104 protein-coding genes, 1 tRNA gene and 1 riboswitch (1 of these 106 running past the window's edge) are annotated in these 115,343 nt (G+C 48.9%); of the genes, 37 read left to right on the plus strand and 68 right to left on the minus strand.

All coding sequences use genetic code 11. From position 1 onward, the window contains the following. Nucleotides 1-62: 62 nt before the first annotated feature. The 11 genes from ACJJI5_RS00665 to ACJJI5_RS00715 all read right to left on the minus strand — a co-directional run bounded on the left by ACJJI5_RS00665 (nucleotide 63) and on the right by ACJJI5_RS00715 (nucleotide 9,034). Nucleotides 63-1,181 carry an ATP-binding cassette domain-containing protein gene (locus ACJJI5_RS00665; protein ID WP_445355272.1) on the minus strand — a complete coding sequence of 373 codons (1,119 nt, stop codon included), beginning with the start codon at nucleotides 1,179-1,181 and terminating at the stop codon, nucleotides 63-65. Beyond that, nucleotides 1,181-1,903 carry a molybdate ABC transporter permease subunit gene (modB, locus tag ACJJI5_RS00670; RefSeq protein ID WP_445355273.1) on the minus strand — a complete coding sequence of 241 codons (723 nt, stop codon included), beginning with the start codon at nucleotides 1,901-1,903 and terminating at the stop codon, nucleotides 1,181-1,183. The genes ACJJI5_RS00665 and modB overlap by 1 nt, the downstream gene beginning before the upstream one ends. Continuing rightward, on the minus strand, nucleotides 1,900-2,682 hold the full coding sequence (gene modA, locus ACJJI5_RS00675; RefSeq protein WP_445355274.1) for a molybdate ABC transporter substrate-binding protein: 783 nt from the start codon (nucleotides 2,680-2,682) through the stop codon (nucleotides 1,900-1,902). The genes modB and modA overlap by 4 nt, the downstream gene beginning before the upstream one ends. Beyond that, nucleotides 2,667-3,146, minus strand: a complete 480-nt coding sequence (gene moaE, locus ACJJI5_RS00680; protein ID WP_445356340.1) for a molybdopterin synthase catalytic subunit MoaE — start codon at nucleotides 3,144-3,146, stop codon at nucleotides 2,667-2,669. Before moaE ends, modA begins: the two co-directional genes overlap by 16 nt. Before the next feature lie 10 nt (nucleotides 3,147-3,156). Then, nucleotides 3,157-3,402 carry a molybdopterin converting factor subunit 1 gene (moaD, locus tag ACJJI5_RS00685; RefSeq protein ID WP_108731357.1) on the minus strand — a complete coding sequence of 82 codons (246 nt, stop codon included), beginning with the start codon at nucleotides 3,400-3,402 and terminating at the stop codon, nucleotides 3,157-3,159. Between the two features lie 21 nt (nucleotides 3,403-3,423). Continuing rightward, nucleotides 3,424-3,915 carry a cyclic pyranopterin monophosphate synthase MoaC gene (gene moaC, locus ACJJI5_RS00690; RefSeq protein WP_282951931.1) on the minus strand — a complete coding sequence of 164 codons (492 nt, stop codon included), beginning with the start codon at nucleotides 3,913-3,915 and terminating at the stop codon, nucleotides 3,424-3,426. Nucleotides 3,916-3,918: 3 nt separating this feature from the next. Beyond that, the gene (gene moaB, locus ACJJI5_RS00695; protein WP_108731355.1) at nucleotides 3,919-4,461 is read right to left on the minus strand and encodes a molybdenum cofactor biosynthesis protein B; all 543 of its coding nucleotides are present in this window, start codon (nucleotides 4,459-4,461) and stop codon (nucleotides 3,919-3,921) included. Between the two features lie 2 nt (nucleotides 4,462-4,463). Then, nucleotides 4,464-5,063 carry a molybdenum cofactor guanylyltransferase gene (mobA, locus tag ACJJI5_RS00700; RefSeq protein ID WP_444940260.1) on the minus strand — a complete coding sequence of 200 codons (600 nt, stop codon included), beginning with the start codon at nucleotides 5,061-5,063 and terminating at the stop codon, nucleotides 4,464-4,466. Between the two features lie 4 nt (nucleotides 5,064-5,067). Next, nucleotides 5,068-6,045 carry a GTP 3',8-cyclase MoaA gene (moaA, locus tag ACJJI5_RS00705; protein ID WP_020413725.1) on the minus strand — a complete coding sequence of 326 codons (978 nt, stop codon included), beginning with the start codon at nucleotides 6,043-6,045 and terminating at the stop codon, nucleotides 5,068-5,070. Next, a riboswitch (molybdenum cofactor riboswitch) is annotated at nucleotides 6,034-6,184 on the minus strand. (Overlaps the previous gene by 12 nt.) A 196-nt stretch (nucleotides 6,185-6,380) precedes the next feature. Then, the gene (locus ACJJI5_RS00710; RefSeq protein ID WP_445355275.1) at nucleotides 6,381-7,589 is read right to left on the minus strand and encodes an alginate export family protein; all 1,209 of its coding nucleotides are present in this window, start codon (nucleotides 7,587-7,589) and stop codon (nucleotides 6,381-6,383) included. Between the two features lie 143 nt (nucleotides 7,590-7,732). Next, entirely contained in the window at nucleotides 7,733-9,034 is a 1,302-nt protein-coding gene (locus ACJJI5_RS00715; protein WP_444895502.1) for an MFS transporter, read from the minus strand. A 412-nt stretch (nucleotides 9,035-9,446) separates the two neighbouring features. On the opposite strand from ACJJI5_RS00715, the gene ACJJI5_RS00720 reads away from it, so the two are divergent. Together ACJJI5_RS00720 and ACJJI5_RS00725 are read left to right on the plus strand one after the other, a co-directional pair. Beyond that, nucleotides 9,447-10,922 carry a NarK family nitrate/nitrite MFS transporter gene (locus ACJJI5_RS00720; protein WP_444926413.1) on the plus strand — a complete coding sequence of 492 codons (1,476 nt, stop codon included), beginning with the start codon at nucleotides 9,447-9,449 and terminating at the stop codon, nucleotides 10,920-10,922. 101 nt (nucleotides 10,923-11,023) lie between these two features. Then, complete coding sequence (locus ACJJI5_RS00725; RefSeq protein WP_445355276.1) at nucleotides 11,024-12,796, plus strand: bifunctional protein-serine/threonine kinase/phosphatase; 1,773 nt, start codon at nucleotides 11,024-11,026, stop codon at nucleotides 12,794-12,796. Between the two features lie 26 nt (nucleotides 12,797-12,822). On the opposite strand, the gene ACJJI5_RS00730 is transcribed toward ACJJI5_RS00725, so the two are convergent. Next, nucleotides 12,823-12,996, minus strand: coding sequence for a hypothetical protein (locus ACJJI5_RS00730; RefSeq protein WP_445355277.1), 174 nt, complete (start codon nucleotides 12,994-12,996; stop codon nucleotides 12,823-12,825). A gap of 401 nt (nucleotides 12,997-13,397) precedes the next feature. On the opposite strand from ACJJI5_RS00730, the gene ACJJI5_RS00735 reads away from it, so the two are divergent. From ACJJI5_RS00735 to ACJJI5_RS00750, 4 genes are all read left to right on the plus strand, one after another. Beyond that, on the plus strand, nucleotides 13,398-13,979 hold the full coding sequence (locus ACJJI5_RS00735) for an AHH domain-containing protein (RefSeq protein ID WP_445355278.1): 582 nt from the start codon (nucleotides 13,398-13,400) through the stop codon (nucleotides 13,977-13,979). Beyond that, nucleotides 13,976-14,527, plus strand: coding sequence for a hypothetical protein (locus ACJJI5_RS00740; protein ID WP_445355279.1), 552 nt, complete (start codon nucleotides 13,976-13,978; stop codon nucleotides 14,525-14,527). The genes ACJJI5_RS00735 and ACJJI5_RS00740 overlap by 4 nt, the downstream gene beginning before the upstream one ends. A gap of 119 nt (nucleotides 14,528-14,646) precedes the next feature. Further along, nucleotides 14,647-14,853: a hypothetical protein gene (locus ACJJI5_RS00745; RefSeq protein WP_445355280.1), complete on the plus strand. Its 207-nt coding sequence runs from the start codon at nucleotides 14,647-14,649 to the stop codon at nucleotides 14,851-14,853. 111 nt (nucleotides 14,854-14,964) lie between these two features. Beyond that, nucleotides 14,965-16,239: a magnesium transporter MgtE N-terminal domain-containing protein gene (locus ACJJI5_RS00750; RefSeq protein ID WP_445355281.1), complete on the plus strand. Its 1,275-nt coding sequence runs from the start codon at nucleotides 14,965-14,967 to the stop codon at nucleotides 16,237-16,239. Nucleotides 16,240-16,287: 48 nt separating this feature from the next. Here the strand turns inward: ACJJI5_RS00750 and csrA are convergent, their stop codons facing one another. Then, a complete protein-coding gene (gene csrA / locus ACJJI5_RS00755) occupies nucleotides 16,288-16,476 on the minus strand; it encodes a carbon storage regulator CsrA (RefSeq protein ID WP_445355282.1) in 189 nt (62 codons plus the stop codon). Nucleotides 16,477-16,485: 9 nt separating this feature from the next. After that, complete coding sequence (locus tag ACJJI5_RS00760) at nucleotides 16,486-16,692, minus strand: hypothetical protein (protein WP_445355283.1); 207 nt, start codon at nucleotides 16,690-16,692, stop codon at nucleotides 16,486-16,488. Nucleotides 16,693-17,795: 1,103 nt separating this feature from the next. Between ACJJI5_RS00760 and ACJJI5_RS00765 the strand changes: the two genes are divergently transcribed. The 5 genes from ACJJI5_RS00765 to ACJJI5_RS00785 all read left to right on the plus strand — a co-directional run bounded on the left by ACJJI5_RS00765 (nucleotide 17,796) and on the right by ACJJI5_RS00785 (nucleotide 21,660). After that, on the plus strand, nucleotides 17,796-18,272 hold the full coding sequence (locus ACJJI5_RS00765) for a hypothetical protein (RefSeq protein WP_445355284.1): 477 nt from the start codon (nucleotides 17,796-17,798) through the stop codon (nucleotides 18,270-18,272). After that, nucleotides 18,269-18,574: a hypothetical protein gene (locus ACJJI5_RS00770; protein ID WP_445355285.1), complete on the plus strand. Its 306-nt coding sequence runs from the start codon at nucleotides 18,269-18,271 to the stop codon at nucleotides 18,572-18,574. The genes ACJJI5_RS00765 and ACJJI5_RS00770 overlap by 4 nt, the downstream gene beginning before the upstream one ends. 205 nt (nucleotides 18,575-18,779) lie before the next feature. Beyond that, nucleotides 18,780-19,304, plus strand: coding sequence for a hypothetical protein (locus ACJJI5_RS00775; protein WP_445355286.1), 525 nt, complete (start codon nucleotides 18,780-18,782; stop codon nucleotides 19,302-19,304). Between the two features lie 672 nt (nucleotides 19,305-19,976). Next, on the plus strand, nucleotides 19,977-20,474 hold the full coding sequence (locus tag ACJJI5_RS00780) for a DUF4240 domain-containing protein (RefSeq protein WP_445355287.1): 498 nt from the start codon (nucleotides 19,977-19,979) through the stop codon (nucleotides 20,472-20,474). 796 nt (nucleotides 20,475-21,270) lie between these two features. Beyond that, on the plus strand, nucleotides 21,271-21,660 hold the full coding sequence (locus tag ACJJI5_RS00785; RefSeq protein WP_445355288.1) for a VOC family protein: 390 nt from the start codon (nucleotides 21,271-21,273) through the stop codon (nucleotides 21,658-21,660). A gap of 423 nt (nucleotides 21,661-22,083) precedes the next feature. On the opposite strand, the gene ACJJI5_RS00790 is transcribed toward ACJJI5_RS00785, so the two are convergent. After that, entirely contained in the window at nucleotides 22,084-22,569 is a 486-nt protein-coding gene (locus ACJJI5_RS00790; RefSeq protein ID WP_444895515.1) for a hypothetical protein, read from the minus strand. Nucleotides 22,570-23,414: 845 nt separating this feature from the next. Between ACJJI5_RS00790 and ACJJI5_RS00795 the strand changes: the two genes are divergently transcribed. Continuing rightward, the gene (locus ACJJI5_RS00795; protein ID WP_445355289.1) at nucleotides 23,415-26,501 is read left to right on the plus strand and encodes a TonB-dependent receptor; all 3,087 of its coding nucleotides are present in this window, start codon (nucleotides 23,415-23,417) and stop codon (nucleotides 26,499-26,501) included. A gap of 498 nt (nucleotides 26,502-26,999) precedes the next feature. On the opposite strand, the gene ACJJI5_RS00800 is transcribed toward ACJJI5_RS00795, so the two are convergent. After that, nucleotides 27,000-27,464, minus strand: a complete 465-nt coding sequence (locus ACJJI5_RS00800) for a PraA/PraB family alkane oxidation protein activator (RefSeq protein ID WP_444940270.1) — start codon at nucleotides 27,462-27,464, stop codon at nucleotides 27,000-27,002. Nucleotides 27,465-27,778: 314 nt separating this feature from the next. Here ACJJI5_RS00800 and ACJJI5_RS00805 point away from each other — a divergent pair, with 314 nt between their 5' ends. Then, nucleotides 27,779-27,976, plus strand: coding sequence for a transposase (locus tag ACJJI5_RS00805; protein ID WP_444940271.1), 198 nt, complete (start codon nucleotides 27,779-27,781; stop codon nucleotides 27,974-27,976). 284 nt (nucleotides 27,977-28,260) lie between these two features. Here ACJJI5_RS00805 and ACJJI5_RS00810 read toward each other — a convergent pair whose 3' ends face one another. From ACJJI5_RS00810 to ACJJI5_RS00840, 7 genes are all read right to left on the minus strand, one after another. Further along, nucleotides 28,261-28,725 carry a PraA/PraB family alkane oxidation protein activator gene (locus ACJJI5_RS00810; protein ID WP_445355290.1) on the minus strand — a complete coding sequence of 155 codons (465 nt, stop codon included), beginning with the start codon at nucleotides 28,723-28,725 and terminating at the stop codon, nucleotides 28,261-28,263. A gap of 1,183 nt (nucleotides 28,726-29,908) precedes the next feature. Beyond that, a complete protein-coding gene (can, locus tag ACJJI5_RS00815) occupies nucleotides 29,909-30,556 on the minus strand; it encodes a carbonate dehydratase (RefSeq protein WP_282930420.1) in 648 nt (215 codons plus the stop codon). 1 nt (nucleotide 30,557) lies between these two features. Continuing rightward, nucleotides 30,558-31,382 (minus strand): peptidylprolyl isomerase, encoded by an 825-nt coding sequence (locus tag ACJJI5_RS00820; RefSeq protein WP_444892523.1) that lies wholly within the window; start codon nucleotides 31,380-31,382, stop codon nucleotides 30,558-30,560. Nucleotides 31,383-31,436: 54 nt separating this feature from the next. Then, the gene (narI, locus tag ACJJI5_RS00825; RefSeq protein WP_282930422.1) at nucleotides 31,437-32,126 is read right to left on the minus strand and encodes a respiratory nitrate reductase subunit gamma; all 690 of its coding nucleotides are present in this window, start codon (nucleotides 32,124-32,126) and stop codon (nucleotides 31,437-31,439) included. Nucleotides 32,127-32,130: 4 nt separating this feature from the next. Beyond that, nucleotides 32,131-32,853, minus strand: coding sequence for a nitrate reductase molybdenum cofactor assembly chaperone (gene narJ, locus ACJJI5_RS00830; RefSeq protein ID WP_282930423.1), 723 nt, complete (start codon nucleotides 32,851-32,853; stop codon nucleotides 32,131-32,133). Nucleotides 32,854-32,872: 19 nt separating this feature from the next. Next, entirely contained in the window at nucleotides 32,873-34,420 is a 1,548-nt protein-coding gene (gene narH / locus ACJJI5_RS00835; protein WP_444926393.1) for a nitrate reductase subunit beta, read from the minus strand. 2 nt (nucleotides 34,421-34,422) lie between these two features. Next, complete coding sequence (locus ACJJI5_RS00840; RefSeq protein ID WP_445355291.1) at nucleotides 34,423-38,193, minus strand: nitrate reductase subunit alpha; 3,771 nt, start codon at nucleotides 38,191-38,193, stop codon at nucleotides 34,423-34,425. 320 nt (nucleotides 38,194-38,513) lie between these two features. Here ACJJI5_RS00840 and ACJJI5_RS00845 point away from each other — a divergent pair, with 320 nt between their 5' ends. Beyond that, nucleotides 38,514-40,364, plus strand: a complete 1,851-nt coding sequence (locus tag ACJJI5_RS00845; protein ID WP_444934612.1) for a histidine kinase — start codon at nucleotides 38,514-38,516, stop codon at nucleotides 40,362-40,364. A gap of 481 nt (nucleotides 40,365-40,845) precedes the next feature. Further along, a complete protein-coding gene (locus ACJJI5_RS00850; protein WP_445355292.1) occupies nucleotides 40,846-41,523 on the plus strand; it encodes a CHRD domain-containing protein in 678 nt (225 codons plus the stop codon). A gap of 121 nt (nucleotides 41,524-41,644) precedes the next feature. Here the strand turns inward: ACJJI5_RS00850 and ACJJI5_RS00855 are convergent, their stop codons facing one another. Next, nucleotides 41,645-42,844: an alginate export family protein gene (locus ACJJI5_RS00855; protein WP_445355293.1), complete on the minus strand. Its 1,200-nt coding sequence runs from the start codon at nucleotides 42,842-42,844 to the stop codon at nucleotides 41,645-41,647. A gap of 378 nt (nucleotides 42,845-43,222) precedes the next feature. Here ACJJI5_RS00855 and ACJJI5_RS00860 point away from each other — a divergent pair, with 378 nt between their 5' ends. After that, nucleotides 43,223-43,666: an SRPBCC family protein gene (locus ACJJI5_RS00860; RefSeq protein ID WP_445355294.1), complete on the plus strand. Its 444-nt coding sequence runs from the start codon at nucleotides 43,223-43,225 to the stop codon at nucleotides 43,664-43,666. A gap of 203 nt (nucleotides 43,667-43,869) precedes the next feature. Here ACJJI5_RS00860 and rtcA read toward each other — a convergent pair whose 3' ends face one another. The 4 genes from rtcA to ACJJI5_RS00880 form a co-directional block, all read right to left on the minus strand. Beyond that, entirely contained in the window at nucleotides 43,870-44,889 is a 1,020-nt protein-coding gene (gene rtcA / locus ACJJI5_RS00865; RefSeq protein WP_445355295.1) for an RNA 3'-terminal phosphate cyclase, read from the minus strand. 46 nt (nucleotides 44,890-44,935) lie between these two features. Then, nucleotides 44,936-46,096 carry a slipin family protein gene (locus ACJJI5_RS00870; RefSeq protein WP_444940276.1) on the minus strand — a complete coding sequence of 387 codons (1,161 nt, stop codon included), beginning with the start codon at nucleotides 46,094-46,096 and terminating at the stop codon, nucleotides 44,936-44,938. A 369-nt stretch (nucleotides 46,097-46,465) separates the two neighbouring features. Next, nucleotides 46,466-46,537 (minus strand) — tRNA-Ser (locus ACJJI5_RS00875). A gap of 189 nt (nucleotides 46,538-46,726) precedes the next feature. After that, the gene (locus ACJJI5_RS00880; RefSeq protein WP_445355296.1) at nucleotides 46,727-47,956 is read right to left on the minus strand and encodes an RtcB family protein; all 1,230 of its coding nucleotides are present in this window, start codon (nucleotides 47,954-47,956) and stop codon (nucleotides 46,727-46,729) included. Nucleotides 47,957-48,175: 219 nt separating this feature from the next. On the opposite strand from ACJJI5_RS00880, the gene rtcR reads away from it, so the two are divergent. The 3 genes from rtcR (at nucleotide 48,176) to ACJJI5_RS00895 (ending at nucleotide 52,196) form a co-directional block, all read left to right on the plus strand. Further along, a complete protein-coding gene (gene rtcR / locus ACJJI5_RS00885; RefSeq protein ID WP_445355297.1) occupies nucleotides 48,176-49,774 on the plus strand; it encodes an RNA repair transcriptional activator RtcR in 1,599 nt (532 codons plus the stop codon). A gap of 60 nt (nucleotides 49,775-49,834) precedes the next feature. After that, nucleotides 49,835-51,325 carry a C13 family peptidase gene (locus ACJJI5_RS00890; RefSeq protein WP_445355298.1) on the plus strand — a complete coding sequence of 497 codons (1,491 nt, stop codon included), beginning with the start codon at nucleotides 49,835-49,837 and terminating at the stop codon, nucleotides 51,323-51,325. A gap of 88 nt (nucleotides 51,326-51,413) precedes the next feature. Next, the gene (locus tag ACJJI5_RS00895; protein WP_445355299.1) at nucleotides 51,414-52,196 is read left to right on the plus strand and encodes a TSUP family transporter; all 783 of its coding nucleotides are present in this window, start codon (nucleotides 51,414-51,416) and stop codon (nucleotides 52,194-52,196) included. Between the two features lie 84 nt (nucleotides 52,197-52,280). On the opposite strand, the gene ACJJI5_RS00900 is transcribed toward ACJJI5_RS00895, so the two are convergent. The 10 genes from ACJJI5_RS00900 to ACJJI5_RS00945 form a co-directional block, all read right to left on the minus strand. Next, on the minus strand, nucleotides 52,281-53,507 hold the full coding sequence (locus ACJJI5_RS00900; RefSeq protein WP_445355300.1) for a glycosyltransferase family 2 protein: 1,227 nt from the start codon (nucleotides 53,505-53,507) through the stop codon (nucleotides 52,281-52,283). Continuing rightward, entirely contained in the window at nucleotides 53,504-54,487 is a 984-nt protein-coding gene (locus ACJJI5_RS00905) for a glycosyltransferase family A protein (protein ID WP_445355301.1), read from the minus strand. The genes ACJJI5_RS00900 and ACJJI5_RS00905 overlap by 4 nt, the downstream gene beginning before the upstream one ends. A 259-nt stretch (nucleotides 54,488-54,746) precedes the next feature. Further along, complete coding sequence (locus ACJJI5_RS00910; protein ID WP_445355302.1) at nucleotides 54,747-55,790, minus strand: DUF5700 domain-containing putative Zn-dependent protease; 1,044 nt, start codon at nucleotides 55,788-55,790, stop codon at nucleotides 54,747-54,749. A 251-nt stretch (nucleotides 55,791-56,041) separates the two neighbouring features. Continuing rightward, entirely contained in the window at nucleotides 56,042-57,826 is a 1,785-nt protein-coding gene (locus ACJJI5_RS00915; protein ID WP_445355303.1) for a DUF885 domain-containing protein, read from the minus strand. Between the two features lie 205 nt (nucleotides 57,827-58,031). Beyond that, nucleotides 58,032-58,769: a YopT-type cysteine protease domain-containing protein gene (locus ACJJI5_RS00920; protein WP_445355304.1), complete on the minus strand. Its 738-nt coding sequence runs from the start codon at nucleotides 58,767-58,769 to the stop codon at nucleotides 58,032-58,034. Nucleotides 58,770-59,397: 628 nt separating this feature from the next. Continuing rightward, entirely contained in the window at nucleotides 59,398-60,135 is a 738-nt protein-coding gene (locus ACJJI5_RS00925; protein ID WP_444906712.1) for a YopT-type cysteine protease domain-containing protein, read from the minus strand. 642 nt (nucleotides 60,136-60,777) lie between these two features. Further along, a complete protein-coding gene (locus ACJJI5_RS00930; RefSeq protein WP_445355305.1) occupies nucleotides 60,778-61,785 on the minus strand; it encodes a fumarylacetoacetate hydrolase family protein in 1,008 nt (335 codons plus the stop codon). After that, nucleotides 61,782-62,342 (minus strand): VOC family protein, encoded by a 561-nt coding sequence (locus tag ACJJI5_RS00935; protein ID WP_252084079.1) that lies wholly within the window; start codon nucleotides 62,340-62,342, stop codon nucleotides 61,782-61,784. Before ACJJI5_RS00935 ends, ACJJI5_RS00930 begins: the two co-directional genes overlap by 4 nt. A gap of 14 nt (nucleotides 62,343-62,356) precedes the next feature. Next, entirely contained in the window at nucleotides 62,357-63,436 is a 1,080-nt protein-coding gene (gene hppD / locus ACJJI5_RS00940) for a 4-hydroxyphenylpyruvate dioxygenase (RefSeq protein WP_413663972.1), read from the minus strand. A 274-nt stretch (nucleotides 63,437-63,710) separates the two neighbouring features. Continuing rightward, nucleotides 63,711-63,962 carry a hypothetical protein gene (locus ACJJI5_RS00945; protein ID WP_413663971.1) on the minus strand — a complete coding sequence of 84 codons (252 nt, stop codon included), beginning with the start codon at nucleotides 63,960-63,962 and terminating at the stop codon, nucleotides 63,711-63,713. A 348-nt stretch (nucleotides 63,963-64,310) separates the two neighbouring features. On the opposite strand from ACJJI5_RS00945, the gene ACJJI5_RS00950 reads away from it, so the two are divergent. Together ACJJI5_RS00950 and ACJJI5_RS00955 are read left to right on the plus strand one after the other, a co-directional pair. Beyond that, entirely contained in the window at nucleotides 64,311-65,291 is a 981-nt protein-coding gene (locus tag ACJJI5_RS00950; protein ID WP_413663970.1) for a calcium/sodium antiporter, read from the plus strand. 138 nt (nucleotides 65,292-65,429) lie between these two features. Next, nucleotides 65,430-66,416: a glycerophosphodiester phosphodiesterase family protein gene (locus tag ACJJI5_RS00955; protein ID WP_444915060.1), complete on the plus strand. Its 987-nt coding sequence runs from the start codon at nucleotides 65,430-65,432 to the stop codon at nucleotides 66,414-66,416. Between the two features lie 6 nt (nucleotides 66,417-66,422). Here the strand turns inward: ACJJI5_RS00955 and ACJJI5_RS00960 are convergent, their stop codons facing one another. The 7 genes from ACJJI5_RS00960 to ACJJI5_RS00990 form a co-directional block, all read right to left on the minus strand. After that, entirely contained in the window at nucleotides 66,423-66,743 is a 321-nt protein-coding gene (locus ACJJI5_RS00960; RefSeq protein WP_413665909.1) for a chaperone modulator CbpM, read from the minus strand. 5 nt (nucleotides 66,744-66,748) lie between these two features. Then, nucleotides 66,749-67,720 (minus strand): DnaJ C-terminal domain-containing protein, encoded by a 972-nt coding sequence (locus ACJJI5_RS00965; RefSeq protein ID WP_444906717.1) that lies wholly within the window; start codon nucleotides 67,718-67,720, stop codon nucleotides 66,749-66,751. Between the two features lie 241 nt (nucleotides 67,721-67,961). Then, nucleotides 67,962-68,330 (minus strand): hypothetical protein, encoded by a 369-nt coding sequence (locus ACJJI5_RS00970; RefSeq protein WP_444906718.1) that lies wholly within the window; start codon nucleotides 68,328-68,330, stop codon nucleotides 67,962-67,964. A gap of 310 nt (nucleotides 68,331-68,640) precedes the next feature. Continuing rightward, complete coding sequence (locus ACJJI5_RS00975) at nucleotides 68,641-69,204, minus strand: TFIIB-type zinc ribbon-containing protein (RefSeq protein WP_445355306.1); 564 nt, start codon at nucleotides 69,202-69,204, stop codon at nucleotides 68,641-68,643. A gap of 121 nt (nucleotides 69,205-69,325) precedes the next feature. After that, entirely contained in the window at nucleotides 69,326-71,035 is a 1,710-nt protein-coding gene (locus ACJJI5_RS00980) for a flotillin family protein (protein ID WP_282930451.1), read from the minus strand. Continuing rightward, the gene (locus ACJJI5_RS00985; protein WP_445355307.1) at nucleotides 71,036-71,689 is read right to left on the minus strand and encodes a YqiJ family protein; all 654 of its coding nucleotides are present in this window, start codon (nucleotides 71,687-71,689) and stop codon (nucleotides 71,036-71,038) included. It lies immediately after the preceding gene. After that, complete coding sequence (locus ACJJI5_RS00990; RefSeq protein WP_445355308.1) at nucleotides 71,689-72,351, minus strand: PspA/IM30 family protein; 663 nt, start codon at nucleotides 72,349-72,351, stop codon at nucleotides 71,689-71,691. The genes ACJJI5_RS00985 and ACJJI5_RS00990 overlap by 1 nt, the downstream gene beginning before the upstream one ends. Nucleotides 72,352-73,086: 735 nt before the next feature. On the opposite strand from ACJJI5_RS00990, the gene ACJJI5_RS00995 reads away from it, so the two are divergent. The 10 genes from ACJJI5_RS00995 to ACJJI5_RS01040 all read left to right on the plus strand — a co-directional run bounded on the left by ACJJI5_RS00995 (nucleotide 73,087) and on the right by ACJJI5_RS01040 (nucleotide 87,334). After that, entirely contained in the window at nucleotides 73,087-74,499 is a 1,413-nt protein-coding gene (locus ACJJI5_RS00995; protein WP_444915068.1) for a nicotinate phosphoribosyltransferase, read from the plus strand. A gap of 197 nt (nucleotides 74,500-74,696) precedes the next feature. Further along, a complete protein-coding gene (locus ACJJI5_RS01000; RefSeq protein WP_444892495.1) occupies nucleotides 74,697-76,328 on the plus strand; it encodes a TldD/PmbA family protein in 1,632 nt (543 codons plus the stop codon). Nucleotides 76,329-76,363: 35 nt separating this feature from the next. After that, nucleotides 76,364-77,695 (plus strand): TldD/PmbA family protein, encoded by a 1,332-nt coding sequence (locus tag ACJJI5_RS01005; protein WP_445355309.1) that lies wholly within the window; start codon nucleotides 76,364-76,366, stop codon nucleotides 77,693-77,695. 27 nt (nucleotides 77,696-77,722) lie between these two features. Then, on the plus strand, nucleotides 77,723-79,354 hold the full coding sequence (locus ACJJI5_RS01010; RefSeq protein WP_108731287.1) for a TldD/PmbA family protein: 1,632 nt from the start codon (nucleotides 77,723-77,725) through the stop codon (nucleotides 79,352-79,354). Nucleotides 79,355-79,568: 214 nt separating this feature from the next. Further along, a complete protein-coding gene (locus ACJJI5_RS01015) occupies nucleotides 79,569-80,294 on the plus strand; it encodes a DUF4159 domain-containing protein (RefSeq protein WP_444899365.1) in 726 nt (241 codons plus the stop codon). 2 nt (nucleotides 80,295-80,296) lie between these two features. Beyond that, on the plus strand, nucleotides 80,297-81,295 hold the full coding sequence (locus ACJJI5_RS01020) for an AAA family ATPase (RefSeq protein ID WP_445355310.1): 999 nt from the start codon (nucleotides 80,297-80,299) through the stop codon (nucleotides 81,293-81,295). Between the two features lie 5 nt (nucleotides 81,296-81,300). Beyond that, the gene (locus ACJJI5_RS01025; RefSeq protein WP_445355311.1) at nucleotides 81,301-82,203 is read left to right on the plus strand and encodes a DUF58 domain-containing protein; all 903 of its coding nucleotides are present in this window, start codon (nucleotides 81,301-81,303) and stop codon (nucleotides 82,201-82,203) included. 1 nt (nucleotide 82,204) lies between these two features. Next, nucleotides 82,205-83,425 (plus strand): BatA domain-containing protein, encoded by a 1,221-nt coding sequence (locus ACJJI5_RS01030; RefSeq protein WP_445355312.1) that lies wholly within the window; start codon nucleotides 82,205-82,207, stop codon nucleotides 83,423-83,425. Then, complete coding sequence (locus ACJJI5_RS01035; protein WP_444906726.1) at nucleotides 83,418-85,646, plus strand: hypothetical protein; 2,229 nt, start codon at nucleotides 83,418-83,420, stop codon at nucleotides 85,644-85,646. Before ACJJI5_RS01030 ends, ACJJI5_RS01035 begins: the two co-directional genes overlap by 8 nt. After that, nucleotides 85,643-87,334: a hypothetical protein gene (locus ACJJI5_RS01040; protein ID WP_445355313.1), complete on the plus strand. Its 1,692-nt coding sequence runs from the start codon at nucleotides 85,643-85,645 to the stop codon at nucleotides 87,332-87,334. The genes ACJJI5_RS01035 and ACJJI5_RS01040 overlap by 4 nt, the downstream gene beginning before the upstream one ends. Here ACJJI5_RS01040 and ACJJI5_RS01045 read toward each other — a convergent pair. Beyond that, entirely contained in the window at nucleotides 87,323-87,886 is a 564-nt protein-coding gene (locus ACJJI5_RS01045) for a lipocalin family protein (protein ID WP_444906728.1), read from the minus strand. The two genes, ACJJI5_RS01040 and ACJJI5_RS01045, sit on opposite strands and share 12 nt — an antisense overlap. A gap of 139 nt (nucleotides 87,887-88,025) precedes the next feature. Further along, nucleotides 88,026-88,802: a ferredoxin--NADP reductase gene (locus ACJJI5_RS01050; protein ID WP_413663957.1), complete on the minus strand. Its 777-nt coding sequence runs from the start codon at nucleotides 88,800-88,802 to the stop codon at nucleotides 88,026-88,028. 124 nt (nucleotides 88,803-88,926) lie between these two features. Here ACJJI5_RS01050 and ACJJI5_RS01055 point away from each other — a divergent pair, with 124 nt between their 5' ends. Beyond that, complete coding sequence (locus tag ACJJI5_RS01055; RefSeq protein ID WP_445355314.1) at nucleotides 88,927-89,805, plus strand: LysR family transcriptional regulator; 879 nt, start codon at nucleotides 88,927-88,929, stop codon at nucleotides 89,803-89,805. A gap of 49 nt (nucleotides 89,806-89,854) precedes the next feature. Here the strand turns inward: ACJJI5_RS01055 and ACJJI5_RS01060 are convergent, their stop codons facing one another. The 10 genes from ACJJI5_RS01060 to ACJJI5_RS01105 form a co-directional block, all read right to left on the minus strand. Continuing rightward, the gene (locus ACJJI5_RS01060) at nucleotides 89,855-90,349 is read right to left on the minus strand and encodes a hypothetical protein (RefSeq protein ID WP_444895551.1); all 495 of its coding nucleotides are present in this window, start codon (nucleotides 90,347-90,349) and stop codon (nucleotides 89,855-89,857) included. Nucleotides 90,350-90,481: 132 nt separating this feature from the next. Next, entirely contained in the window at nucleotides 90,482-92,107 is a 1,626-nt protein-coding gene (locus ACJJI5_RS01065) for a M28 family metallopeptidase (protein ID WP_445355315.1), read from the minus strand. Nucleotides 92,108-92,291: 184 nt separating this feature from the next. Beyond that, the gene (locus tag ACJJI5_RS01070) at nucleotides 92,292-93,035 is read right to left on the minus strand and encodes a hypothetical protein (RefSeq protein WP_444895553.1); all 744 of its coding nucleotides are present in this window, start codon (nucleotides 93,033-93,035) and stop codon (nucleotides 92,292-92,294) included. 14 nt (nucleotides 93,036-93,049) lie between these two features. Beyond that, nucleotides 93,050-93,460, minus strand: coding sequence for an ACT domain-containing protein (locus ACJJI5_RS01075; protein ID WP_413663935.1), 411 nt, complete (start codon nucleotides 93,458-93,460; stop codon nucleotides 93,050-93,052). Nucleotides 93,461-93,820: 360 nt separating this feature from the next. Further along, nucleotides 93,821-94,495, minus strand: coding sequence for a hypothetical protein (locus ACJJI5_RS01080; protein ID WP_282930497.1), 675 nt, complete (start codon nucleotides 94,493-94,495; stop codon nucleotides 93,821-93,823). Nucleotides 94,496-94,540: 45 nt separating this feature from the next. Then, nucleotides 94,541-95,020, minus strand: coding sequence for a hypothetical protein (locus ACJJI5_RS01085; RefSeq protein WP_444934570.1), 480 nt, complete (start codon nucleotides 95,018-95,020; stop codon nucleotides 94,541-94,543). 265 nt (nucleotides 95,021-95,285) lie between these two features. Continuing rightward, on the minus strand, nucleotides 95,286-95,750 hold the full coding sequence (locus tag ACJJI5_RS01090; RefSeq protein WP_444934569.1) for an ecotin family protein: 465 nt from the start codon (nucleotides 95,748-95,750) through the stop codon (nucleotides 95,286-95,288). Nucleotides 95,751-95,794: 44 nt separating this feature from the next. Continuing rightward, nucleotides 95,795-96,991 carry a hypothetical protein gene (locus tag ACJJI5_RS01095; RefSeq protein ID WP_445355316.1) on the minus strand — a complete coding sequence of 399 codons (1,197 nt, stop codon included), beginning with the start codon at nucleotides 96,989-96,991 and terminating at the stop codon, nucleotides 95,795-95,797. 123 nt (nucleotides 96,992-97,114) lie between these two features. Further along, a complete protein-coding gene (locus ACJJI5_RS01100) occupies nucleotides 97,115-97,801 on the minus strand; it encodes a thiol:disulfide interchange protein DsbA/DsbL (RefSeq protein WP_413663932.1) in 687 nt (228 codons plus the stop codon). A gap of 229 nt (nucleotides 97,802-98,030) precedes the next feature. After that, entirely contained in the window at nucleotides 98,031-98,705 is a 675-nt protein-coding gene (locus tag ACJJI5_RS01105) for a c-type cytochrome (protein WP_282930502.1), read from the minus strand. Between the two features lie 124 nt (nucleotides 98,706-98,829). Between ACJJI5_RS01105 and yihA the strand changes: the two genes are divergently transcribed. Further along, complete coding sequence (gene yihA, locus ACJJI5_RS01110) at nucleotides 98,830-99,489, plus strand: ribosome biogenesis GTP-binding protein YihA/YsxC (protein ID WP_444895556.1); 660 nt, start codon at nucleotides 98,830-98,832, stop codon at nucleotides 99,487-99,489. Between the two features lie 76 nt (nucleotides 99,490-99,565). Here the strand turns inward: yihA and ACJJI5_RS01115 are convergent, their stop codons facing one another. From ACJJI5_RS01115 to polA, 4 genes are all read right to left on the minus strand, one after another. Then, nucleotides 99,566-99,778: a hypothetical protein gene (locus tag ACJJI5_RS01115; RefSeq protein WP_444895557.1), complete on the minus strand. Its 213-nt coding sequence runs from the start codon at nucleotides 99,776-99,778 to the stop codon at nucleotides 99,566-99,568. A gap of 13 nt (nucleotides 99,779-99,791) precedes the next feature. After that, nucleotides 99,792-100,250, minus strand: coding sequence for a hypothetical protein (locus ACJJI5_RS01120; protein ID WP_413663928.1), 459 nt, complete (start codon nucleotides 100,248-100,250; stop codon nucleotides 99,792-99,794). A 735-nt stretch (nucleotides 100,251-100,985) separates the two neighbouring features. Continuing rightward, nucleotides 100,986-101,954, minus strand: coding sequence for a ribose-phosphate diphosphokinase (locus ACJJI5_RS01125; RefSeq protein WP_413663927.1), 969 nt, complete (start codon nucleotides 101,952-101,954; stop codon nucleotides 100,986-100,988). 418 nt (nucleotides 101,955-102,372) lie between these two features. After that, nucleotides 102,373-105,111: a DNA polymerase I gene (gene polA, locus ACJJI5_RS01130; protein WP_445355317.1), complete on the minus strand. Its 2,739-nt coding sequence runs from the start codon at nucleotides 105,109-105,111 to the stop codon at nucleotides 102,373-102,375. Between the two features lie 334 nt (nucleotides 105,112-105,445). Between polA and ACJJI5_RS01135 the strand changes: the two genes are divergently transcribed. After that, complete coding sequence (locus ACJJI5_RS01135; protein ID WP_413663925.1) at nucleotides 105,446-105,739, plus strand: hypothetical protein; 294 nt, start codon at nucleotides 105,446-105,448, stop codon at nucleotides 105,737-105,739. A 55-nt stretch (nucleotides 105,740-105,794) separates the two neighbouring features. Here the strand turns inward: ACJJI5_RS01135 and ACJJI5_RS01140 are convergent, their stop codons facing one another. Beyond that, nucleotides 105,795-106,697, minus strand: coding sequence for a metal ABC transporter substrate-binding protein (locus tag ACJJI5_RS01140; protein ID WP_445355318.1), 903 nt, complete (start codon nucleotides 106,695-106,697; stop codon nucleotides 105,795-105,797). A gap of 121 nt (nucleotides 106,698-106,818) precedes the next feature. Between ACJJI5_RS01140 and znuC the strand changes: the two genes are divergently transcribed. The 3 genes from znuC to ACJJI5_RS01155 all read left to right on the plus strand — a co-directional run bounded on the left by znuC (nucleotide 106,819) and on the right by ACJJI5_RS01155 (nucleotide 111,254). Continuing rightward, complete coding sequence (gene znuC, locus ACJJI5_RS01145) at nucleotides 106,819-107,610, plus strand: zinc ABC transporter ATP-binding protein ZnuC (RefSeq protein ID WP_444919261.1); 792 nt, start codon at nucleotides 106,819-106,821, stop codon at nucleotides 107,608-107,610. Continuing rightward, nucleotides 107,611-108,411, plus strand: a complete 801-nt coding sequence (locus ACJJI5_RS01150; RefSeq protein ID WP_413663923.1) for an iron chelate uptake ABC transporter family permease subunit — start codon at nucleotides 107,611-107,613, stop codon at nucleotides 108,409-108,411. Between the two features lie 203 nt (nucleotides 108,412-108,614). Further along, nucleotides 108,615-111,254, plus strand: a complete 2,640-nt coding sequence (locus tag ACJJI5_RS01155) for a TonB-dependent receptor (protein ID WP_445355319.1) — start codon at nucleotides 108,615-108,617, stop codon at nucleotides 111,252-111,254. Between the two features lie 87 nt (nucleotides 111,255-111,341). Here ACJJI5_RS01155 and ACJJI5_RS01160 read toward each other — a convergent pair whose 3' ends face one another. From ACJJI5_RS01160 to cyoE, 6 genes are all read right to left on the minus strand, one after another. Next, a complete protein-coding gene (locus ACJJI5_RS01160) occupies nucleotides 111,342-111,512 on the minus strand; it encodes a hypothetical protein (RefSeq protein ID WP_413663921.1) in 171 nt (56 codons plus the stop codon). A 194-nt stretch (nucleotides 111,513-111,706) separates the two neighbouring features. Next, the gene (locus ACJJI5_RS01165; RefSeq protein ID WP_444918679.1) at nucleotides 111,707-111,943 is read right to left on the minus strand and encodes a hypothetical protein; all 237 of its coding nucleotides are present in this window, start codon (nucleotides 111,941-111,943) and stop codon (nucleotides 111,707-111,709) included. Nucleotides 111,944-112,028: 85 nt separating this feature from the next. Further along, complete coding sequence (locus ACJJI5_RS01170) at nucleotides 112,029-113,225, minus strand: dipeptidase (protein WP_444918678.1); 1,197 nt, start codon at nucleotides 113,223-113,225, stop codon at nucleotides 112,029-112,031. A gap of 197 nt (nucleotides 113,226-113,422) precedes the next feature. Further along, nucleotides 113,423-114,001 carry a CPBP family intramembrane glutamic endopeptidase gene (locus tag ACJJI5_RS01175; protein WP_445355320.1) on the minus strand — a complete coding sequence of 193 codons (579 nt, stop codon included), beginning with the start codon at nucleotides 113,999-114,001 and terminating at the stop codon, nucleotides 113,423-113,425. A 269-nt stretch (nucleotides 114,002-114,270) separates the two neighbouring features. Continuing rightward, nucleotides 114,271-114,939, minus strand: a complete 669-nt coding sequence (locus ACJJI5_RS01180) for an SCO family protein (RefSeq protein ID WP_413663917.1) — start codon at nucleotides 114,937-114,939, stop codon at nucleotides 114,271-114,273. A 7-nt stretch (nucleotides 114,940-114,946) separates the two neighbouring features. Beyond that, nucleotides 114,947-115,343, minus strand: partial view of a heme o synthase gene (cyoE, locus tag ACJJI5_RS01185; RefSeq protein WP_444911858.1) — the 3' portion only. 497 nt of this gene lie beyond the right edge of the window; the window shows 397 of its 894 coding nt (coding positions 498-894); its start codon lies beyond the right edge, outside the window; its stop codon occupies nucleotides 114,947-114,949.

Below are 115,343 nucleotides of genomic sequence, written 5' to 3' on the forward strand. Positions count from 1 at the left end.
AAAAAATTGCTGGGGTTTTAGGGATCGAAGAAATGCACTTTCAGAAATTGCCCTGGAACTACTTACAAACCGGCAAGACTACCGGCCTTAAACTGGGCAAAGTAGGTAGTGCCTTCACGCAATTCCAGGCGCTCGCAGGAGAGACGGGAAATATCTGCGTAGAACACCTGATCAGCAGCGGCTAACTGTAAACGAATGCGGCCATCGGTAAGGTTCTGCTTAGCAACTAAAGTTACCGGCAGGCAATTGAGGATACTGGACAGGCCCGGCTTCTCTACACTGAGGCTGATATCTCCAGCTTCCAGCAGAAAAGCGGCGGTATCGCCTCTGCGATAATGGCCCGCCACCCTATCAGCAAAGATGGAAATCCCCCCTAAATCCAAAGTCAGCAGACCATCGTTTAGGGATTCCACTCGCGCTTCAATCCGGCTGCGGCAGCTATCCCCTACGCCGTGGCTATCCAGGCGCTGGGCAATTTCAGGTAAAGAAAGTGGTGCGGACAAATTGGCAGAATCCATCCATAAACAGCGCTGGGCCAGTAGCTGGATTTCATCAAAGTCGTGACTGGTCCAGATTACCAGCGCCGGATATCGAGCCCAGAAATCCCGCAGGGTCGGCAATAGGCGCCGCAGTACCTGGGCGCGGTCAACCGCTGAAAGCGGCTCATCAAATAATTGCAGCGGCGCATTGTTAAAAAGCTGACGCAATACAGCCACACGCTGGGCTTCTCCGCCAGACAATAGCTCTACCGGCTGATGGAGTAGCGGATCAATACCAAAAGCCTTTAGCAGGCGATCACACTCTTCCTCGGGCAGTGGCCTGCGGCTGTAACGGCAGGCCAGTGCCAGGTTATCTGCCACCGACTGGCCGGCAAACAGGCGGCTATCCTGAAAGCCCAAAGAAAGCGTTCTTTTGTGGGTAGCCAGGGCGCGGCGTCCGCGCTGCCAAACCGTATTGGTAAAAGTGATATTGCCACGGCAATGGCGTTGGCCCGCCAAAGCAGCCAGTAATGTGCTCTTGCCGCTGCCGGAGGGGCCGGTAAGGCCAAAAATCCCAGTGGCTGGCAGCTCTAATTGCCAGGGAGTCGCAGCGTTAAGCGGAGTCACCAGCCCTGAAACACTCAGTCCGCTGGAATCAGAAGTGGTAGACGCAGTACCGACAAGGGGTAAGGTGATTTCCATTAGCCCAGCACCCCCATTACCGGTTTAGCCTGCTCGTTGTTTGATCCGCGCGGAGCCAAACTATGTCCCAGCCAACGGGCAGCGAGTAGCAGTACCGTAGTAATTCCCATCAACATCAAAGCCAGCCGGTGCGCCGCACCGTATTCCATCGCCTCCACATGTTGGTAAAGAGCGATAGAAACCACCTGGGTCTCACCGGGAATAGCGCCACCAATCATCAGCACTACCCCGAACTCACCCAGGGTATGGGCAAACGTTAAAGCGCAGGCACTCACAATAGCGGCGCGACTCGCCGGCAAAAGAACTTGTAATAGCGCCGCCCAGGGCGGTATACCCAGCGCTGCGGCAGCCTGGGTCAGGCGCTGACCATTGGCATTAAACGCGGCCAATAGCGGCTGTACCATAAACGGCAGGGAATAAATCACTGACGCAAACACCAGGCCGGTAAAGGAAAATACCAAAGGGCCATCAAAAAGTTGTGACAACCACTGCCCAGGGGCGTAGTTAGGGGAAAATAAAAGCAGTAAATAAAAGCCCAACACCGTGGGTGGCAGTACCAGCGGCAGGGTAATTAATACCTCGATACCGTGGCGCCAGCGGCTCTGCCATTGACTCAATTTCCAGGCCAGGGGCACGCCGATAATAAACAGGAGTAAGGTAGTTAAGCCGGCCAATTTCAAAGTTAGCCACAGGGCCTGCCAGTCGGCAGCGGCGATATTCATAAGCCACTCCCTCCATCTCTACTTCGATCTTGAGTTGGCAAAACACCGTAACCCAAGTGCTGTAGTTGCGCCTGCACTTCCCCTGAACGCAAATAGTTAGCGAGGGACTGTGCCTCTTTAGGTCGGCGACTCTGGGTGGGAATCAGCAGCTGCTGTTCAATGGGTTTGTACAAATGCTGCGGCAGCAACCAGTAGTTATCGCGGCCGGCTGCTTGCATCTGGCTGGCGGCGACAAAGCCCAGCTGCGCATTGCCGGAATCCAGCATTAAATAGGCTTGGCCAGCATTGTGGGCCCGGGCTAATTGAGTTTGTTTTTTCTTCCACAAGTCCAGGCTTTGCAACGCTTGCCGGGCGGCACTGCCGAAGGGCGCTACTTTCGGATCGGCTAATACAATTTTATCGGGCCAGGTTTGCAGTAACCGCTCAATATTCGATTCCGATTTTGGGTGCCAGAGAGCCAGTAAACCCAGGGCGTAAGTCTGGCGACTGTTGGCCAGTGCCCCACCCTGCTTTTCCAACAGTTCGGGGCGCTCGCGATCGGCAGACAGGAATAAATCGAAGGGCGCGCGGTGCGCTATTTGTTGGTAGAGCACCCCGGAGCTGCCGCTACTGATCTGCACCACACAGGCATGGCGACGCTCAAATTCTGGTAGTACCTCTTCCAGTGCCGGGCGGAAGCTGGCCGCTACCGCCACCCGCAAGGTGCAGTTATCCGCATTAACCGGCAGCGCGATGGCCACCAGTAAAGCGGATAGCAGCAGGCTCAGCCGGCGGACCACTTTTCCATCTCCGCAGCATCACTGGCCCGGGCTTCGACCCAGCGCTCTGAAGGCTTACCGGACTCATCCTCAACCGCTTCGCGCTTCCAGAAAGGCGCCTCAGTTTTGAGGCGATCCATGATGTATTGGCAGGCGGCAAAGGCAGCCTGGCGGTGGGGGCTGGTAACGCCGACAAAAACAATCTCATCGTTGATCTGCATGGGGCCAACACGGTGGACGATAGTCACACGACCCAGGGACCAGCGATCGCGGGCATCATTGATAATCCGTTGCAGGCTTTTTTCGGTCATGCCCGGATAGTGTTCCAGGGCCAGGCCGCAGACATCACTACCGGCATTGAAGTCCCGCACCGAACCCACAAACAGGGCGCAGGCACCATCACCACTGTTGCCTTGCAGCGCAGTATATTCAGCCGCTACGTCGAGGGGCGTTTCACAGACTTCAATACGATCAACGGCTTTCATATTGGCACCACTAACCGCCGGTAACCGGCGGGAAAAATGCAACTTCATCCCCAGCCTTCACCTGGGCTCCGGTTTCTGCCAGCTCCTGGTTCAGGGCCATACGAATATCGTCTCTTTGCAGATGCGGGCTCCAATCCGGGTGCTGTTCGCATAGGGTTTTGCGCAACTCGCTGAGACTGCCGGAAAAATCCTTCAGGGTAATCTCGCCCATGCCCAATTGCTGGCGCAGACGCGCGAAAAACAGAACCTTTACCATCGCTTTACACCTCTGAAATTTTTACGCCTTGTCCGCAGCATCGCCGCGCCAGTGGCCGCGCTTACCGCCGGTTTTTTGCAGCAGGCGGGTCGGGCCGATTTCCATCGCCGGGTCCACAGCTTTGCACATATCGTAAATAGTCAGCGCCGCTACCGAAGCTGCGGTTAACGCTTCCATCTCTACCCCAGTGCGCCCGGCCAGGCGGCAGAAAGCGGTGATATGCACACTGTGCTTTTCCGGCTGTAATTCGAAATCCACCGCTACTTTGGTCAACGCCAGCGGATGGCACAGGGGAATTAAATCTGAGGTTTTCTTCGCGGCCTGGATGCCGGCGATACGAGCTACAGAGAGCACGTCGCCTTTTTTGTGCGCCCCTTGGCTCAGCAGTGCAAAAGCCTCTGCACTCATACAGATGCTGCTCTCGGCCAGGGCACTGCGGTCAGTGATGTCCTTCTCGGTAACATCCACCATGCTGGCTTCGCCGCGCTGGTTTAAGTGGGTTAACTGGCTCACAAATTACCCCCGGCTCTCGCAGGGTGCGCTGGCAAAGCGCACATGGGGGATAAAGTTGCAGGGCTTGTGGCGGGCATCCAACTGCTCCAGCAATATGCCTTCCCAAGCTGTGCGGCAGGCTCCGGTGGAACCGGGCATACAGCATATCAGTGTGCGGTTAGCGAGGCCGGCGAGCGCGCGGGATTGCACGGTGGAGCTACCGATATCCCCCAGGGAAATATGGCGGAACAGCTCGCCAAAGCCGTCGACGGTTTTATCGAACAACGGGCTCAGGGCCTCCGGCGTGGAGTCGCGATCGGTAAAACCGGTACCGCCGGTCACCAATACCACCTGCACTTTGGGATCGGCAATCCAGGCGGAGACCACCGCGCGCATCTGGTAAACATCGTCCGGGGTAATGCGCTTATCTGCGAGCTGATGGCCGGCAGTTTTGAGGGCTTCCACCAGGTACTGGCCAGAGGTATCAGTCTGCTCGTTGCGGGTATCGGATACGGTAAGTACCGCGATATTGAGCGGTACAAATTCTTTGCTAGCGTGTGCGGACATAATCAGTGGTCTCTCAAAAAACTGTTTTCTGGAGTTTTATCCGGCGTACTCAAGCCGAGATAATCTGCCGGCGTATTGATATTGCGATGCCAATCGCCAGCACTTTTTATGGGTATGGATTTGGCCCCCAGGTGACGCAGCAGTGCGCCGACAGAATTGCGCGCACTGCCCTCAACGGCACGGCGCAAATAATCCAGGCAATCGCCATTTAAAGGCAGCCACAGGGGAAAAAAGAAGTTTTCAAAATAACAGGGCCGGCCACTTGCCTGCCCCTCCGCCAATAACTCTGCGAGGTGCTCTCGCCCGAGCAAGGGCATATCTACCGGGATTACCAGGGTCGCATCGGCACCGGTTGCCAGGGCTACCGAATAAAGGCCGCCCAGTGGGCCACGCTCTGGCACCAGGTCTTCAATCGCTCCGGGACGGGCGCCGCTGGTGACGACTTTTTCCAGCGGAAGCTCACTCAACAATGCCTCAGCATGCTGCAAGAAATTGCCCTGTTGAGGGTGGGCCAGCAATGCCTTATCACGGCCCATCCGGCTGGAGCGGCCGCCGGCCAGCACCACGCCGATTGTCGATTCACTAACAAGAGCCCTGGCCATAACCCTAGCCCCCCAGCATCGCCAGGTTGCGGGTAGCGCCGGTAAAACCTTCGTGCAGCTGGTGGCCTGCGGTCTTATCCACAATCAACTCGCGGATATGGGCCGCCAGCGCCTCGCTATCGCCATCGGCGATGATTTCGCGCATATCAAAGCCCTGGTCCGCAAACAGGCATAGGTGCAACTTGCCCTGGGCTGATACCCGCAGGCGGTTGCAGCTTGCACAGAAGTCTTTACCGTAAGGGGTAATCAGGCCGATACGACCGGCGTAATCCGGGTGGAAATACTCCCGCGCCGGACCGGCATCGCGGGTGCGGATCACCTGCTCCCAGCCTTCCCGCAGCAACAGGGTTTCTATATCGCCACCGGAGACATGGTTGCTGGCGAAGAACTCGCGGTTATCGCCGGTGCGCATCAATTCAATAAAGCGCAGAGTCACCGGAGTCTCGCGAATCCAGGCGAGGAAGTTATCCAGCTCGGCCAGGTTGTACTGACGCATCAGCACTGCATTGACCTTGGTATCGATACCCAAGGCCAAGGCGCGATCCAGGCCTGCTAAGGCTTTATCCAGGCGATTGTGGCCGGTGATATGGTGGAATTGAGCCGGGTCGAGGCTGTCGATACTGACATTCACCTGATCCAAACCCGCGCGGTGCCAGTCGTCTATCTGACTGGGCAGGCGGTAACCATTGGTAGTGATGGCTAAGCGGCGAATCTTATCGCTAGCGCGCACGGCTTCGAGCAGCGGCACCAGGTCTTTGCGCAGGGAGGGCTCTCCGCCAGTAAGGCGTACCTTTTCCGTACCCAGTGAAGCGAAAGCGCGCACTAATGTGCCCACCTCAGCGACTGAGAGAGGATTTTCCCCTTCCAGGGAACGTCCGCAACCGATGCCCTCGGGCAGGCAGTAGTTGCAGCGGTAGTTGCAGATGTCCGTCACGGACAGGCGCAGGTAGTAAAACCTACGGCCAAAATTGTCTTGTAACATTAAACGCCTTTCCAATGTCGGGAGGCCGCGCAGTTTCCCGCTAGACCCTGGTGGCCGGTACGGCCACGGTCCCGGCACCTTGCAACGTCAATAAAAAACGACGCGGTTTAGGTAGCGGGACTCGGTGTTTAAACTGATGTCAGTGTATCAAGCTGGTTAATTTATGCTTGGGGCAAAGGTGGTACTCCCTTGGTGCTCGAACTGATGCTCCTCGGGGAGACATCAAAACGTGGAGCTTCAGTCGATTAAAATTTATAAATTATAAAAACAGGTTCAAGGTGCGGGGAAAACCCCGGCCGAAGCCGGGGGCCTCGCTAAGGAGTTCTTTCAGCCGCTTAGAAATTAGCGGTTACCATGATCCAAAGCTTGTCGGTATCAGTGCTGTACTCATCAGCACGATAAGTTGCGTACTTAACGAGTGCAGAAATGTCGTCGGTGATTTTGTGCCCGTAGCTCAGGTTCCACTCATCACCGTAACTAACGGAGCCCTCAGCTGCTTCAAAGTTGTGATAGGTCAAACCCAGCTTGCCGCCGGCCACTTTCATAGAACCGCCAACATACAGATCTTCGACACCGTCAGCGGGGGTTCCCAGGAATTTATCAGTGAAGCCCTGGAACTTGTGCAAGGTTGCCAGCGGGGTTTTAAAACCAACGTCATTGTCGGAACCCAAAACTTCATAACCGAGTTTTGCCGCAACTGGACCCAGATCAGCGCCAAGCTCTGCCAGGTAATAATTAGCACTATAGTCATACTGGTTGTCACCAATATCTGACTGGTGCGCATAACTCAGGTTAGCTTTTACCGGACCAAATTTACCTTTGTAATCTACCCCATACGTGCGGCTGGCATTATCGGTGAGATCTTCCAGATCCAGATTGTAAACAAAAGCGCTGATTTTATGGTTTTCAGCTACTGGATAAATCGCGTGCAGCAATTGGATATCGCCGCCCATATCGGAACCAGCACTGTCTTCACCGAAAATACGGTTAACGTTGTAGACGTAGCTATAATCCAACTGGAAGCTATCGGCACTGCCGTACTGATAACGAACACCATCGTAGGTCTGCTCGTTTTGTCTCCAGCCAACACCGCCAACAAATCGCTGTCCATCCAGATTTATACGCTGGCGACCGGCGGTAATTATGGAGCTCCCACCGCTATAGCGAATATAGGCCTGGTTAATTTCAGTTCCTTCCGGATCAGCCACTACCGGGTATTCGCCTTCACCATTAACGGTGGAGTTGTAGCTGTCATTGCCAACTGCCGTAACATCATCCATTTCCAGGAAGCTGGTAAAGCCACGGTAGCTGCCACTGCGCCAGTTGAGGCGGGTTCTTAAAGTGGATGCAACTGCTTCATCATCAATACCATCCTGATCAACAGTCTCTACGCGGTAACGCAGATTCAATCCGACTTCACCGGATTTCAACGCATCCACCAGAGTGGCATTTTCACTTTCCTGCGCAGCGGCCTGCAATGCGACAGAGCTGCAGGCCCCCAACAGTAAAGCACCGAGAATTTTTGGAAATTTGGAAACGGTCATGACGCTTTTCCTTTGCAACAACGGAGTGAACAGTGACAAATTACAATTTTTCAGACTCGACTGAAACCATAGTTTTTTTCCTGCTTAATTAATCTTTACTCCCTAGCCTTTACTCAGGCGTAATCCCTTATTGGTAGTGGGCACTACCTATCCGGCAAAGCCTCGGTTTCACTGGTTTCCTCAAGCAGGAAATTATTTTGCTGTGCGTACTGTAAACGCTGCATATAATTTTCTCTTTGAATCGCTAAATACATAACCAGCATGCAAATCGCGAGAACACCGTAGAGCAGCATAAAGGCAGCACTGTGAATACCCACTAAATCCTGTGCAATACCAAACAGGACTGGCAGGGTAAAACCTCCCAAAGCACCAATCGTGGCCACCGCGCCACCAACACTTCCCATATGTGCGGGGAAATTATCGTGCAGTGCTTTGTATACAGAAGCTCGTCCGAATCCCTGAGCGATACCAATAACCAGTAGCAGTAAAGTGAACAATTCAATACCCACTTCAATATTTAAATGCACATCCCGTTCCACCCCGTGAATGGTCATACTGGTGGGCGGGTAACTGAGGAAGAAAAGGCACACCAGGCAGGTCCAGAAAACACTCCAATTGACGGTGCGCGCACCGTAGCGATCGGCAAACCACCCCCCCAAAGCGCGCAGTGAACTGGAAAGAGCCACAAACAACAGGGTTAGAGCCATTGCCACCGGCGTACTGACTTGGTACACCGACAGATAGTAATTCGGCAACCACAATAAAAGTGCGAGAAAACTGCCAAAAACAAAGTAATAGTAGAGCCCATAACGCCAAACCCGGATTTGCGTTAACGGCTTTAAATGACTGCGCAGATCCGGTTTTCCCCGGCTGCGCATATAGCGGGTTTCCTCTGGTGCAAAAAATTCGAATAAAACCATCATCAGGATAATCCCGGCTCCGTAAACCGGCCCTATCCACTCGCGGCCAAACCAATTTTGAATGGCAGGAGCCAATGCCAGGGTAATTGCAGCTCCGGCATTTCCTGCACCAAAAATGCCCATCGCAGTACCCTGCCGCCCTCTTTCGAACCACGGGCTGATATAGCGAATCCCCAAAACAAAAGACACCCCGGAAATACCCAACCACAGCCCCGCCAGCAAGTGGGCCCCATAGCTATCGATAAAGGGCAACAAAAAGAGCACCGGCAGTAACAACAGCATCTGCAATAAAATCAGCTTTTTCGCAGAAAAATATTCCACCAGAAATCCCGCCGGAAAACGCAACAGCGCCCCACTCAAAATCGGCGCAGCCAGTAGAACCCCGTATTCAGTTGCAGACAGATCCAACTGCCCGCGAATCTCTACCCCCAATACCGCGTAGAGCGTCCAAACAGAAAAGTTAGCGGCGAACATGGCCGAGGCAAATATCAGCGCGCGCCCGGCGAGTTGCTGTGTATATTGCACGGCAGGCATCTCCAAAATATTGGCTGTCGAAAATTAATTGCCACCCCGGTTATGCACCGCATTGAGCCCCCGCCCAAGAAAAGTGATCACAGAATTACAGCGGGAGCGAGAAATCTACAGAGGTAAGCTATTGGCAAGATGCACAAAAAATCGGCTAGCGACAACTACTCCCAAAAACCCTTTTTAATCATTATCAATTTCCGCCGACTACCCCCACTGGGGTAGAAACGCACTAAAAACCGCCCCTACCCACTCCGAGCTACTAACCCCAAGGGGTTACTCCCTTCCATATACAAATCGATTTCCCTTCCACTTACCCCTTTTGCGCGCTTTCCCTCTGGCGCTGCTCAAATACTATCGGTCATGACCCTATCCACCTCTAAAAATTTCTGAGAAGCCGGAGAAAATAGTCATGAGTCAATCCAGCGGCCTCAATTTATTTAATTGGGGCGATCCCAAAATAAAGACGCTGCACGTTACTTGGTTTGCGTTTTTCCTGACTTTCGTGGTGTGGTTCTCCCACGCTCCGCTGATGGTCTTTATCAAGGAAGCGTTCGACCTCACCAGCCAGCAAGTAAAAGCCCTGTTAATCCTCAACGTGGCACTCACCATCCCCGCCCGTATCATTATCGGTATGCTGGTGGATAAATTGGGGCCGCGCCTGGTGTACAGCGGGCTGCTGATGACCTCATCTTTAATCTGTTTGGGCTTCGCCACCGCAGACAGTTATGAATCCCTGGCCCTGTTCCGCTTCCTGCTGGGATTTGTGGGTGCCGGCTTTGTAATTGGTATCCGCATGGTGGGTGAATGGTTCCCAGCCAAACAAGTCGGCCTGGCAGAAGGTGTTTACGGCGGCTGGGGGAATTTCGGTTCTGCTGCCGGTGCCATGACCCTACCCACCATCGCCCTGCTGTTCGGCGGTGAAGACGGCTGGCGCTATGCCCTGGGCCTCACCGGCATCATCGCCGGCCTGTACGGCATCATCTACTACCGCGTTGCCCGCAACACTCCTAAAGGTTCCACTTACTTCAAACCGAAAAAGAGCGGCGGCTTGGAAGTGACCAGCAAGCGGGATTTCTACTTCTACCTGCTGATGAATGTGCCCATGTACCTGGCACTGGCAGCGCTGGCTTATAAACTGTCTCCCAGCGGCGTAGCCCTGCTGAGCCAGAATGCCACCTACGTGATGTGGGGCCTACTGGTAGCACTGTTCGCCTTCCAGACCCGCATGATTTGGAATGTAAACAAAGACCACTTGCGCGAAGGTGTGCCCGAGCTGGAGAAATACAACTTCAAGCAGGTAGCCATCCTCGACCTGGCCTACTTCGTCACCTTCGGCTCAGAGCTGGCCGTGGTTTCTATGCTGCCTCTGTTCTTCCTGGAAACCTTTGAAGGATTGAGCCCGGTGAAGGCCGGCCTGCTAGCCTCTGGCTTCGCCTTTATGAACCTGGTGGCTCGCCCAACCGGTGGATACTTCTCTGACAAACTGGGGCGCCGCCGCAGCCTGATGTTCCTGATCGGCGGCCTGGCAGTGGGTTACTTTGTACTGAGCCAGATCAACGGCGGCTGGTGGATTCCCGCTGCGGTAGTTGCCACCATGTGCTGCTCTTTCTTCGTGCAGGCCGGTGAGGGTGCCGTATTCGCCGTCGTACCCCTGGTGAAGCGTCGCATGACCGGGCAGATCGCCGGTATGGCCGGAGCCTACGGCAACGTGGGTGCGGTTACTTTCCTTACCGCCCTGTCTTATGTCAGCTACAGCCAGTTCTTCCTGATTATCTGCGGCGCAGCAGCGGTGATCTTCTTCGCCTGCCTGTTCCTGGAGGAGCCCAAAGGCAATATCGCCGAAGTGCTACCGGATGGCACAGTGCAGCTGATCAGCGTGGAGTGATCGGAAAGCTGTTATCAAGCAACAAACGCAAAGGAGGGCCAATGGCCCTTCTTTGTTTTTCGCCGTTGGTCTGAGGGGACGAAAAGAGAGTGGAGAAAGCTGTGAGCGAAACCAATTCCGGGGTGCAAACAGAAACCGAGGCAAACCCCGAAGCCCAGACACCGCGATTGAGCCACGGCCTTTGCACCAGTGCCGGCATCAAACCGCAGAACGAAGATGCCGCAATCTACCACTGGCCAGCCAGCCCGCACTTGCAGGAATACCTGGGTGCAGTCGCCGCGTTAGCAGACGGAGTCAGCTCCGCCGAAGCCGGCGCCCTCGCCAGCCACACCGCCACCGAGCAGTTTGTGCGGGACTATTACAAGGTGCCGGATACCTGGTCTGTCGCCCACGCCGGACAGAAAATCCTCGCCTCCATTAACAGCAAGCTATACCGCAAGAGCCATGACTTTCCCCAACAGGAAAAGGGTTTCCTCTGCACCTTCTCTGCCCTGATTTTTAAATCCCGCACCGCCCACTACTTTCATATCGGCGACAGCCGTATCTATCACCTGCGCGGTGACAACCTTAAATGCCTCACCCGGGACCACAACATCACCCTGGCCCACCGCCAGCAGATGCTATCCCGCGCACTGGGAATGGATACCGGCCTGCAAGTGGATTACGGCCAGCTCAGCCTGGCTAAGGACGATGTACTGCTGATTACCAGCGACGGCGTGCACGACTTTATCAAGCAGGATTTGCTGCGCGAGCTGCTGGCAGATACCCAATTAAGCGAACAGGAAACAGCGGAAACCCTGGTGCGCCTCGCCGAGGAAAACGGCAGTGACGATAATCTCTCCGCATTAGTGGTAAAAGTAAAAGCATTGCCACAAACCACTCTGGATGACTACAGCCGCCAGCTTACCCGCCTGCCCTTCCCGCCGGAGTTGGAACCGGGCATGGTATTGGATGGTTACCAGGTGGAACGGGAGCTGTTCTCCTCCCAGCGCAGCCAGCTGTACCTGGTGCGCGACAGTACCACCGGGGAAATCCTGGTAATGAAAACCCCCTCGGTAAATTACGAGGACGATATCCACTATATCGACCGCTTTATTCAGGAGGAATGGATAGGCCTGCGTATTCGCAGCCCCCAGGTAGTGCGCCTGCACCGCCAGACCCGCCCACGCACCGCGCTCTATTACCTGATGGAGTATGTGCAGGGCAGCACCCTGGAGCAGTGGATCACCAATAACCGCTTTCCCAAACCCGCAGAGGCGTTTCGTATCCTTAAGGAGATTGCCACCGGGCTACAGGCCTTCCACGATCAGGAAACCATTCACCAGGATTTGCGCCCGGCCAATATCATGATCGACAGCGACGGGCGGATAAAAATTATCGACTTCGGCTCAGTCTATGTAGCCGGCAGTGCCGAGATTTTCCGCCCCCTGGAGCACCCGGAAGCGCTGGGCACCGCCAGCTATTCCGACCCCCACTATATCCTCGGGCACAACAGCGGTATTCGCGGCGATATCTATGCCCTCGCCACTATTGCCTACGAGATGTTTACCGGCGAACTGCCCTACGGTGAGGAAATCGAAAACTGCCGCTCCCACGCCGACTTCGAACGCCTGCGCTATCGCACCGCCAGCCAGTTTAATCCCGTAGTCCCCATCTGGTTCGACCGCGCCCTAGAGCGCGGATGCAGTATCGACCTGGAACAGCGCTACTCCACCCTGACAGAATTTATGCGCGATCTGGCTAATCCCAACCCGGATTACCTGAGGGAAGATCCTACTGAGAAAGGGGATGCCTCTTTGTTTTGGAAGATTCTTTGTGGGATTTGGGTGGCTACTTTGTTAGCGGTGGCTGCGTTGTTTTCGTCTAGTGCTTGAGATTTGAGATTTCGGTACGGTAGTTCTTATTTACGAATATGCTGATCCAGCATATCTATAAAACGCTCTGGTTCAGCAGGTAGTAGTTTTAGGCGGACATCACCCATGACACGTTCTTTTACTGCTTTTGTATCCTGCACAACATTTGGTGATTTCTTAATTTGTCTAAACCAAAGATAAAGAGCAGCTTCAATATACACGAACATACAAACACTAACTTATTGATTTTTAAAATATTTAATCTCTTAATCAAGAAATATTAATTATTAGAGGTATTCCAGACACGACAAATCTACCAAAGTAATTTGTGTCAGTACTGACTAAAATACTAATTTATTATCCTTTCCGATTAATGTAACCTCCCATTCTTCGGATATCTTGACAACTGATATGATGCAGTTTCTGTGAATACGCTATTAAATTATCACCAGAAAAACCATGAAAAAAAGACTCCAGGTATTTATTTCCTCTACATACATGGACCTGGTTGAAGAAAGGCAAGTCAAACTGTACTTTCGGTGCCGTACTCTCTAACGCTCGCTTTGCCTGCGGTGTTATGTCCTAACTCGAAATTTAATCGCACGAATAGTAAGGAAGAGAAATGATAGAAAAGGAGTATATAGAAATAGACCAAGAAACGCTTTACGAAGGAATAAAGTCTATTTCTAAAAGCGATTTTAAAGCAAAAGAAATCTTGGCGACATTAATTGAAGCACAGCAAGAAGAAGTTGAAGCCGCAATTGAACACAAAAAGAAAAAGCGAAAAACTTCCGCACAAATAGCAATTGAGAAAGCAAGAAGAAGACATATGCGCAAATTAAAAAGAAACATGCGCAATGCTTCGCCTAGTAGACCACAACCCAAAAAATATATGGCAGCACATCATATCGTTTCGTGGCATGATTCGCGAGCTTTGGCCGCAAGACAAATACTTGCTCAATATGGAATCGATATAAATGATGAATCTAATGGAGTCTGGCTACCTCAATACGAAAAGGACTTACCACATAAAGCCTGTCCTGACGCCTACGCTCATGCTAAAATCCACACAAATGTATACTATGTGAACGTCACCAATCTTTTACAAACAGAAGCAAGAATTCCTGGTACATCTGCCAATGATATACGAGATGTTTTGCGGGATATTGGTGATGAACTTGTTTCGGGAGTGTTTCCTGTATGAAAACCTACCAAATTAATTACGATGTAAACAATTACCGTCAATTGGCTTGGTCTGACAAAGACATAAATATTCTGAAAGAATCAGAGGTTCTCTTATCTGGTGATAAGGGAGCGCTCAAAAAAATATCTGTCGAGTGGATGATTGAAGAAGGAGTCACAAATTTACCTAAGCCAGACATAGCGTATTTACAAGGTTATACACCATCTATTATTGTAAATTCCAAAGTTGCTCCGCTGTTATCTGACAAATTCGGAGATAAAGCTGAAAACATAACTATTTCTATAGAAAATGAGTTTTGGTTTATTTTTAAAATAAATAAAATTTCTGATACTGCTTTGAATCTGGAAAGATGTAAATTTAAATTACGAAGATCAGGATCATTTGGAAGAATCACCAAAGCTGTTTATAATAAATCTGAATTTTCCGACTCAATGGCTATTATTGCCAAACAAGACCCGATGAACATTGTTGTCACAGATGAATTTATAGATTTCATCAATAGCAATCAATTTACAGGTCTTAGTTTTAAAGAAGTTGAAAATATCTAGTTCAAGTATTGGTATTTCAAGTGCAAGCAAGGGGTGGTTCGCTGTAAAGCTCACCCCAACTACACATGTTGATATAGTCAATACAAGTAGTAGCTGCCTCTGGAGAGTCCCTCGAGATAATGAAAGCAGTTGCAGGCTTATCCATTACTCCATCAATTGCGGTAATAGTTGTTCAGTGGTTAAAGAATAGATCTTCTCGAAAAGTAATCCTCCAAATGACCGACAAAAAGATAGTATATATTGAAGGTTATTCTAAGGAGGAGATCTCTAACTTAATTGCAGATGCTTCGAGCATTACCATTATTCAAACTGAGCCTGGCCAATAGTATAATAAGCTAATTGGCCACACCTATATTACGCGTCGCTGTATTTCACATATAGATGGTATAGAAAGCATCCTATCAAGAAAACATAGGAATTCTTAGTCAGGGAAGAAAATGGAAACAAATAGCATAAGAATTAGCAATTTACAAAGGAGCGAACTTCCTGTTCTTTGGAAGAATCTAAATTCTAATGAGCTAAACACACTCGTCAAGCGTTCAAACTCAAAAGAGATTTCGTTGCTCATAGGGCACACAAACGAGCAGGGGCTAACTTATTTATTTTCTATCCTTGAGTCAGAAAATATAAACAAGATATTTGAGAGCCTTTCAAAGAATGAATTAAACAAAATATTTGTCCTTCTTAGCAAGAAAGAGCTATCCAGAATATCAAAAACATTAAATGAAAAAACATTAATAAAAGTACTAGCTTCAGCAAGCCAAACTCAAAGGGATAGATTGCTATCATCCTTTCCTATAGATGAGAAAAAGGCAATTCTAGAAGTAATTGATGAAGAAATTGATCTTGATAAAAACTATAAAAAATATCTTGGAGAAAAATTCGAAAATTCTTTAGAGAGAGAAGCATTTCAAAGAATCATAGAGTTAGAAGAGAAGGAAATATTCCTAGAGAGGCAGCAACAAGTAAGAAAAGACCAATATGCCGAACAACTTGAGAATATGCGTTCTCAAATTGCTCATACAGAAAAAGAGTATGCTTTCCAGACTAAAAGGCTAAAAGACTTAGAGAACAATCAATTTAAAAGAGAAAATGATCTAAAGGAACGCATTAGAATACTGCAGGAGGAGCATCAAAAGCAGGTACAGGGCAAGATAGAATTGAAGGTACCTGAGTTTGTAAAAGAAGCAGTAAATGCTTTAGAAAAAAAGGAAACCGATTTTTCTTCTAAGTCTAAAAAATGGAATATTCAGGGAACAATAGCATTAGGCCTGTCGATATTAGCCGCCGTAGCTGCTTTGATTTATGGCAGCTTTGAATTTAATACTGCAGCAAAAGAAAATATTGACTGGTTCTTTTTTTCTTTTCTCTTAATAAAAGGCTTAATAGTTGTTACTTTATTCGGAGCATGGGCTAACCATGCATACAATATTGGCAATGCTTATATGCATGAGTCACTTAAAAGAAGTGACAGAATTCATGCTATAAACTTCGGCAAGTTATATCTTGAAGTATATGGTAACGATGTAAGTCAATCCGACATGAAGTCAATTTTCGAAAATTGGAATCTAGAAAGTGATAGCGCATTCACAAAAGTTCAAAAAACTTCATTTGAACCAAAAGTAATTGAACAAGTTACTCAGCTTGTTGCAGTAATTTCTGCAGCAGCCAAAGATACCCGAAGTAAAAATGAAGAAGAAACAAATAAGTAAATCCAGGTGGCGCCTACGGCGCGCCTGGTTTGATATCTGTTTAAAATCTTAACGATTTCCATCCTCCAACGCCCGTTCCTTTCCGAGACGAATATATATTTCCTCACGGTGAACGGGTAAAGATTTGGGAGCACGTATTCCAATCTTCACCTGATTACCCTTAACGTCCAAGACTGTAACTGAAACATTGGCTCCAATCCTTAGGTTTTCACCTATCCGGCGCTTTAAAATCAACATAGATATTTCCTACTGATACTCAAACCATGGGTAGACCTTCTCTGGTGGAAGGCTGAGAAAGTAACGCTGTGAGGAGATACCGGGTGGTGCGCGGGAACGGTAGGCATAGAAGAAGAAAAGGCAGGCAATACGCTCCCAGAGCTTGGGGAATCGCTCCAAGCCGCTGAATGTTCTCCAGTTTATTGAAGACGAGCGGGTTTCTAGCGTATGATCCATATAGCCATTTTGATAGGTAGATTATCAATTTGGTCAGCTGGCCCCTGGTGTTGCTGCACCTTGGGTCAGCGCCTTTTACTAACTCTTACGTCACGCTACCGTTCTCCTGTGAGAAGATGGGTCTTTAGAAAACTCTTAGATATCTTGATTCTCTCGAATCCCATTGGTCTTTGGTCATCGGCCTTCAAAAGGCCACCCAATTCCGGCCAAAATACCAATAAAGATCAATCGATTTTACGCAGCTTTGACACTAAAACAAACTGAATAAAATCCAATAAGATCATTTTTGTGCCTATATTTTTATGCTCCTTAGCTTAGATAATTTGCGTTATCCATAAGAATGATGGTTTAGGTGGTTACTCTTTACTCGCTTTCACATTAGAAATAAAAGCAATTAATCATAAAACCAGCACTCCGTGTGTCATTCTTGTGTCGAGTGAAAAGATCCAAATAGCCTAATGCTTGAAAGTATTGCAGTGAGACATGGAGAGTTGTTCACTTTTAGTCGCCATGCCATTTTTATAAAGTACTTAAAACCCTGGTTAATAGGTACGCATGTTCCTATCTATGCATTGGCGATTTTTCGCCTGTACTGACAAACTTACCGATTGATATATCCGCTCTGAGTATAGTTGTTTGCCATTTTGGCATTGATCGACAAGTGATATGATGCAGCTTCAGTTGAGCACACTATTAAAGCTCTTTGGCAGGAAAGCATGAACTATAGAAATCTACTGTTAAAAAGAGGGTTTGGTTTCCATTAGCAATTCATAGCTAATGGAGATCCATATGGGGTATTTTCGACACCCTAAAACCATGAACGAGATGAAGCAATACTATGCTTCGTTGGAAAATGAACTAGAGATCCCAATAAAGATTAGAAACCGTCGTCAACCAAAATGTTTACCAACCGCTTGGGACGACTATTTTCCAAGTAATATCTCTAATCGTAATTGGAAGCTGTTTCGAAGGAACCAGTGGAAAGGGTAGTTATCCACTTTAACAGGACGCTCCTGCTGAAAATCATAAGTTCCGGCTTTGGCTCTACTTATGTTTTCAGCAGAACATGGTGTTGTATACACCAAGATTCAAATTAGGAAGATATGAATACACATTTCAGTACTATTGATGATCTAAGTGAAATCATCAAAGAATACGAAGGATTGTTACTACGACCCACTCGTCATTTGAGCCATCCCACGCTCTATCGCCGTCGTGATGCAGGGCCTACTGAAAGAGTCCTTAAGGGCGTTAGGGTTAAAGAGTGGTTAATGTCTGAAGATGAAGTTTGGGTGCTTCCCCATGATCAAATGGGATTATCTTTTTCCTCTACATATAAGAACCTGAAAAGCGTTTACAAACTCAAGAAAAGGCACTCTCAAGGTGCAAACTTAAACATATTTTGGGTACTTGAAGAAGCTGATATACCTAAAGGCCTTAAGTTTGAAAAAGACAGGAATAAGAAAGGCCACTATTTTTTAACTGTCTCTGAACAAATGCTTCTTACTCAGTTAGTTTCAAAACTTAAGATTGTTGCCCAAAGAATGGCGTTAATAAGAGAAGGGGTTTCTTACCTATGATTACTTATAAATTTCCTGAAGAAAAAGAATACGCGGAGTTCTACGCAAAAAAGTTAGATGATGAACTTAGCCTGCAATTCCTTCAAAATGGCATTATTTTAAACAAATCTCAAGCCGAGCATATCTGTCGTTTCTTTTGGGCTATGGTAGATGCGTCAATTGAGGACGAAAATAACGGAGTAAAGCTTCAATGGAATGAAGGAGCTGAATTTTGGAACGAAAAATTAATGAACTCCATTTCGGCACACCTTGAAGCCTTAGGCTATGAAGAAGAGTGGGAAAACGAAGTCGATAAGCAATAGACATAGCTAAGAAGGAAGGATAGAGCGCGCGCAGCCGCGATCTATCCAGATGATGAACGCCATAAACCCATCAAGACAACAGCGTCTATGGGTATTAATGATCTTCAGAACAATCAAAACCTTGACGATATATATGCTAACTAAATGAAGAAGATAGCGATATCATTTTTAGTGAAGTTAATTTTTTATACGTAGTGAACGTCAAATGGAAAAGCGCAAAAAATTACTTTGGATCAGCTTTCTTACTGTCTCATTAATTGGAGTCGGATTCATACTTGGCATGTTTGGCAGTGCCCTAAAGCCTCCAGCAAATGCTGGTGAACTATCTCCTAGTATTGATATAGCTGACCTGGAGCCTGGTGAAATACTTACTCGGGATGTAAATTATGAGGCGGGAGGGAAGTGGGGCTTTAGATACATAATTTATAAAAACTATGAGTCAGAAATCACAGTTTTTGGCGTTCCCCTCAGAGAAGGCATGGTAAATATGCCAGATATAAAGTGGTGGAGGTGGGGCACAGACTGTAGTAATTTTGGGCCGACCATGAAAAACGGTAAGGTAGTCCCACAAAGCCAGTTCAAATGTCATGATCACGAATTAAATACGTGGTTCGCCAAAGAAAATGTCTGGGATCTTGATGGGAATAACCTCGGCAAATATACAGAAGACATGGAAAGAGTAAGATTTTCAATAAAAGGCTTTGATCTTTTATTACATATGTATTACTAAAAAATCAATCAATCTCTACACCTGCTGTTATTGGGATTTTTAATGTCTGACCCGCTTCATTATGCGAGAAGTAAAATTAAAAACTAATATGGGAAGAACAAATTATTTAGTATGTAGACTTAGTATCGCGATGCTATGTGGGTTCATCTCATATTTATTGGTAGCTACTTTTCCAGCTCTTATTGCTCCAGAACTAGCGGATTTTTATAGAACACTAGGGATGTATTTCCTTTATACAACCGCTGCTCAAATAGCAGGGTTGTTATTTGTGATATTTGGGAGCAAGCGATTGCTGAAAATCGCAAACTTGGCTTTAACCTTGATTTGTTTCATACCTCTAATAATTTACTTCATAAAAATTGCACCAGACGGCCTAAATTAATAAAATTTGTATAGATGAACCTTTGCTGTTCAACAGCTGTCGCTTTGCTGCTACAGATCTTACTGTGAATTTTGAGCAATCCATTGGAATAGCAAAGAAGAAATAATACTAGCCCCCCATAGATCTGTGAGTGCTTAGCTGCATGGATGCCTTTCATATTTGGTACAAACATTAGCTATCACGATAATCCATATCATCCTACTTAGACAATATTTAAGTTCTTGAAATTTGACGATAAATGATATGATACAGCTTAGTTTGAATACGCTGTTGTATAAAAGGAAGGGGCCGTGGAAAACTCTAGGTTTTGGAATATTGTTGAAAGTGTTACAAATCGAGTTTCTGATATTGAAGACATTTTCGAGGGGTTAGTTGAGGTTGTAAGCAAACTCACCCCTGAAGAAATTATTGCATTCAAGCAAAAGCAATATGAGGTAAGTGGCCTCGTTTATCGTTGGGATGTTTGGGCTGTAGCCTATATCTTAAATGGTGGCTGTTCCGATGATGGCTTTACTTATTTCAGGGCCAGCTTGATCTCTGGAGGGCGAGAGAAATTTGAAGCGGCACTCAAAAATCCTGAATCGCTTGCTGACTGGCTACCTGAAGACTTCGAAGCTGAGGACTTCATGTATATAGCTAATGATGCCTACGAGAAGGTCACAGGAGAGGAGTTTCCTTATGACCGCCTTACTTCTGAAGAGGATGGAGGAAGTGATCCGGCTGGCGAGGCATGGGATGAGGACGATTTACCAAAGTTATACCCAGATTTATATAAGAAGTATTTTTAACTTCAAGTATTTTTTGCGATAAAAGTATATGACGTATATCCGTTAATTTCATGGCAAGTGTTATTTAGATGTGGCACAAGCATCTATCTCAAGTGCAATGATACCGGCCAAGTCTCGTGTGCTGGTATAAATCCACCGGCAGCAGTGCTCATATTTCTTCTTAGATTGAGTACCTTTTCCACAAAGAAACATCCTGTCTGCACAGCGAATCTGTGACACAGAATGTATATTAAGCTATTTCAATACCCATTATTTTTATGGCGGCCTTTGCATTGTTTCAGAAATTGTGGCACCTTGCTTTCTCTGATGGGTGTACAGCAGCGTTTTCCGAGAAACATTGTCTACATAATTTCTACCTGCAAGGTCTTGTGAGAAGAGGCATATCTGCCCCGACAATCATGCTTTTGGGCTCTAATCTAGTCAGTAGTATTGATAAAGCTAATTCATAACGCTTTATCAATTCTGTTTTTATCTACAACACGACGCATGAAAATTTCTTTCGTATTAAGACTAAAGAGCTGAATCAACTTCGTACAGCCATAGCAACCTTAAGATAACCTATTGATTTTTAATCGTTTATACATTTGATCAAAAGGAACTGAGCAATACGATTCAATACAACCGCAAGATATCAATAGAGCTATTTTGCGTCAGCGTGAAATAACATGCTGATTTTATGTTACTTTAGCTAGATTGGTTTCGTACTCTTAAAATATAGAGGATGTATTTTCCAAAAACTCGTTATATGTCTTGAAATATTAACCATATTTAGATTTTTAGCATATAGGATAGTCAAATGAATACAAATGCAGTTTGTTGGTTTGAAGTTTATGTAAATGATATGGCACGTGCAAAGTCTTTCTATGAAGCTGTTCTTAAGCAGGAGTTAACTCGTCTAGACAATCCTGACGAGGTAAAAGATTTTCCACAGCCCGAAATGTGGGCATTTCCTATGAAGCAAGAACCTGGTGCAAGCGGAGCAATTTGCAAAATGGATGGTGTTGAGGCGGGAGGCAATAGCACTCTTGTGTATTTTGATAGCGAAGATTGTTCCGTTGAACAGGCCAGAGTCGAGCCAGCCGGTGGAAAGCTAGTTGTCCCTAAGATGTCTATCGGAGAGAATGGTTATATCGCTATAGCGCAAGATACCGAAGGGAATAATATCGGCTTTCACTCAATGAAATAGCCAGCTCCTTTAGGAAATATATATTCACATAATAAGTTACTTAGATATCGTGCACTGCCTTCGGCAGTGCACGGTTAATTTTTAAAATCAGGTTTTAGATTCTAAAACAATATTCTCAGATACTAAATTTACGTCTTCATATACCAGAAAAGATGAAGATCAAGTTTACTTGGTTTCGGATAATAAGTGCAATTGATAAAGGAAGGCAATGGACTCAGTGTGCATACTTTTTAGAGCACCGAAAGAGATCAACATGTTGGTTTGGAATTGCCAATAAAATAAGAATCTAATTTCTCTGGTATAGTCGCTCTTTATGAGAGCCAAAGTTTGGCCAGACTAAAAATTCTTGATCGGTAAAGTCCCTAATATTTTAGGGACTTAATAAGATTGGCAGTTAAGTAAATTTACATGGCAAATTTCTGATTATAGCTTTGCCTGCCCCCAGAAGGTTTTGCAGATTGACTTCCAGAGTTTGCCGACTAAATCCTGATTGGAACGAGAGGCAGATTCTACAATTGCTCTATGTAGCTCCTTTTCAGATTCAGTAAATTCGCTTCTATATTTTTCTTCAATCTGTGCATAGGTCAGCCCTTTTGCCTTCATAAACCAAGATAAGAGCTGCCCTAAGTAAGATATTTTTTCTCTTGTTTTTTTCAGCTCATGATTTCTCTGAAGTACAGCGCCCTCACCTAACATCTTCCAAATACCAGCTTCAATCTGTTGAGCTTGCTCTGCAGTAAGCTGCTTATCTTTAGTTGCTTCTTCAAACATTTCATCTGCAAGTGCCTGTACGTTATCTGGCATAGTTGAAAGTGGAACGGAATATTCTCGCTCTCTGATTTTATAATCTTGAATAGTTGCCTGTAATATATAAATTACCGCAGCAATTAATGTGGTGATAAATTTCATTGTTATGCCTCTGTTGATTGAAGATTTTATATAAGTATTTTGAACTCAAGCTGATCCTCTAAAAGCTAAGAAATATCAGTATAAGTTCCCCCTAAAAAGACTGGATTAGTACCCTACTGATGGATCAAGAACGGAAGACATGCACCAAATCGGAGCATAAAAATCACATACCTGAAAAATGCTATAAATTTAATAGATAGAGTTTTTACAAAAATTTATTTGATGAGTGATATATCAAGTTCTATTGAATATGTATCTAAACTCACCAAATAGAATGACATGCTTTTAATAGAATAAGCTTACCTGGAAAAATATCTATCAGAGGAAAAACAAACGCCAGAATTTAAATTAAAAACTTTTTAATATTAGAGCATTATGATTTTTTTGATATTTTCTACCTACTTTAGACAAGGCCATTCTCACTACTAGCATACTTATCTAGTAAGACTTAGGTTTACCAAATAGTAACCACATTTAATTTCCATGCTTCTTTAACGGATAATAAGCTGAATCAAGCTAGACATTAACCTTATGACATCTATGAAAAGCTCTTTCTTTCATATGTTATACAATTCTGCTCTACGTCAACATTCTGTGAGGACTTACATTATATCTACAGTGTAAATATGAGATCCTGAAGGTAATTATTTGTTGAAAAATTTCTATTTAATATAGATACCCACCAACCATTCAGGCACGGTTTTCAACGTTCAGATTTCAATTGTGCCCAATTCTTGTGCGTTACTTAATAAAAGTAAAATTTTTAAACTTTTAACCTATTTTTAATCCCCCCTAATATCATTTTTTTACGTCTTCAATCTAGTTGGGCCCCAAGGAAGGCAGTTTTGGCCTTGAAAAAAAATAATAGTGAGCATAAGAGAGAGAAACTCAGTATGATGATGCGCCTTCATAAACAAAAAAATTTGATTGCTCAAGCAATCCCTGCCGCAAATCCTAGCGACTATTCAATCCCCTGGTACAGTGTGGCGATTGCCTGTTTGGTAATAAATACTGCATCTGTGGCAGCATTTGCCCAGGAGGGGCAAGGGGACAAGCCCAGTAACTATTCTGGTTCGGCTATTGAAGAAGTTACGGTTACCGCACAGAAAATCGAGGAAAGCATTCAAGATGTGCCTATTGCAGTTTCTGCCCTATCTGGGGATAACATGGATGCTTTAAAGATCGAAGGGGGCAATGAGCTGTTGCGAGCCGTTCCCAATGTTAACTTCTCCAAAACAAACTTTAGCTCATACAACTTCTCTATTCGAGGAGTGGGAACTCAGTCAATTTCTGCCAGTAGTGATCCTGCCGTTGCAGTAAGCTTTAATAATGCTTCTTTAATCAGGAATCGTCTGTTTGAGCAGGAATTTTTTGATGTACAGCGGGTAGAAGTTCTGCGTGGCCCTCAGGGCACATTATATGGCCGTAACGCCACCGCTGGTGTGGTTAATATGTTACCAATCATGCCGGAAGATGAATTCGCCTCAGAGATTGAGGTTGAAGTGGGCAATTATAATAGTAAGCGCACCAAGGGTATGTTGAATATACCGTTGGGTGAAACCATGGCTTTCCGCTTTTCTGGAGCCATGACCAAGCGGGATGGCTTTGATTACAATACTTATACCAAGAATGATGTTAACGACCGGGATCTCTACTCCACGCGTGCCATTTTTGAATGGACTCCCAGTGATAAGTTTAATGCTAATTTGATTTGGCAACACTTTGATGAAGATGACAAGCGATCCCGCACTGGTAAGCAGCTTTGTACTACTGACCCCGGTGATGACATGGTCGGGAACACAGAGACAACAAGTCTATCAAAAGGTATGACAAGTCAGGGCTGTTTGCCTGGTTCACTATACAGCGCAGATGCTTTTGATGCACCCAATGGAACGGGGCTCGCCTATATACTTTCAGCAGCGGGGCTGATTGACCCATACCTTTTTGGAGGTAGTTTATCAGACTGGAAAGATCCCTACAGCGGTGTAGAGCAGTCGCGAGATTTACGTGAAATATCTACTAGTTTTGACCCAGTATTTCGTGCGGAAAATGACTTGGTACAGCTGAATTTTGAATGGGCTTTATCTGATACCCTCACCTTTTACTCCCAGTCTACCTATGCTAAGGATGATTACTATTCTTCACAGGATTATAATCGGTTTACCACTGGCGCGGTCTTTAATGACCTAGCAGAAATAGGTGATCAGTGGTCATTGGGCCCCACCCCCGGAGGCATTTATACTGACCCACAACTTGGTCCTTCTGACGGTATTTTAGGAGTTGATATCAGCCGTTCCGATAATGAACAGTGGAGCCAGGAATTCCGGTTGCAGACTGCATTTGATGGGCCCTGGAATTTTTCCTTCGGTGCGAACTACCTGAATTTTGAAACCCAGGATGACTACTTTGTCTTTAATAATATGTTCACCATGATTGCTGAATATGTTTACAGCCGGGGAACAGATGAGGATGGCAATAATATTCCGATCAATTGCGTTGACCCCACCACAGATTTAGTTAGCTCAGACTGTATATATATCGACCCTAATTCCCTGGAAAATATTGATGAAATGGGACACAACTACTTTCTCAGTCGTAACTTAGTAGATACCCGTTCCTGGGCTGTATTTGGGGAGGCATATTGGCAAATCACGGACGATGTAAAACTTACCACAGGCCTCCGGTATACTGATGACGAAAAAACTACCACCCCTATATCCAGCCAGTTATTACTTGGTACGTATCATGAAGATGGTATTACTGTTCCAGGTAACAGCTCAGGTGGCTATACGCATATGGGATATCCTGAAGGGGAGAAGTTTTCTCAAAGCTGGAAGGAGTATACCGGACGAGCGGTGCTGGACTGGCGAACAGATACCCCCTTTACCGATGATACAATGTTCTATGTTTCTTTTGCTCACGGTTATAAAGGAGGCGGCTCCAACCCACCACGGGCGGAGATTGACCCTGCGCGGGTTCAATATCAGCCACTAGACAACACTTTTGAGCCGGAATTCGTAAATTCCCTTGAATTCGGCACCAAGAATGTTTTGCTGGATGGCCGCCTAAACTTAAACGCAACTGCCTTCTATTACGACTATACCGACTACCAGGTTTCCCAGATTGTTGACCGTATCGCATTAAACGAAAACTTTGATGCAGAAAGTATGGGACTGGAGTTAGAGCTGGCATGGCAAATGACAGAGAGTACCAGGATGAATATGAATGTGGGTTACTTAAGAACCCGCATAGCGGAAGGGGAGGAATCCATAGATGTCATGGATCGTACCCAGGGGAATGAAGATTGGACCGTACTGCGGCCCTCCTTGCAGGTACCTTCCAACTGTATTGCCCCAGTCGAGTATGTTGAAGCTGCTATTGCTTTGGAGCCTATGTTTTTCATGACACCCTTATGGGCATTATGTGCAGGCTCAAAGCAGTGGGGCTCATACTCTGATGCGATTGAAGCTCCCCTAAGATATGATCAAATTTTAGCTCTTTTCGGTTACGATCTGCCCCAATATAACCCGCTAACAGATGCCCCAAATGGCGGGCGTGGTTTTTCTGCTGACCTAAGTGGCAATGAATTACCAAATGCTCCTAAGTTAACGTTTAACTTAGCAGTGGAGCATGTTATTCCCCTTTCGGATTGGGAATTAGCTTTACGTGCAGATTACTATCGACAGTCTGAGAGTTATGCGCGGGTTTATAATACCGAGTATGACCGCTTAAAAGCCTGGGATAACTTCAATGCATCAGCGACCCTTACTCATCCGGAATCAGAATTGCAAATGCAGTTGTATGTGAAGAATATCTTTGATGATACGCCTATCACAAGCGCCTTTACCAATAGCGATGACTCCGGCCTTACCACCAATGTATTTACCCTGGATCCGCGTATTATAGGCTTTAGTCTAAATAAGCGTTTCTAATTTTTATATTTCCAGTAAGACACTAATGGTTCTATAGTGTCTTACTGGTATTTCAGACTGGCTATGCTTGAAAACACCTCCATTTCTAATTTTCTTTTCACTCATATAAATCATCGATCAATCGTATAGCGGGCGGTTGGTGATTGTTTGCTAGGGCTAGCCACACACCTCCCAATTGTACTTTATTTTGGGAATACCCTAGTCTCCCTACATTGTCTTCTTATTTAGACCTAAAGTAACTTTGAGGCGAAAATGAAAATTTATAACAAACCATATAACTGTACATTTGGTATATTATTAACATCCCCAGTTATAAAAGCTAACGTATCAACTAATGGAAGGCATATTAAAAAAAGAGGATGAGAAATTTACTTTCTGACAATGATTGATATTTAAAAAAACATATCTTGGGTTTTTATGAATATACAGATGTGGCAAAGTAGAGTAGCCAGTACTTTCTAACTACTCTACTTTAGATATCAGACTTTTTAAGGCTGCTTATGGCACGAAAGATGCCTGGGGATTTGTGGAGATAGTTCCGCTTATCTCGCAGTCCGTACCAATACCAACTCTTGGGATTACTGCAGCATTAAAAGTAATTTCTCCTGTAGATTGGTTAAAATCACCGTTTATATCACCAAAACAATTACCGGTAACACCTGAAATGGTTACGTCTTTTAAGGTAACTGTATCACCTACATTACCTACCAATGTATATGGCAGATTGTTAAAGAAAACTGCTCCACAAAGAAAACCAGTATTCAGTGACAAACTGCCCAAAGAGGCGTTACCAGCTGAATCTATAGTAATACTACCGGATAGACCACAAGTAAAGTGGTAACTACTGGATACTCTTATATCACCGACGTTGGCCATACCGATAGTACCTTGAGGATACCAGGTGTCAGCAACTGCGCCGGTGCTAACAATAGCCAGGGCGAGTGCGGCAAGGATCTTTTTCATTGTCATTGTTTTCTGTTTTTAGTAATTAGAACAGGTAGAAGCGTGAGTAGGATAGGTATCCATCTCCTGCGGGTAATGCATCTACATTGATCGTCGCTTGAGAAGCGAGAGATCGGGCTCACTTAAACTGCTTTGATATTTAACTTCGAAGTCCTCTTATCTCCACTCCTATAAGACGCTTTTATTCATCGATTCGGAGGGATACAAATTTTGATAAACATGGTATTTGATGCCAGTTTTAGAGTGACTCTGGGTACATTGATATGGAGAAGCGTGAAGAGTTATAAGTACAGGAGGCGGATTGGTACATAGCAGTGAAGCCGAGCAAGCTAAAAACTCTTCCAGGGCGTGATGCGCTCCGTAAGGCAGAAAAGATCAAGTCGCAGATAAGAGCGAAGGTCGAACACCCCTTTCGCTACATCAAGCTGGTATTTGGTTATGACAAAGTCCGCTATCGGGGACTGGTAAAAAATACTGAGAGACTGTGCTCGCTAGCAGGCTCTACCAACTGACTAAAAGAAGAAAATATTTGACTGCCTGGGGAGGATGGACCTGAAATCTTCCTATTGAGGACTTCAGGTGAAAAATCAGAGATCTATTACGAGAAAATTAAGCGTTTGCGCGTGAAAAATTCATTTTAGGCTATTCAGCTTAATTCTAGAAAAAATACTTCGTTGATCAGAGGTTACCTAAAAACAGATTTCTTTATTTTCCTTGAATATACAGACCGGGCAAAAGTAGAGCAGCCAGTACTTTCTGACTACTCTACTTTAGATATTGACCTATTAAAGGTTACTTATGGCACGAAAGATGCCTGGGGATTTGTGGAGATAGTACCGGTTATTTTGCAATCGCTACCAATACCAACGCTTGGGAGTACCGCGGCATTAAAAGTAATTTCTCCGGTAGATTGGTTAAAACTACCGGTAATATCACCAAAACAATTGCCGGTAATAGCTGCAACAGTTACATCTTTTAGGGTAACGGTATTCCCTGCATTACCTACCAATGTATAGGGCAGATTGGTAAAGCTAACTGACCCACAAAGGAAACCAGTATTCAATGACAAGCTGCCCACGGAGGCGTTACCTGCTGAATTTGTAGTAGAACTACCAGATAGACCACAAGTAAGATTTATACCCTTAGATACTTTTATATCACCGACATTGGCCAGGCCAATGGTACCTTGGGGAGACCAGGTGTCAGCGGCTGCGCCGGTGCTAACAATTGCCAGGGCGAGCGCGGTAAGGATCTTTTTCATGTTCATTATTTCCTATTTTTAGTAATTAGAATAGGTAGAAGCATGAATACGCTGGGTATTCATCCCTTACGGGTAACGCATCTACATTAATCATCGCTGGAGAAGCAAAAAATTGGGCCCACTTAAACTGCAGTAATATTCAACTTCCAAGTCCTCTTATCTCCACTCCTATAAGACGCTTTTCTTCGTCAGTTCGGAGGGATACAAATTTTGATAAACATGGTATTTGATGCCAGTTTTAGTTATATTTTTTTCGTGAGGATAAATATCGGGAGTGTTTATTAATTTTATGAATTTATAAATTACTTAATGATTTTCATTTATTCGCGAATATATTTATTTATAATAAGTAAGCCACAATCTGGGGGCGTAAAACTCTTTATCTTTGTCTGCTTATCCTTAATTTCTTGTTACTAAATTTGAATATTTTTCAAATATTGAGTTTCCAGTAATCGAAGGTTTTAAGATAAATATTTTTGTCTCCTATCGATGTTCGAAAATCAGATAGACTTCAGGCGATAAAGTGGCATAGAAAGTAGCGTTTTAGGAAAAGCAGAGTGCTACGGGGAGCAGCAAGCGCAGAATAGGAGAAAGAGAGATTTTAGCGTATAACTCACATATCCAAATTGATGTTCAAATGATCAATTTGGTTTTGTACTTCTAAAAGTTACTCAGCTCGTTCTAGGGTTTGGCCTTCAATTTTTGCTAACGGATTATCTCCTCACCAAAATCTATCTCTAGCTCTTATTACGCCAGTATCCCGCGATCTTGAGTGCATTGGCTTTATTTCGCAGCTTGGGTAATTCTGGTATTTGAGGGCCCTATTAGTAATAAACCGCTATTTATTCATCATATTAGGGATTTAATCGCTGTGCTTTGCATTCAGTGCAGTATTGGGAGTTAGAAGAAATAGAGATAAGCATGGGTCGAACCTGTGATTGATGATAACGGTATTTATGGTTACCCTCTTTGCAGTTTGGAAAGATACGGAGGTATCGCTCCGCCCCAGCTGATGCTGATGCTGATGCTGATGCTGATGCTGATGCTGATGCTGATGCTGATGCTGATAGTCGTCGGCTTTAGCAGAAGCGAAGTGGAATCAAACGCTGCATTTCTAAAAATATTTAAATGCAACTGCGCTATTTATACTTATGGTCTCGAAGGGGATAAAGCAGTTATAAACTCACCCCTCCTCCTGCACCTCACCATAAACATGATAAATCTCTGGCACCTGGCCGCGGTCGTCCATCCGCATTCCCAGATCTCTAATCAGGCCGTCGCGAATATCGTAAATCCAGCCGTGCAGGCTCAGGCGTTGGCCTCGGTCCCATGCGTGCTGGACTATTTTGGTCATGGCCAGGTTTTGTACCTGCGCCATCACATTTAATTCACAAAGGCGCGCTGAGCGGGATTCTTTATCGAGGGATTCCAGCTCTTGCCGGTGGCGGGCGTAGACATCCTTGATATGGCGCAACCAGTTATCCACCAGGCCACATTCGCTGTGGCCCATGGCGGCCTGTACGCCGCCACAACCGTAATGGCCACACACCACCACGTGTTCCACCTTGAGTACTTCTACGGCGTATTGCAGCACCGAGAGGCAATTAAAGTCTGTGTGTACCACCACGTTGGCGATATTGCGGTGAACGAACAGCTCCCCCGGTGCCATGCCCACAATCTCGTTGGCGGGCACGCGGGAATCGGAGCAGCCGATCCATAAATACTTGGGTACTTGCAGGCGGCTCAGGCGTTGGAAAAACTCCGGGTCCTGTGCCGTCCTATCCTCTGCCCAGGCGCGATTGCGCGCGAACAATTGGCGAATCTCTGCCACCTCAGTGGGCCTCCCCCGATAAATCCAGGCCAGAGATTTGCGCGGCCTGCACCATTTTTTGCAGGTAGTCGCTGGTCATCCGGCGGCGGCGTTTTTCGGTCAGGTATTCCTCGATTCGCTCCGAGACATATTCGTATTCCAGTGGGCGGCCCGGTTCGCATTGCTCCACATAAATCAGGTGCACACCGTAGGGAGTCTCCACGGGTTCCGCTACCAATCCGGTGCCCTGCTCGAACACTGCACGCTCGAAGGAGGCGACGGTGTCACCGCGCCCCACTTGGCCGAGGCTACCACCGGCTTCGGAGGAGGAGCAGGCAGAGTGGGATTGGGCTAAACGAGCGAAAGATTGTAGCGGATTGGAGTCGGCGCGAATCTGTTCCAGCATATTCTCGGCTGCGGTGCGTGCCTTGGCGCAGGCCTCGGAGTCATCCGGTGCGGCCGGGATCAGGATATGGCGCACTTCTGCGAGGGGATCGGAGCGGAACTTATACGGGTGGGCTTCGAAGTAAGCGCGGCACTCGGCGTCGGTTGCCGGGTTCACTTGTAGCTCGCCTTTTAATAGATCTGAGACTGCGCGATCGAAAGCCTCACTGTGCAAGTCTTCATCGGCAGCGCAGAGACCCTGCCCTGCAGCTCGATCTCGTAACAGCCAGCCGATAACCAGAGCGCGTGCGGCGCAGTAGATCGCCTGACGCGGAGAATCGGCAGGCTGGTACTGCATCTCTTGGTAGATCAGGTCGGCGGGGATTTCAGTTCCGTTGACGGCCACTACCTCGGCCATCTCAAATTCGCCGCCGGCAGCATCAGTGGCCAGTAATGTATTCATGACTCAACTCCACACTGGGCCCGCTCATGGCGGGCCATTTAATAGTTGCAGGGATTAGCGCGCAGCTTTGGCGCGGACTACCTGGTAATTGCGGCGGAAGTACTGCACCGGAACACTCCATACGTGTACCAGGCGGCTGAAGGGGAACAGCAGGAACAGTGTCATGCCGAGGAAAATATGCAGCTTGTAAATGATGTTCACTCCGCTGATTGCAGCAGCTGCACCGGCACCATCTAGCGTGACAATGGACTGAGCCCAAGCCATCAGTTTGAGCATTTCAGCACCGTCCATATGGCCGGCAGATACCACAATACTGATCAGGCCGAGGATCAATTGCGCGTAGAGCATCAGCAGTATGGCCAAGTCCATTTTGGAAGTGGTGGCGCGTACTCGCTTGTTGGTGAGGCGGCGCTTCACCAGAATGGTGAGACCGATAAAGCAGATCACCCCGAAGAAACCACCGATCCCCATTGCCATCATCTGCTTGGTGGAAGCTTCAATGCCGAGGAAGTGCCACACCGCTTTGGGTGTGAGTAGGCCGACAAAGTGGCCCGCGAGAATGGCTATCACCCCGATATGGAACAGGTAACTGCCGATGCGCAATTGCTTGCGCTCCAACAACTGACTGGAGCCGGTGCGCCAAGTGTACTGATCCCGGTCGTAGCGGATCAGGCTACCCACCAGAAATACCGTGAGGGCGACAAAGGGGTAGATGGCGAAGAGCAGCGTATTCAGATAGTTCATCTTGTTACTCCTGTGGTGCGGGCTGGGCAGAATTCTGCGCGGCGTTGGCCCAGTTGAGGGGCTGGCCGTCGCGCAGCTGCGCATTGCTGGGCCGCGTTATTGACTGGTCGCAATTGTTGGCGCCGCTAAAGCTAACGGCTTCTTCCTCCCAGATCTTGTCCAGCGCCTCGGGGGTATCGTCACGCTCTTCGTTGGCGACTTCTTCCTTGAGTGCTGTCAGATCGACATATACCCCGGCCATCTGCAAGAGCGCATCCATCAGCAGGTGATAGGGACTCTCACGCTTGGACAAGCGCGCGCTCAACAGGGCTATCACATGGGTAATATCGTGAACCCAGCCGTAGGCTGCTTCCCCCTGGGTGGCACAGAACTCCAAGTAGGTGGGCAGGTAATCCGGCAGTTCGCGCTCATTCAGCTCAAGGCCGGCGCTGCGATAGCGCGCGGTCAGGTCTACCATGGCTTGGCCACGATCACGGGATTCGCCGTGGATATGCTCGAAGATATGCAGGGATACAGCGCGACCGCGCTCGAACAAACCGTCGTATTCGCTCTGCCAATCGAGCGCATCCATACGCTCGTAATGGGAGATAAATGCCAGCAGCTTGTCGCGCAACGGAGCATCCAGATCCTCGGATTCAGCCAACCAGCTGGTCAGCTCATCCAGGTGCGCCACCAGCTCATCGGACGGGTAATCCAGCAGGCGGGCGATCAGGTTTAGTACTTTCATCGGTATTCTCCGCTCGACCTTAGTCGACTACTTTGGCGGGTATTACTTCGCGCACCGCTTGTTGCTTGCCACCGAAAATATTGGTGCTGTCGTTGCCGGTGCTACAGCCGTTGCCGAAGCTGAAACCACAAGAGGACTTCATGTCGTAGGCGTTTTCGGCGTAGGCCTTATGGCTTGAGGGCACCACGAAGCGATCCTCGTAATTGGCCAGTGCCATGTAGCGATACATCTCTTCTACCTGGGCTACGGTCAGGCCAGCCTCTTCCAGCAATTCGCGCTCCTGAATGCCGTCCACATGGATGCCACGCATATAGGCGCGCATCACAATCATGCGTTCCAGGGCTCGGGCCACTGGCTTCTCGTCGCCGGCGGTGAGCAGGTTGGCCAGGTATTGCAGCGGGATACGCAGGGTGGAGAGATCGGGGATCTCGGCGCCGCGACCCACGGTAACGGTTTCCACTTGGCCAGCCTGTACTGCGTTCTGGATCGGAGACAGGGGTGGCACGTACCAAACCATGGGCAAGGTGCGGTATTCCGGGTGCAGCGGCAGGGCGATCTGCCAATCGATAGCCATCTTGTACACCGGGGAGTTTTGCGCAGCTTCGAGCCAGGCTTCGGGGATACCTTCGGCGCGGGCAGCTTCCTGGACCTTGGGGTCGCTGGGGTCGAGGAAGATATCGCACTGGGCCTGGTAGAGCGCTTTTTCGTCTTCTACAGAAGCGGCTTCCTCGATGCGGTCTGCGTCATAGAGCAACACCCCCAGGTAGCGGATACGGCCCACACAGGTCTCGGAGCAGATGGTTGGCTGACCCGCCTCGATACGTGGGTAACAGAAGATACACTTCTCAGATTTACCGGTTTTCCAGTTGTAGTAGATCTTCTTGTATGGGCAGGCGGATACGCACATGCGCCAGCCGCGACATTTGTCCTGATCGATCAGAACAATGCCGTCCTCTTCGCGCTTGTAGATGGCACCGCTGGGGCACGCAGAAACACAGGCCGGGTTGAGGCAGTGTTCGCACAGGCGCGGCAGGTACATCATGAAGGTGTTTTCAAATTCACCGTAAATGTCGGCCTGCACCTGCTCGAAGTTTTTGTCCTTTTTACGCTTCTCGAATTCGGTGCCGAGAATCTCTTCCCAGTTGGGGCCCCATTCGATCTTTTCCATACGCTCGCCAGTAATCAGCGAGCGCGGGCGCGCTACCGGCTGGTGCTTCTGCTCCGGTGCCTTGTGCAGGTTCTGGTAGTCGAAGTCAAACGGCTCGTAGTAGTCGTCGATCTCCGGCATATCCGGGTTGCCAAACAGGTTGGCTAGTACGCGGTGCTTGCCACCGATCTTCGGCTGCAATTTACCGTTCTTCTTGCGGGTCCAGCCGCCGTTCCATTTGTCCTGGTTCTCCCACTCTTTGGGGTAGCCAACACCGGGTTTGGTTTCGACGTTATTGAACCAGGCGTATTCAACCCCCTCGCGGGAGGTCCACACATTTTTACAGGTCACCGAGCAGGTGTGACAGCCGATACATTTATCGAGGTTCAGCACCATGCCTATCTGGGCTCTAACTTTCATTGCTACACCTCCTCTCGCGTCGGCTCTTTGACGTCTTCACCATCGAGCCAATCGACCTTGTTCATTTTCCTGACCACCACAAATTCATCCCGGTTACAGCCCACAGTGCCGTAGTAGTTGAAGCCGTAGGACTGCTGGGCGTAGCCACCGATCATATGGGTGGGTTTCATCACCGCGCGGGTTACGGAGTTGTGGATACCGCCCCGGGTACCGGTAGTTTCCGCTCCCGGTGTATTCACGATGCGCTCCTGGGCGTGATACATCATGGCCATACCGTCGGGCACTCGTTGAGATACCACTGCGCGGGCAGCAATGGCGCCGTTGACGTTGAAGATTTCGATCCAGTCGTTGTCTTCAATACCCGCCAACTTGGCGTCGTACTCACTCATCCAAACGATGGGTCCACCACGGGACAGGGTGAGCATCAGCAGGTTGTCGGAGTAGGTGCTGTGGATGCCCCACTTTTGGTGCGGGGTGATCCAGTTCAGCAGGATCTCCTTGTTACCGTTCGGCTTCTGGTTCAGCACCGGTTGCACGGTTTTCAGGTTGATCGGCGGCTTGTACACACACATGTTCTCGCCGAAGTCACGCATCCACTCGTGATCCTGGTAGAACTGCTGGCGGCCGGTGATGGTGCGCCAGGGGATCAACTCGTGCACATTGGTGTAGCCGGCGTTGTAGCTCACATGTTCATCTTCCAGGCCAGACCAGGTGGGCGAGGAGATAATCTTGCGAGGCTGCGCCACGATATCGGCGAAGCGAATTTTTTCGTCTTCCTTGGGCTTGGCCAAATGGGTGTGATCGCGACCGGTAATCTCACCGAGGGCTTCCCAGGCCTTCACGGCTACCTGGCCGTTGGTTTCAGGGGCCAGTGACAGGATCATTTCGGCAGCATCTACCGCACTGTCGATACGGGCGCGGCCATCGCGAGCAGTCTCATCTTTCCAAGTGCGGTTGAGTTTCTTGAGGAAGTCCACCTCGTCATCAGTATTCCAGCTGATGCCCTTACCGCCGTTGCCGAGTTTTTCCAGCAGCGGGCCGATAGAGGTAAAGCGGTTGTAGGTATTGGGGTAGTCGCGTTCCACCTCAATCATGCTCGGCGCGGTAACGCCGGGGATCAGGTCGCACTCGCCTTTCCACCAAGCCTGTACACCGAACGGCTGGGCGATTTCTCCGGGGGTATCATGGTGAATCGGCAGAGTCACCAGATCCTTTTCCACCCCCAGGTGGCCATCGGTCAGGTTGGAGAACTCCTTCGCTATGCCTTTGAAAATTTCCCAGTCACTTCGCGCTTCCCAGGCCGGGTCCACCGCCTTGGTGAGCGGGTGAATAAAGGGGTGCATGTCTGAGGTGTTGAGGTCGTCCTTCTCATACCAGGTGGCCGTCGGCAATACGATGTCGGAGTAGAGACAGGTGGTGGACATACGGAAGTCCAGTGTCACCAGCAGATCCACTTTGCCCTCGCTGGGGGCGTCATGCCAGGCCACATCTTCTGGTTTTTTGCCGCCTTCTTCACCCAGGTCTTTGCCCATCAAACCGTGCTTGGTACCAAGCAGGTGGCGCAACATGTACTCGTGGCCCTTACCAGAGGAGCCGAGCAGGTTGGAGCGCCAGATAAACATATTGCGCGGGAAGTTCTGCGGGTTATCCGGGTCCTGGTTGGCGAATTTGAGCGCACCCCGCTTGAGCTGCTGAACCGTGTAGTCTTTGGCAGACATACCGGCGGCGGCGGCATCTTTAGTCAGTTGCAGGGGGTTGATCCCCAGCTGCGGCGCGGAGGGCAACCAGCCCATGCGCTCGGCGCGGCTGTTGTAGTCGATGATGGAAGCCTGCCACTTGCTCTTGTCGGCCAGCGGCGAAACCACTTCATCCATCTCCAGCTTCTCATAGCGCCATTGGCTGGCGTGGTTATAGAAGAAGGAGGTACCGTTCATATGGCGCGGTGGACGCTGCCAGTCGAGACCGAACGCGAGTGGGGTCCAGCCGGTCTGCGGACGCAGTTTTTCCTGTCCCACATAGTGAGCCCAACCACCGCCACTCTGGCCGATACAACCGCACATCATCAGCATATTGATGATCCCGCGGTAGTTCATATCCATGTGGTACCAGTGGTTGAGTCCGGCACCCAGAATTACCATGGAGCGTCCACGGGTCTTGTCGGCGGTGTTGGCAAACTCACGGGCAACCTGGATGACATTCTCGCGACGACAGCCGGTCACCTTTTCCTGCCAGGCGGGGGTGTAGGGCTTGTCTTCGTCGTAGCTCTGCGCACAGTTGGGGTCGTCGAGGCCGTGCTCGACACCGTAGTTCGCCAGGGTCAGGTCGTAGACGCTGGCTACTTTTAGAATCTCGCCATCTTTGTTTTGAACAAGCTTCACCGGCACCTTGTAGTCGATCACTTCATCGTGTTCGGTGTGCTGGAAGTAGTTGTGCTCGTGGGTCTGGCCACCGAAATAGGGGAAGGCGACCTGTGCGATTTCATCGGCGCAGTCTTTGAGGCTGAGCTTCAGCTCCAACTCTTCGCCACTGCGACCATCGCGCTGTTCAATATTCCACTTGCCACGGCCTTCTTTCGCTGAGGGCTCTCCCCAGCGATAGCCCATGGAGCCCTGAGGGGAAACCAGCTGGCCATCGTGATTAACACCGATGGTTTTCCATTCCGGGTTGTTATCCTGGCCGAGGTTGTCCGCCAGGTCAGAGGCGCGCAGGAATCGGCCCTGTACCAGCTTGCCGTCGCGCTCTTCCAGGGTCACCAACATCGGCATATCGGTGGTGGTGCGCACATACTCGGTGAAGTAGGCGCTGGGCTTGTCGACGTGGAATTCTTTCAGGATCACATGGCCGAAGGCCATCGCCAGAGCCGCATCGGTACCCTGGCGCGGTGCCAGCCAGGTGTCGCCAAACTTGGAGCACTCTGAGTAGTCAGGGGTGACCACACAGGTTTTGGCGCCCTTGTAACGTACTTCACTGAGGAAATGTGCGTCCGGGGTACGGGTCTGAGGCACATTGGAGCCCCATACGATGAGGTAGTTGGAGTTGTACCAGTCGGCGGATTCGGGTACGTCGGTTTGCTCACCCCAGACCTGCGGTGAGGCGGGCGGCAGGTCACAGTACCAGTCGTAGAAACTCAGGCAGTTGCCGCCGATCAGAGACAGATAGCGGGCACCGGCAGCGTAAGACACCATGGACATAGCGGGAATCGGCGAGAAGCCGGTCACCCGGTCGGGTCCGTATTTTTTGGTGGTGTAGACGTTGGAAGCGGCAATCAGCTCATTGACTTCATCCCACTTGATCCTCACAAAGCCACCCATTCCCCGGCGTTCTTTATAGGACTTGGCCTTGGCCGGGTCCTCAACAATGCTGGCCCAAGCCTCCACCGGATCACTGTGTCTCAACTTGGCTTCGCGCCAGAGTTTTACCAGACGTTTGCGGATTTTCGGGTACTTGAGGCGGTTAGCCGAGTACATATACCAGGAGTAGCTGGCACCACGGGGGCAGCCACGAGGCTCGTGGTTGGGCAGGTCCGGGCGGGTGCGCGGGTAGTCAGTCTGCTGGGTTTCCCATGTGACCAGGCCGTCTTTGACGTAGATCTTCCAGCTGCAAGAGCCGGTACAGTTCACCCCGTGGGTGGAGCGCACAATCTTGTCGAACTGCCAGCGACGACGGTAGCCATCTTCCCAGCTGCGGTCGTCATTCGTCTTTTCCCCGTGTCCTCCGGAAAAGGGCTCTTTTTGTTTCTTCAGATATTTCAGTCGGTCCAGGAAATGGCTCATGCGGTACTCCCAGGGCATCGGCATGCGGTTAAAGCATCGGTTTACCGGGAATATAAAAGGGAGGGACGGCAGGATCACCTGACCAAAAAGGGGTAGAAAAGCGACGGACTACCCCCGAGTGGGTAGGGAAACGACGCCAGGGGGCCGCTATGGTGGAGCCCTATCCCAGCAATAACAGGGCCTCTGTGCAAAAAACAGGCGTCAGGTTAAATTATGTGCAAAACTGGCGATCTTTAGTGGTACCCACAACTTTGTGCGCCAATGGACGGCACAATAGAGATCAGCCATCCACAACCGCCCCAGGGCGAAGTGAATCCGATATGCTGAACCGAATTCGACAGTCCATCGTCTACCGCATCGGCACCCTGATGCTGCTCACTGTGCTGGTAGCACTGAGCTCTATGGTGGCGTCCTATATTATCTCCGATGCCGCCGAAAACGATGCCGCCGCCGTTAACCTCGCCGGATCATTGCGGGCTATGAGCTACCGACTTGCGGCCACCGCACCCTCCGGGGATGTCGAAACCACAGCTGAGTTGGCAGACGAGGTGACCGCACGCCTGACCCGGGTACTCAGCATTTCCGACTTCACCGCCAGCGATAACCTGCCCGCAGCCCGCAATTACCGCAAGGTAATCGAAAGCTGGGAGGGCGAAATCCGCCCACTGCTGGAGTCCATTGCCGCCGGGCGCACTTCTATGGACTCCTTGCAGTTAGCCAACCGTCTGGAGCCCTTTATCAGTGATGTGGACACACTGGTGTTTGATTATCAGACCATCGCCGAGGAAAAAATAAGCCTGCTGCGTTTGGTGCAGGTGGGGTCACTATTTGCCATTGTAACCCTGGTGTATCTCTCCCTGTGCATATTGCACCGCTCTGTGGAGCAGCCTCTAAAGCAGCTGACCAATCGCTCCCTGAGCATCGCCCAGGGAGACTTCAACCAAAACCGCCTGGAGATTAACAGCGAGGACGAGCTGGGGGTTTTAGCACGCACCATCAATTATATGAGCGATGAAATTCATGCGACTCACCGGGATCTTGCCCATCGCGTGGAGTTGAAAACCTCACAGTTACAGAAGAGCCATGAGGCATTGGACTTCCAGTACCGCTTGGCTCGGCGGATCAGCGAAGGCCCACTCTCGGGAGCGGAATTGGGCCAGTGGCTGGGAGAGTTCGCCAATGTCGCCAGCTTGAATAACCTCGACCTATGTCTGATGACACCGGAGGGGGAAGCGCCCTATGAACATTTGGTTCAAGGACTCGGTAATGCCCAGTGCACAGGCAGTGAATGCCATATCTGCGTAAACACCTGCGGCCCCTCTGATGAAGACCAACAGCGCGTGTACCGATTCCCACTGGAAGTGGACAAACGCAATTACGGTGTACTCACCTGCACCCTACCCCGAGGTGAGAGCCTTGATGAAGAACAGCAGCAACGCTTGGCTACCTTTGCCGACAGTGTCACTGCGGCCATCGCCATTAATGAGCGAGAGGCTCAGGAGCGCCGTGTTGCCCTACTGGACGAGCGCGCGATCATCGCCCGGGAGCTACACGATTCCCTGGCCCAATCCCTGTCCTATCTGAAAATTCAGGTTACCCGACTCAACCGCGCCAATCGCAGTGAGCAGGTGGACAAGTCCAAGGTAGAGGAGATTATTACCGAGCTGAAAGAGGGCCTGGATTCCTCTTACCGCCAGCTGCGCGAACTGCTCACCACCTTCCGACTGCAAATAGGTCCCGGCGGCCTGCGCAGTATCCTGGAGCAATCTATCCTCGCTTACCGCGAGCAGCACCCGCAAATTAATGTGCTGCTGGATTACCATCTGGACGAGGTGCCCCTAACTCCCCACGAGGAAATTCACCTGTTACAACTGGTGCGCGAGGCCTCGCAAAACGCTGTGTACCACTCCCAGGGCGATATGGTGCAGATCAGCCTGACCCAGGCCGACAACCACTCCCTCAATGTACGCATCCTCGACAACGGCATCGGTATCAGCAACGCGCCGGAGAAACGCAATCACTTCGGTATGTCGATCATGCAAGAGCGCGCCAGCAACCTAAATGGCAATCTGAATATCCGCCGCCGCGACGAAGGGGGCACCGAAGTGCGTTTCAACTTTATTCCCCTCTACGCCCGCGAGCGGGAATTGGTGTGGAAAGACGTGGGGTGATAACTCTCTACCTTTATGAAAGGTCACTTGGGGCGAGCACATAATTGCCGCCCCTATCATTCGAAATCCGCCAGTATCTTTATTACTAAAAAGGGAGAAGGAGAAAATACACCGCACTCGGGACCCTATGAGGCATGGATGCCGATTAGGAGCTTACAGGGATGTATTCACTGCGTGTCTCGAGTGCGGTGTATTCTTTCCTTCCACCCAAGTAGTAACTATCTTCAACGACCTTATTACCTATCCAAGCGCTCTTCCACCCTGAAGCCCCTCCGACACCCAAGTAGCTATCGTCAAAAATACTGACTCTTAAATTGACCCCCAAGGGCCAATTGCTAGCCCATATGCTACAAGTACTTATCGCTAGCCTATCCCGTGATTCACACCGATTACATTGGTGAATATCAGCTTCCTCGATGGCCTGGCATCCAACCATTCCATCAAGCAATGACTATATCGATTTAATAGAGAGGAGAGGTTTATGAAGCTGAGTTCATTGCCCAGAGCCACTTTCTTAATGCTGGCAGTATTTCTGCTGGCCTATTCTGCATTCACTGTTTCCGATAGCCATAACAAAAAAGAGAAAGATCCATCAGCTGCCAAGCATGGGGCTGGTGGTGAGAAAGCCTGGTCCAAAGCGGGCAATGACAAGATGTTCACCATCTTTAAATCTGACTTAACCACTGCTAATGAGAATATGCTCGGCAAGAAGGTGAATCCACAAACCCCTAAAGATGCCGATGGATTCTTTATTGGCGCCTACGACAAACAGTCACATATGCTGCACTTTATGGTGGGCTACAGCGATCTATCAAAGGGCGGGGTGGCAATGTCGCACTTCCATATGCAATGTGCAGGCGATGGCAAAGAGCCCCCTATTTGCAAGCCGGGTAAACCCAGTGGCCCAATTATTCAAACTATCTGCGGAATGCCCAATCACCCGGGTATGATTCCCGACTGGCCAGAGACTAAAACTGACAAGGGCAAGCACGGCCTGGCAAAAAAATGTGCTGAAGGCACCAGTGGATATATCATGGGCAAGTGGATGGTGGAGGAGCCCTATCGCAAGGCGCTAATGGATGGGAAGGTCTTTGTTAACTTGCATACCCAGCTGGACCCCAAAGGTGAGGTTTCCGGCCTGCTAACAATGGATAAGTAGATTGCAAATTTACTGGCGCATCTATAAGCCAGAGTTTACTGCTGAGACAAGAAAAGCTGGGCTTCGTTATGTACAAGCCCAGCTTTTTTATATCTACCTAAAAATTGTTAATTAACAAAAATCAGAATTTTGCTGTAAGCATCAACCAGAGCTTATCGGTATCCTCACTGTATTCATCTGCATCGTAAGCGGCATACTTTACCAACGCTGAGAAATATTCATTAAACTCGTGACCGTAACTGATATTCCACTCAGTCCCGTAATCTGCTGAACCTTCATTGGCCTCAAAACTGTGGTAAGTAATTCCCAAATCTCCCCCGGCAAGCGCCAGGCTGGCACCGATATATAAATCTTCAACACCATCTGCTGGAGTTTCAATGAACTTATCTGTGTAGCCTTGGAATTTGTGTAGTGTCGCCAGTGGTGTGCTAAAACCCACACCGTCGTCAGAACCCAGAACTTCATAACCCAACTTGCCTTTTACCGGCCCCAATGGTGCGGCAACTTCAGCAAGATAATAATCGGCTGCAAAATTACTGGGATTATTGCCGATATCCTCCTGGCGGGCATAACTCAGCTGAGTTTCAAACAGGCCAAAATCTCCCCGGTAAGCGGCACCGAAAGTACGGGATGAGAATCTCTCAGCGTTATCCAGATCCAGGTTGTAGAAGAAGGCAGTTAACTTATGCGCTTCTACCAGTGGATAGCTGGCATGAAATAGTTGAATATCACCATCCAGGTCCGATAAGTCACTGTCTTCACCAAAAATACGGTTTACGTTGTAGATATAGCTGTAATCCAGCTGTAACTCCCCTTCCCCGCCAAATTGGTAACGCAGGCCGTCATACGTCTGTTCATTCTGGCGCCAGCCCACACCACCGATAAAACGCTGATCATCCAGGTTAATGCGCTGTCGACCAGCAATCACCATAGAGTTAAAACCACTGTACTTTAAGTAAGCTTGATTAACCTCTGTGCCCTGGGGGTCGGCAACCACTGGGTGCTCGGTATTGCCATTCACGGTGGAATTGTAATTGTCGTTGCCAATTTCACTAATGTTATCCACTTCAAAAAACGCATCAAAACCACGGTAACTGCCACTGGTCCAATTCAGTCGGGTTCTCAAGGTTGAGGCGATAGCAACATCGTCCATATTGTCCTGATCAACATTTTCTATCCGGTAACGAAGATTTACCCCCGCCTGCCCTGAAGTCAGTGCATCAGTGAGTGTGGCGCTTTCATTCTCTGCTGCAATTCCCTGAGAGCCGGAAATGCCAAGGATGATGGCCGCGATTACGGTGGACAATTTCTGTTGTTTCATTCGCCGTTCCTTTGCAAAAATATTTTGGGTGGAAGGCAACTGCACAAATATGATCGAAACTATTACCGATCACAGCAGTTATCCCAGTGCGAGTGAATTATGCAGGCGGAGTACCCAGCGATTTATTGATGTATATCAGATTGATGCCTCGCTTTTAGAAAGATTTACCGGAGGTTTATGAATAAAAATTTCTTACGGGAAAGAATATTGATTAAGCGCAGTTGAAAATACAAAGCTGGCGGCTACTAACAAAAAACGAAATAGCTTTCATATTTACCAGAAAAATTAATGGGCTTAAAAACTTGTGAAAGTAATGCCAGCTGCTAAAAGTTATATTCAAATTCGCTCCAGCAATGAAAACAAAAGGGAAAGACAATCATGCCTGACTACACCACCTCTTTCTTAAGCCCTGTCACTCAGGAAGAAGCTTACCGGGCAGTTGCTGAAAAGATGTCCCAATGGTGGACGCCAACTAGCGGCCCTTTCCTGGCAGTGGGTGATACCGCCAAGACCGGATTTGGTGGCGAGTCCTATTGGGTGTTTCGCGCCAAAGCTTTGGTGCCGCAGAAGTTAATCGAACTTGAGTGTATAGAGTCCAATATGGTTTCTGAGCAGGTTGATGATCCCCAAGAATGGCAGGGCAGTACTCTTCGCTTTGAATTTTCTAGCGAACCCGGTGGCACCCGCCTCACCTTTACCCATATCGGTCTCTCACCGGAGATGAAATGCTGGAAGATGTGCAAAAGCGGATGGGATTACTATTTGCCAGGAAGCCTTCAGGATTACCTCAAAGATGGGACTGGCAAACCAAATAGCTATTAGTGAGATAGGAGGACCCCGCAGATGCGGGGGAACAAAAGGTGTGAAAGCAGGGCTTTTAATCGCCTTCCGGTTTACCCCTGCGTCCGCAGGGAATGTCACAGCTCTAACTTGTTGTTTTTAAACAGTTTTTCCAACAGTTCCGGCAATATCTCAGGGCTGGGGCAACCCGGCCCCTTGTACCTGTCATTGGCGTTTATTTTCCCTTAGCGGCTCTCAACCACTACTCGCCACTGATCCTCTCCCATTTGGTTCAAATCGATAGCCACTCCTGTTATCTGACGCACAACTTCGATATTGGTCAAGAGGTGGAGGCTCGGCTTCAGGGTAGTGAAGCTTCCACCGGCACCCAGCACCAATGGGAGTATCAATTGGTCGGCCAGATGTTCGCCCACAGGTACGCCGGCGTGCATATAGCGCTGCATCTGCCGAATCGCGCGATCGGCAACGCGCTCAGCGCTAACACCCTGCTCCCCCATAGCCTCAAACACCTCAGTCACTTGCTGGGATTGCAGACGAAGGGAAAGTACATTGCCAGGCCCTTGGGACTTCACCTGCCTTTGATGCAGACGCTCCGATCGCCATTCGCACTTCTTACGTACCTGCGCCAACTCCCGCTGGGCCACATGAGCAGGAATATGGGCCGAGGTCGCCACAGCTTCAGCATCCAGAAGTTCACCCCGTTCTGTCAGCTCCAGTTTTGACCATTGCGATAGCGGCTGGATACGTGTGCGCCATGAGCCACCCCCGGCAGGATAGAAACCATAATCATCCAGGGCCACTTCCACGCCGGCGCCCATACGAGCCAATAGGGGCAAATATGCCTGGGCTATAAAATCAAAGCTGGGAGCCTTTTTATTATGAGTGCCGCCTTCAAGACACAGCTCACTGACACTATCGGCCAATAACAGCGGTAACAACACGGTTTGAAACACCAAACTGGTACTACCGGCCGAACCAATAGGAAAGTGGTATTTACCAGGACGCACTTTTCCCGGTGCAAAAGTTATTTCCGAAGCACCCAATTGTTCGCCGCTAACTTTGGCATGGCTAATTGCTTTGGCTGCTCGCAAGCAAGCTAGGTGCTGACGCAACAAACCGGGTTTTTTACGACCCGCTCGAATATTCTTAATTCGAACCGGTACCCCTAAACAAACAGACAAGGTGAGGGAAGTCCGCAAAATCTGTCCGCCGCCCTCCCCCTGGGCGCCGTCTATCTCAATCACTGTTTAATTCCTTAAAATTTACATCTTTTTTTGGTGAATGGCGCCTTTAAGCCGTAGGACGTAACTTCACCAACTCATTCATCACCCCATCGAGACCGCCATATACGGAAATTTTATCGATGCGGGTACTGACCCGTTCCAAAGCTTCCAGTTCTTTCAAGCGCAACAGTACCGGGTTGTTATCCATCAGCTTGGCGGTATTGTGCAGAGATCTCATTGCTTGGGTTTCTTCTCTGCGCTTAATCAGATTTGCCTCAGATTCCTTCTGCGCTTCTACAACCTGATTAAGGATCATCTTCATATCACCGGGCAAAATAATATCCTTGACTCCCACACTGGTAAGCTCGATACCATATTTCGCCAGCTTGTCGCGGATGCCGGTCGCAATCACAATATTCAACCTGTCCTTATCAGCCAGAAGGCTATCCAGGGTTTGAGTACCCACGGCCTCGCGCAAGTGCAGCTGCAATTCGCGATAAATAAAACCTGTACTATCGCTGAGCTTTAGCGCTACTTTTTTTGCATCGGCAATTTTGTAAGCGCCAGTCAAGTTGATACGCAGGCTGACCCGATCCTTGGTCAGAATTTCCTGGCCGCTAACTTCGATGGTTTTCAATCGCAAGTCCAGTACCTTGACCTCGATAGAGCGGTTGTATTTCCAGTAGCCATAACAGCCGGGCTGTAACACCTTTTCTAACTTACCGTTGACCATTAACAGGCCCACGTGCTCATCGGGAATCTCGTTGTAGTTTACCGCCTGAAGGGCGGTGCGCATTTGTCCAGCACGTACACCTCGCCCCAGTAAGCCCAGGACTTTTTTATCGATGGCGTATTCCTCAGAGATATCCACGATTTCCACCCGCACGGATTCACCGCCCTTCCACACAGCGCGAAAAGTACCCGGTGGCAAAATATCGACCAAGTGATTATCCCGGTAAAACAATCCCACCTGATGGTCTGACAATTCATAGGATTGCAGGTATTCACCAAGGATCTCACCATAGGTGTTTAACAAAAATTTGGCTTTGATTTCACCGAATACCACATCGGTAATATCGTAAGTTTCTGCCCGTACATCACCGGACAATAGGGATATACGATGGCTGCCAGGTGGCAGCACCCCTTCAAAACGGTTGCGGCGAAATAGCAACACTCGCTCGCTATCCGCAACATCCACGTTCTTCCATATTTTGAACAGAGATATCATGGTTCTTATCTTTTATTCCATTTCCATACTGCGCTACCCCATTGGGCCGCAAGGGTGGGGCCCGTCCAGCGACAGGTGGTAAACCGTTTGTGCCGAGCGGGGCCCAGCGGCAGAGGAATTACGATTTTCCCCACTTGGCTCCCCCTGAGCCTGCAGCCAAAATCCTTGGCCTGGAGACACAATCATAAATCTTACCGCTGGATCGCACAGGGCAGACCCACGATTAACGACACAGTTGCCAGAATGCCTCCGCAGTAAATCGCTAAATCCTATTTACCGTATCGAGAGGCTATCGGACCCCAGGTAGATTTTTAATGGGGAGTCGAACCCCAGGCTCTCGCCTCTTTCCAGGTCGTTTGGATAACGATGGGACTTTGGCAGGAATCGAACCTGCTACCAATCGATAAGTTATCGACTGCTCTACCAAATGAGCTACAAAGTAGGCGTTTGAACTTCTATCCCGTGGGTACACCTGCCGCCATAGGCGGTGGTGCCGGGCCGGGATTCAGAACCGGCTCCGCTGACGGGCTAAAGGCCTCAAACTCGGTTGCGGCAACCCGGCAAATTCGCCCGGCAACCTGCATGCTTTAGCAATTGATTTAGTTCGGCCGATCCCTGGCCTAAAACGCGTCAGCCTTTGACGCAAACCACTTGCTTGAGGGTGTAGACGATTTCCACCAGGTCTTTCTGTGCTGCCATAACCTTTTCAATAGGTTTGTAGGCCGATGGGGTTTCATCGATCACGCCCTCGTCTTTTCGGCATTCCACATCGGCGGTGGCCGCGCGATGCTCTTCCAGGGAGACCAGCTTTTTGGCCTTGGTGCGGGACATCACTCGCCCGGCCCCATGGCTACAGCTACAGAAGCTTTCTTCATTACCCAGCCCCCGCACAATAAATGACTTGGCGCCCATACTACCGGGAATAATGCCCATTTCGCCGGTACGCGCTCTTACAGCGCCTTTCCGGGTCACCAATACATCCTTGCCGTAATGATGCTCGCGGGAGACATAATTGTGGTGACAATTCACCGCTTCCATACGCGCCTCAAAATCCATCCCCAGGGCCTGCTTCACCGCGGTAATAGTGCGTGCCATCATCACTTCGCGATTGATACGGGCAAACTCCTGCGCCCACTCCACTGCCTGCACATAGTCATCAAAGTGCTCTGTACCTTCCGGGAAATAGGCCAGGTCACTGTCCGGTAAGTGGATATGCCAGCGCTCCATATCCCGCTTGGCTTTCTCAATAAAGTAAGTGCCTATTCGATTTCCCACTCCCCGGGAACCGCTATGCAGCATCAACCACACGCTTCCCTGTTCATCCAGGCACATCTCGATAAAGTGATTGCCTGTGCCAAGTGTCCCCAAGTGATTGATATTATTGGTATTTTTTAATACCGGGTGCCTCTCTTTGAGCAGTTCAAACTGGGCGGCCAGAGGCACCCAACCGGCAAGTGCATCGTCCGGTGGATTCTCCCAGGCCCCCTTGTCCCGCCCTCTCCCCCGGTGTCGGCCAGTACGTCCGTGGGGCACGGCTCGTTCGATGGCGCTGCGCACTCCAGCCAGGTTGTCCGGCAGTTGCGCCGCCGTCAGGCTGGTGCGAACCGCCATCATGCCGCAACCAATATCCACCCCTACGGCAGCGGGAATTACTGCCCCCAGAGTTGGGACCACACTGCCAATGGTGGCGCCTTTGCCCAGATGTACATCAGGCATCGCCGCGACCCATTTATGGATGAATGGCATCTGCGAGATATTTTTGAGCTGCGCTTTGGCCTCATCTTCAAAAGGCACACCCAGGGTCCAGGACTTAATCGGTACCCCACCTGCCTGCATTACTTCATATGGCATTGGTTTCATCTTCCACTCCTTTTGAAACCGCGCTTGGTATTCATGTGTTTCATTTAGTTATTGATATAGCGAATTGGGTGCCAACTTTTGCAAACAGCTGAAAAATACTTATAACTTATTGTTTTTTAACGATTTATTTTCTATCTCAGGGTTTTTTAGTAGATTTCTTGAGACAAGGGATTCATAAATATCTATCTTTTTTGATAGTTAAATCATATTTTAGATAGCATGAAGACAATCGCTATCAGTATTCTCGGTACCAGTAAGGACCGGCGCGGCAAAGGCGACAAGCGCTGGGATAAGTGGCGCCCAAACATTTCCATGTGCCAGCACGATGACCTATTGATCGATAGGCTGGAGCTCCTTTTCGACAACCACTCGAGAAGCCTGGCTGACCAGGTCACAGAAGATATTGCGCGGGTCTCTCCAGAGACCGAAGTGGTCCACCACCGGGTGAACTTCAATGACCCTTGGGATTTCGAGAGCGTGTATAGCAATCTGCTGGATTTCGCCCGCGCCTATAGCTTCAAGCCGGATGACGAGCAGTACCTGGTGCATATCACCACCGGTACCCATGTAGCTCAGATCTGCTTGTACCTGTTAACAGAGGCGGGGTATTTCCCCGGGCGTCTGCTGCAAACTTCCCCGGCGCGAAAGAACAGTAGCTTGCCGGGCGAATACCAAATCATCGATTTGGACCTGTCCAAATACGACCAGATTGCCTCGCGCTTCCAGAGGGAACACCAGGAGGGCACCACCTATCTGAAGGGGGGAATCGAGACCAACAATCTCGCTTTTAACCAGATGATCGAGCAGCTGGAGCAGGTATCGATTCGCTCCGACGCCCCCATACTAATTACCGGTCCCACAGGGGCAGGTAAATCCCAGCTGGCCCAGCGTGTCTTTGAACTACGAAAGCAGCGGGGCAAGCTGGAAGGTGGCCTGGTAGCCGTTAACTGCGCCACCCTGCGCGGCGAAAATGCCATGTCCGCCCTGTTCGGCCATCGTAAAGGCGCCTATACCGGTGCCACCACCCACCGGCCAGGCTTGCTTATGGAAGCAGATAAGGGCCTGCTGTTTCTCGATGAAATCGGTGAGTTGGGATTGGATGAGCAGGCCATGTTATTGCGTGCGATTGAGCACAAACGCTTTATGCCTTTCGGCTCTGATAAGGAAGTAAGCAGTCACTTCCAGCTGATCGCCGGTACCAACCGGGATCTGGTACAGCTCTGCCAAGAAGGTAAATTTCGCGCGGACCTGCTCGCCCGTATCGATCTATGGACCTACCGACTGCCCTCTCTACGAGAGCGTATTGAAGACCTGGAACCCAATATAGATTTTGAGCTGGAGGCTTTCTCCAGGAAATCCGGGCATCTTGTCAGCTTTAATAGAGCAGCACGGGAAAAGTACCTGAGTTTTGGGCGCTCCCGCGAGGCCAGCTGGTCTGCGAACTTTCGCGACCTTAACGCCAGTATCCTGCGTATGGGTACCCTCGCCGACGGTGGGCGTATCACGACTCAGGTAGTGGAAGAGGAAATCCATAGGTTGCGAATTAAATGGCAAAACCCACTCACAGATTCATCGCTACCCCTTGCCCGTATCGAAACACTGTTGGGGCGTGACCACATCGAGCAGATGGATTACTACGAGCAAATCAAACTAGCTGGGCTAATTCAGGTTTGTGCAGATTCCAATTCGATGGCAGAGGCCGGACGCAAATTATTTCAAGTGAGCCGCACCTCAAAAAAATCCAACAACGACTCACACCGGGTACGCCAACTTTTAGATAAATACGGTCTTAAATTCGACCAGTTTAATAAAACATAGAGGCCCTCTGGCATCTTTTTTTGTTAGTCTGATTCCAAAAGCCGGACGCTGGATCATGGAATGAGATACACCTATTTGACTCCGTTTATTTTCTTACTCAGCGCCTGTGAGCCAACCCAGTTCGCAGGTGGTACCGCCTTGCCAGATGGCTCTGTTTACAAAGGCGAGATGCTTAACGGTCTGTTTCATGGGCAGGGTCAGCTCGAATGGCCCAATGGCAGCTATTATCGTGGCGACTTTCGAGAAGGTCGCATGACAGGTGAAGGTGAGTTAACTGGAAGTGATGGCTGTAGCTATGAAGGGGAGTTCCTAAACGGAGAATTCCATGGCAAAGGCCGCTATAACTGTGATGAAACCGAATGGGCGGGAGAATTCCATGAAGGGGAGCTGCAAAGCGGTACTTTAAATTGGGATGAAGGTGGGAGCTATCATGGTGAATTTTTAGACTTTGATCCCCACGGTGAAGGCAAACTCACTGCAGAAGATGGCAGCTTTTATCAGGGCAGCTTTGAAAACGGTTTTTTAATACAAGGTAGCTATTCGGATAGCGATGGTCATCGTTATACCGGCAATTTCGAATACGGCTCCTATTCCGGCGAAGGTGAACTCACACAGCCCGACGGTACGATTATCCGTGCTACTTTCCGCTATGGAGAAGCAGAAGGTGAAGGTATGCGAATTATTGCCGATGCTGAAGGTAACAAAATTGAAGAGCCTGGTTATTTCTCCGATGGCACTTATTACCCCAGCGAAGACGCCTGGCGCGCACAGACGGATATTCCCGGTGCCCAAGCAGAAGCCAGGCTCTACAGTGAGAGTGAGCGCTTACATAATGCTATAGAAGCCCTCCCCTCACAGAGACCTGGCGTACGCGATACTTACACCCTACTGATAGGTGGTGACGGTACCTCTCCAGTATTTGCCAGGGAGCTGGACTGGGTGGCAGAGCGCCTCGATGAAGCCTTTAGCATTGACCAACGTATGCTACGCCTCAGTAACGGCGGCGGATACGGTTTCCCCCTGGCTACCCGCACCAGTATCCAGGAAAGCCTTAATGCAATTGATCAGTTAATGGACCCCAAAGAAGATTTACTTCTCATACACCTGGTCAGCCATGGTGCTCGAAATGGAGATTTCAAAATTGCCGAGGGGGAGATTCCCCTAAATGACTTCTCACTGAAAGATGGGCAACGATTGCTGGACAATATTAACGCCCAGTACCAGTGGATCGTTGTTTCAGCCTGCTTTTCCGGTCAATGGGTAGAAGCCCTACATAGCCCCAATCGGGTCATCTTTACTTCGGCCGCTGCGGATCGCAGCTCCTTTGGATGTAGCGATGATTCCGAGCGCACCTGGTTTAGTTCCGCACTTTACGGTGAAGCCCTCAATCAGGGAGTGAATAATCCTGAGACATGGTTTGAAGCCGCCAAGTTAAAAGTAACCGAGATGGAACAGGAACAGGGGATTAAAAGAAGCCGCCACTCCCTGCCCCAATATTCAGTGGGAGAGAATTTCCTAATGTGGTGGCATGGAAAAAAATCGATTTATTAATTTTGGAATTCCGGTACAAACCGACTAAAAAATTATTTTTGGTACTAATCACTATCTACCATAATACCAAGCGAAAGGAGATACCTTCTTGGAGTTCGCTAGCCTCTCTGTAGAGTTATTGTTTATTTTGTTTTTCGTCGCCGTTATTGCGGGCCTACTTGATACACTAGCAGGTGGGGGCGGCCTGATAACTGTACCGGCCCTTATTCTTAGTGGCGTCCCACCACTAGCTGCCTTGGGCACCAATAAACTACAAGGCAGTATTGGTACTGCAATTGCTACCTACATGATGCTTAGAAATAACAGGATCAGTTGGGATGGGATTAAAAATCTAATGCTATTTGCCTTTATTGGCGCAGCCATGGGCACAATAGCAGTACAGTTCATCAATACTGATGTTTTGTCATTTATTATTCCTGCTATTCTTTTATTTATCGCTATTTATTTTATAGTTTCTCCATCCCTTACTCATAGTAGTACTAAACCCAAGGTCTCAAGAAAGAAATACCAATATGGTGTGATCCCATTTATTGGTTACTATGATGGTATGTTTGGCCCCGGAACTGGATCATTTTTTGCCTTATCAGGCGTTGCCTGTAGGGGACAGGATTTACTAACCTCCACGGCCAATGCAAAACCTCTCAATTTTTCCACTAATATCGCATCTCTAATCGTATTCTTATTTGCCGGTCAAATTTTATGGGCTGCGGGAATCTTAATGATGATTGGACAAGTTATAGGTGCCTGGCTGGGATCTCATTTTCTATTTAAAATTAATCCTGGTTATTTACGGGGAATGGTAGTTCTTATGTGCGGTGGAATGTTAATAAAATATATCCGCTCTATGGGATGGATAGATTATATTTTCTGAAGGGTATGGAGGTGGCTGGAACTCAGAAAAATCAGATTAAACATTAAGATTTTGGATTGTTTTATGGAGCATCTAAAAAGATCTTTAATGAACTTCTTTTTTAAGCTCCATCAACTCCTTCTTGATCTCGGTGATTTGATTCGATAGCTTGCTCTCAAAATCCTCATTGATTATCGACATATACTGCTCAAACCGGCTCTGTTTTATTAGATATTCTAATCTCTCTAGCAATTCATCATTGGAAACTCTTCTCCTGGCTCGTTTCCTGGTAAATTTTATCAGTGGCTTTACCCAGTCAGGCAGTCGATAATAAGTATTTTGAAAACCTCTGCTCATGGAGTATCTAAAACCATTTTGCCGTATATAGCTAGATAGCTTTGATGGTAGCAACCTATAAAATAGATTTAAATATTTATCCATCTTATTGCAGTCAGAATACCACTCTTTCACCAAACTCTGCTTATCTCTGTCCAACTTCAGATTGCCCAAAGCTTCATTAAATTCTCTTTCTGTATATTTTTCGACTAATTTTGATTTGGTTAATAGAGAAATTACTTTTTTATCACCATAAAGCGGTCGTAATTCTATCAAATACAGCAACCAACACCCCAGAAGATCATTCTTATAATCCGCATCACTAGCATTTTTTGTTAAGTAGTCAAATACAAAATGGTATTGATTCACCAATCGCTGAACCATTAGATCACTTTTCTTTTCATCCATGTTGACTAAACTATACGACCCAATTTCTGGCAAAACTAATATTGATTTAGCCTTGACGGTTGTTATCCAATGTAGAGAGTGACCATTAACGCAGGAACCCAAAATAAATTCAGATATTTTATTTCCACAAACAAAGCCCCTGCGATACAACCTCCTGACATTTATAGAATTTATTTTTAAAACAAACCTGGATTTATCACCAATGGATTCTGAGAATTTTTTTAGGGGTTTATTATGGCTAAAAAATACTATATCCGGATTCTCACTATTGACTATATCCTGTAATTTAGGGATCAATGTAGGGCACCAACAATCTCCCTCATCGATAAATCCAACATACTCTCCTAAAGTATTTTTTACTCCAAATTCAAAAATTAGCTGGTCATCAATCTGTGAAGTACTCGGAATATGAATACTTCGAACTCTGGGCATTAAACCTGTAAAGTTATTAATCCGGTTTCGTCCATCATTTTCGCAAGAGTGAAGGACAAGAATCTCTATATCCTTGTATTGCTGTCGAATAATACTCTGCAGACAAGTATTGAGATAGACACCGCTAGACTTTGAAATAACGACAATCGAAATCATGCGCATACCACTGAAGTTCGGTAATCTAATACAGAATTAGCAGTATCTGGATCTTTGTCAAAGAGCATTCTCAAATCCGCATTGCTCAATGATAGAAAAGATCTTGTAAACTGAGATTGAAAGCTCCCCCTATACTCTTCGTCAAGATTACGCCAGCACCAGTTAAACAATGCTAACTTGCTTTTGACATACAAGTGGTAAAATCTATCTCTAAGATTAATATTCTTATTAAAGAAGTCTTCAACCTCATCAAAAACCTGTAATACAGATGTACGCCGTGCATCTGAAATATTTGAAAGCCTATTTCCTGTGGAGTCGACATTATGAATACAGAAAGGGGATTCAAATAATGCAATATCTTTAGCATTTGTGATCAAATTCCAATGTGCTAACACATCATTATGTACAGGCGTTTGTGAAAATCTAAGGGAAACCCTTTTCGCATAACTAGTTTTAATCAATCTATTCCAAGGGAAGGGTGTTAAACATAGAATTCTATCATGATCAAAAGTGGAAAAAGCCCTGTTACCAAAGGTTCTAAGCGCTCTGTAGAAAATGAAATTGTCATCACCTGCCATACCGAGATTAATAGTGCTTCCCGGAAATCTACACTGATAGGCCATCAACAAAACATCACTGTTAACTTTTACAGCAATTGAAACAGCTCGGTCCAACATATTTGGGAGGATTAGATCATCGGCATCAAAAAATAAAGTCAGCGGTTCAGCTATTTGATCGAGAGCACTATTCCTACAATAGCCTGCCCCACTGTTACCATCGTTTAAAATAATTTTATATGGGATTCTATTTTTCTGAAGAAAATCAGAGGCCAACCCAACGGTGGTATCTGAGGAATTATCGTCAGATAAGTAAATTTTTACATCAGTCGCATTATTATGAACAATAGAGTTCAACGTATTAACAATATTATTTTTTTCATTGTATGTTGGTATCACCACCCCAACTTTACTGTTAGGCATACAAATTCTCTTTATAATTCTCTCAAAGCAGCAGAGTTAAATGTAAACGCAATAAGTAAATTAATTTGAATATAATCAAGTCTGATAAAGGCTGTACCACTTAAAGTAGACAGATATACACCTTTTTTCAAACTTATTGATCGATGATTTGCTTAAGCTAGATGATTTCGGGAAGGCTAAGGTATACAGCAAAAGAATTAGACGCCTACTCAAGGAGCCTAGATTTACCAGAACCAACTCTTAGAGTTTTGATTAGGTACTATATGGCAAGAATAATATCTTCAATCGGCTTATCAAATGTTATTAAATCTTTATTTTTCTCATCTTTATAAAGCTTAATATAGGCTTTAAACATAGCTGAAGGTGATTCCTGCAAAAGTGAAATCAGATAATCCCTACCCTTTAACTCTTCGATTCTATTGCCGATATAGAAACCTACAAAATACAGAGGACTATCCCATACTGCAGAAAAACCCAAATGATAGATTTTGTCAAAGTCTAAACTTGAGTCAATGCATGCACGAAAAAGCATTGTTTCAAATAAAACAAAGTTACTATCTATTCGTTGTAAATTTCTCTTGAATTTTTTCTTAAACCATTCTGTGTACTCTTTTCCGTCTGTAACACTTAATGGAGAACCCACAATAGAGGCTATCCCCTCCAAGCGGGTTTGATTTAATATTTTCTCACAATTAGAGTCTGGATTTTTTCCCTTACCATAAAAATTGGACTGAGCAACGTGATATAACTCATGTGTTGAAAGCGTCAGTAAACCTTCATAGTCCCCTTTAAAATACTGCAGGGCAATATAAAAGTTATCATCTTGGGCCCAACCGTCAGAAGTTCCCCCGACTACTATAAAAATATTGGCATCAAAGGAAATATCTTTAGGAGAATAATCACCAATTCCCCTCTTTACACTATTTAAGTATTGCTGAGGATTGCGCTTTATTATCTTGAGTATATCTTCAACTTCGGACAATCGTTCATTTAACTGTTGAAATCTAAAGGGATCATTTTTAACTGGATTACCTTCAACAACGTCGATCAAACTAGACCGAAATGACTCAGTATTGGCTTTACTGTCAAATCTTGAGGTTTGATGGATCGTTGCTCGTATCCCCTGCAAACTCATTAGCTGATCTAATTGATCATCAGATACTTTGTCTCCAGATAAAATATCAACTAATCTATCAGCACTCTCAAAATCAATTGTTATATTATCGGTTACTTTCGCTGAGGAAAAAGCCGTAAGGCTTATCAGTGACAAGCCTAAAAAAATCACGCACTTAAAGATATTCATTTTACCTCTCGTAAAAATGTAAAGAAAAGAATAACCAGATATTTAATCTAAAAAGAATGCTTATTGTGTGATTATTAGACCTTTATTGCCTACACAACCTCCACTCCAAATGTGAGACAAAAATATTGCATTTTACGCCACTAAAGGAGCTTGTGTTTTCAGCTATCTAAAAGAAAGTTTTGCTTACGACAGAGGACATCTTGACAAGATTGAATCCCACCCGCAGATTGTGAATGGGATTCAGGGGAGGCTTAGGCAGACTTCTGTTCTTCAATAAAGCGCTGCATCTGCTCTTCCAGCATCGAAAGAGGCAAAGCACCATTACTTAGCAGTGCATCGTGAAATGATCGCAAATCAAACTTATCGCCAAGCTCTTTTTCCGCAAGAGCTCGCAGCTGTCGAATTTTAATTTCCCCCATCTTGTAAGATAGTGCCTGACCCGGCCAGGATATATAGCGATCTACTTCTGCACGTACATTAGCCGGAGAGAGGGATGTATTATTGGAAAGAAAGTTTAATGCCTGCTGTCGTGACCACCCCTGAGAATGAATTCCAGTATCAATCACAAGGCGTGCGGCACGCCACATTTCATAGCTGAGTCGTCCAAAGTGCTCGTAGGGAGTGGTGTACAGTCCCATCTCTTTACCCAGTCGTTCAGAATAAAGGGCCCAACCTTCTCCATAAGCGCTCAGGTAAAGGTTGCGACGAAAGTCCGGTACATTTTCAAGCTCTTGCGAGAGAGCATTTTGTAAATGATGCCCCGGTACAGCTTCATGCAAGGTAAGAGCAGGTAGCTCATACAGGGGACGCTGGTCCAGCCCGTGAGTATTCAACCAGTAGGCACCACCGCGAGTACCGCCAATGGCGGCTGGATTATAGGAGGCCGTAGTGTAGTTAGGTGCTATTTCACTGGGGACTGGTACCACACCATAGGGAGTACGCGGCAATAAGTTAAAGAACTCCGGCAATACATAGTCAATCCGCTTGGATATATAGGCCGTTTCCTTGAGCAGCTGTTCCGGCGTTTTAGCGTAAAACTGTGGGTCTGTGCGCAGGAATTGAGTGAATTCTGTAAAGCTGCCCTTAAAGCCTGACTCCTTGATCAGAGCTTTCATTTCCGCGCGGATTCTCTTCACTTCGGCAAGGCCCGTGCGATGAATCTCCGCAGGGTCCAGATCCAGGGTCACGTAGTAGCGAATATTGTGGCGATAGTAGTCGCTACCACCAGGCATCTGTTCAGCACCCAAAGTCTTTGTGGCCGCCTTTAGGTAGTCGCCCTCAAGGAAATCCGCTACCCGTCCAAATGCGGGAATAGCTACTTGCTTAATCACAGCTAAGCCCTGCTCTCGCAGACGCTTCTGCTCATCGGGCGCGATGTTTTGCGGCATCTCAGCAAAAGGCTTATACAAGCTGCTCTTACTGGGATCTTTATATACTTGAGCGCGTACCGTTGGCGCTATACCTTCTACAACGATTTTGGGCAACACAAAGCCAGAGCGAATACCTTCGCGCATATTGGCAATGTTCTCATCGAAGTAGCGACCAAATTCACCGATACGGGCAATATAGTCCTCGTAGTCGGCGATATCCCTCATCGCCAAACCACTATTTGCCTCAAGCGCACTTGCGTAAAAACTTGAGAAGGTGTTTAGGGGAATTCGGTCGAGAAACAGTTCCTCTTCCTCAACTGAGCTGGCAAGAACCCAAGAAAGAAGCTCGCTATTAACGCGGTCTGAAGCACTTAACTTACTTTGATCGATAGCCTCAAGGCGCCGGATAAAGGCCTGCTCAGCCTCTATACGACGTTGACGATCCTCTGCAGTTACCCCGGGCAGTTCCCGGTTGTAATCGGAAACGCCAACTCGCCCGGCAGTAATCGGGTCTTCTCTCAGCGTGTATTGCCAGTGATCGTTAAGAACACTTTGAAGCTCTTCTGTAGCAGTTGCTGCCCAGGCTGAGGGCATCAATAGGCTAGTGGCAATAAGCGGTCCTGTTAGGGACTTGAGGTAGTAGGTAAGTGATTTCTTGAATTTCACCCTTGGCTCCGTAGTGCTGTTGGTATCTAAAAAGAACAACAGAGCTTGCTCTTTTAGTTACCCTACAGAGTAGGCGTGGCAAGCTTGTACCAGCACTATACACGAAGGATGGATAATAGTGACTCAGCGGAATAGACATACCGCCACAAGCAGGGTGGAGGAGTATAATTTCCTCCACCAAGCGGTCAATCAGTTGGCTGGCAACTTAGGTGGCACGCGCATAACAGCGCACGTCATAGCTCCCACTCAGACCAATGGCATACATAGATGTATTCCAGAAAGAGTTTACAAACCAGTTGCGGAATGCATTCTTGGTTGGGAACCAGAATTCTCCAAAATTTGGGTCAAAAAACAACACATCTTCTGCTACCCAAGCTGCCATGGCGTGGGCACCCACCTTACCTGAAATACCGATTTTCTTGTAAGAGCCAGCGCTTCTCGTCGGCTCCCTAATAATTTCATCGGCAAGCGCTGCAGAGTTGCGCATAGTAGTTTGCCCACGATCTAAACGAGGGCCTGTGACCACGTGAATTTGGCGTTGACCATTTGGCCCAGCAATACCTACACCGCCATTATTCTGAAGAGGCAGAATATTGTGAGATTGCAGCCATGTCTCCGAGATCTGATCCTGGTTTGGTGCATTTCCACCAATCTGGTGCAAGGTCATCACATGGAAAAGATGCTGCTCACTCAATGTATTATTGGGGAAGAGCCAATTCCAAAGGCTTCCATCCTCTGCGTGAAATTTGATCCAGTGGGCACTCAGGGATTCACAGACCCCTCCAGCAGTATCCTGGTGTATGGTGATCTGTGCCTTCACCGGATCCAAACACTGACTGAAATTATATTGAAGAGTGCCACCGTGCTGGGCCACAGATCTCTGAACAGGACCAACCCTTGTCCCGGTAAGTGCAAGTACTGTTTTATCAAACCAAATCGGCATGTCCATCTCCCCTGTATTCACAATGTAGAAACACTTATTCAGCGATTAGTTAACTGCTTCTGAGAAGTGCTTTCCGGTATATGCATTAGATTGAAACAGAAAAATTACAGAGCAGATAGGTGTCCGTTTTTTTTTAAAATCGACTCTGGCACTCTTTTCTCAGGCCATAGATAGCAGTTCGAAATAGATTGAAGCGCTGGTATTTATTTGACTCTGGCACTATTTTTTATGGATAAGAATATCACAGCTATTTACGATTAATTCCATGTTAGAACAGACCCAACTACGCTTGCCAGTCAGATTACACAGGTCCTTTAATTCGACTCTGGTACTATTTTTGGTGCAAAAAAATTGACCTATGACATGGAAACTATCTAAATGGAAATATTTTTTTGTAGTTGGCGACAATTGGTTTTATCTTTCCAGAGATAGAGCTTATTACCTACAGATAATTACGACTTGAAAATAAGTCAATGATAAGAAGTGAAATAGGTAGAAGTGATAAAAATTAAAAAAGGCAGCCGGGTGAACCCGGCTGCCGAGCGCCCATGGGGGGAGGGCTAAGAGGAAAAAAATTGGTAGTGGATTGCTACTACTAATAGAACCAACAAAAACAGCTACTGCCAATTTATGTGCGGCGAGCGTAAGAGCGAACTTCATATCCACCGCTTAGCCCTACTGAATACATAGAGTTATGCCAAAATGATTGGGTAAACCAATTAAAGAAGGAATTTCTGGATTCGAACCAGAATTCACCAAAGTTGGGGTCAAAGAAAGTAATGTCCTGCGCAACCCAGGCAGCCATTGCATGACCTGCAAAAGTGCCATCAAGACCTATCTTCTTATAGCATCCAGCACCACCCGTCTGATCCAAAATAATCTCCCTGGCCAAAGCATTGGGAGAGAAAACGCCACTCTGGCCTTGCGCTCTACGGGGATTGTGAATACCCCGGATAGTATTTCCTCCCCGGCCATTCGGGAAAGCTCCACCAAATACATTTTGACTGGTAGGGAAGATATTTTGTGTGCTCAGCCAGGCTTCTGTAGTTCTGTCCTGGTTATTCTGTGTGCCCGCCTGTTGCAGGGTCATTACGTGAAATAAGTGCTGTTCATCCAGTGCACCCGCCGGCATTAACCAATCCCACAAGCTCCCTCCATCAGAGTGATACTTGATCCAAAAAGCGGAAAGCGCTTCACAAACACCACCGGAAGTATCTTCGTGAATAGTGATTTGTGCTTTTACCGGGTCCTTACACTGGCTGAAGTTGTATGTCAGTTGACCCCGATGATTGGCTACAGATTGTTGTACGGGGTTTACGCGTGTTCCAGTTACAGCGAGAACGGTTTTATCGACCCAAATAGGCATATTCGATCCCTCATTTTATGAGATAAAAACGCTGCACAAATCCTTTTTTAAAAACTGAAAATTTGTAGCGCCTGTGAATTGGGCGGGCATTGAACCAGAAAAGTTCCAGGGCCAACAGAGTATAAAAGCGCTTTTTAAATCGACTCTGACACTATTTTTTTATCCAGCGTTAATCTTGCCTGAATCCTACTTTGTTGAAATCTATTAGCCGATAATAATCTGGCAACAGACAATATTTAGCCGTTTCTAACTGCGAAGACAAAATAGAGATAAGAAGATATTATTACTTATAAATATTTATCATTCTTAATCTCAAATAAGACGCATAGCAATTTATAGAAAGTACACTTTTACAAAACTCATCAGTTTAAAAAAGTGGCTTGTAACAGCAAACTGCTAGAGTAGGTGTGCAAGTAAAAAGCTATGCAATAAATTGCATAAAAAACTAAGCAACAACGCCTGTGCCGGTCTCTTTGCCAGCACACTTTTAGCCACTCAATACAGCACTACTAAGTTGGTTGTGAAAAATTTAGGCAGGAATGACTCAACAGCAAAGTGGTAGGTAAGATGCCTCGACCAAATTCTGTCCCTAGGTCGTTAACTCCAGGGGATGAAATCCGGTCGAGGTTTGGCTAAGCGGTGTTAAACCTGCTCTACAGTCTGCTCAATACGTCCAAAGATAGATTGCCCTTGATCATCGAGCATTTCGATGGAAATAGTATTTCCAAAGTCCATAAATGGCGTGCTTGCAGAGCCACTCTGGATGGTCTCAATCATGCGAATCTCGGCAATACAGCTGTAACCAACACCGCCTTCTGCTACAGGCTTACCGGGGCCGCCATCCAACTTATTGGACACCGTTCCAGAGCCAATAATGGTGCCTGCACAAAGTGGACGAGTTCTGGCCGCGTGGGCGACCAGTTGCCCGAAGTGGAAGGTCATATCCACACCGGCATTGGGCTCGCCAAACTTCTCACCATTCAGATGGGAAACCAGTGGCAGATGCAATTTACCCTCGCTCCAGTTTTCACCCAGCTGTTCAGGGGTTACGCAAACAGGGGAGAAAGCACTAGAGGGTTTGGACTGGTAGAAACCAAATCCTTTGGCCAGTTCCGCAGGTATCAATCCGCGCAGGGATACATCATTGACCAACATTACCAACTTGATATGGGACAGTGCATCCTCAGCGGACACCCCCATAGGAACATCGTCGGTGATCACGGCAATTTCTGCCTCGAAGTCGATGCCAAAGCCATTGCTTTGCGGCATCTTTACCGGCTCGCGTGGATCCAGGAAGGTATCGGAACCACCTTGATACATGAGCGGATCGCTGTAGAAACTCTCCGGCACCTCGGCACCGCGGGCTTTGCGCACCAGCTCAACATGATTCACGTAAGCACTACCGTCGGCCCAGTGATATGCGCGCGGTAAAGGCGAAGCACACAGAGTTTGGTCAAAGGCTTCCCCTTGAATCTCGCCACTTTGCAGGCGTTCGTGTAGCTTCTCCAACTCGCTGCTGACTGATGCCCAATTGTCCAACGCACTCTGCATGGTGGGGGCAATATCGCCAGCTGGCACCATACGGGTAAGATCGTCGCTAACAACAACCAATTGGCCATCTCGGCCGGATTTAAGGCTGGCTAACTTCACTGTGCCTCCCCTTCAGTTTTTTCCACAAATTCTTCTTCCCCATGCATCCAGGCGGCGTGCCTTGGGGCTTTTTTAGTACGTGACCACTCTTCCAACATATCCTCAGCAACCCGCTTCAGCTCTTTGTGCATACCGGGCTTGGCGGTATTGGCGGCCAGCTCGATACGATGGCCGTTGGGGTCGAAGAAGTAGATCGACTGGAAGATAGTGTGATTGGTAGGGCCGAGTACGTCGACCCCGGCCGCTTCCAGTCGCGCTTTGGTCTCAAGCATTTCTTCCATGGATTCCACTTCGAAAGCGATATGCTGTACCCATTTGGGTGTGTTCTCATCGCGCCCCATCTCCGGGGAGTTGGGGATTTCGAAGAAGGCAAGCACATTCCCCATACCCGCATCCATAAAGACGTGCATGTAAGGGTCCGGCTCACCGGTTGAGGGTACCTCGTTTTCGGCAATGGCCAGCTGGAAGTCCATGCCGAGAAGATCGCGGTAGAATTCCACTGTCTCCTTGGCGTCCCTACAGCGATACGCCACGTGGTGAATGCGCTTAATGCCCATTGAAGCCTCCGTTATTATTCCTTTTCTTTAATGACGCCACGCTTGAGCTGGTCGCGCTCAATGGATTCGAACAGGGCCTTAAAGTTACCCTCACCAAACCCTTCATCTTCCTTGCGCTGGATAAACTCAAAGAATACCGGGCCGAGCATATTAGCGGAGAAAATCTGTAGCAGCAGGCGTGGTTGGCCGCCCTCAGTGGTGCCATCCAGCAGGATGCCACGGCTCTGGAATTCTTCAGTAGGTTCACCGTGCCCAGGCAGGCGCTCTTCCAGCATTTCGTAGTAGGTGTCCGGCGGCGGGGTCATAAACTCCATGCCGCGCTCTTTCAAGCGATCCCAACAGGCAATTAAGTCATCACAAGCAAAGGCGATATGCTGGATACCTTCGCCGTTGTACTTCATCAGGAACTCTTCGATCTGGCCGCCGCCACCAGCTGCTTCTTCGTTCAGCGGAATACGGATCTTGCCATCCGGTGCAGTCATCGCCTTGGACAGCAGGCCGGTGTATTCGCCTTTGATATCGAAGTAACGAATCTCGCGGAAGTTGAACAGGTCTTCGTAATACTTGGCCCAGTAATCCATACGGCCGCGATACACGTTGTGGGTAAGGTGATCCAGAGTGTGGAAACCACAACCTTCGGGGCGGCGCTCTACGCCTTCTTCCCAGATAAAATCGATATCGTAGATGGACTCACCATCTTCGTAGCGGTCAATCATGTACAGGGTCGCACCGCCAATACCTTTGATTGCCGGCAGGTGCAGTTCCATCGGGCCGGTATTCACATGAACAGGCTGTGCACCTTTACGCAGGGCCTCTTCGTAGGCGAACTTGGCATCTTTTACGCGGAAGGCAAGGCCACAAGCGGAGGGACCGTGCTCTTGGGCGTAGTAATAGGCGTGGCTGTCAGGCTCGTAGTTGGTGATGAAGTTGATATCACCCTGGCGCCACAACTCCACTGCCTTGGAGCGGTGACGGGCGATTTTCTCAAAGCCCATGGCGGTAAAAACGGTTTCAAGGATGCCTTTTTCCGGCGCTGTAAACTCTACGAATTCGAAGCCGTTAAGTCCCATCGGGTTTTCAAATAAGTCGGCCATGCGGTCCTCCATTTCTTATCATCGCAGCACTTCAAAGCGGGGCTGCGGATTGTGGATTTAAAGCGCAAACGAAGTTAGTTGCAGATGTAACTAATGTCAAGAAACTCTGGATCAGCTAAAAAATGAGTACTAGAAGAGTGCCTTTAGTCACCAGCCTCCAAAGCTGGCGCCTGGGAGAATAACCAGCTGGCAACGGGTCCTTGGACAGGATCGGGAGAGTAATCGGGAGCCGGGTGCGACACATTGGCTGCGTCACACCCGTGCACAGCCGACCTTATTTACGCGTGCATTTTCCGGTATCGGTACGACACATATGATCCTTGTGAAACTTGCCGGTCATCTGGTCGCACTGGGATTTGCTCACATCTCCAGCACAGGCATTTTCGGCATGCTGGCAGCAACCGGTTTCAGCGGTGCCCATTCCTTTATTGCCGTCCATCCCTTCATCTTTCTTGCGCTGTTCGCAGGCAGACAGGGTCAAAACCATCGCCGCGGCCAGTATCCCAATTGAAGCTTTGAGTCTCATAAAGGCCTCCTAAATACCCGGCTTAGCGGCCGGTGACATGGATATCGCGGAATCTGCCGCGCATTGCTTTGTGCGACCCGCGTAGATTTACCCGACATCTCCACCAGCTCAGGGATTTTGCGATTAGGCGCGCCATCCCATTATCACCCTGCAGATTTACCGGGCCATGCATTGACTGTAGCCCACACTGGCAGCGAAACCATCTGACTGACGGGACATTTACGTTAATTTGCCCCTGACAGCCCATCCAAATAACTGAATACCTTTTTGTATTTGTCAGAGCCGGTACAATCGGCCCCCGTTTGTCGGGTAAAAACCCCGCCTGAATGTATTTATTGAGGACCCCCTATGCTTCTCGCCGCTGCTGCCATCATTGCTGGCTTTATTGTGCTGGTCTGGAGTGCCGATCGTTTTGTGGATGGAGCTGCCGCCACTGCTAAACATTGCGGCATGCCCACACTGTTAATAGGCATGGTGATTGTCGGCTTCGGTACTTCCGCTCCGGAGATGGTGGTCTCAGCCATTGCCGCCTTGAATGGCAACCCCGGCCTCGCCCTGGGTAATGCCTACGGTTCCAATATTGCCAATACCGGTTTGATTCTCGGTTTCAGTGCCCTGCTGATCCCACTATCGGTACACTCAAAGATTGTGCGTAAAGAGCTGCCACTGCTGCTGGCAATCACCCTGCTCAGTGGTGCCTTCCTGTGGAATGACCGCTTGGAGCGCTGGGAGGGTATTGTTCTGTTATTCGGTTTCTTCGCCTTGATCGGCTGGAGCATCTTTTCTGCCATGCGCAATAAAGGTGACCAGCTTGAGGGAGAAGTAGAAACTGAGCTGGAAGACAACCCTATGCCACTCGGAACTGCCATATTTTGGTTGGTAGCGGGGCTGGTACTATTGATTGTCAGCTCCCGAATCCTCGTATGGGGAGCAGTAACCATTGCCGAATCTTTGGGGGTCAGTGACTTGGTGATAGGCCTGACTATTGTTGCCCTGGGAACCTCACTGCCGGAACTGGCCGCAACTTTAGTGGCCGCACGAAAAGGTGAGCACGATATCGCCATCGGTAACGTTGTCGGCTCCAATATGTTCAATCTGCTAGCGGTGGTTGGCATTGCCGGCACCATTGCTCCCATGAACAACGTACCCCACGAGGTGCTGTCCCGAGACTGGCCGATGGTTCTGGGCCTCACAATTGCCCTGTTTATTTTTGCCTACGGCTTCAAAGGCCAGGGCCGAATCAATCGCTGGGAAGGCTCCGCGCTACTAATGGCTTACCTCGTATATACCGGCTACCTGGTGGGAACCATTACCAAAGCTGCACTCTAATGATATTCGGGGTGGTGCCGCACCACCCCATAGTTACTGCCTGAACTCACCATAATTCGCCACCTCTGCGCCCATTTCTCTTCCCAAAAACTGACTAATATCTGCAACACCTTCCAAGGAAAAGTGCAGAGCAGCTAGATGAAGAGAAGCACCATTGGCAAAACCGTAGCGCTAACAGCCCTATTTGGACTCGGTGCAATTTACCTACTCAATGCCTCTTGGCTAGCGACAGCCCAGCAAGGAAAACCAATCCTGATTGCCCATCGCGGCGTCTACCAAACTTACAACCGGGATAATTTGACCCGTGACGAATGCACCGCAGTCCGTATCTATACCCCGGAACACCGCTATCTGGAAAACACTATTCCCTCTATGGAAGCTGCCTTTTCTCATGGCGCGGACATTGTCGAAATCGATATCCATCCCACCACTGATGGCGACTTCGCGGTATTTCACGACTGGACCATAGACTGCCGCACGGATGGAACAGGTGTCACCCGGGAACAGTCCATAAAGGGCTTAAAGAAGCTGGATATTGGTTACGGCTATACCTTTGATGGCGGCAAGACATTTCCCTTTCGTGGCCAGGGGGTGGGTTTACTTCCCACTTTAAAAGAGGTCTTGCTGTACTTTCCCGGCAAGCAGTTTCTGATCAATATTAAGAGTAATGATCTAACAGAAGCAGAACGATTGGATAACTATCTTCGGCAACACCAATTGCCTATTAATTCCCGGCTCATGGTCTACGGTGGCGATCGCCCAATTAAAAGGATACGGCAGTTGCGGCCAAATGCATTGGCCTTCAGCAAGACAAGCGCCAAACAATGTGCTTTGCAATATGCACTGTTCGGTTGGAGTGGCTACTTTCCCGAGTCTTGCCGGAACAGTATTGTTGTTGCACCCAATACTTGGCGATGGGCTTTGTGGGGCTGGCCCAATCGCTACTCTGAACGAGTGGCCAAAGCCAATAGCTTGGTGATGGCAGTGGACCATAAAAATGGCAAGCGGGGCTTGCCCGGTATTTACACACTGGAAGAGCTCAGTTTTCTACCCGAAGGATATAGCGGAGCTATTTGGATTGAGAAGATCGAGCTGATTGGCCCATATCTAAAATCAAGACAATAGATAACCTTAGCGTTTTCGACCTTTCTCCAGCCGTGCCAGATGCGCCTGAAGACGCTCTATTTCTTCCAGCAGCTCTATCGCTAATGCAGCGCCGGCAAGATTTACCCCCAGATCTCGCTCCAGGCTGTAAACCCGGCGCACACGGCGCACACAAATTCCGCTAAAGCGCCACTGCACTTCCCTGCTACGCGGCTCAATAATTCCCTCCTCAACCAAGGCAATAATGCGCTCCGCCGGTACACCACAAGCCCGACACAGTTCACTCAAAGTTAACTCACTCTCTTCATCCAGGAGAACACCGCTAAGCTGCTCAACCTTTTTAGGCATCACAATTATCCTCCCATGGACTGGCGGGGATTGAAGTTGAATGCGTCGCCAAACTGACGGTATGCCTCGCGTTCATTATCAGTAGTGGCTGGCGGCGTAACAGTTTGCATCACTATATACATATCCCCCGGCTGCTTTGCCGGGATACCGCGGCCCTTGAGGCGCAGTTTTTTACCATTGGTGCTGTTTGCTGGAATGGTCACTTTAATGGGACCATCGGGAGTGGGTACCTGAACCTTGGCTCCAAGCGTTATCTCCCAGGGAGCCAAAGGCAAATCCAGGTAAACCGTTTTACCTTCTGTATGGAAAAGGGGATGAGAGTTGAAAGCAATTTCCAGGTAGAGATCACCAGGCTTACCTTCTCCAATGCCAGGCTCACCCTGTCCAGCCAAGCGAATCTGTTGCCCTTCAGTGATCCCCTTGGGAATTTTTATATTAAGAGTGCGCTCACGCAGTTGCGGTCGCCCATCTGCACCCAATACCGAGTGCTTTAAGGTTACTTGGCGTGTACCGCCACGATAACTATCTTCGAGATCTACTGTGATGCGGGCATAGGTATTTTCACCCTGGGCACTGTAAGAGCGGCGCTGCCCTTGCCCATAAGCCTGACGAAACCCGCCGCGGCCAAACAAGCTTTCAAAGAAGTCACTAAAAGCTTCAGGATCAGCTTCGGTATATCCACCACCGTGAAACTCAAAACCCTGGTCCCAATTGGGGGGTGGTCGGAAATCCTGGCCAGACTGAAAACCACTGCCGAGCTGATCGTAAGCAGCTCGCTTCTCTGGGTCCTTCAATACTTCATAGGCCTCATTTACTTCCTTAAAGTGTTCTTCGGCGCCCTCCTCTTTGCTGACATCCGGATGATATTTACGTGCTAATTTCCGATAGGCACGCTTAATCTGTGCCTGATCCGCACTCCGATCCAGGCCGAGTATTTTGTAATAGTCCTTGTATTCCATGGCTTTAATAAAAGCCAAAGATGGTCCATTTTGCCATGCATAATTTAATTAACTAGCAGAAGAATATGTCAGTGATGAGTAAATCTGCCAACCTAATTTAAGAGTCATTAGGATGCGGAACAAACAGCATTAGGGTGAAGACACTGAGGATAATTATTAAACTTCAATATGGCGCATTTATACTTTAAGTCCAGCAGGCATACCGCAATACATATATTATATTTGACGCCGAATTAAATTCGGCGCCAAATACCACAGGTTAATGACCTGTTTCATACCACATATCAGCACTCACATACTCAATACTGCCATCAACATAGTGAATATATGCTTGGCCTTGATTTGTTGAATAGGCTCTTACTGTCACACTGCATGAGAGGCCTGAACTACAACCTTTTATCCAATTTATTCGATCAATAGACTTGGTTATATTCGTAATAGTCCATTTACCAGAGGTGGAATTTCCAAAACTAAAGTCTATCCCCGTGCAGCTAGAGGTGCCATTGCCAAAAACTTGACCTCCAGACTTTACATTGAGCTGACACACAAGATTAGCAGATAGCGCAGGCAACGAAATAGATGCACCCACTAATAGTAAACTTGCCAGTAATAATTTTTTGATATCCATATACCTAACCTTAAATTTAAATGTCTCTATTATTTTTTTAAGTAAACAACGAAATTGAGGTTATCATTGAACAGTTGCGCTTCCTATACGACTCCAAAAATACGCCATAAAAATAAGCTAACCAGTTATCAAATCAAGACAATTAAATTCCATTAATTCAAAAAAACAATGTAACCAAATTAAATCTGTAATTTTTCCGGATATGATCGATTGAAAATAAATCTGTTTTTACATGAGAGTACAATGGAGCTAATATTTCAGGGAAGCCACGTTAGTCAGCCTCCCTGGAACAGGACATATTGATTAGGCGTTAACGTTCAGCAGAGTAAGGATCTTCCGCATTTAAATAGGCCAAAACATCTGCTTTCTGTTCGGTTGAATTAAGCCACTTGCGAACTTCTTTAGCTTTATCATATAAGTCATCGCCAAATTTACTCCGATACATTTCAGAAAAAGTCTCTTGGGCCTTGTTCTCCCTGATCTTTTTCTGCCATTCATGAGTAACTAAAAAGTTAAGTGAGCCAGCAAGTCCTTCAGCTTTTAGTAAATCCCACTCGCCTTTATCTAACCAAACTCCACCGACAACAGTGCTGTAATCAATACGGTGCTCACTACTAGCAATAATTTTTATCTTTTGCATTATGGAGCCAGACACCGGGCACAAGATAGCTCGTTTAGTATCTTCGGCGACCACATCATTCAGATTACTAATATCTTCTGGAAATTTGTATTCAGGATTTTGTCTTTTCCAGCTTAAGTAATCTTCAATAAGAATCCAGTTACCCTCACAGGAAGAACAAGTATATCCACGAAATAACTCTTCGATAGATCCTGGTTTAAGAACGCCATCTTTACAGCTGGTACAGCGCTTCATATTTTGTACCTTAATAAAAAATAACCCGGATCTACCTATTTAGAACCGGGCTATAAGAATCATTTATTTCTAAAAACAATAGTTAATTTTGTACTATATAATTTAAAAAATGTACGTTGTTTTAACTATCAATCTCAGTAGTCTTATTGAGGTCGCCAACTCCAGCTTCTTTTAAGAGCGAGTCTACCAGCGGCGCCATAGCTCGGTGTTTTAGAGCACTACCCACCAGAGCCTCAGGCAAGCTTTGTCCTTTGGATTCAGCCTCGCCATCTAAAATGCCGCTGCTTGCTCTACCATCAACACCATTTAAGCCTTCAACCGAGATAATTTTCATTCCCTCAATACTTTCCATCGGCTTAACGCTTTCACGGATAATATTGGGAAGATTTTCGTGCAGACTGAGCACCTTCTTAAGTGCGATCTGGGCCTCATTAAGGCTATTGAAAGCTTCATTCATCAGGCGCTGCCCCTCAGCATCCACCGCATATTTTTCACGATCAGCTTCAACTTTAATACGAATAGCCTCAGCTTCAGCTGCAGCCTGCAAGCGCAATGCTTCAGCCTTATCCTCTGCAGCTGCTTTCTCTGCATCGGCCATTACCTTAATACCCGTGGCCTGACGCTCCGCTACTTTTTGAGCTTCGATAATTTCAATGCGCTTATCACGCTCTGCAACTTCAACATCCTGAGCCGTGCGAACTTGCTCTTCGGCTTTTACTGCTTCAGCTCGAGCTACGTTGGCCTGTTGGTCCGCAAGAGATTGCTCTTTGGACTTTTCTGCAACAGCAATTGCACGTTCCTGCTTGGCAATTTCCACTGATTTCTCTTTGGAAATACGCTGCTCATCAAGAATACGCTCACCTTCAATCTCTTGTTCTTTCAAGCGACGCTCTTTCTCGATTTCCAGCAACTTAGTTGCCTGTTCCGCAGCAATTTGGGATTGACTCACTTCACGCTGGGCTTCAATTTCAGCCTTGCGTGCTGCGCGTTCCTGCTCTGCTTGTTCACGGGCAATATCCGCCTTCTGAGCAGCTTCACGATTTTCCAGCTCGCGCTGCTGCTCCAGATGTGCGTAACGTTTTTCTTTATCAATTTCTAACTTTTGGCGTTCAGCTTCGAGGTTTTTCTTCTCGATCTGTACCATAGTTTCTTGCTCGACATCATTGACCTCTTTACGACGCGTCTCAATAGAGCGGGTCATGCTGGCGAGGCCCTCAGCATCAAACACATTATCCTGATTGAAGAATTCTTTATGGGTTTGATCCAAACCGGTCAAAGATACAGCCTCGAGTTCCAATCCATTTTTTAATAGATCTTCGGAAACTACCTGCTGAACTTTTTGTACAAATTGACTGCGCTGCTCATGCAATTCAGCCATTTCCATTTCAGCTGCTACCGAGCGTAACGCATCAACAAATTTACCCTCGATCATTTCTTTTAATGCTTCGGGGTCTAAAGTACGCAGCCCCAAAGTCTGTGCAGCATTGGCTATCGCATCTACATCCGGTTTTACACGCAGATAAAATTCAGCAAGTACATCAACACGCATACGATCCTTGGTAATAAGTGCTTGGTGCTCTTTACGGGAAACCGCCAGGCGCAAAGTATTCATGTTTACAGGAATAATTTCATGTAGAACCGGTAGTACCAATGCACCTCCATTCATTATGACTTTTTGACCACCCATACCAGTACGCACAAATGAGCGCTCTTTTGAGGCTCTTGTATACAGGCGCGCAAAAATAGTTCCAATAACAATTAAGGCCACTAGTACAGCCCCGGCAATAAATACCATAACCGGTAGGTTTCCTATCACTTCTAGATTCTCCATTTAGTTATTCTCCATAAGATGTATACTGCTGGGGCGTGTTACTCGAAAATGTGCTCCCAGCTCTTCAACCAGTAACACCTTATCCCCCTGATTAAATGTTTCACTTTCATCCGGTTCCACCATCACATAATGTGTAGTTCCGTATTCATCACTAAAACGTGCTTCTGCTGGTGAACCGATTTCTGCTTTACCGATCGTAATAATAGCTACACGGCCAATAAAGGAATTTCTCTCAACTGCCTCGGATTCATCACCCACAGCAAAGCGCCGCATAATGTTGCCAACAAAACGTACCTGAGGTAGCGCAAGAAAAAAGACTGCCACAGCAAGTAAACCGCCTGGCAATAAATATCCAACAAGAGACTCTATGAGCATTTGGGCTACTAGGCCGGTCACTCCAAAGCTAACCAGAAAAGTTACTAACAGTATAAGTGCAGGAACTTCACCGAAACGCAACCACCCAAGCAGCTTAGTCATCCCCCCAGACAACCCTGTATCTGGCACGTCAACATCAAAATCTGGTAATAAATTATCCAGTAAATCTGAAATACCAACACCAATCAATGTCATGATGCCTTCAAGAAGCGCTATCATAAACATTAAAATCAGCGCACCGGTAAAGATCAGGTTTTGGTCTTGCAATAAAAATATCATCAGCCCCCCGATTTAATCTTGGCTAAACGTTCTTTCACACGATTATTTCGCGCGAACTCCTCAAGTTCTGCTAATTTGCTGGCATCTATCCCAGAGTCAAATGTCGATATAGCTGTATTACCTACTGCTCGATTAAATGCATCGGTAGCTTGTTCTACCTGGGCTTTTGGCTTTCTATCCCTGCCATATTCATCCGCAGTAACTCTACTACTTACCTTTTTATTGACTGCAATAAAATCTTGTAACTGCTCACGCATTTCACGTTTCTTACCTTGCAGGGCAAGAATATAGGAACCTAGTTCCTTTATTTCTATCTCATTTTCATTGATCGCTTTTTCTAAAATTGGAAGTTGCGCCTCAATATCCATTTGTTTGGCAATGGCGACTCCAGCCAAATCATCACGACCTTCATTTATAGCAATATCAATTTGTTCAGCTAAACGCTTATGACGAGCATTTTCATCGCTTAACGCTCTACTGTTTAGATACTTGGATGCCTCCACCTTCCCTAGCTGATCTCGCACATCTGCAATTGCATCATCCACCTCCCGAATTGCCTGCTCCATCACTGACTCTGGTGCAGCGGCTTCAACCGAGTCCACGACGGCATTGGCGGACACAGAGATTAAACGTGATATGCGCTTTATAAACCCTTCACTCATAACTTATCTCCTGCTCCCAAATAGAAAAATCCACCTTATTATTGGCTACAAACTTCAAATGATGTCGAAACAGTGTCCAATCTCTCACCAATGATACTGTTTATGCTTTCCTGCTATGACGGCAAGACAATTTTTCCGCAAAGTATTACGAGTCTGCAGCAGAGTTTTTATAAGTAGCGCAATAGGATTGGAATCAATACTAAATTATATCAATGCCGTATTCTCTACGAGCAATTCCAATATCATTCAAATTAGTAAACTGCGATGACTTTTTCCCAAACAATAAGTCATTAATGGAAGGAACGCTTCTACACAGGAAAGTTATGACCGGGCAGATTTTTTTGCTCTGCCGAACCTCTCTCTACAGCAACCAATTTACGCATTTTTTACTTTGTGTGACAGCGCTACTGTGATCGATCGACACCATGGTAGGCATAGTCATCCGCCGGTAAACACGCCGAAATTTACTGGAGTTCATTGAGCATGACGTTCCTTTGCCTCACATGCATATAAATGTACACATACCAATAGAGTAGGTCAATCAATAGGAGGTAAAATGAGTGGATGACAAGTTTTTAAACGTGGGTCGCTTGCTTTTATGCTTTGCTTAAGTAGCAGCTATTAGCGCTGTAAAACTGAACATTGTGGTTGGTATACAATTCAAAAATCAATTACACGCTATAACAGCAGGCAAATAGTGACATAAAATCAACGCCAACTTATGGTTTTGAAAATATGAACGCGCCCGGCTCTAATTCATCCTTTAAGTGCTTGGGAAATCCTATTCTCAATGTCGATAGCTATAAAACTAGTCATTATCTGCAGTACCCCCCAGGAACATCACATATTAGTAGTTATGTAGAGTGTCGTGGCGGTGAATTTGCGTCGACGGTATTCTTTGGCTTGCAGGCGTTTATCAAGCAATACCTAAGCACCCCCATCAGTTTTCATCAAATTAATGAAGCTGAAAATATTTTAAAACCCCATGGACTGCCATTTAACCGTGATGGATGGAATCATATTTTAAACGACCACAATGGTTTAATGCCCCTTGAAATTACAGCGATAGAAGAAGGACAAGTTATTCCAGTAACCAATGTTTTAGCTCAGGTTGTTAATACCTGCCCCTCCTGCTTTTGGCTCACCACTTATATTGAAACTGCACTTTTACGGAGTATCTGGTATCCATCAACCGTAGCTACCCAGAGCCGCGAAATAAAGAAAATTATCTCACAGTATTTATTTGAAACAGCGGAAAATCTGGATACGCTGGAATTTCGTTTACATGATTTCGGGGCTCGGGGAGCCAGCAGTCTCGAAACAGCCATGCTGGGAGGCATGGCTCACTTAGTTAATTTTAAGGGGACTGATACGATATCCGGAATATTAGCCGCAAAAAGATTTTACAACGCCGCTGTACCTGGAGCTTCCATTCCCGCCGCTGAACACAGCACAATTATCGCTTGGGGACAGCAGCATGAGGAAGATGCTTACCGTAATATACTTGAGCAATTTTCTGGGGAAGGAAAAACTGTGGCTGTTGTCAGCGATAGCTACGATTTGTGGAATGCTATAGAGAATATCTGGGGGAAAAAATTAAAGGATAAAGTTACTCAAAGTGGCGGCACATTAGTAATAAGGCCTGACTCCGGCAACCCAGAGAAAGTCGTGATAGAAGCAATAGAAAGGTTGATGCGAATATTTGGCTCGCAGAAGAATAAAAAAGGGTATCGATTACTACCCCCCTTTATTCGAGTTATACAAGGAGATGGTATCACCCGCTTTGTAATCCCGAAAATTCTCCAAGCAATGAAAGAAAACAATCAAAGCACAGAAAATCTGACCTTTGGTATGGGTGGAGGATTACTACAAAAAGTTGACCGCGATATGATGGGGTTTGCAATGAAGGCCAGCGCTATCTGTATCAATGGCAGTTGGTACGATATTTTTAAGAATCCGAGAACCGGGCCCGAGAAAAGGTCCAAGGGTGGCCGCCTTGCCTTGATTCGCGGCGATGATGGTGCACTTCGAACTATTGCACAGAGCGATCTAAAATCAGAAGCTAACCTGCTGAGGCCGGTTTACCGCAACGGTATTCTGCTTAAGGACATTACTTTCGACAAAGTTCGAAGAAATGCTGCCCTCTGATTCCCGTTCCACCCTCACAACGTCTTACCCCTACGAAACTTCACTTTACCGAGCGAGTACTTTACAACTTTAGGTTGGTCCTGTTAGTTGTGCGTATCCAAAGTCTGACCTCCGTGCACACAAGGCCTCCAGCGTCAGTCGTAATAACAATAAGTACCCGAGAGAGTGCTCGTGCTCTCGTGGGGTAAAGGTAGCCAATGGAAAGAAGAAAATTCCTCAAGATCGCCGGCGTCGGCTCCAGTGGTATTTTGTTGCCTCTACAGGGCATTCAGGTCAGCGCGGAGCAGCTGCTCAATGAGGGCATGCACAGCTCCCATAAAAGACACCTGGCTGATGTAGTCCTGAATACCGCGCGCAAAGCCGGGGCCAGTTATACCGATGTGCGTATCGGCCGCTATCTGAACCAGTACGTTATGACCCGCGAAACCAACGTGGAGAATATCGTCAACACAGAATCCCTTGGCGCTGGTATTCGTGTGATCGCCAATGGTACCTGGGGCTTCGCCGCCACCAACGACCTTACAGCGGATGGCGTCGCCCTTGCCGCGCGCCAAGCAGTTGCCGTAGCTAAGGCCAATGCCAAGTACCAAACCGAGCCCGTGCGTTTGGCACCGGTAAAAGGCGTGGGCGAGGTTTCCTGGCAGACACCTATCGAACAAAATGCCCTGCAGGTCCCCATCAGTGAAAAAGTCGATTTCCTGATGGATGTTAACAATGGGGCACTCAAAGCTGGGGCCAGCTATATCCGCTCTTCCCTGTATTTGGTGAATGAGCAAAAGTACTTTGCTTCTAGCGACGGCTCCTATATTGACCAGGATGTCCATCGCCTATGGGCACCTATGCAGGTGACCGCTGTTGATAAGCAGAGCGGTGCTTTCAAGACTCGCAACGGTCTCAGTGACCCAGTGGGGAGAGGCTATGAATACCTGGCCGGTCACGACAAAGACAAGATTCGCGGTCAGACCACGCTCTACAAAGCTTCCTATGATATGGCCGAGGATGCAGTGCTCGCAGCCGAGCAAGCCCAAGCCAAGCTGTCAGCCAAGTCCATCGATCCGGGCAAGTACGATTTGGTACTGGAACCCTCACATCTGTGCCTGACCATCCACGAATCTGTGGGCCATCCTCTTGAGCTGGACCGCGTGCTGGGTTACGAGGCCAACTATGCGGGAACTTCCTTCGCCACCCTGGATAAGTGGCGCAGCGGTAAATTCCAGTACGGCAGCGATAAGGTCACTCTGTTTGCCGACAAGGTGCAACCGGGCTCCCTCGGTGCCGTCGCCTATGACGACGAAGGGGTTAAAACCAAGCGTTGGGACTTGGTGAAAGACGGCATCCTGGTGAACTACCAGGCTACCCGCGATCAGGTGCATATGATCGACCAAAAGGAATCCCACGGCTGCAGCTATGGCGATAGCTGGTCCAGCGTGCAATTCCAGCGCATGCCTAATGTCTCTTTGGCGCCAAGCGAAAAAGAATACTCGGCAAAATCCATGATTCGCGATGTGGAAAAAGGCATCTACATTGTCGGACGCGGTTCTTATTCCATCGACCAGCAGCGCTACAACTTCCAATTCGGCGGGCAGCTGTTCTATGAGATCAAAAACGGCGAGATCGTCGGCCAGGTTGAAGACGTCGCCTACCAGTCCAACACCCAGGAATTCTGGAATTCCTGCTCGGCGATTTGCGACAGCAGTGATTACCGCTTGGGCGGAACCTTCTTCGATGGCAAGGGCCAGCCGAGCCAGGTGAGTGCAGTCTCCCACGGCTGTTCCACCACCCGTTTTGACCAAATTAATGTAATCAATACCAAGCGCAAGATTTCCTGAGCGGCGCACAAGAATAAGTAATTGGAGAAAAGGCAATGGCCATTCTGAGTAGAAGTGAAGCGAAGCGTATTCTCGACAAGGTTTTAAAATACAGCCGCGCCGATGAAGCCAGCGCGCAGCTGGCCGGCAGCGAAACCGGCAATATTCGCTACGCGCGCAACAGCGTTTCCACCAGTGGTATCGTCAATGATATCGAGCTGGCCGTAGAGGCCCGTTTCGGCAAGAAATCCGGTGTGGCCACTATCAATGAATTCAGTGATGCCTCACTCGAAAAAGTGATGCGTCGCGCCGAAGAGTTGGCCAAGCTATCTCCGGAAAACCCGGAAGCCATGCCGATGCTGGGACCGCAGAAATATGTCAGCGTAGACGGCTTCGCCAAGTCCACTGCAGATATCACTCCAGACCAGCGCGCCAAGGCTGCGGCAGATTCCATTATTGCAGCCAAGGAAAAGAAAGTGGTTGCCGCAGGTTACCTGGAAGACCAGCGTTCTTTTGCTGCAGTCGCCACCAGTAAAGGCTTGTTCGGCTACCACGCTTCTACCTCTGCCAATTTCACTGTAACTATGCGCACCGAGAATGGCCTGGGTTCTGGTTGGGCCGAAAGTGACGTTACCGATTTCGGTGCAATGAATACCGGCAGCACCTCTTCTGTCGCTATCGACAAGGCGGTCCTGTCCCAGGAAGCCCGTGCCCTGGAACCGGGCAAGTACACCGTGATCCTGGAGCCCAATGCAGTATCCGGCCTAGTGGGTTACATGATGAGCGGCTTCGATGCGCGCAGTGCCGACGAAGGCCGCAGCTTTATGAGCAAAAAGGGCGGCGGCAACCGTACCGGCGAGAAAATGTTCGACAAGCGAGTAAATTTCTACTCCGACCCCACCAGCCTCGATGTGCCGGCTCAACCCTGGACCGACGGTGATTTTATGCAGCTGGGACGCACCGAATGGGTGAAAGACGGGGTAGTGAAAAACCTGGCGCGCAGTCGCTACTGGGCGGAGCAAAGCAAAGGCGAAGTGGTCCCTGAGCCCAACAACCTGATTATGGTCGGCGGTGATAAATCCACCGAAGAACTGATCAAAAATACCCGCCGCGGTATTTTGGTATCCCGCACCTGGTATATCCGTATGGTCGATCCGCAGTCCATGCTCCTGACCGGCCTCACCCGCGACGGCACCTTCTATATCGAAAACGGCAAGATCAAATACCCGGTGAAGAACTTCCGCTTCAACGAGAGCCCGGTAATCATGCTCAACAATATCGAAGATATGGGTGTACCCCAGCGAGTGGGTATGTGGGGCATGTCCGCCATGATTCCCGCGTTGAAAGTGCGCGACTTCACCTTCAGCAGCCTTTCCGACGCCGTATAACAGCCAGCACCCATCGAGGATAACGAAATGGAAAGAAGAAAATTTCTCCAGCTCAGCGGTGCCGGCCTGGGTGTTTCCATGTTGCCGCTGTCCGGCAATCTGGTCGCCGAGAGCAAACTGACACAAAGCGGTATTGATCTCTCGGTAAAAAAAGAATTTGCCGATGTCGCCCTGAATACCGCCACCAAACTCGGCGCCACTTATGCCGATGTGCGTATTGGTCGCTACCTGAACCAATACGTGATCACCCGCGAGATGAAAGTGCAGGACGTGGTGAACACCGAATCTATCGGCATGGGGATTCGGGTTATTGCCAACGGCACCTGGGGCTTTGCTGCCACCAATGACCTGACAGCCGATGGCGTCGCCCGCGCCACCCGCCAGGCAGTAGCTACCGCTAAGGCCAACTCCAAATACCAGCAGGAGCCCGTACAGCTGGCTCCGGTAAAAGGCCACGGCGAGGTGAGCTGGCAGACACCCATCCAGAAAAACGCTATGCAGATCCCACTGGCCGACAAGGTGGACCTGTTAATGGACGTGAACAAGTCCGCTATGGATGCCGGCGCCAGCTATATCAATTCCATGTTGTACCTGGTGAATGAGCAAAAGTATTTTGCCTCTACCGACGGCTCCTATATCGACCAGGATGTTCACCGTTTGTGGGCGCCCTTCTCGGTCACCGCAGTGGACAAGAAAACCGGCGGCTTCCGCACTCGCCAAGGCCTCAGCCAGCCGGTAGGACGCGGCTTTGAATACCTGGATGGCCGCGCCGAAGACAAGATCCAAGCGCAGACAGTGCTCTATCGCGATTCCTACGATATGGCCGAAGACGCACGCCTGGCGGCGCAACAAGCCAAGGAAAAGCTCACGGCTAAATCGGTCAAACCGGGCAAGTACGACCTGGTGCTGGACCCAAGCCACCTTTGGCTCACCATCCATGAATCCGTCGGCCATCCATTGGAGCTGGACCGCGTGCTGGGTTACGAGGCCAATTTTGCGGGCACCTCTTTCGCCACTATCGATAAATGGCGCAGCGGCAAATTCCAATACGGCAGCGACAAGGTCAACCTGTTTGCCGATAAGGTACAGCCCGGCTCTCTCGGCGCCGTCGGCTACGACGATGAAGGCGTGAAGACCCGCAACTGGGATCTGGTAAAAGACGGCGTACTGGTGAACTACCAGGCCACCCGCGACCAGGTACATATGCTGGGGCAAAAGAAATCCCACGGCTGCTGCTACGCCGACAGTTGGTCCAGCGTGCAGTTCCAGCGCATGTCCAACGTTTCACTGTTGCCTGGCAAGGAGGAGCTGAGCGTTGACGATATGATCAAGGATGTGGAAAAGGGCATTTACATTGTGGGTGCCGGTTCCTTCTCCATCGACCAGCAACGCTACAACTTTCAGTTTGGTGGACAGCTGTTCTACGAGATTGAAGACGGCAAGATTACCGGCATGGTGGAGGACGTCGCCTACCAGTCCAACACCCAAGAATTCTGGAATGCCTGTTCGCAAGTCTGCGACAAAGATGATTACCGCCTGGGTGGTTCCTTCTTTGACGGTAAGGGACAGCCGATGCAAACCAGTGCGGTATCCCACGGTAGTTCCACTGCACGCTTCGACGGTATCAATGTGATCAACACCAAGCGCAAGCTGGGCTAGCCATTGATCCAGGCGGGAGCTGGCCAGCAAACCAGTCAGCTCCCAGCATTGAAAGTAAATGGGTAGAAGGAAAGAAGGTGCTCCGTTCGAGACCGTATGAGGCATGGATGCCGATTACGAGCGTACAGGGATGTATTTACAGCGTGTCTCGAACGGAGCACCCTCTTTCCTTTGCTCTCAACAATAAAAACCAACGCAGTAACAGAGTTATCCCGTGTCCCTCACCCGCAAGGCTTTTCTTCAGCGCCTGATCCTGGGTAGCTGCGCCGCAGCGCTGCCGCTGGGCACACGCGCACAAAATACCGCACCGGGTAGTGCGCAGGAGCACTACGATTTTTATTTCACCCGCTTGATGTACGAGTCCGGTGACTGGGATGTGGATCAGCGCATGCCCTCCAACCTGCTCAATTCTCTGGTGGAGTACACCAATCTGAGGGTCGATCCCAAAGAGCACATAGTGCCGCTGGCCGATAAGAAAATGCTGCTGGCGCCTTTCTGCTACCTGGCCGGACACAAGCTGGTGCAATTCACCACGGAAGAGGCAAAGAATTTTCGCGATTACGTCAATCGCGGTGGCTTTGTATTTGTCGACGACTGCAACCACGATATCGACGGTCTCTTTGCCAAATCCTTCGAAGCGCAAATGGCCGAGCTGTTTGGCGAAGACTGCCTGCAAAAACTCCCGGACGATCACGACCTCTACCGCTGTTTCTTTCAATTCGATGAATTGCCGGTAACCAGCTTTGAATTAAATGGCTGGGGTGATGATCTGGTACACGACTACCTGAAAGCCATTGTTGTTAATGGCCGTATCGCAGTGCTCTACAGCAACAAGGATTTCGGCTGCGAATGGGACTACGACTACCGCAACAAACGCTGGCTCGCCATCGATAACACAAAATTTGCGGTGAACATTGTTATTTACGCACTGACGAGCTGATTATGCTGACCACCCTGGAAAATAGTATCGAACAACAACTGCACAGCCTCGACAATCTTCAACAGGAAATTGCGCGGGTGATTGTCGGCCAAAAACCCGTAGTGGAACAGATGCTGATCTGCCTGTTGGCTGGGGGCCACGCCCTACTCGAAGGGGTGCCGGGGCTGGGTAAAACCCTGCTGGTAAAAACCCTCGCCGATGCCAGTGCGCTGGATTTTAAGCGGGTGCAGTTCACCCCGGATTTAATGCCCGGAGATATTCTCGGCAGTGAGATCCTCGAAGAGGATCACAGCACCGGCAAGCGCTTTTTTAAATTCCAGCAGGGCCCGGTTTTCACCAATATCCTGCTCGCCGATGAAATTAACCGCACGCCGCCGAAAACCCAGGCAGCCCTATTGGAGTCCATGCAGGAAGGCTCGGTAACGGTGGGCGGTAACACATTGAAGTTGCCCAATCCCTATTTCGTACTGGCCACACAAAATCCCATCGAGCAGGCTGGTACCTATCCACTGCCGGAAGCTCAGCTGGACCGCTTTCTGTTAAATATTCATATCGACTATCCCGATGAGCGGGATGAAGTTGAAATCCTGCGCTCCACCACCGGTGCCAGCAGGGTCAAACCCAGCCCCAGCCTGGATGCAGAGCAATTGCGCGAAATGCAGCAACTGGTGCGGGAAATTCATGTTAGCGACGATTTGTACTGCTACGTGGCGGCACTAGTGCGCGCTACCCGTATGGAAACCAGCGGCAGCGATACCCTGCAACAGTGGATCAAGTGGGGCGCCGGCCCCCGCGCGGGGCAGGCTCTGATTCTCGCCGCCAAGGCCCGCGCCCTTTTGCAACGACGCCTCGCCATCACCCGCGAGGATATCCGCAGCCTGTTACTGCCAGTGCTGCGCCACCGGGTGCTGCTCAGCTTCCAGGCCCAGGCCGATGGCGTGCAGATGCCACAGCTGATTGATGAATTACTGACGGCGGTGCCGGAACCGGGCCGGGACTGATCAGCGTGGAATACCTGTCCCCCAAAACCCTGGCCAGTTGTCGCGATCTGGTATGGCTGTCGCGGCATATCGCCGAGGGCGTAATGCTCGGTGTGCAACACAGCCAGCGCCGTGGCACCGGCCTGGAATTTCACCAATACCGAGGTTATCAAGCGGGTGATTCCATCCGCCATATCGACTGGAAACTGTTTGCCCGCAGTGATCGCTACTATGTGCGCGAGACCGAGCAGGAGAGCCGTATGCACGTGTGCTTTGTGCTCGATACCAGCGCCTCCCTGAGCCAGGCAAGCTTTGTCGAGCCCAGCCTGAATAAACTGCATTACGCCAAGTGCTGGATTGCCAGCCTATGCTGGCTGCTCAACGCCCAGGGAGACAGCTATTCCCTATTGGCGTTTAACAGCCGTCGGACGGTTTATGTGCCCGAAGGCCAGGGCGAGAGCCACCAGCGTCAAATCGCTCTTCAGCTACAACAACTCGACGCCAGCGACCACTGGCCAGATCACACTCAACTGGCGCCACTGTGGCAATACTTTGAGCGGCCCTGTCAGGTAGTGTTACTGAGTGATTTTTTTGAACAGGGTAATGAGATCGGCGATTTTGCCGCACGCCTGCATGCCGCCGGCCGCCCCTGCCTGCCACTGCAATTGTTAATTGAGGCAGAACAGATTTTTCCTTTTGGCGGAGAGCTAAAGCTGCTCAATCCAGAAGTAAGCGCCAGTACTCCCGCTACTTTAGAAGTGGATGCCGAGCGGCAACGCCAGTCTTACCTGGATGCTTTTGCTCAAGCGCAGAGCGAGTTAAAAGCACGCTTTGCCACACAGGAGTGTTCACTGCAGACCGACCTTATCGAGCAGCCTGTGGAAAAGTCACTGCGGCAATTTATTCAACTGCACGGCAGGTTGTGCTGAGATGTTGTGGATAAATAACTTATTTCAATCCCCACAGTGGCTATGGCTATTCACAGCCCTGATTATTCCTATCGCCATTCATTTGCTGCGCCGAAGTAATCCACAACAGGTCTCCTTTGCTGCGCTGCAATGGGTACAAAGATATTCACAGAGTCGCGCGCGCCGCCCTATTGTGGATAACAAGTGGTTGCTGCTATTGCGCCTGCTAATCGTCGTACTGCTGGCAGGTTTATTGGCACAGCCGCTGATTAAACGGGAAATTTATCCCCAAGAGGGCGTGATACTGGTAGACCCCAGAATTGGGGCGGGCGAAGCGAATACATTTATCCACAATTCACTGCCACAGCTTGTCGGGGAAGGTTATAAAGTACTGTGGTTATCCCCAGAAACACCTTCCGTAACCTCACCCCCACCACAAAATGTGGACCTGTGGAAAACTCTATCAGTACTATCACGCCGGGCGGATTTGCGCAGGGCTCATATCCTGTTGATAAACAACGGGGTTCCAGCATCCCACCAGGCACTAAGAGTCAGTCCCCATTGGCAGTGGCACGGCCTCGACAAAACATCCATAGCTCCGAGCCCGGTATTACCGAGTATCGCTTTAATGGGCAAACCACCCAGCTGGTGGGCGCCAGTGCTGGAAGACTGGCAAAGCAATATGCCGGGACTATCGGTGCATATTCAGGAACAAGAAGAGACACCCAATGCCGAGCAGGCAGATTGGTTGATCTACACGGGCCCCGCTCCCCTGCCACAAGCCGTGCTGGAATTTGTTTCAGATGGCAGCCTGTTAATCACCGACAACAGCATCCCCCCTGCCGATAATCTCAACTTCGTTGCTGTGGATAACAGCCAGTCAGCTCAAGCGGCCTCAGTGGGACGGGGAAGTTGGCTGCGCTACGAAAGTGACTGGTACAGCGAGGCCTTTTATCGCCGCGCAGATTTACCTGAACGTTTATGGCAGCACTGGTCTGGGCAAGACTGGGCTCTGCAACACCAAAATCGTGGCCACTGGTCTGCCAATAAAGTAGTGGCAGACATAGCTGGGGCAGGCCTTCCTGTAGAAGACAGCGAGGTAGAAAACCGCCGTATTGAACAACTGCAACCCTGGTTAATAGCCGCCCTACTGTTACTTCTGGCTTTTGAACGCCTAATTGCCCTATCTCGTCCCCCAGCCATCATGGCAATCGATAGTAATAGGGAGGCCGACCATGCATAAGCACCAGTCCACCCTTAACGCTGTGCGCAGGCGCTGGCAACTGACAGCCCTGTGGCCCTATCTCTGGCTTGCCACTGGCCTCAGCCTTCTGGCGGGCTTGGGCATTTTTGTATTCGGCTGGCCACAGTGGCTATTGCTCGCCTGGCTCGGAATTATTGTTGTAGCAATTCTATTGGATCGCAGCTGGCGCCCAAGCCCTGAAAGCCTATGTCGACAATTGGATGGACAATATCCACAGCTGCAAGACAGCAGCCAGTTGCTTAGCCAACAGAAAACCAACCTAAGTCCATTGCAGCAATTACAGCGCACGCGTATCGAAACAGAGCTGCAACAACTGCTGGAAAGTGGCGACCGGTCGTTTTTCGGTCCAAAAAAACTCCGCAGTACCCTGACAAATGCTTTTGGTGCCTGCCTGGGACTATTGTTATTTGTACTGAGCGATTCTCACTTCACCGGGGATAAAACTGAGACCACGCAACAAAATACGGCTATTCCCGTTGCCGAAAAGCTCGCCATAACCCGCGCGGCAACCCATATCCAGCCGCCCGCCTACACTGGGCTCGCAGCCGACAGCCAATCCCTACAAGTCGACGTGCCGGAGCAGTCTGCGGTCGAGTGGCAACTTGAATTGAATCAACCGGTGCAAGGGCTGGAAATGCTGGCCGAAACTGAGCGCTTCGCCTTTTCTCCACTAGGTGATCTACCCAGTAAAAAATGGCAATTACAACGCACAATCGCTAAAGCAGACTTTTACCAGCTCTCAGTGCAACTCGCGGAGAGCCAAATGCTATTGCCGGAAATTCATAATATTCGGGTGCAAAAAGACAATGCTCCGGAGTTTACCTTTGAGGCACCCAGCTTGCGCGTCGATACGATTCAAGGCAGCGCTCAAAGTATTCCCGTGAAAGTAATCATTAATGATGATTACCAGGTGAGTTCTGCGGATTTATTGGTCACCCTCGCCAGCGGCACCGGGGAAAATTTACGCTTTCGCGAAGAGCGTATTGCTCTCACCAGTTTGCAACCCACTGCTTTATTAACAAACTCCTCGGAAGATAAGAAAGCAGCTCGCTACGATTTCCTCCTGCCCATCCACCAGTTTTCCATGGAAGCGGGAGATGAACTTTACTGGTATTTGGAGGCCAGGGATAACCGCGAGCCCAGCGCCAACGTTGCCAAGAGCCAACACTTTATCTTGCGCTGGCCGCAAGAAGAGATTTTCGGGCTGAGTGACAGCGAGGGGATGGCGATTAAGATATTACCGGAGTACTTCCGCAGCCAACGCCAGCTGATTATTGACACCGAGGCCCTACTAGCCGAGCGAGAGCAGCTGCATCCACAGGAGTTTCGCAAACGCTCCGAGGGTTTAGCCTATGAACAGAATTTGCTGCGCATGCGCTACGGCCGCTTTCTCGGCGAAGAGGATTCGGAAGCGGAGCATTCTGGCGCAGAGAGCGAGAAGCACGATGATAAAGAAGAATCCGAACACGGCCATAGCCACGATCATACAGAACAAGGTGAGCACCAATCACATGGCGAAGAAAATGCCACTCCCTTTGCACAGCGAGACTCCCATTTCCAACAGGCAGAGCGCATAGCTGCTTCTGCCGGACACCGGCATGACAGCTCAGAGCATGCCACCCTGTTCGATCCCCAAACCAAGGAGCTACTGCGCAACGCGCTGAATGCCATGTGGAGTTCCTGGCGCGACCTGTCGGTTATAGAGCCCCAAGCCTCCCTGCCCCACCAGCACCGGGCTCTGCGCTTTATCAAGGAGGTACAGCAGGCTTCGCGTATTTACTTACAAAGAGTCGGGTTCGAGGCGCCCCCCATAGACGAAAGCCGCCGGCTTAGCGGTGAACGGGAAGACGTAACGCTAGAAACTGTCGACAGTGCCTTTGAACAAAAACAAAGAGCACAGGTACTCGCCCTAATGGCCCAAGTAGACTCTGGCGCCGAACTCGATACCGATCTGCTGGTGCAGATAAATGAGCTAGCTGCAGAGCAATCAATAGATCTCGGCCTGGAACTGTCCAAACAGCTGCGTTTATACCAGCAGCGCCACCAGCAACCGAATTGCATTGATTGCACGAACTCCCTGAATCAGCTGCTCTATCAGCTACTGCCAGCACCGGAGTCTGCGCCTTCACTGCCTTTGCAAACTGAGGCCGACGGCCATTTCAGCCGTTGGCTACACCAGCAAGGGGAGAAATCATTGTGATTGATTTCTTGATACCCGGCCTGTGCCTGTTGGCCTGTTTAATATCACTCGTACTGTTGCGCCGCCGAGGTACCAAGCCGTTCGACTATGGCTTGCAATTGGCGATTTGGCTGAGTGCCTGGATGCTCTGGCAGCCGCCGGCGATCATTCCCACCGAGCGCAATATCTCTATCAACAGCAAACAGCTGGCGAGCTCACATCCAATGAATCTCAATGGTGTGGAAAATATCTCTCTCAGTGGGGAGCCACTCGGCCGCGACAAACTTCGGGACCTGGCACCGGTGCGTCTGGAGTTATCGAAGATCCTGGAATCTGATGGCCGCTGGGAATTGGACTGGCAGCGGCAAATTACCTTGGGTGATTCTTTAAAGTTAAAGGTTCACAACAACCAGCCACTGACTGAAAACGTAAAAATTAGCCTGCTCAATCCCTACGGCCATATTGAAGACAGTCTTGAGCTGAAAGTGGGAGAAACAATTCAGGCACAACTCACTGCCACTCCAAAACTCGCGGGCCCCCAGCTATACCGGGTACGGACGGAAAGCGAAGCCGGCGAAACCCATACAGATCCTTTACCCATCCTGGTGCGAGAACCGCTCCAACCCAAATTGTTATTGTGGCTGGCACGCCCCTCTTTTGAGACGGCAGCCCTCTCTCGCTGGCTGCGCCAATCCGGTGTAACAGCACAAGTGATGACCCAGTTGGCACCTGAAATCATAAGAAAAGAAACTCTCAACGGCCTTCCACTTACCGGGTCTGCAGATTTATTCACGAATGAAAGTCCCTTCGATTTAGTGATACTCGACAGCAGTTTGTGGCCACAATTTTCTGCTCTGCAAAAGCGTCAGCTCAACGAGCTGGCCACTACAAAGTCACTGTTGTGGTTAGTCAGTGACGATAGCTCTGAAGAGTTTCTCCAATACGCTGCTGCCCAATCCATGCCTCTACAAAAGGAAGAAGCCACCCACTTACATTCCGGCTTTGGCTACCAAAAAGCGGACAATCCGGAGATTCCCCCACTGCGTAATCTTGGCTTCAAAGTCACACAGCCCGGCTCCTACGACTTTTTACTGGGCAATGGAGAGCCCCCACTTTTCTGGGGGCGTTCGACTGAGACACAACACCTGGGGTTTATCCTATTTAGTGACAGCCATCGCTGGCTAACCAGTGGCTTTACTACTGAATTCGCCAGCCTGTGGAAGTCCATTATTGATTACCAACTCAAGCATTTGGGTAGTCAGCAGCCAGTAATCCTCTCCAATGAGTTACCGCGTACACAAGAACGCATCACCCTATGCAGCCCACTTTTTTCTGATCAGAGTCCATTCTTATCAGAGTTTCAAGATAGCTCCCGCTCTACCAAAGGAATCGCCGCAAGCAGAAGTTCCCAGGGTCAGTGCTACAGCTTCTGGCCCCAAAATTCAGGTTGGCACCAGCTTTGGACTGAATTGGAAGGGGAGTCGGTACTAGACTTCTATATCTTTGCCAAAGAGGACTGGCCTCTATGGCAGCAGTCCCTGAATGCCAGGGAAACCCAACTAATGGCTGCCGCACGTTTGGGGCCAGAAGCAAATAATCACGCAAACAGGGTTTTGTTGGGGCGCCAATGGCCGGCCCTTATATTGCTGTTACTAGTGTGTATAAGCTGGTGGCGGGAACGCAGGCTTTTGAACAGATCACGACCCTGAGGGCTGCACCGAGGGCTTATTTCCGGGCTTAGCCTCTTGCTTGGGAAATATCATCTGGTCGACGGGATACCCCAAAGCTTTGGCCTTCTGTAAAAACTGCTCCAACACATCCTTGGGCATGGTTGGGGTGCGGGACAATATCCACAGATAGGATTTATCGTAGCCAGATACCATCGCGTATTGGTAGTCATCCGATAGAGCAATCACGATATAGGATGAGTAAAAGGGGCCAAGAAAAGAGACTTTCAAATGGCCCACATTTTTCGGGCCGACAAACTCGGCCCTCCCCTCCGCCATTTGCCAGGCATCACGCGCTTTTGAATAGCCGGTATTGATCACCGCGACAGAACCATCATGGTTGAGACTGTAGTCGGCAGTTACCTGGGTCAGGCCGCGCTCGAATGAGTGATCCAATCGAGCAATCTCATACCAGTGACCTAAATATCGCTGTAGCTGGAAGTTTTGGACAGGCTCAACCCCCTCCGGCACCCGGGTACAGGCACCCAGCCAGAAAAAGGAAATCAGTAATACACCCAGTGAAAACAGCTTCATCTAGCCACTCCCAGCAAGCTCCCCTCAAGTCAGAATAGAAGGCAGGGGTTTCACAAGATCAGGATAGTTTCGGGAATCTGTATTTCACCCATAAAAAAACCACCGCGAGGGTGGTTTTTTTATCGCTGGACTGACCAACTTATTTTTCGACGAAAGCGCGCTCAATCACATACTCGTGAGGTACACCTGCGCGGGTCTCCTTGAATCCCCAGTCATCGAGGATATTGGTGAGATCCTTCAGCATTGCCGGACTGCCGCACAGCATAAAGCGATCTTCCTCAACACTCGGCTTGGGCACACCCAGATCGGTGAAAAGCTTTCCGGACAGCATGAGATCAGTCAGGCGGCCAGTATTCCGATAGGGCTCACGGGTAACGGTTGGGTAGTAAAGCAGTTGCTCGCGTACCATCTCGCCAAAGTACTCGTGTTCCGGCAATTCGTTCTCGATCTGCTCCTGGTAAGCCAGCTCAGAAACATAGCGAACACCGTGAGTAAGGATTACCTGGTCAAAACGCTCGTAGACCGTGGGATCTTTGATGATGCTCATGAAAGGTGCCAAGCCAGTACCCGTGGACAGCAACCACAGGCGTTTGCCCGGCAGCAGGTGGTCCGCCACCAGAGTACCGGTGGGTTTTTGGCTCACGTAGATCTCATCGCCCGGCTTAATCTTCTGCAGGCGGGAGGTCAGGGGGCCATCGGGAACCTTGATACTGAAGAACTCCAACTCGTCTTCGTAGTTGGCACTAGCAATAGAGTAGGCGCGCAGCAGTGGACGGCCATTGTCCTGCTGCAAACCGATCATCGTGAAATGTCCGTTCTCAAAGCGAAAACCCGAATCCCGGGTGGTCTTGAAGCTAAACAGTGTGTCGTTCCAGTGATGGACTTCCAACACCTTCTCTATATTCAATTTGGACATAAACTTAAAACCGGTTATTCCACGAGTCTCTTGATAGTTGAATTTTAGCCCTAGAAGATCTATTGGCAAAGTGGGATATTTCGATATTCCTTATCTATTTTAACGATCAACTGGAGATATCCCTTTGCGCTACACGCTCCGCCAGTTAGAGGTGTTCCTTGCCTGTGCCCATCACGAGAATGTCAGTCGTGCTGCGGAGAGCCTGAGTATGTCCCAGTCCGCAGCCTCCACAGCGCTGAAAGAGTTTGAACAGCAGTTTGAGTTGCGCCTGTTCGAGCGCACCGGTAAGCGATTGCGTCTCAATGAACTGGGACGGCAATTGTGGCCAAGGGCGGAAGAACTCCTGGAGCGAGCCCAGGAACTTGAGCAGACACTGGCCACTCACCGGGAACTGGGAAGCCTGAAGATCGGAGCCACCCTAACTATTGGCAACTACCTGACAGCCAGCGTGATGGCTCGTTATATGGAAGAGCAGCCCGGTACTCAAGTACAACTGGAAGTTGCCAATACCGCAGCGATTGCCGAGAGGGTGCTCAATTTTGAATTGGACCTGGGATTAATTGAAGGAGAGATCAATCACCCGGATTTGGAAATCATTCCCTGGCGCCATGATGAGCTGGTTGTTTTCTGTGCACCCAACCACCCTCTGGCAAGCCGCAAGCGCCTCGCCGATAAAGACCTGATCGGTGCGACCTGGATCACCAGGGAATCGGGCTCTGGAACGCGACAGACTTTTGAACGGGCAATGGCTGGCATACTCCCCAAGCTTCACATTTTACTTGAGTTACAACATACGGAAGCCATAAAACGAGCTGTAGAGACCGGACTTGGTATTAGCTGCTTATCCAGAGTTTCATTAGCTGAGGCGTTTAAGAGAAACTCCTTAATTGAGCTCCCTGTACCACAGAGAAATTTTCAGCGAGAGTTTTATTTTGCCCTACAGCGGCAAAAGTATAGAAGTGCAGGAATTGAACGATGGATTGAGCTGTGTAAACAAGCTTAATTAAAAAAAAGCCACCTCAAGGGTGGCTTCCTAACAACTGGCAACGATATTACTTAATTCGTACCAACTGTGATTTAGCCTCTTCCGGCACTTCGTCAATAGAAGCTATATTTAACCCACCGATCGGAGCAACAGCGGTATTTGACTGCAGAGTAACATGCGCAGATTCTGGCAGTTTCCACATTGCACCAGTTGCTGGGTCAACGATCAACCAGCCAATTAAACCACCAAAAAGAATATTACCGATGTACCAGCCATCCATACCCGCTTCAATCAAAAAGCTCTGTTCATTGTAACCAGCCATTTGGTATTTCACCGTATAGCTTGCAGAAGAAAAGAACCCATTAGATGCAGGCAGGGTAATTGTGTCAGGGGTTACACCACTATGAACATCCAAGCCCGCTTCATTAATGATAGTGAAGTTTGCACCGTTCGGAGTGCTGTTGATAGTTACCGGGTAGGAACTTTCACTCACGATACTTGCACAGCCAGTTACTGTCACCAATCCAGCAACAACAGCCCCCAAAGCGTATTTCTTAAACATATTTACTCCTAGTGTTATATATTTTAATTATCGGTAACTAGCCGATAGGTTGCGCAATTTAACATAGACCTATATTCATCTTACAAAAATTACGCACAATTCTTTCACAATTGAACTGTTAGTCGCTAATATCTAATTAGTACCAAATAGCTCTCCAAAAAAATCCCCTTCATACCAATATGGCCTAGCTTCAGAGTCAGCCACTTCCCTGGCAATCAGGTAGTTCACCTCGGTAAACTGTTTGGCCGCTTCATAGCTAATCTGCTCGTCAGCAGCATCTCCTGGCTTGTGGTATCGCTCACGTAAGAAAGCCATCTGTGCAGCAGTACCATCGATGCTGGAATCTTTGGCCTCCCTTCCAGTAATCAAGTAAATAGAAGGAACTCCGCGACGAACGAAATTATAGTGGTCACTGCGCACGAAGATAACTTCCTCAGGCATGGGGTCGGGACTGAGTTTTAGCCCGGAGCGATTTGCAGCCTGCTCCGCAATTTTCCCCAAAGATGAATGTTCAGCACCGAAAGCAATAATGTCTCGGAATGGATAGAGTAACATGGGCATGTCAAGGTTGATGTTGGCTACGATAGACGCCCGTGGCACTGTGGGGTACTCAGCGAAGTAATCCGATCCCAGCAAACCTTTCTCTTCAGCGGTAACAGCAACGAACAGCAGTGATCTGCGAGGACTCTGACCAGATTCAACAAATAAGCGTGCAGTTTCCAACATAACGGCAATACCGGCCGCATTATCCTGAGCGCCGTAATGAATTTTGCCATCTTCTTTTTTTCCAACATGATCCAGATGTGCGGAGAAAACAACATATTCATCTTTAAGGTGTGGATCACTCCCTGGCAACACCGCCACCACATTGGGGCTGGTTAGGTGCTCATGCTTAGAGCTGCTGATTAATTCTGCACGGTACTCAAGCGTGAAGCCTTTCGGGATCTTTCCTTGCTCAATATCGCTAAAAATACTTTCTAAGCTGCGCTCTGCGCCGTTAAACAGCTTGCTGCCCGCAGCGATACTCAGCATAACTCCCGGGTGCATGCCCGGGATTGCACTACCCGGTATATTGTTCTTTCTCACCCAGTCAAAAGTATCATCAAGGCGATGCTTAGCGTAGTAATCAAATGGGCGGCGCTTCTCCCGCTCAGGCGTATACAGGCGAACATAACCTACAGCACCATGTTTTGCTGCGACTTGACGCTTGGTGCGCGGAGAGGAGTAGTGAGCCCCCACTTCACTGGGCAAGCTCTGCGGGCGCCCGGCAAGTGCAACCACAATCTTTCCCTGCACATCTAGATCGGCATAATCATTAATATCGTAGTCAGGGGCCTCGATACCGTAACCGACAAATATCAACTCAGCGTTGAGTCCCGAGTGTTCACTCAACGCAGAAGGGGATGCGAGGAAGTCCTCACCAAATTGCATGGAGATTTCACTGTCTGAGCCTATCAGGACAAATTTAGGTTCATCCCCGTTCCAGCTGGCGCTACGAAAAGGTACTTCCTGAAAATAGCCTCGCTCTCCCGCTGGGATCAGTCCCATTTTTTTATACTGATCTGCCACATACTGTGCTGCTTGGCGATAACCCTCACTGCCAGTATCACGCCCCTCAAGCTCCGCTGACGCAAGGAAATTGATATCCTGGCGAATGTAATCACTATCTGCTGTGGGACCAGTGTTTTCAAAGCTTGAGGTGGTGCAAGCCACCAGAAGTGCCATAGCCAAGGCACCCAATAGACTCTTTATTCTCATGGGGAGTGTTACTTCTCAGGAAAAAAGCGTGATTGTTGATACGGACAGGTCGAATAGAATTGCGCCACAAACGTTAACATTGAGGTGCCTGCGAACCGTCGAGCAATTACCTATCTTACCACGATCTAGGGCAAACTTAGCCGAGCTATCTAAACAGTATCCTTATAGCAGTTGCTAATTTCGCCTATGCGGCTTTCTCAAAACCGGGGAACACCCGCCCCACCGCACATGCTACTTTTTCGTAGGCATTATCCGCACAAAAATCTCCATGAGCGGCAAGAAAATGCAAAAAAGGCCGTCTTAAGATTTGCTCGAAATCATTCCGCATCCAACACCTTGGATCTTTATCACTTGGTGTCATTCTCGCCCGCCAAGAGGGAGCTATCTGCATGCCCTGACGTATACCTGAAAACCTCAATAGGTTTTTACCAAGCCAATTGCACCCATGCCATGACTGCCAATACTGCAAGGCATCACAACTGACCAGTAGTCCGCCACTAAACGGGAGCCACAATACGGCTTCTGGAAACTGACTTTGGGAAAAGACAATAAAGCGCCCCCCCGGTATTGGACAAACATCCTCCTGTCGCAACACCTTATCTGCTTTTGGCGGATAAAAATCTGAGCCGCGCTGTGTCCAAAAGGTAAGATCAAAGTGGTCTCTGTAGTAGAGATCATCACGTCCATGGTGATAGCCGAGCCGTATCGCGTGACTCACACGCCCAAGATCTTTTAACTTTTCCTCCTGCTGTGGACGCAATCTGATGGGATTAATCAAGGTAAGGTGATCCTGCCAGCGAGCGATTCCCATATTGCGATTGATAGTGACCCCCGGCGCTAGTTTGATAGTTCCGGGAACATAAAAAAAATTAGGCAACAGTTGGCGAATCTCGCCGTGGGGCTCTGTGGGGGGATAGTTGATACGCACTGGCAGGCTACATATCAGCTATATTGAACTCGATTTCGAATACCGCGCAGAATTTTTACTGCAAATTCCGCGCGCTCATCAGGGACAAAAATGTGGTCACGGTGTAGTGTGGATACCACGCTGGTATCTATTCCAGCCTCCATTAATTCCTGGGCGACCACAGGAATAACCCGCACCGCATCAAGACCAGCCAGGATCTGCAAAGTGATTTGGCGAAAGGGGGCGCTTGCGGCAATATCTAATTGCCGAGCCGAACGTTGAGGCAGTATCACACTCATTCCCTCACCTTCTCGGAAGAAACACAAACTCTCTGACAAAATATCTGTAAACCGACTATCTGAAACCTGACAAAACACATAGATTTCATCGTGCAGCTTGGGATACAAAGTTCTCAATGCTCTCACTATGGATAGATCAGCTTTCATGCTTTCTTTGCCGTCTGGAAGTTTTCTCCAACCTGATTAATACGACCGGTTTCTACACGGTCGCACTGTTTTTGGATCAATCTTTCTGATTAATACCTGTCTTAAGATGAAAATAGTCCAACTCTAAAACTACTTTTTGTGGGCTCTCTATTACCCGGCAGAGTATTCTAATTTGGAAAAAATAAGATCACGCATTTTTTTAGAATTATTTTCCGAATAGAGCTGGCAGTTTAATAACTAAATATTTTTTAAGAGTTTTCCTGAAGCTTAGAGAAGTCGGATTTTAGCTGGTGGAAAGTTAAAAATATATTGATGGGATTAATTCTTATTGAGAGAAGTTGACCCAATGACTGTGAGAAGTTACGGATTTCTCAGCTCTTCACCATCAAATTCCGGTTCATTGGGTGCCGGAGTTGTATCCACTTCCGACGAATCCTGTTCAACCTCCCAGCTCTTCAGCACCGCATCAATATCCTTTTCCAGTCGCACACGGGGAAATTTGGGGCAGGGTGAATCTCTATCTGGATCATGCCATGCGGATAGGGGGGCTACAAAAACTACGTAGGATTTATGCAGGCGATTTCGCCCAATACTCACTTCTGTCCATGTTGTTTGCCAGGCAAACTTTCCCCTTACCGCATAGTCACTTTCGTAGGATTTTAAAGTGAGAAAATAGGGGTAAATCTTCCCTCGCTTGCAAATAATTCTGCGTCCGGTCTTTATATTGGCCATTTGAGTAAATGGATCAAAATACCAATTAATATCGTATCCAAATACGAATTGCATCTCTCCATTTTGCCTTAAAAAAGCGTAGGATCTCCCAGTGCCATCGGGCTTGAGACTCCAGACATGCCGCGCTTCACCATCGCGGGAAATCAGCCAGGCCCCAACCCATTGACTGGCATCGTAGCGTGATTTTGCATGCCAGCCTTCATTGAGTGTTTTTCGTTTCTCTTCACTGGCATTTGCACTTACGACAAAAATTAGCAGTGGCAGGAAGAGATAGAATTTTATCCATTCCCACCCACTACTCATCTTTTCCACGCACGGATTAAATATCGTTCGCACGGAATTAAGCTGCTAGCGACTGACAATATCCGGGCAACTTGCACCGGCCTTGGGGGTTCGCCAATCAGCCAACCGACGCTGAAAGCTCAGAAGTCCACCGCCCGCCTGCAGCCAATGACGGCCATCAATCACTGCAAAGAGGAGGGTGGCACGGCTCCAATCTCGAAATGCGACAGATACAACCCCGCCCTTACAGCGCACCGAGGTTCCCGTTTTAACTCGCACCCGGTCACCATCCAATTGCCAGTTAATGGCAAAACCATGGGTCAATAGGCCTTTGGCATTAAATCCATAGGCATATCCGGAGCCATCGGCATGCAGTTGCCACACTAATTGATCATCGCCTTCACTCACAACCAGCCAATTTCCCGCCCACTTTTGCTGGGCGGACTCCGCCGAGGCCCACATTGGTATCGCTAGGAAAATTGCTGTGATAAATGGAACAACCGGCTTGATAAAATGCCGCTTTGGTAAAAGACGCAAAAACTTCATGCGCTGCCCTACGGTATCGGCCCCAGTGCATTACAGGGGGCGGGTTATTCAAAAGACGACTGGGGAAGTCGCCAATTTTCCTTTCCGATTACGGGGCTAAAGCCTCACTTATCGGCATGAAAAAACGCTTCGGCGCTATTTTTCACATCCCTCGAAAAGTAAGGCTAGACGCAATTTACAACGGTGGCAGGTTAAACGTTAAAAATATTCAAATTTACGACAAATTCACAAAAAGAATGCCAAGTCATTTTTACCGGTAGTCCAACTATCTGGATTTTGCTTCGGAAAAATTCTTGTCTGCTCTCCACACCCGATACTTTAACTGCACGCCCTGTGGCAGATATATAACCATTGGCAACTTACTGCTATAAGGCAGCATCAAGCCATCACCGCGCACGGTGATAAATCGCCGGGATTCACTGCCTTGGGCACAGACCTTTTGCGTATCTGTGGTCGGGGTCAAATCGGACAGGACATAAAAGGGGTAACCCCAGCCTGGGAGTATGTCCTTACGCAATGGGGCGCTAAAGCTTTGCAAGTTGCATTCCGCGACTTGGCTTTTTCCCGGTATCAACTCAACCCTGAAGCGACTTTCATCGACAACCTTGGGCAGCTTGATAACGTGACGTAACTTGCCTTCAACCTCCTCTGGAAATGCATCCAGAGGCTCAGAACCGTGGCAATCCAGGGCCAGTAACAACATGAAGGCAGTGGCAACTAATTTTGACATGGTATGGCCTCACTACTGCGCCGGGAAATGGCGGACAAAACTTTTTAAAGTCTAGTTCGCTTTTGTCTTCGCAGTCCCCACCAGAGCAGCGCCCCCAAACCGATTGCCAAAGCAAACAGAGCGGCAGTCCATAGGTATCGCCCCTCCCCCATCGCAGGTGGCTCCAACTTGGAGTGGGCCAGATTGAGATCCGCCCGCAGATTTTGAAACGCGGCAATAACTTCTGTAGAACTGGCACCACCAATCAAGTCACCCCGCAATTGCTGCCATTGGACCTGAAGCTGCTCCACCAGTACCTTGTCACGAATCAGCAGCTCCTGTCGTAACGGCCTATACCCATCACGATAAGCCAGCATTAACTTACCGTATGCCGCTGTTATATCTCCTCCTCGATAGTCCGTCTCCGCCAGCTGCAGCAAGCCAATTGCGCTGATAAGAGGGGGGATCAGAGTGCGTACAAGGTGGGGGTTTCCGCGCCACCACATCAATGCTTGTTGCAGAGTTGGCTCAAGTTCCGCCGGTTTAGTGGTCGCCATTCCCGGGAGTCCCAGTAACCCGGGGTAACGGGTCGCCAAGTCGGAAGAGGGTGGCAACTGATTCGCCACTGGAAAAGCAGCGACAGTCACCGCTAATGCCCAGCGCTGTAGGCCGGTCAGATCTCCATCAATGTCGACTGTGTGAATAGAGTCAGTTTCTGGGTCCAGGGTGTTATAAAGATCATAAAGACTGAACCCCGCCATTCTCTCAAGATCATTGAGGGCTGGGCCTTCATTACTACCCTCACCGTCGACACCGTGGCAGATGGCACACCGCTGCTGATAAACAGGCATCATAAAACCCGGCGAGGGCAAAGAGTAACTGGGTGACCGCTGCAGCTGATACAAAGCAGCAAGGCGATCGGCGATTGCATTGGCTCGACGGCGCACCTCTGCGCTGGAATCCTTATCCTCAATCGCCTTACGCAAGTCCGAGAGGCTTTTCTGCAAACCCTGCCGACCAGGCCGATCGGGGAGTTGAGTGACCAGGCGCAGTACTTCTTCTACCTGTTGCTTCTGTAGTTCATACAGAGGAGTGTCCAGTCGCTGCCTGTTCTCTACGGCGTCGCCGTAGTCTACCGCTATATAGGAGAGAAGATTGCTGGCCTGAGCGGCCACAGTATTGCTGCTTGAAGTGTCCTGGGCTGAAACAGGTGCGATTAAGCCAGCTAGGAGGGTAAACAGTAAAATCCATTTGAATCCCATTAGTGGCTTCCGGATCGGGCAAGGTTGATCGATGTTAGGAGCCTCTCGACAGATTGCGGGGCACCTTTCTTAGGGTAGAAATAAAAAACCCCGCTCGAGGCGGGGTTTCTTCAATCGGAAAGCTTAGCCGCGATCCGCTCGCTCTTTGGCAATCAGGTAATCCGCCACTTGCAGCATCAGCTCCTGGCCATTGCTCTTACCTTTATATCCGGGGAAAGAGGAACTGATACGGTATTTGCCCGCAACAACTACTTCCGGGGTACCGGTCATTTTGTAAGCGCGCTGATTGGCCATGCCTTGCTTCACTTTGCTGTTGATAGCGAAGGAATTCATCAGCTTCGCAGCTTTTGCACCATCTTCACCATGCTTGTTAAACAAAGCCTCGATAGCCTTTAAGTCAGGCACCCAGTTGCGACCTTCGCGGACAGCCAGCATCTGGCGCTGAGTGTAGATGGTGTTAAAGATAGGCGTGTGCATCTTTTCCAGAACACCCATGGAATCTGCTACGTAGTAAAGACGAGCGTGTACATCCATAACCGGCTGCCAAATTGCTGGCAATTTCAGCAGCGCAACATCGCTGGGCATCTTTTCTTTCCAGCGCTCCAGAGTTGGCTCAAAAGTGAAGCAGTGGGCACAGCCGTACCAGAACATCTCAGTCACTTCGATCTTGTCGTTGCTCTTTTGTGGTACAGCCTGCGGCAATACTTCATAGTGCTGGCCCGCTTTAAACTCGCCACTTTCCTGGGCGCAGGCAACGAGGCTGAACATTACAGCAAAAACCATCGTGATCGGGGCGAGAAATGCTCTCATAAGTCTTCTCCAACTTTTATTTAGTGGTGCGAACGCCATCTAGCGGCGGGCTGTCGAGCCACTGAGGACACAATAGACAACGCAGATTATTTAAGTTCCCGGACCCTCGTGCAAGGAAACACTGCAAAAACTGCCTAGTACGTCTATGGAAAGCGGCTTTATGCTCAGGCGACAGGCACAAAAAAGGCCGGTTGCAGACCGGCCTCAGTGTACTCAAATCCTGTGACTATTAGTCAGTCAGGCCTGCGATATAGTTGGCCAGCGCCTTGATCTCTGCATCGGAGAGTTGCTTGGCCACGGTGCGCATAGTGCGAACTTCACCGTCATTGTTGCGGGTACCCGCACGGAATGCTTTCAGCTGGGCTTCGATGTACTCTGGATACTGACCGCCCAGACGAGGGTAACCGGCCGGTGCATTGCCCAGTCCAGCAGGTGAGTGGCATCCCATACAGGCAGGAACACCAGTCTCCATATTGCCACCACGGTAGATTTTACGTCCAAGCATCAGGCCGTCGACGTTCTCACCGTTGTTTAGCATCACGGAAATAGCCTCAGATCCGGTCAGCTGCATTGGCTGCGAGGCAAAGTAAGCGGCGATATCCTGCAGGTCCTGATCGTTGAAGTTGTCCAACTGACCGATCATTTGCGGCACATCGCGGGCCTTTTTACCGTCAGGTGTACCTTTAATATCTTTAAGCTGCTTATACAGATATTTTTCGCCGAGTCCGGCAATCTTTGGAAAAGCTGGAGCAATACTGTTACCGTCTGCACCGTGGCAGGCTGCACATTGAGCGGCTTTTGCCTTGCCCGCAGCAGCGTCGCCCGCAGCCAGCGCCAAGGGCACGGCGCCCAAGCCGAAAACTAAACCGAGTGCCAGAGCAGTGTTCTTGATAATGCTGTTCATACGTCGTCCCGTTGCGCGCTGAGAGATGGCGTTTCGCACCGCCCCCGATAGTCCTGCGACGCGAAAACGGCGGCATTATATACTTGCGCGCCAAGCGAGTGTACCGAATAAACAGACTTATACGATGTCAAATTCAGAATTTAAAGCCCAACCACCAAAACTGAACTACCGTTCCATACAATTTCTCACCAGTGCCCCCACCCTGACTGAGTGTCCGGAGGACTTTGGTGCCGAGGTGGCCTTTGCCGGTCGCTCCAATGCGGGGAAGTCCAGTGCCATCAATGCGCTCACGGAAAACAACAAGTTAGCGCGTACCTCTAAAACACCGGGGCGCACCCAGTTGATCAACTTCTTTCGCCTCTCCGACCAGCAGCGCCTGGTGGATCTGCCCGGCTATGGCTTTGCCAAGGTCGCCCGCAGTATGAAAGATGAGTGGCAGCGCCATCTAGCCACCTACCTTGAGAAGCGTGAGTGCCTGCGTGGACTCGTGTTACTAATGGACATTCGCCAACCCCTCAAGGAGTTCGATCTGCATATGCTCACCTGGGCAGTAGAGGCCGAGCTCCCAGTGCACATCCTGCTAACCAAGGCCGACAAGTTGAAGAACGGTCCAGCCAACAACACTCGCTTTGCAGTGGAGAAGACCCTCAAGGAGCAGGGACTCAATCACGGGGTCACTCTGCAGATCTTCTCATCGACCAAAAAAACAGGCCTGGACAAACTCGAGCGCAAGCTCAATGAGTGGCTGGAAATCCCAGAGGAAGCCGCACCCACCGACGATTGAACGAGCTGGGAGCCCGGGGGCAGCGCCCCCCGAGCAACACAAGCACTTCACTTTTTCCCACACCGGGAGAAAATTCCTAAAAGTGAACTCCGGGCACACCAGTTGCCGCTGCTTTGCGCTTCTGTTCGGGGATCAGGGAGCGAAGCAGTACCCGGTGCAGCCGTCGGCGTGCCCCCGGAGTTAAACAATGCAATTCCTCTGCATGTAAGTACCTCTGCGCGAGAAGAGCGGCAAGGGTTTCTTCGTGTATGGCAATCGTCAGCAGACGGGAATTGCCATCGGCATTCATCTTTTCATTCCCCTCAGTGCACTCTGTTTCCGCCATTGATACAGGCGGATATTCTGGCTGTGGAGAACTCTCGTACCTGCTGCTGTGTCTCTCCGGGGTAGAGTGAGCTGATGCAATCCGCCGCAACCCTTTGCTTATGGCTATCGCCCAACTCGCGGGCGAGTACTGAGCTGGCGCCGGCAAGTATGTAGTTTCGAAGTTTTTCATCACCCAGCTCCCGGTAGGCAGCCATTAACCAGATAGCGCTTTCACTAAAACGCGTTGCCGAAATGGCATAAGTTGGCCACTGCTTTTCCAGAAGAAAGCTGGCCAGATCGAAGGCGCATCCCAAATAAGGTATTGCTTCGGCATAATTGCACTCTTCAAGCAAAAGCTTGCCGCGCTCAATCCAATCGAGCCACGCCTTTTCCGCACGATCCGTGTCAGCGGTCAACCATTGGCGATGGTTGGCACACAAGTAACGTAAATTCACCGATAACCCCCCATATTTGATTTAACTTAAAGATAATGCGAACCATTATCATTTGCAAGCGCATTCATAAGCAACTTCTGCTTTCTGCTGTGATGGCGTCATTTACTGAAATAAAAAAAGCCGGCAGATGGGGGCTGCCGGCTAGGGGACAGTGCCCTTGGGGTGGGGCACTTGTCAGACGTACCCAGGGGGACGGGTACGCCTGAGGGTTCTTTTCATCCCAAAATTTCTTTACCTGCTTCGATAGTAGGCTGAACTTTCATGCTTCCCAAGCGCAGGTTTAAACCTTTAGGTTAGACCTATGCCATGCCCCCAAAATCGATTATGCCGGAAGTGGATAACAGGCAATGTAACCGTGGGACCCAGGGGTAACTGTGAAAAACCTCTGCGGGAGTCTTGGGGAGAGCCAATCTAAGGGCCTGCTCGCCGTATACGAAAACTTAAACTAGCTGAGCGGCTCATAAAACGATTTAAGGTCTTAACTCAAAAAGGAAAGGGCAGATACTCCGATGAATGAAATTGCAGAACTCTATAAAAGACATAAAAAAACCCCGGAGTTGGGGACCATCCGGGGTAGAAAAAGCTAAACGCTTTGGGGTTAGGGAGCAACAATGAACTGATTACTTGGATAGGCTCTCAAGCCCGATGGTTCCCGCCCCTTTGGTAAATAAGTGTAAACAAAATACGTGTTTTGGCGTCTCATACGTTCTTCTATGTAAAGGCGGTCGATTTTTATCAAATTGTTAACTCCGCCACTGGCCCATTGCTGTGCAGACGGCGAATACAATCTGCAATCAACGGCGCACAATCTATCCACTCACAGTTTCCTCGCAGCTGCGACTGAGGAAGAGAATTAGTCACCACAATTGATTCCACCGGCAAGCGCGCCATTGCTGTATGAGCATCGCGACTAAATTGTCCGTGGACACAAAACACTAAAATCCGCCTCGCTCCCGCTTTTATCACCGCGTCCACTGCCCGTGTAACTGTGTGGCCAGTAGCAAGTAAGTCATCGACGATAATGACCGTGGCATCCTTAACTTCCCCAATCAAAGTTCCCCCACTCAACAGAGCACCGCTACGATACTTCTCCACAAATGCGCTAGCCACCGGCACCCCCAATTGATCCCCAAGGGCCAAACGGAATTTTTCCGCACGCTTTATCCCTCCCTCATCTGGAGACAAAACAACCAGGGGACCCGGGTCTCCGGATAGGCGCATTCGCGCTACTTCAATCAACAGGGGATTGGAAACCAGGTGAACGGTGCGGCAGCGGAATGCGTTCTCAAAGGCCGCCAGGGAGTGAACATCCATAGTCACGACTACATCTACTCCGGCGGCTTCCAGAAAACTGGCTAGATAGCGACTCGGCAGGGGATCGCGCAATTTGGTTCGCCGCTCTTTTCGTGCATAGCAAAGGTAGGGGATGACCGCAGTCACTCTCGCGGCACCGGCATCGCGAAGCGCCCCAATAAAAAACAGGCAGCGCATAAGTTTCTGGTCAACACAGCTGCTGGTATCCGTGTAAAGGGATTGGACCAGAAAAACATCCGCCCCTTCCACGTCATCCAGTGGCCGAACTTTGTGTTCGCCATCATCGAATTGACGCTCTTCATGGCGAGATACCGGTTCACCGAGACTCGCGGCGACACGTCCAGCGAAGTCTGCTCCCACATCGAGACTGAATAACTTAATGCGGCTCATAAGCTCAGTACCCTGCCTGGCGCCTCACACTCGCTAAGCGCCTTGCCCACGTTTTAATAGAAGTATGGACAGTGGAATTTAGGATCTGGAGTACTGCGGGTGTTGCGGGTGTTGCAGTTGTTGCGGCTTGCGTAGATAGGGAGGATCAGGGCTGAAAGACAGGCAAAAAAATGCCCCGGACTTGGGGGAGTACCGGGGCAAACATCTGACTTCCTTGGGGGATGATGACGCATTCCAACGATCTTGCCTTTTTAGAGGGGCTGTCGCCGGAACAGTTCCACGGAATTTCAAAAAGATTGTAAAAACGCCTAACAAAACACAAAAATTGGCATTTTATTCATCCGTACCAACAAGAGCGCGCCAAATCATTCCGAGCAGCGCGCCCTACCTCAATTCTTAGATGGTTTCTTCAGTCAAATTAGTGCGCCTGATCCCAATCTCGGCCCTGCCCCAGATCCACAATCAGGGGAACGTGGAGTTCTGCCGCGCCTTGCATCAATTCAACAATGCCATCGGCCACAATTTCGACCTCATCCTTGGGTACTTCAAGAACCAATTCATCGTGTACTTGCATAATCATCCGGGTCGCCAGCTTCTTCTCCCTGAGCCAGTTATCCACAGCGATCATGGCCCGCTTGATAATATCGGCGGCAGTACCCTGCATTGGCGCATTAATTGCGGTCCGCTCTGCTGCTTGGCGCTGCATGCCATTGCGTGAGTTAATTTCCGGCAGATAGAGACGGCGTCCAAACAGGGTTTCCACATAGCCCTTTTCTGCGGCCTGTGCACGGGTATCTTCCATATAGCGCAATACACCCGGGTAGCGCTCAAAGTAACGGTCGATATAAGTTTGGGCGTCAGCCCGGGGGATATCCAACTGCTTGGCCAGGCCAAAAGCCGACATGCCGTAAATCAAACCAAAGTTGATCGCTTTGGCCCGCCGGCGCTGCTCATCAGTCACCTCATCCTGAGCCACTTCAAAGACTTCTGCCGCCGTCGCGCGGTGAATATCTGCGCCTTGAGCAAATGCATCCACCAACCCTTTGTCCCCAGACAGGTGAGCCATAATACGCAGCTCAATTTGGGAGTAGTCCGCAGCGATGATCTCACTGCCACCATTGATTCTTGGGTCAACGGTGAAGGCCCGACGAATACGGCGCCCCTCCTCTGTACGAATGGGAATGTTCTGTAAGTTAGGGTCACTGGAGGACAGGCGCCCGGTAGCCGCTACTGCCTGGTGATAAGAGGTATGTACACGACCGCTACCCGAGTCGATCATCTTTGGCAGTTTATCGGTGTAGGTATTCTTCAGTTTGGCCAGGCCGCGATACTGCATTATCAGTGCGGGCAGCTCGTGGTTGTGGGCCAATTCCTGCAATACAGCTTCGGCGGTAGAGGGCGCACCTTTGGGGGTCTTCTTGATCACTGGAATCTGCAGCTTTTCAAACAGGATCGCCCCCAGCTGCTTGGTGGAGCCCAGATTGAACTCTTCGCCGGCTACTTCGTAAGCCTGCTGTTCCAGCTCTCGCATTCGCTGCTCAAGTTCAGCACTCTGCTCCGCCAACATCTTGGCATCGATATAAGCACCGTTACGCTCCATACGTGCCAGAACTGGTAGCAGGGGCATCTCAATTTCATCGAGTACCTTTACCAGAGTTGGCTCTCGCTCCAGACGCGCACTCAACTCATTGTGGAGACGCAGGGTGATATCTGCATCTTCAGCCGCATAGGGGCCCGCTTTGTCCAGCTCGATCTGGTTAAACGTCAGCTGTTTGGCGCCTTTACCGGCAATATCCTCGAAGTGAACCGTGTTCTCCCCCAGGTACTTGAGTGCGAGACTGTCCATATCGTGACGGCTGCCAGTGCTGTCCAGAACATAGGACTCCAACATGGTATCCCGTGCGATGCCGCGCAATTCAATATCGTAGTTGGCCAGGATATGACTGTCGTACTTCAGGTTCTGCCCCACCTTCTTCTGCTGTGGATCTTCCAGCAGGGGTTTGAGTTTGGCCAGTACTTCGTCAAACGGCAGTTGCTCTGGTGCACCCATATAGTCGTGGGCCAGGGGAACATAAGCTGCACGATAGGGCTCCACCGCGAAGGACACCCCCACTAATTTTGCCTGCATATAATTGAGGCTGGTGGTTTCCGTGTCGAAGGCAAAGATGTCTGAACTCTTCAGTTGTTCCAGCCAGGCATCGAACTCCGCCATTTCTGTGACGATGACGTAATCGCGCTCAACGGCTTCCGCCATGGCTTCTTCAGCCTCTTCACTGGTTAGCTCTTCTAACCAGCCGCGAAATTCATTCTGCGTGAATAGCTCAACCAGTGCCTCTGTATTGGGCTCTGAATTGTGCAGTTCCTGGGGGTGATAAGGCATCTCCACGTCGGTTTTGATAGTGGCGAGCTTATAGGAGAGTTCTGCCGCCTCGCGGTGCTCCGCCATCTTTTTGCCGAGGGTTTTTGAGCCACGGAACCCCAGCGGTGCAATGGCATCCAGGTCGGAATAAATGGTCTCCAAGCCTCCCAGATTCTGTAACAGTGCCAGAGCGGTTTTCTCGCCCACACCAGGAACTCCGGGGATATTGTCTGATTTATCTCCCATCAGGGCGAGAAAATCGATAATCAGTTCTGGACCTACACCAAATTTCTTAGTCACGCCCTCGCTGTCCATTTCGGTATTGGACATGGTGTTAACCAAGGTAACGCCCGGACGCACCAGCTGCGCCATGTCTTTGTCGCCGGTGGAGATTATGACTTGCTGCCCCTGACTCTGGGCCTCCAACGCCAGGGTGCCGATCACATCATCAGCTTCAACACCGTCGACCACCAAGCGCGGCAATCCCATAGCGTCGATGATGTCGTGAATGGGCTGAATCTGCTCACGCAAGTCATCTGGCATAGGAGGGCGGTGGGATTTGTATTCGGCAAACATCTCATCGCGAAAAGTCTTGCCCTTTGCATCAAAAACAACCACTACAGGACTGCCTGGGTGCTCCTTGAGGTGGCGGCGCAGCATACTGATTACACCGCGCACCGCACCAGTAGGCTTACCCTGGCTGGTGGTCAATGGCGGCAGCGCGTGAAAAGCGCGATAAAGGTAGGAGGAACCATCCACCAAAATCAACGGGGCGGCTGAGGTGTTTTGTTTACTCATAGACGATGAATTCTTGCTTGCTTAGTTTGGCGTTCAGGACGCGCGGCAGGCCGATAGGATAACGCCCTTCGCTCTGTTTTTCCGCTTACTGATTCTTTCCCGCCAGACACCGTAGGCAACCTCTGCACAAAAGCCCACTCGACTTACCCCGCCGATTAAAACTATCGGCGCATCGATCTCACCAAATCTCCAGGCTTGGCTAGTCTTGCCGGTAGCGACCTTATGCGTTCGCTACTCCCCGGAAATCAAATTGTCACAGGCTGCCCCCAGGCAGTCAGGGATCTTTTATTTCCAAAAAACTGTGCCACCCGATGTTGAAGGAAGGATTCGAAAGATGAGAGGAGTGATGCGTGCCACCCTGTTGTTTGCCGCAAGTATCTTTGCCATTTCGGCAAGTGCCGGCTCGGATTGCAGTGGAGAGCATACCGCTGAAGCCGAGGCGACTGATGAAATACACTCACAGCAGTCTGAGGTAGAAGGCCATGAATTAATACTCAGGCAAGCTATCCGTGAAAGAGAGAATGATTTGCTGGAGAGACAAAAACAGCAGCTGGAGAAACTGCAAAAACAAGCGGAAAGAGATGCTGCCCGAGTAGAGAAACTACAGCAAATAACCAATCGTTCCTAGAAGCCACCCTACCAGATCCCGCCCCCTCCCTGGGTAGGCGGGATACTTGGTGCCCTCAAGGAGCCTCTGATTTATCCTTGTTGCGGTCGGGAACCTGACTCAAGCAAGTGCGGGCTTGAGACAAGAGGGACTCTATCAATTCCTTGTAATCAGCATTTTCACTCAACTGATCTCCCAGCAGATCCAAAGCGGCGTAACGCAGCCCCAAGTTTTCTGCCAACTGTTGATCTCGTTCATTAGCCGGCATATCTCCAAATAGACAGCCGTCGCCAATCTGTGACAAATCCAGCATTGCCTTGGCACCATAGCCCCCGCCACTGCCATCGCCCAGAGCGTGGGTTTTCACTCCTGCGGAACCAAAAAAGTGACCATAGGCATCGTGCGTAACAACGATGGGAACTTCGCGATATCCGTACAAGGCCCGATCGAGAACTTTCTGCAAGTTGGCCATCGAACTGGAAAACTGCCGTGCACGCCCCATAAACAGCTCCGCCTGCTGTGGCTGTAATTGCGCCAGGCGCTCAGCGATCTGCGCCGCAGCTATTGCCGCATTGCGGGGGCGCAACCAGAGGTGGGGGTCGGTAGCACTGGCTCCCTCATATTCAAGGGTCTCTATATCCAGAAGCTGCATTTGCCGGCCCGCTGGTAACAGCGCTGCCTGTTTTGCCAATACCCCCTCCATTTGCGGTCCCAACCACACCAATAGTAAGGCGCGCTCAAGTGCAGCCCGATCGGAAACCGAAGGGGCATAATGGTGAGGATCTGCTCCCTCAACTAGCACCCGAACAGGAATATCCTCACCGGTTATTTCCCGGGCGATCAGGGCTAAAGGGCGCACGCTGACGACCAGCTCTCCACCACTGTCGGATTCCGGTTTGCTACAAGCCGGGAGAAAGAGCCCGAATAGAAGCACCGTGGAGATTGTAAAAAGACGTTTGAAGGGATACATCAGAGACATTAGGCGGCGAAAAATTGCGATATAATCACAACCAGCGCCAAGCTGCCAGCCTGGTTGTCCATATCCGGTAAAGAAGGTATGGAAGCAAACATCTTAAAGACTTCCCTGCGGAGATTGAATTCTGAATCCACCCCAGCCGCTTATCACAGCTGACAATATCGCCCTTCAGGTGGGCGGCAGACAGTTACTTAAAGATATTACAGTCGAATTGTCCCAGGGGGAGATTGTCACCTTAATAGGCCCTAATGGAGCCGGCAAAACCACTCTCCTTCGCCTTCTGCTGGGGCTCAGCCAGCCGACCCAGGGCCGCGTGTGGCGACAAACTGGGTTGCGTATTGGCTATATGCCCCAGCGGCTTCATATCGATAGCTCAATGCCCATGTCAGTTGAACGCTTCTTGCAACTTGGCCAACCGGCCATGAAACCCGAGCAAGCGCAGTCGGCATTGGAAAGAGTCGGAGCAGGACAGCTTAGAGGCGCATCTCTGGCAAATCTATCCGGTGGAGAAATGCAGCGGGTCTTACTCGCCCGTGCCGCATCGCGCAAACCTCAGCTGCTTGTCCTGGATGAACCCACGCAGGGAGTCGATATCGGTGGTCAAAGTGAGTTGTACCAGTTAATTGCCACTCTGCGCGACGAGCTCGGCTGCGGTGTGTTACTGGTTTCCCACGACCTTCATTTAGTTATGGCTGCAACCGACCGGGTCCTTTGTTTGAACCAGCATATCTGCTGTCACGGACATCCGGAGCAAGTAAGTCGCCACCCTGCCTATCTGGAATTATTTGGGGACAAGGTCGCCCCCTATACCCACCAACATAACCACCAACATAAATTAAGTGGAGATATTGCGCCCGCAAGCAGCTGCAATCATCAACACACTCACACAAATACAAAAAACAAAGAGCAAAAATAAGTGGTCGATTTCGGCGAATTACTGCATAGCCAATTTCTCTGGTACGCCCTCGCCGCCGGCCTTATGGTCGCTGTTGTCAGCGGTCCTTTGGGCTGCTTCGCCGTGTGGAGACGCATGGCCTATTTCGGCGACACCCTGGCTCACTCAGCCCTTCTTGGAGTGACGCTGGGTTTTGTACTTCAAATTATGCCAACGGTGGCCGTCGGTATTACTTGCTGTGTACTGGCACTGCTGTTGATGTATTTACAGCAACGCCAAAAGCTCGCTGTAGATACCCTGCTGGGCATATTGTCCCACTCCATGCTGGCACTGGGGATTGTCACCGTCAGTTTCTTCAAGATTAAGGTGGATCTCTTATCTCTGTTGCTGGGAGATTTACTCGCGGTCAGTGGCCAGGATCTGGTACTAATGGCCATTGCCGCCGCCACGATCCTGGGACTGCTTTATTTCCTGTGGGAACAGTTACTGGCTTTCACCCTGCACGAGGAATTGGCTTCAGTGGAAGGTGTCCCTATCGAGCGATTACGGATCGCTCTGATGTTGATGCTGGCAATACTGATTGCGATCGCAATGAAAGTTGTCGGGGTTCTGTTAATTACCGCCCTACTGATTATTCCCGCAGCTACCGCGCGAAAACTGTCGCACACTCCAGAGCGTATGGCGGTATTGGCCTCATTGCTGGGATGCTTAGCGGTAGTACTCGGCCTTCTTGCCTCTATCCTGTGGAATACACCGGCGGGCCCCTCCATTGTTCTGGCCGCAGCACTGTTTTTCCTCACTTCACAACTGCGAGCCAGCTAAAGGTGGCTCGCAGGTTAATCTCATCCTAATTTCTTATTTTATTTCGTTATTTGTCGCAAATTGTCGCTTAAATCTACCTATTGGTGAGATGCCCGTCACCGTTTATCGCAATAAGCTGATGGTTAGCCGCTAGCTAATTGTGTCAGTTTTCCGTCGTTGCTAGTGTTGCCCGACGACCAGCCCTATTAGGCCGGTCACCAATAATGACAAAAAAATGGACTCACAACGATATGGAAAAGTTCTCTCTTCGTCGCAAGGTATTAACTACAGCCATAGTGGCGGCAACCGCTGCCACTAGCCCACAAACACTCTTTGCCGCCGAGGATCAGGCGATGGAAGAAGTTGCAGTTGTGGGTTCCCGTATTAGTCGAAACGCTGAATTTGAAACAGCTACCCCGATCCAGGTAATGGATCGCGACGCCATTGAAAAGTCCGGCTATACCAATCTGCAACAGCTTTTTGAAAAAAACCCCGCCGCAGGTAATGGCACCTTCTCAACCCGGGGTAACAACCAGGACTCTACCGCAAACGGAGCTGCCGCTGTAAGCCTGCGCGGTATGGGTGCTGACGCCACTCTAGTACTGGTAAATGGTCGCCGGGTGGCTATCAGCGCATTTGCCGAGAGCATTACTACCAACTTTGTGGATATCAACAGTGTGCCCCTCGCGGCGATTGAGCGGGTCGAAGTCCTAAAGGATGGTGCCTCCGCAATTTACGGTTCCGATGCCGTTGCCGGTGTGGTCAATCTGGTGTTACGTAGAGACTTTGAAGGTACTGAGGTATCCGTAGATTACGGTGGTGCCGATGGCTATGACGAGCAATCCATGTCCGCCGTCTGGGGTATCAATGGGGATGACTCAAACCTGACTGTTATTTTTGACCACCATAAAAACAGCCGCCTATCCAGCACCGAACGCAGTGGTTTGGATACTGCTAACCAATCCAGCCGTGGCGGTATGGACTTCCGCTCCTCCAGGGGCTATCCCGGTAGCTTTAATGTGGGCGGTACCTTTGTTTCCGACCCCAACTGTCCCGAAGAGCGCGATACCGGTGAAGTCTGTGTCTATGATTACGGCCCCTGGACTTTGATCACACCCGAAGCCGAGCGCACTGGCCTATTAATGCTTGGCCATACCCAGTTGGCCGAAGGCTTGGAGTTCTTTAGCGAGGTCGCTGTTCAGCACAATACCTCCGTAGCCCAGGGTGCACCCACCCCCCTCGATGGCGACGCGGGTCTCTATGTATTGGCAGATCATCCCAATAACCCATTCGGCGAAGATGTTGATATTTACCGCTATCGTACCGTGGATGCAGGCGCCCGCCAGTGGGATATCGAAACCGATAACTTGCGCGGTGTCTTCGGCCTGCGCGGCTCTGTCGCCGACTGGGACTGGGAGGCTTCTGTTCAGCGCTCCCGCAGTGAAACAACCCAGACCGGTGACCGCTCCCAAGGCTGGGTGCGTACGGACCTGTTACAGGAGCAGATTAATGCCGGTAACTACAATCCGTTTGGCGGGGTTCAGAACCCGGACTCAGTGATTGATGCCATCACCACCAGCCTGGTCCGACAAGGCAAGTCTGACCTGACCAGCTATAACTTCTCAGTCAATGGAGATTTAGTCGATACCGCCAGTGGCACCATCGCAATGGCCGCAGGCCTGGAATATCGGGAGGAAAAGGCTTCCGATATCCCTGATGACCAGTTCCAGCGCGGTTTGATCTTCGGTACTGAGTCCGTATCCGCCAGCGCCAGCCGGGATATCTCCTCCGCTTATGTAGAGGTAGCTATTCCCCTCCCCGCCAGGTTCGATCTGACTGTGGCCGCCCGCTACGATGATTACAGCGACTTTGGCAGCACCACCAATCCCATGGCAAATCTGCTGTGGACAGTAACCGACCAGCTATCCTTCCGAACCTCTTGGGGTACCGGCTTCCGCGCGCCTTCACTGGCACAGGTCGGCTTAGGCCCGTCACAAGAATCCTTATTCTTCGCTGATACCTATGGCTGTGAAGTTAACGATGCCTACTGTGCAAAGACCGACTACACCATTGTCTTCTCCGGCAACCCGGATCTGGATGCAGAAGAGTCAGAATCCTTTAACATCGGCGCTGTTTACGAGCCCATAGAAGACCTGCGACTGTCTCTGGATTATTGGAATATCACCCAGGAAGGTAAGATTGACGAGGTCCCCTTCGGCTATATCTACAGTCTCTATTGCTGGGATCAAGACAGCACTGTGTGCCGCCGCGATACACCAGTTGACGGCCAAACCCTTGGCGCTCTGCAATCTATCGACAGCAGCTTCACCAATATTGGTGAACAGGACGTATCGGGCGTTGACCTAAGTATTGTCTACAGCGGATTTGAGCTAGTGGGCGGAGAGCTTGGCCTGCGCCTGGATTACTCTTACCTGGCAGAATTTGAGCGTGTTGAACTGAACTCCAGCGGCGACGCATTTATCACTCGCGACCTGGCCGGTGAATACGAGTATCCACAACACCGTTGGAACGCTACCGCTGACTGGACCTTTGACACCTTCGGATTTAGTGCCGGGCTCAGCTACATTGGTGAATTCGAGGATACTCCGGATATCGATTTCGACGGGACACTCGACTATGACAGCAATAACTCCCGCACCGTAGACTCTTTCCTGACCATGAATATGCAGGCCCGTTATACCGGCTTCGAGAATATGGTGTTGAGCCTGGGTGCGGATAATGTCTTCGATGAAGAACCGCCCTTCGCTATCGGGGATGGCGACGGAGACCTTTATGGTTATGTACAGTCACAACACGATCCCCGTGGTCGCTTTATCTACGGCAAGATGACTTATAGCTTCTAATCACTATAAGTAGATCAGCACATAAAAAAGGGGAAGCTTACCGCTTCCCCTTTTCAATTTTCGCCGCTTTGCTTTTTCAGCCGCTATTTATTTGTTCTCTATATTCTGTCTAGCCTTCTTTGCAGCAGCCTCTAGGGAAATTCTCTGTTTAGCCATTTCCAGTCCCGCTTTACGAAACTCATGGATACCCAGCATAATACCGATCAATTCAAACAGTGAGACTGCTATCCCAATAAAAAGTAAGTAAGACTCTGGCACAGTTAGTTCCTGCGGGCCAATAGAGCCGTCACTTTGAAATAGATACCCAAAGTGAGCACGGTTGGAACCCAAAGGGCGGTAAATATGCCCTGCTCCTTATAGCCGCTAAACCATAAACCAGCGGATAATACCAGTGAAACTAAAACTGCCAACAAGATAAAGAAATCTGACGCCTTCAACACCTAGCAAGCCCTCTAATCTTCATCGAACTCCCAAAATCCTATTGCAGCCATCAGTAATCCAAGCACGGTGAGGGCCGCAGGAATTCGCAATCCCAATACGCCAAAAATATCTAACATTGAGGGAATAAAGGGAATAAAACCCAAAATTCCCCACATAAAGAATACACCGGCAATCGACAATCCAGTCCAACCCACCGTCAATCGTACTTTCTTAGATCGAAAATAACCGGCCAAAAGCATTTTCTGCATTAATAATACAAAACAAACGGGCTTTGCCCGTTTGAACATTATTGACAGAATAGTGCAGCCTCAGCTGGTTAGAGGAGTGTGAGTCTCATCCTTTATTGCGCTTGGCGTAATCTTCATTAGCTTGCCAAACTCTAACTAAATTTCCGCCTAGAATTTTTTTAATGTCCTGCTTGCTATACCCACGCTTTAGCAGACCTTCAACCAAATTAGGATATTGAGAGACGTCTTTTAAGCCGACTGGCAAGCTATCTCCGACACCGTCAAAATCCGATCCAATGCCTATATGATCCACTCCCACTAAATCACGAATATGGTCGAAATGATCAAGAACATCTTCCAAATCTGCATAAATGAACTTCTCAGCTGAAAGCTTATCGGAGTACTCCTCAACTTCCTTACTATCTTTGGGTAAACCCTTTTCTTTAACAAATTTCTCAACCTGATCAGTTATTTCACGATATGAATTCAGTGAATCACCACTAATAAAAGTAGAGCCAAAATTCACCATGATGATACCGCCGTTGTCAGCCAACGCCTTTATCATTTCATCATTCATATTTCGTTCAAATCCCGGCGTAAAATGCCTTGCCGAAGAGTGTGAAGCGATAACAGGAACAGCGGATAAATCAACAACTTGCCAAAAAGCTGCATCTGATACGTGGGAAATATCGATCATTACTCCCATCCGATTCATCTCTCGTACCAAGCGCTTTCCGAATGCACTCAAGCCTTCCCAGGGCCTGTTTTTATCATACGAGGAATCAGAGATATGATTGCTCTTTGAGTGGGCTAAGGTAATGTACTTCACCCCTCTATCAGAGAAATACTTTAAATTGGCAAGATCTCCCTCAATAGGAGCCCCGTTCTCTATACCCAAAGGTAAGGAAATTAAGCCGGCATCGACTTGCTTTTGTAGATCATTTATTGACTTAGGTATTGCAAACTTATCCGGGTGCTGTTTGACCATTGCCTCCACTTTATCAATCAAAGTATCTGCATACGATTTGGCAACACCCTCGTCCTCCTTTTCTGCAGGGACATAAATAGACATAAAGGGGGCATTTAGTCCACCAGCTTTAGCTCGAGGGTAATCAAAGTCTCCCTTATCCGTACTAAGTCCAACATCTTCTTCAGCTTGTTCGAGACGATAGGGAACATCTACATGTCCATCAACAATCAAATACTCTTGAACCAGCTCTTGAGCTAGATCTTTACCTTCACCTGCAAATACAGGGTTGCAAGTTAGTGCACATAATGTCCCAACTAAAAAATAATTTTTCAAATGACAATCTCCCTATTTGTATGAATATATCTAGAAAATTTACTGTAGATAGTGCTCATCTAGAATCACATTTCTTAAATACATTACTTTGATTTGTTAATCTACAAAGATTAAATCGTTGTCTTTCTTATAACTGCAGATTGGCTGAATCTTAGGGGTAACAATAAAACAATGATCCAAAGCAGATGATATATGGCCTAACCGGGTAACGGGTAAGGTAACAAGAGCATATGCAAAAGATTTACCCCCCAATGCGTCATTACGCATATCCAAAAATTCTGTCGCAATGTCCAAATCAATGCATAACAGATTGAGGCAACTATCAATAATAGAACTGCGGAGATATCTGTTGACCACCCTCCATGTAGAAGCACAAACACCGTAGCTACAACTGGTACGGATAACCAGCGCCAGCGCCCTAATAGTTCTTCGGTACCCCGCTGTAATATCCACCGGAAGAACCCCTCTTCAGAAATGCAAACAATTACCAAGTTTATCATTACCGCAACCGCGATAGTGCCAGTAAATTTTATCGAAGGCGTATACAGGAGTAGACCCAATGCAACGGGAGTAAATATAGCCAATAAAAGATAGGGTAAGTCCGTAACACGGAAAGTCTGCTTCATGCGCAACATAAAAGCCAATAAGGCAATAGCAATAACTGCTTTACCGCTGTTTATGCTGGCATAGATAAGATTACCACTTGCATCTGTATAGGGTGGCAATACCTGGATATGTTCACTACCGGGAAGCAAATTTAACCCCGATACCAGCATTAAAACTGCTACAGAAAGAAAAGACAACGCTCTCGGCCAACTGCTAGTAGACTCTATTGCTCGCAGGAAAATCCAGATTAAAGGGGCTATAAGCCCACTCCAGCCAAAAGGAATTATACAAAGTGATAGCAAGATAGGTGCAGCCCAAGGACTCACCATACCAGATGGTGTCTGATCTCCTCTTCTCCTTAAAGTAGCAACTTCATTTTGCATCGATTAGCCCAGAATTAATATCTAATTTGATAACAATAGCTCATGCGATTCCTTCACTATCCATTAAAGGTCGCTCGTATTGAACGATAGGTCAACTTCATTTTCGCAGGATCTAGAGGTGCCTTAAAAAAGGCGTGATAATGTCCTCTAGGATTAATTAATACAACTTGAGATCCATGATCGATAGTATAACCGCCCTCAGCAAGAGAAACTTTATTAAAAGGTACATTTAGCTGAGTGGCAAATTTCTTCAGCTTAAAAAAATCACCGGTAATACCACGAAATTCAGAATTAAAATAACGGACATATTGGCCCAACTGTTCCGGCTTGTCCCTACTTGGGTCAACCGAGACGAGTACTACGTCTGTAGATGCTCTGGTACTTTCGTCTAAAGTTTTATAAAAATTATTAAGTGTAGATAGAGTTGTTGGACAGATATCTGGACAGTGGGTAAACCCAAAAAATACCAGAGTCCACTTACCTTGAAAGTCTTTAGTATAGAAATCTCTACTGTCATCAGACAATAATTGTATATCTTCTATGATTCTTGGTCTCTGCAATTTTACAGTGCCATTAATTCTAAGTTCCTCATCAGTAATAATACGAGGCTGTCCGAGCTTATGTATAAATCCAGCAAGCACAGCAAGAATTAATACTAGAAGAACAATAACGGTAATTCTAATTCCACGTTTCTGTTTATCGATGGCAGAATATTGATTTTCCACTTTTCCCTCACACCTCGATTAAATAATGATCTAATAGCATGATAAAAAATAGTGCCATTAAATAAATTATTGAATATTTGAAAGTCTCCATGCCAGCATTGGGATCTTTTCCAATGAGCATTACAAGGCTCCAATAAACAAAACCAAATCCAAGTACGACAGCTCCCAGCAAATATAACCACCCAAACATCGCGGTGGCAAAGGGCAATAGGCTAACGGCCAGTAAAATAAAGGTATACAAAACTATATTTAGGTTTGTATAGGGTATTCCATGTGTAACCGGCAACATAGGAACATCAGCTTTTGCATACTCTTCTTTTCTATGTACGGCAAGGGCCCAAAAGTGTGGAGGAGTCCAAGCAAAAATAATCAATACTAACAACAATGCATGCCCATGCACTTCC

Source organism: Microbulbifer maximicatervae (SeqCode), from assembly GCF_052467955.1.

Excerpts from the sequence above, each read along its gene's own strand:
- ACJJI5_RS01165 (WP_444918679.1), bottom strand. The coding sequence starts at position 111,943 with ATGCAGAAAATGCTTTTGGCCGGTTATTTTCGATCTAAGAAAGTACGA.
- ACJJI5_RS00935 (WP_252084079.1), bottom strand. The coding sequence starts at position 62,342 with ATGGGCATTAAGCGCATTCACCACGTGGCGTATCGCTGTAGGGACGCC.
- ACJJI5_RS00945 (WP_413663971.1), bottom strand. The coding sequence starts at position 63,962 with ATGAGACTCAAAGCTTCAATTGGGATACTGGCCGCGGCGATGGTTTTG.
- ACJJI5_RS01000 (WP_444892495.1), top strand. The coding sequence starts at position 74,697 with ATGGAAAGAAGAAAATTCCTCAAGATCGCCGGCGTCGGCTCCAGTGGT.
- ACJJI5_RS00770 (WP_445355285.1), top strand. The coding sequence starts at position 18,269 with ATGATTACTTATAAATTTCCTGAAGAAAAAGAATACGCGGAGTTCTAC.
- ACJJI5_RS00985 (WP_445355307.1), bottom strand. The coding sequence starts at position 71,689 with ATGATATTTTTATTGCAAGACCAAAACCTGATCTTTACCGGTGCGCTG.
- ACJJI5_RS01080 (WP_282930497.1), bottom strand. The coding sequence starts at position 94,495 with ATGAGTAGTGGGTGGGAATGGATAAAATTCTATCTCTTCCTGCCACTG.
- moaD (WP_108731357.1), bottom strand. The coding sequence starts at position 3,402 with ATGGTAAAGGTTCTGTTTTTCGCGCGTCTGCGCCAGCAATTGGGCATG.
- ACJJI5_RS01135 (WP_413663925.1), top strand. The coding sequence starts at position 105,446 with ATGAGAGGAGTGATGCGTGCCACCCTGTTGTTTGCCGCAAGTATCTTT.
- ACJJI5_RS00980 (WP_282930451.1), bottom strand. The coding sequence starts at position 71,035 with ATGGAGAATCTAGAAGTGATAGGAAACCTACCGGTTATGGTATTTATT.
- narI (WP_282930422.1), bottom strand. The coding sequence starts at position 32,126 with ATGAACTATCTGAATACGCTGCTCTTCGCCATCTACCCCTTTGTCGCC.
- ACJJI5_RS00760 (WP_445355283.1), bottom strand. The coding sequence starts at position 16,692 with ATGGATCATACGCTAGAAACCCGCTCGTCTTCAATAAACTGGAGAACA.
- ACJJI5_RS00855 (WP_445355293.1), bottom strand. The coding sequence starts at position 42,844 with ATGAAACAACAGAAATTGTCCACCGTAATCGCGGCCATCATCCTTGGC.
- ACJJI5_RS00850 (WP_445355292.1), top strand. The coding sequence starts at position 40,846 with ATGAAGCTGAGTTCATTGCCCAGAGCCACTTTCTTAATGCTGGCAGTA.
- moaA (WP_020413725.1), bottom strand. The coding sequence starts at position 6,045 with ATGTTACAAGACAATTTTGGCCGTAGGTTTTACTACCTGCGCCTGTCC.
- narH (WP_444926393.1), bottom strand. The coding sequence starts at position 34,420 with ATGAAAGTTAGAGCCCAGATAGGCATGGTGCTGAACCTCGATAAATGT.
- ACJJI5_RS01175 (WP_445355320.1), bottom strand. The coding sequence starts at position 114,001 with ATGCTGGTATCGGGGTTAAATTTGCTTCCCGGTAGTGAACATATCCAG.
- ACJJI5_RS00720 (WP_444926413.1), top strand. The coding sequence starts at position 9,447 with ATGAGTCAATCCAGCGGCCTCAATTTATTTAATTGGGGCGATCCCAAA.
- ACJJI5_RS00840 (WP_445355291.1), bottom strand. The coding sequence starts at position 38,193 with ATGAGCCATTTCCTGGACCGACTGAAATATCTGAAGAAACAAAAAGAG.
- ACJJI5_RS00995 (WP_444915068.1), top strand. The coding sequence starts at position 73,087 with ATGAACGCGCCCGGCTCTAATTCATCCTTTAAGTGCTTGGGAAATCCT.
- ACJJI5_RS01100 (WP_413663932.1), bottom strand. The coding sequence starts at position 97,801 with ATGAGAGCATTTCTCGCCCCGATCACGATGGTTTTTGCTGTAATGTTC.
- ACJJI5_RS00710 (WP_445355275.1), bottom strand. The coding sequence starts at position 7,589 with ATGACCGTTTCCAAATTTCCAAAAATTCTCGGTGCTTTACTGTTGGGG.
- ACJJI5_RS01095 (WP_445355316.1), bottom strand. The coding sequence starts at position 96,991 with ATGGGATTCAAATGGATTTTACTGTTTACCCTCCTAGCTGGCTTAATC.
- ACJJI5_RS01010 (WP_108731287.1), top strand. The coding sequence starts at position 77,723 with ATGGAAAGAAGAAAATTTCTCCAGCTCAGCGGTGCCGGCCTGGGTGTT.
- ACJJI5_RS01005 (WP_445355309.1), top strand. The coding sequence starts at position 76,364 with ATGGCCATTCTGAGTAGAAGTGAAGCGAAGCGTATTCTCGACAAGGTT.
- ACJJI5_RS00975 (WP_445355306.1), bottom strand. The coding sequence starts at position 69,204 with ATGAAGCGCTGTACCAGCTGTAAAGATGGCGTTCTTAAACCAGGATCT.
- rtcR (WP_445355297.1), top strand. The coding sequence starts at position 48,176 with ATGAAGACAATCGCTATCAGTATTCTCGGTACCAGTAAGGACCGGCGC.
- ACJJI5_RS00880 (WP_445355296.1), bottom strand. The coding sequence starts at position 47,956 with ATGAAACCAATGCCATATGAAGTAATGCAGGCAGGTGGGGTACCGATT.
- ACJJI5_RS00860 (WP_445355294.1), top strand. The coding sequence starts at position 43,223 with ATGCCTGACTACACCACCTCTTTCTTAAGCCCTGTCACTCAGGAAGAA.
- ACJJI5_RS01030 (WP_445355312.1), top strand. The coding sequence starts at position 82,205 with ATGTTGTGGATAAATAACTTATTTCAATCCCCACAGTGGCTATGGCTA.
- ACJJI5_RS00870 (WP_444940276.1), bottom strand. The coding sequence starts at position 46,096 with ATGATATCTCTGTTCAAAATATGGAAGAACGTGGATGTTGCGGATAGC.
- ACJJI5_RS01155 (WP_445355319.1), top strand. The coding sequence starts at position 108,615 with ATGACAAAAAAATGGACTCACAACGATATGGAAAAGTTCTCTCTTCGT.
- ACJJI5_RS00775 (WP_445355286.1), top strand. The coding sequence starts at position 18,780 with ATGGAAAAGCGCAAAAAATTACTTTGGATCAGCTTTCTTACTGTCTCA.
- csrA (WP_445355282.1), bottom strand. The coding sequence starts at position 16,476 with ATGTTGATTTTAAAGCGCCGGATAGGTGAAAACCTAAGGATTGGAGCC.
- ACJJI5_RS01075 (WP_413663935.1), bottom strand. The coding sequence starts at position 93,460 with ATGAAAGCTGATCTATCCATAGTGAGAGCATTGAGAACTTTGTATCCC.
- hppD (WP_413663972.1), bottom strand. The coding sequence starts at position 63,436 with ATGGCCGACTTATTTGAAAACCCGATGGGACTTAACGGCTTCGAATTC.
- ACJJI5_RS00735 (WP_445355278.1), top strand. The coding sequence starts at position 13,398 with ATGATAGAAAAGGAGTATATAGAAATAGACCAAGAAACGCTTTACGAA.
- ACJJI5_RS00990 (WP_445355308.1), bottom strand. The coding sequence starts at position 72,351 with ATGAGTGAAGGGTTTATAAAGCGCATATCACGTTTAATCTCTGTGTCC.
- modB (WP_445355273.1), bottom strand. The coding sequence starts at position 1,903 with ATGAATATCGCCGCTGCCGACTGGCAGGCCCTGTGGCTAACTTTGAAA.
- polA (WP_445355317.1), bottom strand. The coding sequence starts at position 105,111 with ATGAGTAAACAAAACACCTCAGCCGCCCCGTTGATTTTGGTGGATGGT.
- ACJJI5_RS01020 (WP_445355310.1), top strand. The coding sequence starts at position 80,297 with ATGCTGACCACCCTGGAAAATAGTATCGAACAACAACTGCACAGCCTC.
- moaB (WP_108731355.1), bottom strand. The coding sequence starts at position 4,461 with ATGTCCGCACACGCTAGCAAAGAATTTGTACCGCTCAATATCGCGGTA.
- moaE (WP_445356340.1), bottom strand. The coding sequence starts at position 3,146 with ATGAAAGCCGTTGATCGTATTGAAGTCTGTGAAACGCCCCTCGACGTA.
- ACJJI5_RS00900 (WP_445355300.1), bottom strand. The coding sequence starts at position 53,507 with ATGATTTCGATTGTCGTTATTTCAAAGTCTAGCGGTGTCTATCTCAAT.
- ACJJI5_RS00820 (WP_444892523.1), bottom strand. The coding sequence starts at position 31,382 with ATGAATACATTACTGGCCACTGATGCTGCCGGCGGCGAATTTGAGATG.
- ACJJI5_RS00920 (WP_445355304.1), bottom strand. The coding sequence starts at position 58,769 with ATGCCGATTTGGTTTGATAAAACAGTACTTGCACTTACCGGGACAAGG.
- ACJJI5_RS00745 (WP_445355280.1), top strand. The coding sequence starts at position 14,647 with ATGAAAGCAGTTGCAGGCTTATCCATTACTCCATCAATTGCGGTAATA.
- ACJJI5_RS01045 (WP_444906728.1), bottom strand. The coding sequence starts at position 87,886 with ATGAAGCTGTTTTCACTGGGTGTATTACTGATTTCCTTTTTCTGGCTG.
- ACJJI5_RS00955 (WP_444915060.1), top strand. The coding sequence starts at position 65,430 with ATGAAGAGAAGCACCATTGGCAAAACCGTAGCGCTAACAGCCCTATTT.
- ACJJI5_RS00790 (WP_444895515.1), bottom strand. The coding sequence starts at position 22,569 with ATGAAATTTATCACCACATTAATTGCTGCGGTAATTTATATATTACAG.
- ACJJI5_RS00970 (WP_444906718.1), bottom strand. The coding sequence starts at position 68,330 with ATGGATATCAAAAAATTATTACTGGCAAGTTTACTATTAGTGGGTGCA.
- ACJJI5_RS00910 (WP_445355302.1), bottom strand. The coding sequence starts at position 55,790 with ATGAATATCTTTAAGTGCGTGATTTTTTTAGGCTTGTCACTGATAAGC.
- ACJJI5_RS00800 (WP_444940270.1), bottom strand. The coding sequence starts at position 27,464 with ATGAAAAAGATCCTTGCCGCACTCGCCCTGGCTATTGTTAGCACCGGC.
- ACJJI5_RS01035 (WP_444906726.1), top strand. The coding sequence starts at position 83,418 with ATGCATAAGCACCAGTCCACCCTTAACGCTGTGCGCAGGCGCTGGCAA.
- ACJJI5_RS01060 (WP_444895551.1), bottom strand. The coding sequence starts at position 90,349 with ATGTTTAAGAAATACGCTTTGGGGGCTGTTGTTGCTGGATTGGTGACA.
- yihA (WP_444895556.1), top strand. The coding sequence starts at position 98,830 with ATGTCAAATTCAGAATTTAAAGCCCAACCACCAAAACTGAACTACCGT.
- ACJJI5_RS01115 (WP_444895557.1), bottom strand. The coding sequence starts at position 99,778 with ATGAATGCCGATGGCAATTCCCGTCTGCTGACGATTGCCATACACGAA.
- mobA (WP_444940260.1), bottom strand. The coding sequence starts at position 5,063 with ATGGCCAGGGCTCTTGTTAGTGAATCGACAATCGGCGTGGTGCTGGCC.
- ACJJI5_RS00810 (WP_445355290.1), bottom strand. The coding sequence starts at position 28,725 with ATGAAAAAGATCCTTACCGCGCTCGCCCTGGCAATTGTTAGCACCGGC.
- ACJJI5_RS00765 (WP_445355284.1), top strand. The coding sequence starts at position 17,796 with ATGAATACACATTTCAGTACTATTGATGATCTAAGTGAAATCATCAAA.
- ACJJI5_RS01140 (WP_445355318.1), bottom strand. The coding sequence starts at position 106,697 with ATGTCTCTGATGTATCCCTTCAAACGTCTTTTTACAATCTCCACGGTG.
- ACJJI5_RS00905 (WP_445355301.1), bottom strand. The coding sequence starts at position 54,487 with ATGCCTAACAGTAAAGTTGGGGTGGTGATACCAACATACAATGAAAAA.
- ACJJI5_RS00740 (WP_445355279.1), top strand. The coding sequence starts at position 13,976 with ATGAAAACCTACCAAATTAATTACGATGTAAACAATTACCGTCAATTG.
- ACJJI5_RS00890 (WP_445355298.1), top strand. The coding sequence starts at position 49,835 with ATGAGATACACCTATTTGACTCCGTTTATTTTCTTACTCAGCGCCTGT.
- ACJJI5_RS01065 (WP_445355315.1), bottom strand. The coding sequence starts at position 92,107 with ATGAGAATAAAGAGTCTATTGGGTGCCTTGGCTATGGCACTTCTGGTG.
- ACJJI5_RS00845 (WP_444934612.1), top strand. The coding sequence starts at position 38,514 with ATGCTGAACCGAATTCGACAGTCCATCGTCTACCGCATCGGCACCCTG.
- narJ (WP_282930423.1), bottom strand. The coding sequence starts at position 32,853 with ATGAAAGTACTAAACCTGATCGCCCGCCTGCTGGATTACCCGTCCGAT.
- ACJJI5_RS01105 (WP_282930502.1), bottom strand. The coding sequence starts at position 98,705 with ATGAACAGCATTATCAAGAACACTGCTCTGGCACTCGGTTTAGTTTTC.
- ACJJI5_RS00950 (WP_413663970.1), top strand. The coding sequence starts at position 64,311 with ATGCTTCTCGCCGCTGCTGCCATCATTGCTGGCTTTATTGTGCTGGTC.
- ACJJI5_RS00960 (WP_413665909.1), bottom strand. The coding sequence starts at position 66,743 with ATGCCTAAAAAGGTTGAGCAGCTTAGCGGTGTTCTCCTGGATGAAGAG.
- ACJJI5_RS01125 (WP_413663927.1), bottom strand. The coding sequence starts at position 101,954 with ATGAGCCGCATTAAGTTATTCAGTCTCGATGTGGGAGCAGACTTCGCT.
- ACJJI5_RS01050 (WP_413663957.1), bottom strand. The coding sequence starts at position 88,802 with ATGTCCAAATTGAATATAGAGAAGGTGTTGGAAGTCCATCACTGGAAC.
- ACJJI5_RS00665 (WP_445355272.1), bottom strand. The coding sequence starts at position 1,181 with ATGGAAATCACCTTACCCCTTGTCGGTACTGCGTCTACCACTTCTGAT.
- ACJJI5_RS01085 (WP_444934570.1), bottom strand. The coding sequence starts at position 95,020 with ATGAAGTTTTTGCGTCTTTTACCAAAGCGGCATTTTATCAAGCCGGTT.
- ACJJI5_RS01090 (WP_444934569.1), bottom strand. The coding sequence starts at position 95,750 with ATGTCAAAATTAGTTGCCACTGCCTTCATGTTGTTACTGGCCCTGGAT.
- ACJJI5_RS00750 (WP_445355281.1), top strand. The coding sequence starts at position 14,965 with ATGGAAACAAATAGCATAAGAATTAGCAATTTACAAAGGAGCGAACTT.
- ACJJI5_RS00785 (WP_445355288.1), top strand. The coding sequence starts at position 21,271 with ATGAATACAAATGCAGTTTGTTGGTTTGAAGTTTATGTAAATGATATG.
- ACJJI5_RS00925 (WP_444906712.1), bottom strand. The coding sequence starts at position 60,135 with ATGCCTATTTGGGTCGATAAAACCGTTCTCGCTGTAACTGGAACACGC.